At 66.2% G+C, this 109,665-nt stretch carries 115 protein-coding genes and 1 tRNA gene (2 of these 116 running past the window's edge); 72 read left to right on the top strand and 44 right to left on the bottom strand.

The genetic code is table 11. The annotated features are described in order from the left end of the window. The 5 genes from H7F35_RS10305 to H7F35_RS10285 form a co-directional block, all read left to right on the top strand. Positions 1–1,306, top strand: the 3' portion of a protein-coding gene (locus H7F35_RS10305; protein WP_187112774.1) for an acetyl/propionyl/methylcrotonyl-CoA carboxylase subunit alpha. The gene continues 425 nt to the left of window position 1, outside the view; 1,306 of the gene's 1,731 nt are visible here — the last part of the coding sequence; the start codon falls outside the window, past its left edge; its stop codon occupies positions 1,304–1,306. A gap of 82 nt (positions 1,307–1,388) precedes the next feature. After that, on the top strand, positions 1,389–2,354 hold the full coding sequence (locus H7F35_RS10300; RefSeq protein WP_187112773.1) for a LysR substrate-binding domain-containing protein: 966 nt from the start codon (positions 1,389–1,391) through the stop codon (positions 2,352–2,354). A 134-nt stretch (positions 2,355–2,488) separates the two neighbouring features. Next, a complete protein-coding gene (locus H7F35_RS10295) occupies positions 2,489–3,064 on the top strand; it encodes a Dps family protein (RefSeq protein WP_315970476.1) in 576 nt (191 codons plus the stop codon). A 78-nt stretch (positions 3,065–3,142) separates the two neighbouring features. After that, the gene (gene ubiA, locus H7F35_RS10290; protein WP_187112772.1) at positions 3,143–4,003 is read left to right on the top strand and encodes a 4-hydroxybenzoate octaprenyltransferase; all 861 of its coding nucleotides are present in this window, start codon (positions 3,143–3,145) and stop codon (positions 4,001–4,003) included. Between the two features lie 11 nt (positions 4,004–4,014). Further along, entirely contained in the window at positions 4,015–4,482 is a 468-nt protein-coding gene (locus H7F35_RS10285; RefSeq protein WP_187112771.1) for a MaoC/PaaZ C-terminal domain-containing protein, read from the top strand. 3 nt (positions 4,483–4,485) lie between these two features. Here H7F35_RS10285 and proC read toward each other — a convergent pair whose 3' ends face one another. Continuing rightward, positions 4,486–5,343 carry a pyrroline-5-carboxylate reductase gene (gene proC, locus H7F35_RS10280; RefSeq protein ID WP_187112770.1) on the bottom strand — a complete coding sequence of 286 codons (858 nt, stop codon included), beginning with the start codon at positions 5,341–5,343 and terminating at the stop codon, positions 4,486–4,488. Then, on the bottom strand, positions 5,340–6,467 hold the full coding sequence (locus H7F35_RS10275; RefSeq protein ID WP_187112769.1) for an esterase-like activity of phytase family protein: 1,128 nt from the start codon (positions 6,465–6,467) through the stop codon (positions 5,340–5,342). The genes proC and H7F35_RS10275 overlap by 4 nt, the downstream gene beginning before the upstream one ends. Before the next feature lie 260 nt (positions 6,468–6,727). Between H7F35_RS10275 and rplN the strand changes: the two genes are divergently transcribed. The 18 genes from rplN (at position 6,728) to H7F35_RS10185 (ending at position 15,642) form a co-directional block, all read left to right on the top strand. Further along, entirely contained in the window at positions 6,728–7,096 is a 369-nt protein-coding gene (gene rplN / locus H7F35_RS10270; protein ID WP_068630284.1) for a 50S ribosomal protein L14, read from the top strand. A 12-nt stretch (positions 7,097–7,108) separates the two neighbouring features. Then, positions 7,109–7,441 (top strand): 50S ribosomal protein L24, encoded by a 333-nt coding sequence (rplX, locus tag H7F35_RS10265; RefSeq protein WP_187112768.1) that lies wholly within the window; start codon positions 7,109–7,111, stop codon positions 7,439–7,441. An 11-nt stretch (positions 7,442–7,452) separates the two neighbouring features. Further along, positions 7,453–7,992, top strand: a complete 540-nt coding sequence (rplE, locus tag H7F35_RS10260; RefSeq protein WP_187112767.1) for a 50S ribosomal protein L5 — start codon at positions 7,453–7,455, stop codon at positions 7,990–7,992. A gap of 8 nt (positions 7,993–8,000) precedes the next feature. Beyond that, on the top strand, positions 8,001–8,306 hold the full coding sequence (gene rpsN, locus H7F35_RS10255) for a 30S ribosomal protein S14 (RefSeq protein ID WP_187112766.1): 306 nt from the start codon (positions 8,001–8,003) through the stop codon (positions 8,304–8,306). Between the two features lie 20 nt (positions 8,307–8,326). Continuing rightward, entirely contained in the window at positions 8,327–8,722 is a 396-nt protein-coding gene (gene rpsH / locus H7F35_RS10250) for a 30S ribosomal protein S8 (RefSeq protein WP_013544112.1), read from the top strand. 24 nt (positions 8,723–8,746) lie between these two features. After that, positions 8,747–9,280 (top strand): 50S ribosomal protein L6, encoded by a 534-nt coding sequence (gene rplF / locus H7F35_RS10245; RefSeq protein ID WP_187112765.1) that lies wholly within the window; start codon positions 8,747–8,749, stop codon positions 9,278–9,280. Positions 9,281–9,294: 14 nt separating this feature from the next. After that, positions 9,295–9,660, top strand: a complete 366-nt coding sequence (gene rplR, locus H7F35_RS10240; RefSeq protein WP_042672913.1) for a 50S ribosomal protein L18 — start codon at positions 9,295–9,297, stop codon at positions 9,658–9,660. 18 nt (positions 9,661–9,678) lie between these two features. Beyond that, positions 9,679–10,197: a 30S ribosomal protein S5 gene (gene rpsE / locus H7F35_RS10235; RefSeq protein ID WP_013544109.1), complete on the top strand. Its 519-nt coding sequence runs from the start codon at positions 9,679–9,681 to the stop codon at positions 10,195–10,197. Positions 10,198–10,222: 25 nt separating this feature from the next. Further along, complete coding sequence (gene rpmD / locus H7F35_RS10230; protein WP_124464540.1) at positions 10,223–10,408, top strand: 50S ribosomal protein L30; 186 nt, start codon at positions 10,223–10,225, stop codon at positions 10,406–10,408. An 11-nt stretch (positions 10,409–10,419) separates the two neighbouring features. Continuing rightward, the gene (rplO, locus tag H7F35_RS10225) at positions 10,420–10,851 is read left to right on the top strand and encodes a 50S ribosomal protein L15 (protein ID WP_013544108.1); all 432 of its coding nucleotides are present in this window, start codon (positions 10,420–10,422) and stop codon (positions 10,849–10,851) included. Between the two features lie 27 nt (positions 10,852–10,878). Then, the gene (gene secY, locus H7F35_RS10220) at positions 10,879–12,192 is read left to right on the top strand and encodes a preprotein translocase subunit SecY (RefSeq protein WP_187112764.1); all 1,314 of its coding nucleotides are present in this window, start codon (positions 10,879–10,881) and stop codon (positions 12,190–12,192) included. A 64-nt stretch (positions 12,193–12,256) separates the two neighbouring features. Continuing rightward, entirely contained in the window at positions 12,257–12,370 is a 114-nt protein-coding gene (gene rpmJ / locus H7F35_RS10215; protein WP_013544106.1) for a 50S ribosomal protein L36, read from the top strand. A 23-nt stretch (positions 12,371–12,393) separates the two neighbouring features. Next, the gene (gene rpsM / locus H7F35_RS10210) at positions 12,394–12,759 is read left to right on the top strand and encodes a 30S ribosomal protein S13 (RefSeq protein WP_093243005.1); all 366 of its coding nucleotides are present in this window, start codon (positions 12,394–12,396) and stop codon (positions 12,757–12,759) included. A 12-nt stretch (positions 12,760–12,771) separates the two neighbouring features. After that, a complete protein-coding gene (gene rpsK / locus H7F35_RS10205; protein ID WP_009124825.1) occupies positions 12,772–13,176 on the top strand; it encodes a 30S ribosomal protein S11 in 405 nt (134 codons plus the stop codon). Between the two features lie 129 nt (positions 13,177–13,305). Further along, positions 13,306–13,929, top strand: a complete 624-nt coding sequence (gene rpsD / locus H7F35_RS10200) for a 30S ribosomal protein S4 (protein ID WP_187112763.1) — start codon at positions 13,306–13,308, stop codon at positions 13,927–13,929. A 142-nt stretch (positions 13,930–14,071) separates the two neighbouring features. Continuing rightward, positions 14,072–15,061 carry a DNA-directed RNA polymerase subunit alpha gene (locus H7F35_RS10195; RefSeq protein WP_093059385.1) on the top strand — a complete coding sequence of 330 codons (990 nt, stop codon included), beginning with the start codon at positions 14,072–14,074 and terminating at the stop codon, positions 15,059–15,061. Positions 15,062–15,148: 87 nt separating this feature from the next. Then, positions 15,149–15,547, top strand: a complete 399-nt coding sequence (gene rplQ, locus H7F35_RS10190) for a 50S ribosomal protein L17 (RefSeq protein WP_093243007.1) — start codon at positions 15,149–15,151, stop codon at positions 15,545–15,547. A gap of 18 nt (positions 15,548–15,565) precedes the next feature. Continuing rightward, positions 15,566–15,642: transfer RNA gene (locus H7F35_RS10185), tRNA-Met, on the top strand. 101 nt (positions 15,643–15,743) lie between these two features. On the opposite strand, the gene H7F35_RS10180 is transcribed toward H7F35_RS10185, so the two are convergent. Then, positions 15,744–16,391, bottom strand: a complete 648-nt coding sequence (locus H7F35_RS10180) for an HD domain-containing protein (RefSeq protein ID WP_410010770.1) — start codon at positions 16,389–16,391, stop codon at positions 15,744–15,746. 111 nt (positions 16,392–16,502) lie between these two features. Between H7F35_RS10180 and H7F35_RS10175 the strand changes: the two genes are divergently transcribed. After that, entirely contained in the window at positions 16,503–17,480 is a 978-nt protein-coding gene (locus H7F35_RS10175; RefSeq protein ID WP_187112762.1) for a GlxA family transcriptional regulator, read from the top strand. 27 nt (positions 17,481–17,507) lie between these two features. Here the strand turns inward: H7F35_RS10175 and H7F35_RS10170 are convergent, their stop codons facing one another. From H7F35_RS10170 to H7F35_RS10145, 6 genes are read right to left on the bottom strand one after another with little or no spacing between them, the layout of a single operon-like run. Continuing rightward, complete coding sequence (locus H7F35_RS10170) at positions 17,508–17,906, bottom strand: RidA family protein (RefSeq protein ID WP_187112761.1); 399 nt, start codon at positions 17,904–17,906, stop codon at positions 17,508–17,510. Continuing rightward, a complete protein-coding gene (locus tag H7F35_RS10165; RefSeq protein ID WP_187112760.1) occupies positions 17,903–19,525 on the bottom strand; it encodes an AMP-binding protein in 1,623 nt (540 codons plus the stop codon). Before H7F35_RS10165 ends, H7F35_RS10170 begins: the two co-directional genes overlap by 4 nt. 5 nt (positions 19,526–19,530) lie before the next feature. Beyond that, positions 19,531–20,724 carry an acyl-CoA dehydrogenase family protein gene (locus tag H7F35_RS10160; RefSeq protein WP_187112759.1) on the bottom strand — a complete coding sequence of 398 codons (1,194 nt, stop codon included), beginning with the start codon at positions 20,722–20,724 and terminating at the stop codon, positions 19,531–19,533. Positions 20,725–20,728: 4 nt separating this feature from the next. Further along, positions 20,729–21,583, bottom strand: a complete 855-nt coding sequence (locus tag H7F35_RS10155; RefSeq protein ID WP_187112758.1) for an enoyl-CoA hydratase family protein — start codon at positions 21,581–21,583, stop codon at positions 20,729–20,731. Continuing rightward, positions 21,580–22,059, bottom strand: coding sequence for a MarR family winged helix-turn-helix transcriptional regulator (locus tag H7F35_RS10150; RefSeq protein WP_187112757.1), 480 nt, complete (start codon positions 22,057–22,059; stop codon positions 21,580–21,582). Before H7F35_RS10150 ends, H7F35_RS10155 begins: the two co-directional genes overlap by 4 nt. Position 22,060: 1 nt before the next feature. Beyond that, positions 22,061–24,445 carry a bifunctional salicylyl-CoA 5-hydroxylase/oxidoreductase gene (locus H7F35_RS10145; RefSeq protein WP_187112756.1) on the bottom strand — a complete coding sequence of 795 codons (2,385 nt, stop codon included), beginning with the start codon at positions 24,443–24,445 and terminating at the stop codon, positions 22,061–22,063. 101 nt (positions 24,446–24,546) lie between these two features. On the opposite strand from H7F35_RS10145, the gene H7F35_RS10140 reads away from it, so the two are divergent. Further along, entirely contained in the window at positions 24,547–25,815 is a 1,269-nt protein-coding gene (locus H7F35_RS10140) for a class I SAM-dependent methyltransferase (protein WP_187112755.1), read from the top strand. A gap of 12 nt (positions 25,816–25,827) precedes the next feature. Then, positions 25,828–26,151, top strand: coding sequence for a DUF1840 domain-containing protein (locus H7F35_RS10135; RefSeq protein ID WP_187112754.1), 324 nt, complete (start codon positions 25,828–25,830; stop codon positions 26,149–26,151). A gap of 24 nt (positions 26,152–26,175) precedes the next feature. Here H7F35_RS10135 and H7F35_RS10130 read toward each other — a convergent pair whose 3' ends face one another. After that, complete coding sequence (locus H7F35_RS10130; RefSeq protein WP_187112753.1) at positions 26,176–27,198, bottom strand: Bug family tripartite tricarboxylate transporter substrate binding protein; 1,023 nt, start codon at positions 27,196–27,198, stop codon at positions 26,176–26,178. Between the two features lie 62 nt (positions 27,199–27,260). Continuing rightward, complete coding sequence (locus tag H7F35_RS10125; RefSeq protein ID WP_187112752.1) at positions 27,261–28,190, bottom strand: LysR family transcriptional regulator; 930 nt, start codon at positions 28,188–28,190, stop codon at positions 27,261–27,263. 123 nt (positions 28,191–28,313) lie between these two features. On the opposite strand from H7F35_RS10125, the gene H7F35_RS10120 reads away from it, so the two are divergent. Beyond that, positions 28,314–29,081 (top strand): SDR family oxidoreductase, encoded by a 768-nt coding sequence (locus tag H7F35_RS10120; protein ID WP_187112751.1) that lies wholly within the window; start codon positions 28,314–28,316, stop codon positions 29,079–29,081. On the opposite strand, the gene H7F35_RS10115 is transcribed toward H7F35_RS10120, so the two are convergent. The 4 genes from H7F35_RS10115 to H7F35_RS10100 form a co-directional block, all read right to left on the bottom strand. Then, positions 29,069–29,527 carry a MarR family winged helix-turn-helix transcriptional regulator gene (locus H7F35_RS10115; RefSeq protein WP_187112750.1) on the bottom strand — a complete coding sequence of 153 codons (459 nt, stop codon included), beginning with the start codon at positions 29,525–29,527 and terminating at the stop codon, positions 29,069–29,071. The genes H7F35_RS10120 and H7F35_RS10115 overlap by 13 nt on opposite strands. Positions 29,528–29,539: 12 nt before the next feature. Continuing rightward, entirely contained in the window at positions 29,540–30,505 is a 966-nt protein-coding gene (locus tag H7F35_RS10110; RefSeq protein ID WP_187112749.1) for an alpha-ketoacid dehydrogenase subunit beta, read from the bottom strand. After that, on the bottom strand, positions 30,496–31,518 hold the full coding sequence (locus H7F35_RS10105; protein ID WP_187112748.1) for a thiamine pyrophosphate-dependent dehydrogenase E1 component subunit alpha: 1,023 nt from the start codon (positions 31,516–31,518) through the stop codon (positions 30,496–30,498). Before H7F35_RS10105 ends, H7F35_RS10110 begins: the two co-directional genes overlap by 10 nt. 388 nt (positions 31,519–31,906) lie before the next feature. After that, complete coding sequence (locus H7F35_RS10100; RefSeq protein ID WP_187112747.1) at positions 31,907–32,290, bottom strand: RidA family protein; 384 nt, start codon at positions 32,288–32,290, stop codon at positions 31,907–31,909. A gap of 223 nt (positions 32,291–32,513) precedes the next feature. On the opposite strand from H7F35_RS10100, the gene H7F35_RS10095 reads away from it, so the two are divergent. From H7F35_RS10095 to H7F35_RS10070, 6 genes are all read left to right on the top strand, one after another. Continuing rightward, positions 32,514–33,146 (top strand): response regulator transcription factor, encoded by a 633-nt coding sequence (locus H7F35_RS10095; RefSeq protein ID WP_187112746.1) that lies wholly within the window; start codon positions 32,514–32,516, stop codon positions 33,144–33,146. Positions 33,147–33,256: 110 nt separating this feature from the next. Continuing rightward, the gene (locus tag H7F35_RS10090) at positions 33,257–33,970 is read left to right on the top strand and encodes a CHAP domain-containing protein (RefSeq protein ID WP_261803589.1); all 714 of its coding nucleotides are present in this window, start codon (positions 33,257–33,259) and stop codon (positions 33,968–33,970) included. A 193-nt stretch (positions 33,971–34,163) separates the two neighbouring features. Continuing rightward, positions 34,164–35,186: a D-xylose ABC transporter substrate-binding protein gene (xylF, locus tag H7F35_RS10085; protein WP_187112745.1), complete on the top strand. Its 1,023-nt coding sequence runs from the start codon at positions 34,164–34,166 to the stop codon at positions 35,184–35,186. A gap of 108 nt (positions 35,187–35,294) precedes the next feature. Continuing rightward, positions 35,295–36,485 (top strand): sugar ABC transporter permease, encoded by a 1,191-nt coding sequence (locus tag H7F35_RS10080; protein ID WP_187112744.1) that lies wholly within the window; start codon positions 35,295–35,297, stop codon positions 36,483–36,485. Positions 36,486–36,782: 297 nt separating this feature from the next. Further along, positions 36,783–37,574 (top strand): ATP-binding cassette domain-containing protein, encoded by a 792-nt coding sequence (locus tag H7F35_RS10075; protein WP_187112743.1) that lies wholly within the window; start codon positions 36,783–36,785, stop codon positions 37,572–37,574. A gap of 37 nt (positions 37,575–37,611) precedes the next feature. Continuing rightward, positions 37,612–38,730 (top strand): ROK family protein, encoded by a 1,119-nt coding sequence (locus H7F35_RS10070; protein ID WP_410010786.1) that lies wholly within the window; start codon positions 37,612–37,614, stop codon positions 38,728–38,730. A gap of 8 nt (positions 38,731–38,738) precedes the next feature. On the opposite strand, the gene H7F35_RS10065 is transcribed toward H7F35_RS10070, so the two are convergent. Beyond that, complete coding sequence (locus tag H7F35_RS10065) at positions 38,739–40,049, bottom strand: helix-turn-helix domain-containing protein (RefSeq protein WP_187112741.1); 1,311 nt, start codon at positions 40,047–40,049, stop codon at positions 38,739–38,741. A 133-nt stretch (positions 40,050–40,182) separates the two neighbouring features. On the opposite strand from H7F35_RS10065, the gene H7F35_RS10060 reads away from it, so the two are divergent. Continuing rightward, positions 40,183–42,303: a PQQ-dependent dehydrogenase, methanol/ethanol family gene (locus tag H7F35_RS10060; protein ID WP_187112740.1), complete on the top strand. Its 2,121-nt coding sequence runs from the start codon at positions 40,183–40,185 to the stop codon at positions 42,301–42,303. Between the two features lie 84 nt (positions 42,304–42,387). On the opposite strand, the gene H7F35_RS10055 is transcribed toward H7F35_RS10060, so the two are convergent. Continuing rightward, positions 42,388–43,362: a tripartite tricarboxylate transporter substrate-binding protein gene (locus tag H7F35_RS10055; protein ID WP_187112739.1), complete on the bottom strand. Its 975-nt coding sequence runs from the start codon at positions 43,360–43,362 to the stop codon at positions 42,388–42,390. Positions 43,363–43,572: 210 nt separating this feature from the next. On the opposite strand from H7F35_RS10055, the gene H7F35_RS10050 reads away from it, so the two are divergent. Continuing rightward, complete coding sequence (locus H7F35_RS10050) at positions 43,573–44,781, top strand: M48 family metallopeptidase (RefSeq protein ID WP_187112738.1); 1,209 nt, start codon at positions 43,573–43,575, stop codon at positions 44,779–44,781. Between the two features lie 117 nt (positions 44,782–44,898). Here H7F35_RS10050 and H7F35_RS10045 read toward each other — a convergent pair whose 3' ends face one another. Beyond that, complete coding sequence (locus H7F35_RS10045) at positions 44,899–46,056, bottom strand: citrate synthase (RefSeq protein WP_261803588.1); 1,158 nt, start codon at positions 46,054–46,056, stop codon at positions 44,899–44,901. A gap of 83 nt (positions 46,057–46,139) precedes the next feature. Between H7F35_RS10045 and H7F35_RS10040 the strand changes: the two genes are divergently transcribed. Both H7F35_RS10040 and H7F35_RS10035 read left to right on the top strand, forming a co-directional pair. Beyond that, positions 46,140–47,261, top strand: coding sequence for a citrate synthase/methylcitrate synthase (locus H7F35_RS10040; RefSeq protein WP_187112737.1), 1,122 nt, complete (start codon positions 46,140–46,142; stop codon positions 47,259–47,261). An 89-nt stretch (positions 47,262–47,350) separates the two neighbouring features. Beyond that, complete coding sequence (locus H7F35_RS10035; protein WP_187112736.1) at positions 47,351–48,367, top strand: hypothetical protein; 1,017 nt, start codon at positions 47,351–47,353, stop codon at positions 48,365–48,367. On the opposite strand, the gene H7F35_RS10030 is transcribed toward H7F35_RS10035, so the two are convergent. The 7 genes from H7F35_RS10030 to H7F35_RS10000 form a co-directional block, all read right to left on the bottom strand. Next, entirely contained in the window at positions 48,358–49,605 is a 1,248-nt protein-coding gene (locus tag H7F35_RS10030; RefSeq protein ID WP_187112735.1) for a phenylacetate--CoA ligase family protein, read from the bottom strand. The two genes, H7F35_RS10035 and H7F35_RS10030, sit on opposite strands and share 10 nt — an antisense overlap. A 412-nt stretch (positions 49,606–50,017) precedes the next feature. After that, complete coding sequence (locus tag H7F35_RS10025; RefSeq protein WP_187112734.1) at positions 50,018–50,830, bottom strand: ABC transporter ATP-binding protein; 813 nt, start codon at positions 50,828–50,830, stop codon at positions 50,018–50,020. Positions 50,831–50,915: 85 nt separating this feature from the next. Continuing rightward, complete coding sequence (locus tag H7F35_RS10020; protein ID WP_187112733.1) at positions 50,916–52,247, bottom strand: ABC transporter substrate-binding protein; 1,332 nt, start codon at positions 52,245–52,247, stop codon at positions 50,916–50,918. Between the two features lie 67 nt (positions 52,248–52,314). Next, complete coding sequence (locus H7F35_RS10015) at positions 52,315–53,379, bottom strand: branched-chain amino acid ABC transporter permease (RefSeq protein WP_187112732.1); 1,065 nt, start codon at positions 53,377–53,379, stop codon at positions 52,315–52,317. Positions 53,380–53,384: 5 nt separating this feature from the next. After that, positions 53,385–54,314, bottom strand: coding sequence for a branched-chain amino acid ABC transporter permease (locus H7F35_RS10010; protein ID WP_187112731.1), 930 nt, complete (start codon positions 54,312–54,314; stop codon positions 53,385–53,387). Positions 54,315–54,482: 168 nt separating this feature from the next. Continuing rightward, the gene (locus H7F35_RS10005) at positions 54,483–55,268 is read right to left on the bottom strand and encodes an ABC transporter ATP-binding protein (RefSeq protein WP_187112730.1); all 786 of its coding nucleotides are present in this window, start codon (positions 55,266–55,268) and stop codon (positions 54,483–54,485) included. Further along, on the bottom strand, positions 55,265–57,220 hold the full coding sequence (locus H7F35_RS10000; protein WP_187112729.1) for an AMP-binding protein: 1,956 nt from the start codon (positions 57,218–57,220) through the stop codon (positions 55,265–55,267). Before H7F35_RS10000 ends, H7F35_RS10005 begins: the two co-directional genes overlap by 4 nt. Before the next feature lie 84 nt (positions 57,221–57,304). On the opposite strand from H7F35_RS10000, the gene H7F35_RS09995 reads away from it, so the two are divergent. The 4 genes from H7F35_RS09995 to H7F35_RS09980 all read left to right on the top strand — a co-directional run bounded on the left by H7F35_RS09995 (position 57,305) and on the right by H7F35_RS09980 (position 59,676). Beyond that, entirely contained in the window at positions 57,305–58,090 is a 786-nt protein-coding gene (locus tag H7F35_RS09995; protein WP_187112728.1) for a Crp/Fnr family transcriptional regulator, read from the top strand. Beyond that, positions 58,087–58,557, top strand: a complete 471-nt coding sequence (locus H7F35_RS09990) for a hypothetical protein (protein WP_187112727.1) — start codon at positions 58,087–58,089, stop codon at positions 58,555–58,557. The genes H7F35_RS09995 and H7F35_RS09990 overlap by 4 nt, the downstream gene beginning before the upstream one ends. A 74-nt stretch (positions 58,558–58,631) precedes the next feature. Further along, positions 58,632–59,396 (top strand): SDR family NAD(P)-dependent oxidoreductase, encoded by a 765-nt coding sequence (locus H7F35_RS09985; RefSeq protein WP_187112726.1) that lies wholly within the window; start codon positions 58,632–58,634, stop codon positions 59,394–59,396. Positions 59,397–59,418: 22 nt separating this feature from the next. Then, positions 59,419–59,676, top strand: a complete 258-nt coding sequence (locus H7F35_RS09980; protein ID WP_187112725.1) for a hypothetical protein — start codon at positions 59,419–59,421, stop codon at positions 59,674–59,676. A gap of 139 nt (positions 59,677–59,815) precedes the next feature. On the opposite strand, the gene H7F35_RS09975 is transcribed toward H7F35_RS09980, so the two are convergent. Together H7F35_RS09975 and H7F35_RS09970 are read right to left on the bottom strand one after the other, a co-directional pair. Beyond that, complete coding sequence (locus tag H7F35_RS09975) at positions 59,816–60,721, bottom strand: MBL fold metallo-hydrolase (RefSeq protein ID WP_261803587.1); 906 nt, start codon at positions 60,719–60,721, stop codon at positions 59,816–59,818. A 162-nt stretch (positions 60,722–60,883) separates the two neighbouring features. Continuing rightward, on the bottom strand, positions 60,884–61,861 hold the full coding sequence (locus tag H7F35_RS09970) for a Bug family tripartite tricarboxylate transporter substrate binding protein (RefSeq protein WP_187112723.1): 978 nt from the start codon (positions 61,859–61,861) through the stop codon (positions 60,884–60,886). Between the two features lie 207 nt (positions 61,862–62,068). Here H7F35_RS09970 and H7F35_RS09965 point away from each other — a divergent pair, with 207 nt between their 5' ends. Next, complete coding sequence (locus H7F35_RS09965; protein WP_187112722.1) at positions 62,069–62,446, top strand: VOC family protein; 378 nt, start codon at positions 62,069–62,071, stop codon at positions 62,444–62,446. Positions 62,447–62,471: 25 nt separating this feature from the next. On the opposite strand, the gene H7F35_RS09960 is transcribed toward H7F35_RS09965, so the two are convergent. Genes H7F35_RS09960 through H7F35_RS09940 form a run of 5 tightly spaced genes read right to left on the bottom strand, consistent with a single transcriptional unit; the run spans position 62,472 to position 69,451 of the window. Beyond that, positions 62,472–63,053: a superoxide dismutase gene (locus H7F35_RS09960; RefSeq protein ID WP_187112721.1), complete on the bottom strand. Its 582-nt coding sequence runs from the start codon at positions 63,051–63,053 to the stop codon at positions 62,472–62,474. Positions 63,054–63,090: 37 nt separating this feature from the next. Beyond that, positions 63,091–63,765 (bottom strand): helix-turn-helix transcriptional regulator, encoded by a 675-nt coding sequence (locus H7F35_RS09955; protein WP_187112720.1) that lies wholly within the window; start codon positions 63,763–63,765, stop codon positions 63,091–63,093. A 36-nt stretch (positions 63,766–63,801) separates the two neighbouring features. Beyond that, complete coding sequence (locus H7F35_RS09950; RefSeq protein ID WP_187112719.1) at positions 63,802–65,244, bottom strand: efflux transporter outer membrane subunit; 1,443 nt, start codon at positions 65,242–65,244, stop codon at positions 63,802–63,804. 11 nt (positions 65,245–65,255) lie between these two features. Continuing rightward, positions 65,256–68,354, bottom strand: coding sequence for a MexW/MexI family multidrug efflux RND transporter permease subunit (locus tag H7F35_RS09945; RefSeq protein WP_187112718.1), 3,099 nt, complete (start codon positions 68,352–68,354; stop codon positions 65,256–65,258). After that, complete coding sequence (locus H7F35_RS09940; protein ID WP_187112717.1) at positions 68,351–69,451, bottom strand: efflux RND transporter periplasmic adaptor subunit; 1,101 nt, start codon at positions 69,449–69,451, stop codon at positions 68,351–68,353. Before H7F35_RS09940 ends, H7F35_RS09945 begins: the two co-directional genes overlap by 4 nt. Before the next feature lie 284 nt (positions 69,452–69,735). Here H7F35_RS09940 and H7F35_RS09935 point away from each other — a divergent pair, with 284 nt between their 5' ends. Continuing rightward, the gene (locus H7F35_RS09935) at positions 69,736–70,062 is read left to right on the top strand and encodes an ArsR/SmtB family transcription factor (RefSeq protein WP_187112716.1); all 327 of its coding nucleotides are present in this window, start codon (positions 69,736–69,738) and stop codon (positions 70,060–70,062) included. 42 nt (positions 70,063–70,104) lie between these two features. Here the strand turns inward: H7F35_RS09935 and H7F35_RS09930 are convergent, their stop codons facing one another. Beyond that, on the bottom strand, positions 70,105–70,518 hold the full coding sequence (locus H7F35_RS09930; RefSeq protein WP_187112715.1) for a DsrE family protein: 414 nt from the start codon (positions 70,516–70,518) through the stop codon (positions 70,105–70,107). Positions 70,519–70,668: 150 nt separating this feature from the next. Between H7F35_RS09930 and H7F35_RS09925 the strand changes: the two genes are divergently transcribed. The 11 genes from H7F35_RS09925 to H7F35_RS09875 all read left to right on the top strand — a co-directional run bounded on the left by H7F35_RS09925 (position 70,669) and on the right by H7F35_RS09875 (position 80,631). Then, positions 70,669–71,577, top strand: coding sequence for an MBL fold metallo-hydrolase (locus tag H7F35_RS09925; RefSeq protein ID WP_261803586.1), 909 nt, complete (start codon positions 70,669–70,671; stop codon positions 71,575–71,577). After that, a complete protein-coding gene (locus tag H7F35_RS09920) occupies positions 71,574–72,047 on the top strand; it encodes a hypothetical protein (RefSeq protein ID WP_261803585.1) in 474 nt (157 codons plus the stop codon). The genes H7F35_RS09925 and H7F35_RS09920 overlap by 4 nt, the downstream gene beginning before the upstream one ends. A gap of 153 nt (positions 72,048–72,200) precedes the next feature. After that, positions 72,201–72,512: a c-type cytochrome gene (locus tag H7F35_RS09915; RefSeq protein ID WP_410010785.1), complete on the top strand. Its 312-nt coding sequence runs from the start codon at positions 72,201–72,203 to the stop codon at positions 72,510–72,512. Positions 72,513–72,528: 16 nt separating this feature from the next. Then, positions 72,529–73,884: a sulfite dehydrogenase gene (soxC, locus tag H7F35_RS09910; RefSeq protein ID WP_261803584.1), complete on the top strand. Its 1,356-nt coding sequence runs from the start codon at positions 72,529–72,531 to the stop codon at positions 73,882–73,884. Next, entirely contained in the window at positions 73,868–74,941 is a 1,074-nt protein-coding gene (locus tag H7F35_RS09905) for a c-type cytochrome (protein WP_187112713.1), read from the top strand. Before soxC ends, H7F35_RS09905 begins: the two co-directional genes overlap by 17 nt. Before the next feature lie 50 nt (positions 74,942–74,991). Next, a complete protein-coding gene (soxY, locus tag H7F35_RS09900) occupies positions 74,992–75,447 on the top strand; it encodes a thiosulfate oxidation carrier protein SoxY (protein ID WP_187112712.1) in 456 nt (151 codons plus the stop codon). Between the two features lie 71 nt (positions 75,448–75,518). Beyond that, positions 75,519–75,818 carry a thiosulfate oxidation carrier complex protein SoxZ gene (soxZ, locus tag H7F35_RS09895; protein WP_187114216.1) on the top strand — a complete coding sequence of 100 codons (300 nt, stop codon included), beginning with the start codon at positions 75,519–75,521 and terminating at the stop codon, positions 75,816–75,818. 21 nt (positions 75,819–75,839) lie between these two features. Beyond that, complete coding sequence (gene soxA / locus H7F35_RS09890) at positions 75,840–76,646, top strand: sulfur oxidation c-type cytochrome SoxA (RefSeq protein WP_187112711.1); 807 nt, start codon at positions 75,840–75,842, stop codon at positions 76,644–76,646. Positions 76,647–77,056: 410 nt separating this feature from the next. After that, positions 77,057–77,722, top strand: a complete 666-nt coding sequence (gene soxX, locus H7F35_RS09885) for a sulfur oxidation c-type cytochrome SoxX (RefSeq protein ID WP_187112710.1) — start codon at positions 77,057–77,059, stop codon at positions 77,720–77,722. Positions 77,723–77,741: 19 nt separating this feature from the next. Then, a complete protein-coding gene (soxB, locus tag H7F35_RS09880) occupies positions 77,742–79,469 on the top strand; it encodes a thiosulfohydrolase SoxB (protein WP_187112709.1) in 1,728 nt (575 codons plus the stop codon). A gap of 43 nt (positions 79,470–79,512) precedes the next feature. Further along, on the top strand, positions 79,513–80,631 hold the full coding sequence (locus H7F35_RS09875; protein ID WP_187112708.1) for a YeeE/YedE family protein: 1,119 nt from the start codon (positions 79,513–79,515) through the stop codon (positions 80,629–80,631). 9 nt (positions 80,632–80,640) lie between these two features. Here H7F35_RS09875 and H7F35_RS09870 read toward each other — a convergent pair whose 3' ends face one another. Continuing rightward, a complete protein-coding gene (locus H7F35_RS09870; RefSeq protein ID WP_187112707.1) occupies positions 80,641–81,531 on the bottom strand; it encodes a LysR family transcriptional regulator in 891 nt (296 codons plus the stop codon). Between the two features lie 39 nt (positions 81,532–81,570). Beyond that, positions 81,571–82,278 (bottom strand): cysteine hydrolase family protein, encoded by a 708-nt coding sequence (locus tag H7F35_RS09865; RefSeq protein WP_261803583.1) that lies wholly within the window; start codon positions 82,276–82,278, stop codon positions 81,571–81,573. Positions 82,279–82,507: 229 nt separating this feature from the next. On the opposite strand from H7F35_RS09865, the gene H7F35_RS34730 reads away from it, so the two are divergent. From H7F35_RS34730 to H7F35_RS09835, 7 genes are read left to right on the top strand one after another with little or no spacing between them, the layout of a single operon-like run. Continuing rightward, complete coding sequence (locus tag H7F35_RS34730) at positions 82,508–82,639, top strand: hypothetical protein (RefSeq protein ID WP_261803582.1); 132 nt, start codon at positions 82,508–82,510, stop codon at positions 82,637–82,639. Further along, positions 82,636–82,734, top strand: a complete 99-nt coding sequence (kdpF, locus tag H7F35_RS09860; RefSeq protein ID WP_093243136.1) for a K(+)-transporting ATPase subunit F — start codon at positions 82,636–82,638, stop codon at positions 82,732–82,734. The genes H7F35_RS34730 and kdpF overlap by 4 nt, the downstream gene beginning before the upstream one ends. A 1-nt stretch (position 82,735) precedes the next feature. After that, complete coding sequence (kdpA, locus tag H7F35_RS09855; RefSeq protein WP_187112706.1) at positions 82,736–84,535, top strand: potassium-transporting ATPase subunit KdpA; 1,800 nt, start codon at positions 82,736–82,738, stop codon at positions 84,533–84,535. A gap of 10 nt (positions 84,536–84,545) precedes the next feature. After that, the gene (kdpB, locus tag H7F35_RS09850) at positions 84,546–86,645 is read left to right on the top strand and encodes a potassium-transporting ATPase subunit KdpB (protein WP_187112705.1); all 2,100 of its coding nucleotides are present in this window, start codon (positions 84,546–84,548) and stop codon (positions 86,643–86,645) included. Between the two features lie 13 nt (positions 86,646–86,658). Continuing rightward, a complete protein-coding gene (gene kdpC, locus H7F35_RS09845) occupies positions 86,659–87,261 on the top strand; it encodes a potassium-transporting ATPase subunit KdpC (RefSeq protein ID WP_187112704.1) in 603 nt (200 codons plus the stop codon). A gap of 13 nt (positions 87,262–87,274) precedes the next feature. Continuing rightward, positions 87,275–87,634: a hypothetical protein gene (locus tag H7F35_RS09840; protein WP_187112703.1), complete on the top strand. Its 360-nt coding sequence runs from the start codon at positions 87,275–87,277 to the stop codon at positions 87,632–87,634. Beyond that, on the top strand, positions 87,624–87,761 hold the full coding sequence (locus tag H7F35_RS09835) for a hypothetical protein (RefSeq protein ID WP_187112702.1): 138 nt from the start codon (positions 87,624–87,626) through the stop codon (positions 87,759–87,761). The genes H7F35_RS09840 and H7F35_RS09835 overlap by 11 nt, the downstream gene beginning before the upstream one ends. A 51-nt stretch (positions 87,762–87,812) precedes the next feature. Here H7F35_RS09835 and H7F35_RS09830 read toward each other — a convergent pair whose 3' ends face one another. Next, complete coding sequence (locus H7F35_RS09830; RefSeq protein WP_187112701.1) at positions 87,813–89,210, bottom strand: MFS transporter; 1,398 nt, start codon at positions 89,208–89,210, stop codon at positions 87,813–87,815. Between the two features lie 129 nt (positions 89,211–89,339). On the opposite strand from H7F35_RS09830, the gene H7F35_RS09825 reads away from it, so the two are divergent. From H7F35_RS09825 to H7F35_RS09810, 4 genes are all read left to right on the top strand, one after another. Next, positions 89,340–92,081, top strand: coding sequence for a DUF4118 domain-containing protein (locus H7F35_RS09825; protein WP_187112700.1), 2,742 nt, complete (start codon positions 89,340–89,342; stop codon positions 92,079–92,081). Between the two features lie 10 nt (positions 92,082–92,091). Beyond that, entirely contained in the window at positions 92,092–92,790 is a 699-nt protein-coding gene (gene kdpE / locus H7F35_RS09820) for a two-component system response regulator KdpE (protein WP_187112699.1), read from the top strand. A 664-nt stretch (positions 92,791–93,454) separates the two neighbouring features. Continuing rightward, positions 93,455–94,624 carry an FAD-dependent oxidoreductase gene (locus H7F35_RS09815; RefSeq protein WP_261803675.1) on the top strand — a complete coding sequence of 390 codons (1,170 nt, stop codon included), beginning with the start codon at positions 93,455–93,457 and terminating at the stop codon, positions 94,622–94,624. Positions 94,625–94,639: 15 nt separating this feature from the next. Further along, positions 94,640–95,224, top strand: a complete 585-nt coding sequence (locus H7F35_RS09810) for a hypothetical protein (protein WP_187112697.1) — start codon at positions 94,640–94,642, stop codon at positions 95,222–95,224. A gap of 8 nt (positions 95,225–95,232) precedes the next feature. Here the strand turns inward: H7F35_RS09810 and H7F35_RS09805 are convergent, their stop codons facing one another. The 6 genes from H7F35_RS09805 to H7F35_RS09780 form a co-directional block, all read right to left on the bottom strand. Further along, a complete protein-coding gene (locus H7F35_RS09805) occupies positions 95,233–96,363 on the bottom strand; it encodes a zinc-binding dehydrogenase (RefSeq protein ID WP_187112696.1) in 1,131 nt (376 codons plus the stop codon). A gap of 90 nt (positions 96,364–96,453) precedes the next feature. Next, positions 96,454–96,996: a dual specificity protein phosphatase family protein gene (locus tag H7F35_RS09800; protein ID WP_187112695.1), complete on the bottom strand. Its 543-nt coding sequence runs from the start codon at positions 96,994–96,996 to the stop codon at positions 96,454–96,456. Continuing rightward, positions 96,993–97,487, bottom strand: a complete 495-nt coding sequence (locus tag H7F35_RS09795) for a hypothetical protein (protein WP_187112694.1) — start codon at positions 97,485–97,487, stop codon at positions 96,993–96,995. Before H7F35_RS09795 ends, H7F35_RS09800 begins: the two co-directional genes overlap by 4 nt. Then, positions 97,484–98,638 carry an MGDG synthase family glycosyltransferase gene (locus H7F35_RS09790; RefSeq protein ID WP_187112693.1) on the bottom strand — a complete coding sequence of 385 codons (1,155 nt, stop codon included), beginning with the start codon at positions 98,636–98,638 and terminating at the stop codon, positions 97,484–97,486. Before H7F35_RS09790 ends, H7F35_RS09795 begins: the two co-directional genes overlap by 4 nt. 389 nt (positions 98,639–99,027) lie before the next feature. Continuing rightward, positions 99,028–100,473 (bottom strand): nicotinate phosphoribosyltransferase, encoded by a 1,446-nt coding sequence (locus tag H7F35_RS09785; protein ID WP_187112692.1) that lies wholly within the window; start codon positions 100,471–100,473, stop codon positions 99,028–99,030. 64 nt (positions 100,474–100,537) lie between these two features. Continuing rightward, complete coding sequence (locus H7F35_RS09780; RefSeq protein WP_187112691.1) at positions 100,538–101,608, bottom strand: bifunctional nicotinamide-nucleotide adenylyltransferase/Nudix hydroxylase; 1,071 nt, start codon at positions 101,606–101,608, stop codon at positions 100,538–100,540. A gap of 251 nt (positions 101,609–101,859) precedes the next feature. Here H7F35_RS09780 and H7F35_RS09775 point away from each other — a divergent pair, with 251 nt between their 5' ends. The 5 genes from H7F35_RS09775 to H7F35_RS09755 all read left to right on the top strand — a co-directional run bounded on the left by H7F35_RS09775 (position 101,860) and on the right by H7F35_RS09755 (position 106,446). Further along, positions 101,860–102,642 (top strand): pseudouridine synthase, encoded by a 783-nt coding sequence (locus H7F35_RS09775; protein WP_261803674.1) that lies wholly within the window; start codon positions 101,860–101,862, stop codon positions 102,640–102,642. A gap of 13 nt (positions 102,643–102,655) precedes the next feature. After that, positions 102,656–103,762: a winged helix DNA-binding domain-containing protein gene (locus H7F35_RS09770; RefSeq protein ID WP_261803581.1), complete on the top strand. Its 1,107-nt coding sequence runs from the start codon at positions 102,656–102,658 to the stop codon at positions 103,760–103,762. Between the two features lie 132 nt (positions 103,763–103,894). Continuing rightward, on the top strand, positions 103,895–104,551 hold the full coding sequence (locus H7F35_RS09765) for a response regulator transcription factor (protein ID WP_187112689.1): 657 nt from the start codon (positions 103,895–103,897) through the stop codon (positions 104,549–104,551). Further along, on the top strand, positions 104,548–105,927 hold the full coding sequence (locus H7F35_RS09760) for a sensor histidine kinase (RefSeq protein WP_187112688.1): 1,380 nt from the start codon (positions 104,548–104,550) through the stop codon (positions 105,925–105,927). Before H7F35_RS09765 ends, H7F35_RS09760 begins: the two co-directional genes overlap by 4 nt. Positions 105,928–106,107: 180 nt before the next feature. Further along, a complete protein-coding gene (locus tag H7F35_RS09755) occupies positions 106,108–106,446 on the top strand; it encodes a hypothetical protein (RefSeq protein ID WP_187112687.1) in 339 nt (112 codons plus the stop codon). A gap of 35 nt (positions 106,447–106,481) precedes the next feature. Here H7F35_RS09755 and aqpZ read toward each other — a convergent pair whose 3' ends face one another. Both aqpZ and H7F35_RS09745 read right to left on the bottom strand, forming a co-directional pair. Beyond that, positions 106,482–107,189, bottom strand: a complete 708-nt coding sequence (gene aqpZ / locus H7F35_RS09750; RefSeq protein WP_187112686.1) for an aquaporin Z — start codon at positions 107,187–107,189, stop codon at positions 106,482–106,484. A 181-nt stretch (positions 107,190–107,370) separates the two neighbouring features. Then, positions 107,371–108,381 (bottom strand): zinc-dependent alcohol dehydrogenase family protein, encoded by a 1,011-nt coding sequence (locus H7F35_RS09745; protein ID WP_187112685.1) that lies wholly within the window; start codon positions 108,379–108,381, stop codon positions 107,371–107,373. A 99-nt stretch (positions 108,382–108,480) separates the two neighbouring features. Between H7F35_RS09745 and H7F35_RS09740 the strand changes: the two genes are divergently transcribed. Both H7F35_RS09740 and H7F35_RS09735 read left to right on the top strand, forming a co-directional pair. Then, entirely contained in the window at positions 108,481–109,404 is a 924-nt protein-coding gene (locus H7F35_RS09740) for a LysR family transcriptional regulator (protein ID WP_187112684.1), read from the top strand. Positions 109,405–109,473: 69 nt separating this feature from the next. Next, positions 109,474–109,665, top strand: the 5' end (the start) of a protein-coding gene (locus H7F35_RS09735) for an ABC transporter substrate-binding protein (RefSeq protein WP_187112683.1). The gene runs 852 nt beyond the window's last position; 192 of the gene's 1,044 nt are visible here — the first part of the coding sequence; the start codon lies at positions 109,474–109,476; its stop codon lies beyond the right edge, outside the window.

The raw sequence follows: 109,665 nt of genomic DNA, 5'->3' as shown, positions 1-109,665 counted from the left end.
AGTGCTGGCCTTTGCCGAGCAGCACGGCCTGCCGGTCGCCATCAAGGCCGCGTTCGGCGGTGGCGGTCGCGGCATCAAGGTCGCGTGGCGCATGGATGAAGTGGCGGGGCTGTACGAGTCGGCGGTGCGCGAGGCCATCACGGCCTTCGGTCGCGGCGAGTGCTATGTCGAGCAGTTCCTCGACCGGCCGCGCCACGTCGAGGCCCAGGTCATCGCCGATACGCACGGCCAGGTGGTCGTGCTCGGCACGCGCGACTGCTCGCTGCAGCGGCGCAACCAGAAGCTGGTGGAAGAGGCGCCCGCGCCCTTCCTCAGCGACGCGCAGCGCGAGCGCATCCATCAGTCGGCGCGCGACATCTGCGCGGCGGCCGGCTACACCGGTGCCGGCACGGTCGAGTTCATGCTCAGCGCGAGCGGTGCGATCTCCTTCCTCGAAGTCAACACGCGGCTGCAGGTCGAGCATCCGGTGACCGAGGAAACCACGGGCATTGACCTTGTGATCGAGCAACTGCGCATTGCCGACGGCCTGCCGCTGTCGATCACGCAGACGCCGGTGCCGCGCGGCCACTCGTTCGAGTTCCGCATCAACGCCGAAGACGTGGGCCGTGGCTTCCTGCCTTCGCCGGGGCCGGTCAATGTGTTCGACGCGCCCTCGGGTCCTGGCGTTCGCGTCGACACCGGCGTTGTTGCCGGCGGGGCGGTGTCGGGCACCTTCGATTCGCTGATGGCCAAGCTCATCGTCACCGGCGCCACGCGTGCGCAGGCGATTGCGCGGGCGCGTCGCGCGTTGAAAGAATTCCGCATCGAAGGCTTGGCGACGGTGCTGCCGTTTCACCGTGCGGTCATGGCGCATCCTGACTTCGTTTCGGAAGATGCCTTCAAGGTGCACACGCGCTGGATCGAGACCGACTTCGCGAATGCGGAGACGGCTGCCGTGCGGCCCGAGCCGATGCCGGACACCGCGCTGGTCCGCACGGCGATCGAAGTGGGTGGGCGCCGCATGTCGCTGGGCCTGCCGCCCGAGCTGCTGCGCGGGCTGTCGTCGGCTGGCGGTGGTGCGGGCGCCGTGCCTGTTGCGCAAGCGCCGGTGGCAGACGCTGCCGCTGTGGCCGCGCCGGTCTCCGGCACCCTGCAAGGTTGGAAAGTCGCCGATGGCGACGAGGTCGCGCAGGGCGCCGTCATTGCCGTGATGGAAGCGATGAAGATGGAGATGCAGGTCGTCGCGCATCGGGCGGGGCGCATCACCATGTCCGCTGCGGCGGGCGGCTACGTGGCGGCCGGCGTGGCGATCGCGACCATCGGTTGAGGTCGGGCGGCCGGCTTTTCGCCGGCGGCTTAGACCCCGGGCAAGCCGGGTCACACACCCTTGCGCATAATTGACGCAAGCTATGACTCTCACCGAACTCAAATACATCGTCGCAGTAGCCCGCGAACGGCACTTCGGCAAGGCGGCCGAGGCCTGCTACGTCTCCCAACCGACCCTCTCGGTGGCCATCAAGAAGCTCGAGGACGAACTCGAAGTCAAGCTCTTCGAGCGCAGTGCCGGCGAAGTGACCGTCACGCCCCTCGGCGAGCAGATCGTGCAGCAGGCGCAAAGCGTGCTCGACCAGGCCGCCAGCATCAAGGAAATCGCCAAGCGCGGCAAAGACCCGCTGGCCGGCCCGCTGAACCTGGGCGTGATCTACACCATCGGGCCGTATCTCTTGCCCGACCTGGTGCGCCAGGTGATCTCGCGCACGCCGCAGATGCCGCTGGTGCTGCAGGAGAACTTCACCGCCAAGCTGCTGGAGATGCTGCGCGCCGGCGAGATCGACTGCGCCATCATGGCCGAGCCTTTTCCCGACACGGGCCTTGCGATGGCACCGCTGTACGACGAGCCCTTCATGGCGGCGCTGCCCATCAAGCACAAGTTCGCCGACCGCGAATCGATCACCTCTGAAGAGCTGCAGAACGAGACCATGCTGCTGCTGGGCACGGGCCACTGCTTTCGCGATCACGTGCTCGAGGTGTGCCCCGAGTTCGCACGCTTCTCCAGCAATGCCGAAGGCATCCGCAAGAGCTTCGAGGGCTCGTCCCTGGAAACCATCAAGCACATGGTGGCCTCGGGCATGGGCGTGACGCTGGTGCCGCGCCTGTCGGTGCCGGCCGAGGCGCTCAAGCCCAAGGGCAAGGGCCGCAAGGACTCCGAGCAGATGGTGCGCTACCTGCCGGTGCGCGACGCGCACGACCGCGATCCGCCCACGCGCCGCGTGGTGCTGGCATGGCGCCGCACCTTCACGCGCTATGAAGCGATTGCGGCCCTGCGCAACGCGATCTATGCGTGCGAGCTGCCGGGCGTCAAGCGCCTCTCATAGAAATTCGAGGAGTCGGCCTACGCGCCGGCTGTTTTGAATCGTTCATCGCTGGGATAGAGTGACGCTGTTGCGAAGCCGCAGCGCGGCTTCGAGAATCACTCGTTCACACCCAACTTGAAGAAAGAGCTCTCGCCATGGCCAAAGCCTCGAAGAAATCGTCGTCTCCTTCCTCCGCCGGCAAGGTGCCCAAGAAGGGTGGCGCCGTGGTCGCGCAGGAGTCCGGCAGCCGCAACGCGCCGATCATCAACATCGGCATCGAACGCCAGGACCGCGCGGCCATTGCCGAAGGCCTGAGCCGCGTGCTGGCCGATACCTACACGCTGTACCTCACGACGCACAACTTCCACTGGAACGTGACGGGCCCGCATTTCAACTCGCTGCACGCGATGTTCATGGGCCAGTACACCGAGCTGTGGACCTCCACCGACGTGCTCGCGGAACGCATCCGCGCCCTTGGCCACTACGCGCCGGGTTCGTACGCCGAGTTCAGCAAGATCGCCACCGTGCCCGACGTGCCGCAGACACCGCCCAAGGCCATGGAGATGGTGCGCATCCTGGTGAAGGGCCATGAAACCGTGTCGCGCATCGCGCGTGAATTCATCCCCGTGGCCGAGGAAGCCGGCGACGATCCGACGGCCGACATGCTGACCGCGCGCTGCACGGTGCACGACCAGACGGCCTGGATGCTGCGTTCGCTTCTGGAAGACTGAACGCGCCCTGCGCCTTCGCGAAAATCCGAGAGCGGCACAATGGCCGCTCTTTTTTTGCCCGTCTGTTCGGCCACTCGCATGCTTGCCCGTCGTTTTGCGCTCTACCTCGACCTGATCCGCTGGAACCGCCCCGCCGGCTGGCTGTTGCTGCTGTGGCCCACGCTGGGCGCGCTCTGGTTTGCCGCCGATGGCTGGCCGGGCTGGCACCTGATCGTGGTGTTCACGCTCGGCACTTTCCTCATGCGCAGCGCCGGCTGCTGCGTGAACGACGTGGCCGATCGCGAGTTCGACCGCCATGTGAAGCGCACCGCCCAGCGCCCGGTGACCAGCGGCGCGATGTCGGTCAAGGAAGCATTGGGCCTCGGCGTGGTGCTGGCGCTGGTGTCCTTCGGGCTCGTGCTCACGACCAACCGCACGGCGGTGCTGTGGTCATTCGCGGCGCTGGCGATCACGCTGATCTATCCCTTCGCCAAGCGCTTCGTGTCGATCCCGCAGGCGGTGCTGGGCATTGCCTTCAGCTTCGGCATTCCGATGGCGTTTGCGGCGGTGCAGTCGATGGTGCCGTGGTTTGCCTGGTGGCTGCTCGCGGGCAACCTGTTCTGGGTGCTGGCCTACGACACCGAATACGCGATGGTCGACCGCGACGACGACCTGCGGATCGGCATGAAGACCTCGGCCATCACCTTCGGCCGCTTCGACGTGGCGGCGGTGATGCTGAGCTACGCGATCTTCCTGGCGATCTGGATCTGGGCCGGTGCCAGCCGCTCGCTGGGCATGCTGTTTTACGTGGGGATCGTCGGGGCCGTGGCACAGGCGTTCTGGCACTGGCGCTTGATCCGCGAGCGCACACGCGAGGGCTGTTTCAAGGCTTTCCGCGAGAACCATTGGCTGGGCTTCGCGGTGTTCGTCGGCATCGTGGCCGGCTACGCGATTCGTTGAAAGGGCTGCGCATGCTGGAACGACTGACGCAGAAGATCGGCCAGGAAGGCCTGTCCGAATGGCATCTCATCACGCAGGAGATGGTCGACCGCTACGCGGTGCTGTCCGGCGACGGTGAAGGCGAGTGGATCCACCTGGACCCGGAGCGCGCTGCGCGCGAGACGGATTACGGGGGCACGATCGTGCCGGGCTTCTTCCAGGTGTCGCACCTGATCCGCCTGACCGGCGAGGCCATGCGCACGCTGCTGCCCTTCGACTCGAACCACGCGCTGAACTATGGCTTTGATCGCCTGCGCTTCGTCAGGCCGATGCCGGTGGGGGCGCGTTTTCGGGCGCGTGTGCGCATTGCCGAAGTAACGCCTAAGCCCGGCGACAGCTTTCTGCTGAAGGAAGAGGTGTGGCTCGAACTGGAAGACGGCACCGTCACGCTGGCTGCCGAGTGGCTGTTCTTCCTCGGGCCCCGCGCGCTGCCGGCCTGAGCTTCAGCCGCGGCCGAATTCTTCGCCCAGTTCGGCCGCCCGCTTCTGTGCCGCGCGGATTGCGGTCTTGAACTGCGCCTTGACGTCCGCGCCCTGCAGCGAGGTGATGGCCGCATAGGTGGTGCCCCCCTTGGAGGTCACGCGCTCGCGCAGCACCGAGGGCGGCTCGGTCGCGCTGTGCGCGAGGGCAGAGGCGCCGGTGAAGGTGCCGATGGCCAGGCGCTGGGCCTGGTCGGGCGTGAGGCCCATCTCGACGCCGGCTTCGGTCATGGCCTCGATGAAATAGAACACATAGGCCGGGCCCGAGCCCGACATTGCCGTCACTGCGTCGAGCGCGGGCTCGGCGTCGACCCAGATCAGTTCGCCGGTGGGGGTCAGCAACTGAGTGACCAGCGCCTTGTCGGCGCTCGCGACGGCGGGCCGGGCAAAGAGGCCGGTCATGCCCTTGCCCACCAGCGCGGGCGTGTTGGGCATGGCGCGCACCACGCGCTCGGTGCCGAGCCAGCGGGTGATGCTGTCGGACGGAATGCCCGCGGCCACGCTCAGGTGCAAGGCCTGCGAGGCATTGGCGCGCACGGGCTTGGTGGCATCGGCGAAGGTCTGGGGCTTCACCGCCCACACCACGACAGCGCAGCGCGACAGGCTCTCGCCAGCCTCGGCCTTCGCCACGATGCCGAAAGACTGCGCCAGCTTCGTGCGGGCCTCCTCGAAGGGCTCGACCACCTCGAACGCGTCCGCCGGGGCGCCTTGCTGGATCAGTCCGCCAATGATGGCGCTGGCCATGTTGCCGCCGCCGATGAAGGCGATGGGCGGCAGTGGCGAGGGGGCGGTGCGGGGCAGGAAGGTCACGGCGATGGTCATGGTCGGTCGGTGTATTCGAAGGCTGCGAACTGGGTGACTTGCAGGGGATTGAAATTGTCGTCGCTCACGACCACGAGCATGCGCTTGCCATTGGGCAGTAAGGGGCCCCAGCACATGCCTTCGGTGTTGTCGAGGCGGGACAGGCCCAGCGCGGCGAAGTCGGCCACCAGGGTCTTGGCGGCGGGCCGATGGTTGCCGGGTGCCAGCGCATCGACGGCCAGCACGTCGCTGGCCACGCGGGTGTCCATTTCATAGAGGCGCAGCGAATTGCCCGTGCCGGCGGCGTAGGCGCGCTCCAGCACCAGCATGCGGTGGGCGTCGAGCATCAGGATCTCGCTCACGCCGTTGTCGGCGTAGGTGCCAGGGACCAGCGGCCGCAGCGGGATGGCGTCCGGCACATAGGCGATCTGGCGGGTGACCTTGCCGGTCTCCAGGTCGAGCTGGGTGAAGCGGCAGGGGCCGCCCGGTGCGCCGGTGGTCGGCACGGGGCCGTCCTGGATCAGGGCGTTTTCCATTCCCAGCCAGGCGAAGCGGCCGTCGGGCGTGAGGGTCACGCCCTCGAAAGTCAGGTTGTCGCGCGGCCCGCGGCGCTGTGCGGGATCGGGGGTGAACATCGCGGGCATGGCGAATTCACGCAGGAAACGGCCATCGCGCGCCGACTCATACAGCGCGGGGCCGAAACCGCGGGCGATGTCGCCTTCGCTGGTCCAGAGCAGGGTGTCGGTGGCGGGGCGCAGGCGCAGGGCTTCGGGGTCTGGGATCGGGAGTCCGTCGACAGCCTGGCGTCGACCGGGCCAGGGGCCGCCGCCTGGGCGTTGCAACAACACCACGCCCGTGGGAGCGGGTGGTGCGGCCTCTGGCTGAGGCCAGCGGGCGACGTAGTAGCGGACAGGCGCAAGGTCTGACCGGTCATCGCTGATGAGCAGGTACTCACCTCGCGCTGGGTCGTAGTCGATGCCCGAGAGGCCCCCGGCCGTGGTGCCCTCTATAGATAGGCGGTGTGGCCATCGCGCTTCCGCAATGCGCCGTAGCCGGCCGGGGTCCGGATGCGGGGTGGCGCTCCCGCAACCAGCCAGGCCCAGCGCCAGCAGCCCGGCGCCGCCCGCCAGGAGGCGCCGGCGCATGGGGCGTAGCGGGGGCGGTGAGAGGGAATTCACTGTGGTGCGCACGCCCCGAAGTCTAGTGGCAGTGCGTGATGGTGTAATGGGGTTGTTGACATCGGCACAAGTGCGTGCAACAATCGCGGGCTTCGCTTCCAAAAGGCGAAGCTTTCAGCCCAAAGCGGAAGTGCCTCGAGTGGTTCGAGGTGCCAACGACGGGCCCAAGACTGACCGCGGTGCTTCCCTCCTGGAAGTTCATCGGTACAAGTTGGGAATATCAAGAAATGATCCAAACTGAATCCCGGCTCGAAGTGGCCGACAACACGGGCGCGAAATCCGTCCTGTGTATCAAGGTGCTCGGTGGCTCCAAGCGGCGTTATGCCAGCGTGGGCGACGTCATCAAGGTCAGCATCAAGGAATGTGCTCCACGTGGTCGCGTCAAAAAGGGCGAGATCTACAGTGCAGTGGTGGTTCGCACCGCCAAGGGCATCCGTCGTGCTGACGGCTCGCTCGTGAAATTCGACGGCAACGCAGCAGTGTTGCTCAACGCCAAGCTGGAGCCTATCGGCACCCGCATCTTCGGACCGGTGACGCGCGAGCTGCGCACCGAAAAGTTCATGAAGATCGTGTCGCTGGCTCCTGAAGTTCTGTAAGGACACAACGCCATGAACAAGATTCGCAAAGGCGACCAGGTCATCGTGTTGGCCGGTCGTGACAAGGGCAAGCGCGGCACCGTCACGCTTCGCAAGGACGATTCGCACATCGTCATCGACGGTCTGAACCTCGTCAAGAAGCACACCAAGCCGAACCCGCTCAAGGGTACGACTGGTGGCATCGTCGAGAAGTCCATGCCTATTCACCAATCCAACGTGGCGGTCTTCAATGCCGCGACCGGCAAGGCCGATCGCGTGGGCATCAAGATCACCCAGGGTGCTGACGGCAAGCGCGTGGCTGTTCGCGTCTTCAAGTCGAGCGGCGACGAAATCAAGTTCGCCTAAGAGGTACTCATATGGCACGTCTCCAACAACAGTATCGCGAAAAGATCGCGAAAGACCTGACGGAAAAGTTCGGCTACAAGTCGCCGATGCAGGTCCCCCGCCTCACCAAGATCACGCTCAACATGGGTGTGGGTGAAGCAGTCGCCGACAAGAAGGTTCTCGACAACGCCGTCGCCGACCTGACCAAGATCGCCGGCCAAAAGCCCGTGGTCACCAAGTCGAAGAAGGCTATCGCCGGTTTCAAGATCCGCGAAAACCAGCCGATCGGCTGCATGGTCACGCTGCGTGGCGTGCAGATGTATGAGTTCCTGGACCGTTTCGTGACCATCGCGCTGCCGCGTGTTCGCGACTTCCGCGGCATCTCTGGCCGTGCGTTCGACGGCCGTGGCAACTACAACATCGGCGTCAAGGAACAGATCATTTTTCCTGAAATCGAGTACGACAAGGTCGATGCCTTGCGTGGTCTCAATATCAGCATCACGACGACGGCCAAGACCGATGAAGAAGCCAAGGCGCTTCTCGCTGGTTTCCGTTTCCCGTTCAAGAACTGAGGCGAACTGTGGCTAAACAATCTTTGATCCAGCGCGAACTCAAGCGCGACAAGCTGGTTGCCAAGTTCGCTGCGAAGCATGCAGAACTGAAGGCAGCTTCCAACGACGTGAAGAAGACCGACGAAGAGCGTGCAGCTGCCCGCCTGGGTCTGCAAAAGCTTCCGCGCAACGCGAATCCGACCCGCCAACGCAACCGTTGCGCGATCACCGGTCGTCCGCGCGGTACCTTCCGTCAATTCGGTCTGGCTCGCGCCAAGATCCGTGAACTGGCTTTCGCTGGTGACATCCCCGGTGTCACCAAGGCCAGCTGGTAAGCCAGGCAGGAGCAAACAACATGAGCATGAGTGATCCCATTGCCGACCTGCTGACGCGTATTCGTAACGCGCAGATGGTGGCGAAGCCCACTGTGTCGGTCCCCTCTTCCAAGGTGAAGATCGCGATCGCACAAGTCCTGAAGGACGAAGGCTACATCGACGGTTTCCAAGTCAAGACCGAAGCTGGCAAGAGCGAGCTTGAAATTGTCCTGAAGTACTACGCTGGCCGTCCGGTCATCGAGCGCATCGAGCGCGTGAGCCGCCCTGGCCTGCGCGTCTACAAGGCCAGTGCTTCCATTCCGCAAGTCCAGAACGGCCTCGGCGTTGCGATCGTCACGACCCCCCAGGGCGTGATGACCGACCGCAAGGCACGCGCTACCGGTGTCGGTGGCGAAGTCCTGTGCTACGTCGCCTAACCGAGACATCGAGGAGTTACTGAAATGTCCCGAGTAGGAAAAATGCCGATCACCATCCCCGCTGGCGTGGATGTGTCGATCAAGGAAGACCAGATCAGCGTGAAGGGCACGGGCGGCACGCTCGTCCTGCAACGCAATGCACTGGTCAAGGTCGTCAGCAATGACGGCAAGCTGAACTTCGAACCTGCCAACGAGTCGCGTGAAGCGAATGCGATGAGCGGCACGATCCGTCAGCTGGTGAACAACATGGTTGTTGGCGTGACCAAGGGCTTCGAGAAGAAGCTCAACCTGGTCGGCGTCGGCTTCAAGGCTGCGGCGTCTGGCGCCAAGCTGAATCTGCTGGTTGGTTACTCGCACCCGGTCAACATCGAAATGCCCCAAGGCATCACGGTGACCACCGCGACCCCGACCGAAATCCTGATCAAGGGCGCTGACCGTCAACGCGTTGGTCAAATCGCCGCTGAGATCCGCGCTGTTCGTCCGCCTGAGCCTTACAAGGGCAAGGGCATCCGTTATTCGGACGAGAAGATCGTGATCAAAGAGACCAAGAAGAAGTAAGGGGCAGCAAAATGATGTTGACCAAAAAAGCACAGCGCCTTCGCCGCTCGCGCCAGACCCGCATTCGCATCGCGACGCAGGGTGTGGCCCGTCTGACGGTGAACCGTACCAATCTGCACATCTATGCCACCGTCATCTCCGACGACGGCACCAAGGTGATTGCAACCGCATCGACGGCAGAAGCCGAAGTGCGTACCTCGCTCGGCGGTTCGGGCAAGGGCGGCAATGCCGCTGCAGCCACCGCCGTCGGCAAGCGCATCGCTGAAAAAGCGAAGGCTGCCGGCGTCGAGAAGGTCGCCTTCGACCGCGCAGGTTTCGCATACCACGGCCGCGTCAAGGCGCTGGCCGAGGCGGCTCGCGAAGCCGGTCTGCAGTTCTAACCGGACACGAGATTCAAAATGGCAAAGATTCAAGCAAGAACGCAGAACGAAGGCCCTGAAGACGGTTTGCGCGAGAAGATGATCGCGATCAACCGCGTCACCAAGGTGGTGAAGGGTGGTCGTATCCTCGGTTTCGCAGCACTCACCGTGGTGGGCGACGGCGAAGGCCGCGTCGGCATGGGCAAGGGCAAGTCGAAGGAAGTGCCTGCTGCCGTGCAGAAGGCAATGGAAGAAGCCCGTCGCAACCTGGCCAAGATCTCGATCAAGAACGGCACGCTGCATCACCGCGTGACGGGTCACCATGGCGCCGCTTCGGTCGTCATGATTCCCGCCCCGAAGGGTACCGGCATCATCGCTGGCGGCCCGATGCGCGCTGTTTTCGAAGTCATGGGCATCACCGACATCGTGGCCAAGAGCCATGGTTCGTCGAATCCCTACAACATGGTTCGCGCCACGCTCGACGGGTTGAAGAACTCGACGACCGCGTCCGCAGTGGCTGCCAAGCGTGGCCTGACCGTCGAAGAAATCTTCGCTTGAGCGCAAGCCTGAAAGAAGCATTCAAATGACGACGCAACAACAAACCCTCAAGGTGCAATTGGTCAAGAGCCCGATTGGCACCAAGGAATCGCATCGCGCGACCGTGCGTGGCCTCGGCCTGCGCAAGATCAACAGCGTGAGCGAGCTGCAAGACACCCCGGCGGTGCGCGGCATGATCAACAAGATCAGTTATCTGGTCAAAGTTCTGTAAGAGAGACTGATATGGAACTCAATGGCATCAAGCCGGCAGCCGGCGCCAAGCACGCGAAGCGTCGCGTCGGCCGTGGTATCGGCTCCGGCATCGGCAAGACCGCGGGTCGCGGTCACAAGGGTCAGAAGTCGCGCGCTGGCGGTTTCCACAAGGTCGGTTTCGAAGGCGGCCAAATGCCGCTGCAACGTCGCCTGCCCAAGCGTGGTTTCAAGTCGCACCTGCTGAAGTTCAACGCTGAAGTCACGCTGACTGCCCTCGAGCAGCTCGGCCTGGCCGAAGTGGATGTCCTGGCGCTCAAGCAAGCCGGCCTCGTGGGCCAGCTCGCCAAGGTCGTCAAGATCATCAAGACCGGTGAACTCACCAAAGCCGTCAAGCTGACGGGCGTGGGCGCAACCGCTGGTGCCAAGGCTGCGATCGAAGCAGCCGGCGGCAGCATCGCCTGATCACCTTCGGACTGAAAGAAGTTCTTCGTGGCAACTAACGCGGCAACGATCGCAAAAACAGGCAAATTCGGCGACCTCCGTCGTCGGCTCGTCTTTTTGCTGCTCGCGCTCGTGGTCTATCGGGTCGGCGCGCACATTCCTGTGCCGGGTATCAACCCGGACCAGCTGGCAGCGTTGTTCCAGGGCCAGCAGGGCGGCATTCTGAGCCTGTTCAACATGTTCTCGGGCGGGGCGCTGTCGCGCTTCACCGTGTTCGCGTTGGGGATCATGCCGTACATCTCGGCGTCGATCATCATGCAGTTGATGACCTACGTGCTTCCGACCTTCGAGCAATTGAAGAAGGAAGGCGAGGCCGGTCGCCGCAAGATCACGCAGTACACGCGCTACGGCGCGCTGGGTCTGGCACTGTTCCAGTCGTTCAGCATTGCAGTGGCTCTCGAATCGTCGGCTGGTCTGGTCATCGCCCCCGGTTTTGGCTTCCGCCTGACCGCCATGGTGAGTCTGACGGCTGGTTCGATGTTCCTGATGTGGCTCGGCGAGCAGATCACCGAACGCGGTCTGGGCAATGGCATCTCGATCCTGATCTTTGCAGGTATCGCGGCTGGCTTGCCCAACGCCATCGGTGGCTTGGCTTCGCTGGTGACGACTGGTGCAATGAATCCGATCATTGCGCTCTTCATCATCGCGGTCGTGGTGCTGGTCACCTACTTCGTGGTGTTCGTCGAACGCGGTCAGCGCAAGATCCTCGTGAACTATGCGCGGCGCCAGGTCGGCAACAAGGTCTACGGCGGCCAGTCGTCGCACCTGCCCTTGAAGCTGAACATGGCTGGTGTGATTCCGCCGATCTTCGCTTCGTCGATCATCCTGCTGCCCGCAACGGTGGTTGGCTGGTTCAGCACCGGTGAAGGTGGCTTCCGCTGGATCAAGGACATTGCCGGCGCTCTGCGTCCGGGTGAGCCGATCTACGTGCTGCTGTATGCCGCTGCGATCGTTTTCTTCTGCTTCTTCTACACGGCACTCGTGTTCAACAGCAAGGAAACGGCCGACAACCTGAAGAAGAGTGGTGCATTCATTCCTGGCATTCGCCCGGGTGATCAGACCGCTCGCTATATCGACAAGATTCTGGTTCGCCTGACGTTGGCCGGCGCGGTGTATATCACCTTCGTCTGCCTGCTGCCCGAGTTCCTGATCCTGAAGTACAACGTGCCGTTCTACTTCGGTGGTACCTCCCTGCTGATCATCGTGGTTGTCACGATGGACTTCATGGCCCAGGTGCAAAACTACATGATGTCTCAGCAGTACGAATCGCTGCTGAAGAAGGCCAACTTCAAGACATCGTAGGGCTGTGTTTCAGTATTGAGTCCGGGCGGTAGACCGCCACGTTAAACAGTTTTAGGAGAATGAAATGAGAGTTTCGGCTTCGGTCAAAACCATCTGCCGTAATTGCAAGGTCATCCGCCGTAAAGGTGTGGTGCGTGTGATTTGCACCGACCCGCGCCACAAGCAGCGCCAGGGTTGATTGAAGAGTATTAGAGGACGCACATGGCACGTATTGCTGGCATCAACATCCCGCCGCACAAGCACGCTGAAATCGGCCTGACCGCCATTTTCGGTATCGGACGCACCCGCGCCCGTCAAATCTGCGAAGCGAGCGGCATCGAATATTCGAAGAAGATCAAAGATCTGACCGACGGCGATCTCGAGAAGATCCGTGACCAGATCGCTCTGTTCACGATCGAAGGCGATCTGCGTCGCGAGACGACGATGAACATCAAGCGTTTGATGGACATCGGTTGCTATCGCGGCTTCCGTCACCGTCGCGGCCTGCCGATGCGCGGCCAGCGCACGCGCACCAATGCCCGCACCCGCAAGGGTCCGCGCAAGGCCGCGCAGTCCCTGAAGAAATAAGGATAGACCAGCATGGCTAAAGCACCTGCAAACAACGCCGCACAGCGCGTTCGCAAGAAGGTTCGCAAGAACGTTGCGGACGGTATCGCCCACGTGCATGCCTCGTTCAACAACACCATCATCACGATCACCGATCGCCAGGGCAATGCCCTGTCGTGGGCTTCGTCGGGTGGCCAGGGCTTCAAGGGCTCGCGCAAGTCGACCCCGTTCGCTGCGCAGGTGGCTTCCGAAGTTGCCGGCCGTGCTGCTGTCGAACAAGGTATCAAGAACCTCGACGTCGAGATCAAGGGCCCCGGTCCTGGTCGCGAATCGTCGGTGCGCGCATTGGCTGCGCTCGGCATCCGGATCAATTCCATTGCCGACGTGACGCCCGTTCCGCACAACGGCTGCCGTCCCCAGAAGCGTCGCCGCATCTGATCGTCAGACCGCAAGGCGCAGCCAGCTTTCGAGCGGCTGCGCATTTGTTTTTTAACTAAGCCCACCGCCATTCGCGTCTCGCAGATGGCTCCCGCAGGCAACTGCGGCAGATGACATAAAGGAAAACTCGTGGCACGCTACCTCGGCCCCAAGGCCAAACTTTCCCGCCGTGAAGGCACCGACCTGTTCCTGAAGAGCGCCCGTCGCTCCATTCAAGACAAGGCCAAGTTCGATTCCAAGCCCGGCCAACACGGTCGTACTTCGGGTCAGCGCACGTCGGACTACGGTCTGCAACTGCGCGAAAAGCAGAAGGTCAAGCGCATGTACGGCGTGCTGGAAAAGCAATTCCGCCGCTACTTCGAAGAAGCTGACCGTCGCCGTGGCAACACCGGCGCCAACCTGCTGTTCATTCTCGAATCGCGCCTGGACAACGTCGTCTACCGCATGGGCTTCGGCTCGACCCGCGCTGAAGCACGTCAACTCGTGTCGCACAAGGCGATCACGGTGAACGGCCAGTCGGTCAACATCCCGTCGTACCTGGTCAAGACCGGCGACGTGATCGCTGTGCGCGACAAGTCGAAGAAGCAGACCCGCATTGCCGAAGCGCTCCAGCTCGCCCAACAAGTCGGTATCCCGGCTTGGGTCGAAGTGAACGCCGACAAGGGCGAAGGTGTCTTCAAGAAGGTGCCTGATCGCGACGAATTCGCCGCCGACATCAACGAATCGCTGATCGTCGAACTGTATTCGCGTTGATTTTTTCTACCCGCACCCGCCCTGTGGCGCGTGCGGGAGATTGTTATTGTTGTTCACGTTCCTGCCCCGTGCTTTGCCGCGGGTCAGGTGCTTCACCAGCCTTACCGGTGTAACGAGCCGGGGGTATTGAGAGGAAGTCTGCATGCAAACCACCCTGCTGAAACCCAAGACCATCCAGGTCGAGCAACTTGCCCCCAACAAGGCCAAGGTTACGCTCGAACCTTTCGAGCGCGGCTACGGCCACACGCTCGGCAACGCGCTGCGTCGCGTTCTGCTGTCGTCCATGGTCGGCTACTCGGCCACCGAAGTCACGATCGCTGGCGTTCTGCATGAGTACTCGTCGATCGACGGCGTGCAGGAAGATGTCGTCAACATCCTGCTGAATCTCAAGGGCGTGGTGTTCAAGCTCCACAACCGCGACGAAGTCACGCTGAGCCTGCGCAAGGACGGCGAAGGCCCGGTCCTGGCGTCGGACATCCAGACTCCGCACGATGTCGAGATCATCAATCCTGACCACGTGATCGCGCACCTGTCGCAAGGCGGCAAGCTCGACATGCAGATCAAGGTTGAAAAGGGTCGCGGCTATGTGCCCGGCACGATGCGCCGCTACGCGGACGAGCCGACCAAGTCGATTGGCCGTATCGTTCTCGACGCGTCGTTCTCGCCCGTCAAGCGCGTGAGCTACACGGTCGAAAGCGCCCGTGTCGAACAGCGTACCGACCTGGACAAGCTGCTGGTCGAGATCGAAACCAACGGTGCGATCACTGCTGAAGATGCAGTGCGCGCTTCGGCTAAAATCCTGGTCGAACAGCTCGCAGTGTTTGCGCAGCTCGAAGGCGGCGAACTGGCTGCATTCGATGCACCGGCACCGCGCAGTGCTCAGCAATTCGATCCGATCCTGCTGCGCCCTGTCGACGAGCTCGAACTCACCGTGCGTTCGGCCAATTGCCTGAAGGCCGAAAACATCTACTACATCGGTGACCTGATCCAGCGCACCGAGAACGAGTTGCTCAAGACCCCGAACCTGGGTCGCAAGTCGCTCAACGAAATCAAGGAAGTCCTCGCTTCGCGCGGCCTGACCTTGGGTATGAAGCTTGAAAGCTGGCCGCCGGCCGGCCTCGACAAGCGTTGATTTTTGTTTTGAATTGAGCCCCTGAGGGCTCGTGCCCGGGCAGTACCTGATACGGCTGCCTGTTTAATAAAGTAAAGGAAAAGCACCATGCGTCACGGACACGGACTTCGCAAACTCAACCGCACCAGCTCGCACCGCCTTGCGATGCTGCAGAACATGATGAATTCGCTCATCGAGCACGAAGTCATCAAGACCACGGTCCCCAAGGCCAAGGAACTGCGCCGCGTCATCGAACCGATGATCACGCTCGCCAAGAAGCCCACGCTCGCCAACAAGCGCCTGGCTTTCGACCGCCTGCGTGACCGCGACAGCGTAGTCAAGCTCTTCGCCGATCTGGGTCCGCGTTTCGCGGCTCGTCCAGGCGGCTACACGCGTATCCTGAAAATGGGTTTCCGCGTGGGCGACAACGCGCCGATGGCTCTGGTCGAACTGGTCGACCGTCCTGAAATTAAAGAAGCAGATGCCGCCCAAGGCGCTGCAGAATAAGATATAATTCCATCTTGCCGCGCGATGGAGCAGCCTGGTAGCTCGTTGGGCTCATAACCCAAAGGTCGCAAGTTCAAATCTTGCTCGCGCAACCAATTTAAAAGGCCCTTTGATTTTCAAAGGGCCTTTTTTCTTTGCTCGATGAATCGAATGAATCAAGCCCTCGCAACGAGGGCTTTTTAATTTCTCGAATTTCTCAGCCGTGCCAAGCCGAGCAACGGATCACGCTGCAGAAGTTGCCCCGGTGGAAGTGCGGCTCCTTGTCCGCGATCACATCCGCCTTGACGTTGCCGAAGGTGCTCTCCGGCTTGTGTTTGATGCCGTCGTAGAAGGCCTGGATGATGTCTTCCTTGAAGTGCTCGCTGCGTGGATGCGCATGCACGACCTGCGTGCGCTCCGCCTCGCTGTACTCCGGATAAGTCAGGCCCAGCACGTCCATCTCGACGCCGGCGGTTACCAAGGCCACCACCGGGTGCATGTGCTGCGGGATTCCCGGTGTCGTGTGCAGCGCGATCGAAGTCCAGACCAGGTCGACATCCTGCTGAGAGATCCCGTGGCCGCGCAGAAAATCGCGTGCCACATTCGCGCCATCGACCTCGAAGCGCTCGTGCGTGCTGCTGTGGGCCTTCAGCAGCCCCATGTCGTGGAACATCGCGCCCGCATACAGCAGCTCAGGGTCGAAGATCAGGCCGCGATGCTTTCCAGCCAGCGCACCGAAGTAGTAGACGCGGCTCGAGTGATGAAACAGCAGCGGCGGCGCCGCGTCCCGAACCAGCTCCGTGATCTCGCGCGCGAGCTTGCTGTCGGGGATGCGCACCCCTTCAATGGTTGTCGTCAAAGCCATGTGGATTTCTCCTGTGAGTGTGAGAACAACTTTAGGAGTGGGCTACAGTGGCTTCAATGGTCGTGAAACGACGAATCAAGCCATTGCATCGCTGAAAGAGACGCAGACGCCATGAGAGCAACCACCAAGACCATCGCGATCCTGGCCATGCCGGGGGCTCAACTGCTGGACGTGTCGGGCCCGCTCGACGTGTTCGCCGAAGCCAATGTGCAGTCGGGAACGGATGCCTACAGGTTGCTTGTCATTGCGAGCCGACCGGGCCCGATTCGCAGCTCTTCCGGCGTGCGTTTGATGCCCGATGCGGTCGTCGGCGAGGAAATCGAAAGCCCGATCCACACCCTGCTCGTTGCCGGCACGCCGCACGCCGCGAGCGCCGCCTCCAACACTGGCGTGAACGCCTGGCTGCGCAAGCTCACGCCCAAGGTGCGCCGATTCGGCTCAGTCTGCAGCGGTGCTTTCATCCTTGCGCAGGCTGGGCTCCTGAACGGCCGCCGCGTGACCACGCATTGGGCCGTGGCCGATCAACTGGCCCGCGACTTCCCTTCAGTCACCGTCGACGCTGACGCCATTCACGTGCGCGACGGCCGGCTGCGCACAGCCGCCGGCGTGACTGCCGGCCTTGATCTGTCCCTGGCTCTCGTCGAGGAAGATCTCGGCCGCGAGGTCGCCGTGAAAGTCGCGGCTCAACTCGTGATGTTCTTCAAGCGCCCGGGCGGCCAGATGCAATTCAGCCGCAAAGGCGAAGCCGCACCCACGGGCCGGTCCGCATTGCAGGAAGTGCAACGCTGGATTGCGGCGAATCCGGCGATGGACCACAGCGTGGCCAGTCTTGCAAGTCGGATGGGCCTCAGCGGCCGTCACTTCGCACGCCTGTTCAGCCAGGAAGTAGGCGTCACGCCGGCAGTGTGGGTGGAAGAAACACGCGTGGCCACTGCACGCCGCCTGCTGGAAGCGGGAGGTGCCGCACCCAAGCAGGTGGCATCCCAATGCGGATTCGCCGATGTCGACACTTTGCGTCGCGCATTCCAGCGCCAGGTCGGCATCACGCCGGCGGAGTACCGCAAGCGCTACGCGCACGCCATCGATTGACGACGACGCAGCGCGGAGAAGGCGCGATCAGTCCGGAATGACCGCCGTCACTTCGATCTCGATCTTCGCGCGGTGCTCGACCAGTGCCGCGACCTGCACGCAGGTCATGGCCGGGAAGTTGCGCCCCATCGCATCGCGGTACACCGGGCCCAGCTCCGAAAGACGGCGGCTGTACTCGTCGCGGTCGGTCACGTACCAGGTCATGCGCACCATGTGCTCAGGGCCCGCGCCACCCGCACGCAACACCTCGGCGATGTTGCGCAGCGCCTGGCCGCATTGGTCGATGAAGTCGTCCGACTCGAACTGCTGCTGTGCGTTCCAGCCGATCTGGCCGCCGACGAACAGCGTCGTGCCGCGCGCGGCGACACCGTTCGCGTAGCCCTTGGGAGGCAACCAGCCCTCGGGCTGAAGGAGTTTGTGGATCATGGTGTGGTGTTCAGTTGTCTCAGTTTGAAGCGCTGGAGCTTGCCGGTCTCCGTGCGTGGCAGCACGGTCACGAACTCGATCTCCCGCGGATATTTGAACGGCGCGATCGTTGCCTTCACGTGGTCCTGCAGCGCCTTCACCAGTGCTGCATCGCCTTCGTTGCCCGGCTTGAGCACGCAGAAGGCCTTGACGATCATGCCCCGGTCGGCGTCGGGCTTGCCGATCACGCCGCACTCGGCCACGGCCGGGTGCTTGAGCAGCGCGTCCTCGACCTCGGGGCCGCCGACGTTGTAGCCGGCGGTGATGATCATGTCATCGGCGCGCGCCTGGTAGAAGAAGTAGCCGTCGTCGTCCTGCACGAAGGAATCGCCGGGGTAGTTCCAGCCGTTCTTCACGTAGTCGCTCTGGCGCGGATCGTCCAGGTAGCGGCAACCGACCGGCCCTTGCAATGCAAGCTTGCCGACGGTGCCGTGCGGCACTTCGTTGCCTTCGTCATCCACCACTTTCGCGGTGAAGCCCGGCACCGCCTTGCCGACCGCACCTTTGCGCACCTGGTCGCCAGCGGCAGAAATGTAGATGTGGAACACCTCGGTGCCGCCGATGCCGTCGAGCATCTCGATGCCGGTGGTTTCCTTCCAGAGCTGGCGTGTCGCGTCCGGCAGGGCCTCGCCCGCGCTCACGCTGATGCGCAGGCCTGGCATGCCGTGTTGCCGCACGAAGGGCGCCATCTGGCGATAGAAGGTCGGTGCCGTGTAGCAGATGGTCGCGCCGACCTGGTTGATCAGCTTCACCAGCCCCTCGGGCGTGAATGGCGCGTCGGCAAAGTGCACCGAGGCTCCCGCCCACATCGGAAAGATCAGCAGGCCGCCGAGCCCGAAGGTGAAGGCCAGCGGCGGCGAACCCACCACGATGTCGTCGCTGCGTGCCTGCAGCACGTGGCGCGGCCAGGTCTCGCACATCGCGAGCACGTCGCGGTGCGTGGTGACCGGCGCTTTCGGCTTGCCGGTGGTGCCTGAAGTGAAGGCGAGCAGCGCGATGTCGTCGGCCGCCGTCGGACACGCCGTGAACACGCCACTCTTGCCTGCCGCGCGCGCGGACAGCGAATCGGCCGCGTCGGGCTTGTTGAATGCAATCACCGTGGCGAGCACCGGGTGCGCCTGCTGCGCCATCACCAGTTCGTCGAGCAGTCGCCCGTCGCACAGTGCGGCCACGGGGCGCGACTTCTCGATGATCTCGCCCAGCTCCTTGGCGCGCAGCAGCGGCATGGTCGCCACCGCGATCAGCCCGGCCTTGACCACCGCGAGCCATGCCAGTGCCATTGCGACCGAGTTGCCGCCACGCAGCAGCACGCGATTGCCGGGCACGAGGCCGAGGTCTTCCGTCAGTACCTGCGCGATGCGATTGACCTCGACCGCAGCCTGCGCATACGTGAGCGTGCCTTGCGGCGATCGCAGCATCGGCTTGTCGCCGAAACCCTTCGCGACTGCCTTGTCGAGCAGCTCCTCCACCAGGTTCAACTGATCGGGCAGTTGAAGCTCGGGCAGGTCATAACGAAAAACCGGCAACTGCTGTGCAGGCGGCAGGCGGTCGTGAACGAAGCGGTCGACTTGGGCAGACACAGTATTTATCCCCGCAGAACGGATTTGCCGATGATCAGTTGTTGAACCTCCGTCGCGCCTTCGTAAATGCGCAGCGAGCGGATGTCGCGGTAGAGGCTTTCAATCTTCGTGCCAACCTTCACGCCCAGGCCGCCGTGCATCTGCAGTGCCATGTCGATCACGCGGCTTGCGTTTTCGGTGGCGCACATCTTGGCCATTGCTGCGGCGGCCGACACGTCGCCCACTGCGGGTGCACCGCGCTGCTCGGCGTCGTCGCGCATCCATGCGGCGCGGTAGGTGAGCAATGCGGCGCTGTCGATCAACGCAGCCATCTCGCCGAGCTTGGCTTGCGTGAGCTGAAAGTCGGCGAGCGTCTGGCCGAACATGCGGCGGCCCTTGGCATGCGCAATCGCTTCGGCCAGTGCCCGGCGTCCCATGCCGAGCGCGGCAGCGGCAACCGATGCACGGAAGATGTCGAGCGTGCGCATCGCCAGCTTGAAGCCGCCGTTCAGTTCGCCCAGCTGCGCCGTGCGCGGCACGACACAGTTGTCGAAGCGCAGCGTGGCCAGCGGGTGCGGTGCCATCACGTCGATGTGCTCCGAGGTGTCCAGGCCGGGCGTGGTCGCATCGACGATGAACACGGTGATGCCGCGCGTGCCGCCGGTCGGGTCGGTCTTGGCGAACACGCAGTAGAAGTCGGCGATGCCGCCGTTGCTGATCCAGGTCTTCTGGCCGTTCAACAGCCAGCCGTCGGCTGTAGTTTCAGCGCGCATTGCCATCGCGGCCACGTCCGAGCCCGCATCGGGCTCGCTGAGTGCGAAGGCTGCGATCTTGTCGCCCTTGCCCACGGCTGTCAGGTACTGCGATTGCTGCTCTGGCGTGCCTGCGAGCGTGATCGCACCGCTGCCCAGCCCCTGCATTGCAAAAGCGAAGTCGGCCAGCGGCGAGTGGTAGCCGAGCGTTTCGCGCAGCAGCACCAGCGCACGTGAATCGAGGCGCTCCAGCGCGCCGCCTGCGCTGCCCGGCACGGCATAACGCAGCCAACCACCGTCGCCCAGGCGGCGTACCCATTCGCGGCAGGCCGCGCGGTCGTCTCGCTCATCGATCTCCTGTGCTGCGCACCAGGGCAGCAAGTCTTGCGCGAGCGCGCGATGCGCTTCATCGAAGAACGGCAGCGCAAGGTGTGCTGTCGAAGGCGGTGCGGGGATCTTGGTCATCATGGCTTCAGTCCCCGCCGAACACCGGCTTGCGCTTGGCCGCGAAGGCTTCGTACGCACGCTTGAAATCTTCGGTCTGCATGCAGATGGCCTGCGCCTGGGCTTCGGCTTCGATCGCCTGGTCGATGGTCATCGACCATTCCTGCGCCAGCATGGTCTTGGTCATGCCGTGCGCGAAGCTCGGACCTTCGGCCAACTCGCGCGCCACCTTGGTGGCGGCGTCGAGCAATGCATCGCTTTCGTGCAGCGCATTGAAGAAGCCCCAGGCGTGGCCTTCCTGCGCAGTCATCGCGCGGCCGGTGAACAGCAGCTCCGACGCACGGCCCTGGCCGATCACGCGCGGCAGCAGCGCACACGCACCCATGTCCGCGCCGGCGAGGCCCACGCGGGTGAAGAGAAACGCCGTGCGTGTCAAAGGCGAACCGTAGCGCAGGTCGCAGGCCAACGCGATCATTGCGCCGGCACCGGCGCACACGCCGTCGATGGCGCCGACGATCGGCTGCGGGCATGCGCGGATTGCCTTCACCAGGTCGCCGGTCATGCGCGTGAATTCGAGCAGCTCGGGCATGCGCATGCCGGTGAGCGGGCCGATGATCTCGTGCACGTCCCCGCCCGAGCAGAAGTTGCCGCCCGCTCCGGTGATCACGATCACCTTCACGTCGGTGGCGTAGGTCAGCGCGCGGAACAGGTCACGCAGCTCGGCGTACGAATCGAAGGTCAGCGGATTCTTGCGCTCGGGCCGGTTCAGCGTGACGGTGCCGACGCCCGCTTCATAGTGCCATGCGAAGTGCGTGGCCTTGTAGTCGGCCTTTGCTTCGAATTGCGCGCGCATGGGATTGCTTGCGCCGATGTAGTGCTTCATTCGGTCTCCGCCATCAATTGGTTGTGTGAGTGTTGCTTGACCTTGCCGAGCAGCTTGTGAAGCTGCGCGATCTCTTTGCTGTTGAGGCCCGAGAAGGCCCCGACGATCCAGTCTTCGTGTTGCTGCGCCATCTCGTTGAAGAGCTTGCGGCCCCGTGGGGTGAGGCGTACGCGCCAGGCGCGGCGGTCGCCTTCGACGTTGATGCGCTCGACCAGCCCTTCGGTCACGAGCTGATCGGTGATGCCGGTGACGTTGCCGCCGGTCACCATCATCCGGCGCGAAAGCTCGTTCATCTTCAGACCGTCGGGCGAGCGTTCGAGTTGCGACATCAGGTCGAAGCGCGGCAGCGTGGTCGTGAACTGCGAGCGCAGTTCGTTGCGCACCTGCTTCTCGATGAGCTGGGTGCAGGTGAGCAACCGCAGCCAGAGCCGCAGGGCTTCAGGGTGTTCGCTGTGCGCGCGCGCTTCGAGGTCCATGTCAGTGTGTCTCCTCGGGGTTGGGCGCAACGGCCAGCGCAGCGTTGGCCGCGGCGATCTGTTGCTGCTTGGCGATCTCGCGGTACATCTGGTCGCGGCCGCTCAGGTACTGCTTGGGCCAGTCGACGTCGCGGCTTTGCAGCTTGGCAGCTTCATGCAGGGTCCATGCGGGGTCGGCGAGGTGCGGACGCGCGATGGCGCACAGGTCGGCGCGGCCGGCCGCGATGATGCTGTTGGCCTGGTCCGCATCGGTGATCGCGCCGACGGCGATGGTCGAGATGCCGACTTCGTTGCGGATGCGGTCCGAGAACGGCGTCTGGTACATGCGTCCGTAGATCGGCTTGGCGGCGCGCGTGGTCTGGCCGGACGACACGTCGATGAAGTCGGCGCCGGCTTCCTTGAAGAGGCGCGCGACGATGACTGCATCGGCATCGGTGTTGCCGCCCGGTGCCCAGTCGTGGGCGGAGATGCGCACGCTCATCGGCTTGTCTTGCGGCCACACGGCGCGCATGGCGCGGAACACTTCGAGCGGATAGCGGCAGCGCGCTTCGATGTCGCCGCCGTATTCGTCAGTGCGCTGGTTCGTGAGCGGGCTGATGAAGGCCGACAGCAGGTAGCCGTGCGCACAGTGCAGTTCGAGCCAGTCGAAACCGCATTCGACCGTACGGCGCGTGGAATCGACGAACTGCTCGCGCAGCGTGTTCATCTCGGCGCGCGTGATCGCGGCCGGCAGCTGATTCTGTTCGCCGTAGGGCAGTGCGCTGGCGCCGAGCACCGGCCAGTTGCCATCTTCCAGCGGTTCGTCGGTGCCTTCCCAGCCCACACGCGTAGAGCCCTTGGGGCCGCTGTGGCCGAGCTGCATTGCGATCTTCGCGCTCGATTGCGTGTGCACGAAATCGACGATGCGCTTGAAGGCCACCTGCTGCGTGTCGTTGTACAGGCCGGTGCAGGCCGGCGTGATGCGGCCTTCGGGCGTCGGGCTCGTCATTTCGACGAACACCATTGCGGCGCCGCCGAGCGCGCGCGCGCCCAGGTGCACCAGCAGGAAGTCTTGTGGCACGCCGTCGACCGCGCTGTAGGTGGCCATCGGCGATACCAGGATGCGGTTCTTCAGCGTGAGCCCGCGCACCTTGTACGGCATCAGCATCGGGGCCATCGCCTTGCCGCCAGCGAGCCACTGCTCGTAGCCGCCGAGCCATTGCGTGTCGCGCACGCGCAGGTTCTCGTGGCTGATGCGTTGCGAGCGGGTGAGCAGCGAGTAGGCGAACTGTTCGATCTCCATGCCCGTGTAGCGCGGCACGTTCTCGAACCACTCGGTCGAGTTGCGCGCGGCGTTCTGGATCTTCAGCACTTCGACACTGCGGCGTGCCTCGTAGCCTTCGAGCACATGGTCGAGCGTGCCGCCCTGCTCGAATTCGTTCGCGAGGTCGATGGCGTCTTCCAGCGCGAGCTTGGTGCCCGAACCGATAGAGAAGTGCGCCGTGTGCGCCGCGTCGCCCATCAGCACCACGGGCACCGAGCGGCCATTGACGTCGATGCGGTGCGTCCAGCGCTCGCACACCACGCGCGGAAAGCGGATCCAGTTGGCCGAGCCGCGCAGGTGCGTGGCATTGCTGATCAGCGAATGGCCGCCCAGGTACTTCGCAAACAGCTTCTCGCAGAAGGCCACAGCTTCGGGCTGCTCCATCTGGTCGAGGCCGTGGGCCTTCCACACGGCTTCGGGCGTCTCCACGATGAAGGTCGATGTCTTGTCGTCGAACTGGTAGGCATGCGCCTGGAACCAGCCATGCTCGGTCTCCTCGAACGCGAAGGTGAAGGCGTCGAAGGTCTGGTTGGTTCCGAGCCATACGAAGCGGCACTCGCGCAGGTCGACGTCGGGCTTGAACACGTCGGCGTAGCGCTGGCGGATACGGCTGTTGAGGCCGTCGCTGGCAATGACGAGGTCGGCGTTGTACTTCGCGGCAATCGCCTGGTCGTCGGTGGCGTCGGTCTCGAACACGAGGTCGACGCCCAGCGCGAGGCAGCGCTCCTGCAGGATGTTCAGCAGCCGCTTGCGTCCGATGCCGCAGAAGCCGTGGCCGCCCGAGCGCACCTGGCGGCCCTTGAAGAACACCTGGATGTCGTCCCAGTGATGGAATTCGTTTCCGATCAGCGCTGCGGTGTCAGCGTCGGCCGCCTTGAGGTTGCCGAGCGTCTGGTCGCTCAGCACCACGCCCCAGCCGAAGGTGTCGAAAGGCCGGTTGCGTTCCACCACGGTGATCTGCAGCGCCGGGTTGCGCGCCTTCATCAACAGGGCGAAATAGAGGCCGGCCGGCCCGCCGCCGATGCACAGGATGCGTTGAAGGTCCGAGGCTGGAACGGGATGGGCGGGGCTGAGGCTGTTCATGGTTGAATAGTTTAGACATAAACAATCTGCTGTCAATCCTGATTGGTTCCAGCCGTTCGGTGGGGATGCAAAGCCTTGTAAAAATCAATACCATGGGCCCCATGCAAAACTTGATACCCAAGATCGAGTCGCAGCTGGCTTCGCTGCCCGTGCCCATCGCACTGGAATTGCCCGACGGACGACGTGTCGCCCAGGCGGGTTCGCGTGTGACGCTGGCTTTCAAGGAATGGTCGATCCTTGCCAAGCTGGCTGCGCGGCAGGTCGGCGCCATCGGCGAGGCGTATGTCGAGGGCAAGGTGCAGATCGAGGGCGCGATGCGCGACCTGATCGACGCCACCGTCGGCATGCTGCCCGGCAATCCGGCGGAGACCGATACCGGTTGGTGGAGCCGCCTGCAGCACATGGCCAAGTCGCACGGCTCGCATTCGCTGCGCAAGGATGCGGCCCAGATCGAGTTCCACTACGACGTTTCCGACGACTTCTATGCGCTGTGGCTCGATCCGCGACGGGTCTATTCATGTGCGTACTTCCGTACGCCCGACCTCACGCTGGCGCAGGCACAGGAAGCCAAGCTCGACCACATCTGCCGCAAGCTGATGCTGCAGCCGGGCGAGCGCTATCTGGACATCGGCTCAGGCTGGGGCGCGCTGCTGCTGTGGGCGGCCGAGCACTACGGCGTCGATGCGACCGGTATCACGCTGTCGAAGAACCAGCATGCGTATGTGCAGCGCCTGATTGAAGAGAAAGGCCTGCAGGGCCGCGTGCGCGTCGAGCTGCGCGACTACCGCGAGCTGTCAGTCGACCAGCCGTTCGACAAGATCTCGTCGGTCGGCATGTTCGAGCATGTGGGCGCGGCCAACATGCCGACCTACTTCCGCAAGATCCATTCGCTGCTCAAGCCCGGTGGCCTGGTCATGAACCACGGCATCACCTCGGGCGAGCTCAACTACCGGCAACTGGGCGCGGGCATGGGCGACTTCATCGAGAAGTACATCTTCCCCGGCGGCGAGCTGCTGCACGTGACGCACGTGTTGCGCGAAACAGCGGCGGCCGGCCTGGAGATGGTCGACACCGAGAGCCTGCGCCCGCACTACGCGCGCACGCTCTGGGCCTGGTCGGACGCGCTCGAAGCGCAACTGGACACGGCGCTCCAGGTGCTGCAGCGCAGCGGTGGCCGGCAGGCCGAGAACGCCGAGCGCGTGTTGCGCGCCTACCGCCTCTACCTTGCGGGCTCGGCCATGAGTTTCGAGCAGGGATGGATCTCGCTGCACCAGATGCTTTCCATCAAGCCCGACGGCAAGGTCGAACATGGCGTTTTGCGCGGTGCGCAATCGGTGTACCCTTTTGCCCGTGATTACATCTACAAGTGAGTGAAAAACACCATGCTCTATCGCTTCCAGTCCCGGGCCTCCGCTGATTTCGTGATGCTCGAAGTGCATGCGCGGCAGCTGCTCGACATCGTCGGCAAGTCGGTGGCGCCCCAGGGCATCATCACGGTCGAGCAGATCCCCGGCGCCATTTCCGCGCTTGAAGGCGCGTTGGCGCGCGAAGGCAGCAACACCCACAACCACGACGACTACGCGGTCGAAGGCCATGCCGCCGACGCCGAGAAGCAGCATGTAGGACTGCACCAGCGTGCAGCCCCCCTGCTTCACATGCTCAAGGATTCACTGGCCGAGAAGAAGGACGTGACCTGGAAGACCTGAGGCCAGGCCTCAAGCTTCTTGTTGTCAGTCGACCTTTGCGCCGGAGTCCTTGACCACCTTCGCCCACTTCACGTGCTCGCTGGCAATCAGCTTCGTGAAGTCGGCCGGTGAATTGCCGCTCGGGATCGCGCCCTGGGCGAGCATCTTTTCCTTGATGGCGGGGGTGCCGAGCGACTTGGCCACTTCCTGCTGAATCCGGTTCACGATCTCGGGCGAGGTGCCGGCCGGTGCCAACAGACCGAACCACGAGCTTGCCTCGTAGCCCTTGAGCGACGGGCCGCCCACTTCTTCCACCGTCGGAATGTCGGGCAGCGCCGGCGAACGCTGTGCGCTGGTCACGGCCAGCGCGGTCAGCTTGCCGGCCTTGATCTGCGCCATCGACGAGGGCAGGTTGTCGAACATCACATCGGCGTTGCCGCCCACCATGTCCAGCAGCGCCGGGCCAGAGCCCTTGTACGGAATGTGCGCCATGAAGGTGCCCGTCATGCTCTTGAACAGCTCGCCTGCCAGGTGGATCGACGTGCCGCTGCCGCTTGACGCCATGTTGAGCTTGCCCGGGTTGGCCTTGGCGTACTTGATGAAGTCCTGCACGTTGCGGATGTTCAGCGTCCTGGCTTTCTCGGCGTTCATTTCCATCACGTTCGGCACCGCCGCCACCAGTGTGACGGGCGCGAAGTCCTTGATCGGATCGAAAGGCAGCTTGGGGTACAGCGCGCGGTTGATGCCGTGCGTGCCCACCGTGCCCATCAGCAGCGTGTAGCCGTCGTTGGGCGCGCGCGCCACGATCTCGGCGCCCAGGTTGCCGCCCGCGCCACCGCGGTTGTCGACGATGAACTGCTGGCCGAAGGCCTTCGAGAGTTCGGGCGCGATCGCACGCGCCAGGATGTCGGTGGTGCCGCCGGCCGCAAAGGGCACGACGATGCGCACCGGCTTGGTCGGCCAGGCGTGCTGGGCCCACGAAGGAGCGGCCATCAGGGTAAGGGCCGTGGCGACCGAGGTTGCCAGCGCGGAGCGGCGATTCAATGTGAAGAATGAGAGAGAAGTCATGCGCGCGGTTGTACATGGGAGCGCCATGCGCGTCGCGGGTAAAAACCCCGTGGAGTTGTTGCCTATGCGACCTGCATCCGCTGCGCGAAGCGTTCGTTGCGAAAGCGCTCCAGCACGAAGTCGATGAACACGCGTGTCTTCGGCGGCAGCAGTTTCTTGCTCGGGTAGTACAGCCACACGGCGCCCGTGTCCTGATGCCATTCGGGCAGCAGCCGCACCAGTTCGCCGCTGCGCAGGCCGCGCTCGACAAAAGGCATCGGCAGCATCGCCGCGCCCAGTCCCATCAGCGCCGCATGCGCAATGGCTTCGGGGTCGTTGAAGATCGCGCGCGGTCTCGGCAGATCGACCGTGGCTTCTTCGCCGCTCGCAGCATGCCGCAAGGTCCAGCTGCGCAGCCGGCCGGTGGGCGAGGAGCGCCGCAGCAGCGTGTCGAGCCCGCCCAGGTCGGCAGGTTGCGCGGGCAGCGCGCGCCCCTGCAGGTACGCCGGCGAGGCCACCGCCACCACATGGATGCGCGACAGCTCGCGCGCCACCAGCCCGGCCGACAGCTCGATGCCGCCGCCGATGGCCGCGTCGAAACCTTCGCCCACCAGGTCCACCTGCTGGTTGTCGAAATGCCAGTCCGGCAGGATGGCCGGATAGCGCGTGAGGAAGTCACCCATCATGGGCAGCACATGCTCGCGCCCGAAGGCCTGGCCCATGCTCACCTTCAGCGTGCCGGCGGGCTGGCCGTCGTCCTTGTCGATGCCGGCCACCGCCGCCTGCAGCGTGGCGAGCGCGCCACCGATCTGCGCCAGGAAGCGTTCACCGCCCTCGGTCAGCGTCAGGCGGCGCGTGCTGCGCTGGAACAGCCGCACGCCGAGCCGCGCCTCCAGCCGCGCCACGTTCTTGCTGACCGCTGCAGGTGTGAGGCCCAGGCGCCGCGCGGCGGCCGAGAAGCTGCCGCCTTCCGCGCTCTGCACGAAGGATTCGAGGTGATTGAGCGGTTCCATGGCCGCATTTTCTTCCTCATCTTCAACCACTGGTTGAATTTGATTGCGCCAATTGATGGCTACCGGGAAAGGAATGGAATCCCGACACTGAAGTCATTCCTCCCCACATCGATCGGAAAAATCATGGCTTCCAACGCTTCTTCCACCTCCTCTCCCGTCCTGGCCGGCAAGGTCGCATTCGTCACCGGCGGTTCGCGCGGCATCGGCGCGGCCATCGTGCGCCGGCTGGCGCGCGACGGCGCCGCCGTGGCCTTCACCTATGTCAGCGCGCAGGCCGAAGCCGACACGCTGGCCGGCGAAATCAAAGCCGCCGGCGGCCGGGCGTTGGCCATTCGTGCCGACGCCGGCGATGCCGCCGCGCTGTCGGCCGCCATTGCACAGGGCGCGCGCGCCTTCGAGCGGCTCGACATCCTGGTGAACAACGCCGGCGTCTATCTCGGCGGCGATCTCGACACTTTCTCGCTCGAAGACTTCGACCGCACCATCGACGTCAACGTGCGCGCCGTGTTTGTGGCCACACAGGTCGCCGCGCGCCACATGGGCGACGGCGGGCGCATCGTCAACATCGGCAGCATCAACGCCGAGCGGGTGCTGGATGCGGGCGCCAGCGTCTACGCGATGAGCAAGGCCGCCATCGTCGGCCTCACGCGCGGCCTGGCGCGCGATCTGGGCGCGCGCAGCATCACCGTGAACAACGTGCAGCCCGGCCCGGTCGATACCGCCATGAACCCCGCCACCGGTCCGCGTGCCGCCTCGATGCACGACGTGATGGTGCTGCCGCGCCATGGCCGCGCCGAAGAAATCGCCGGCATGGTCGCCTACCTCGTGGGCCCGGACGGGGGCTTTGTCACCGGTGCCAGCCTGAGCGTGGACGGCGGCTACACCGTCTGATCGTCACGGTCCGGCGCGGCGCCGTCGGACACGCGCTCCACCGCCCGGATCAGTGTGTCGAGCGTGGCGCTCATGCGGGCCAGCTCATCGGCATCGACGCCGGCGAACAGCTCGGCCTCGCGCTGCCGGCCGAGCGCGCCCACGGTTTCATGCAGCGCCTTGCCGGCCGCCGTGAGGTAGAGCCGGCTGCTGCGCTGGTCGGTCGGGTCGCCGTGGCGCTGCACGCGCTTGTGGCGTTTCAGGCCGGCAAGCGCGCGGCTCACCGCCATCTTGTCGAGCCCCGTCTGGTCGGCGACCTGCGTGGCATTGAGCCCCGGCTGCGCGCCGAGCACCGCCATCGCGCGCCACTCGTTCAGCGTGAGCTGGTGCTCCCGGCCCACGCGTTCATGGAACGGCCGCGCCGTGAGGTTGACCACCCGCACCAGCTTGAAGAACAGCGGGTCCACGGTCCAGCGCCGTCAGTCGATCAGTTTTTTCGCCGCAGCCACGACAGCCTGCGTGCCGATGCGCGACTGCGCCTCCAGCATCGGCGCATAGCCGACCGGAATGCGCGGCGCGCCCAGCCGGGCCACACGGCAGCCCGTCGCCTCCGCCGCGCTGGCCGCGATCTCGGCGCCGAAGCCCGCGGCCTGCACCGCCTCGTGCACCACCAGCAGCCGACCGGTGCGCGCGCACGACGACAGCACCGTCTCGCGGTCCCACGGCCAGAGCGTGCGCAGGTCGATCAGGTCGACCGCGATGCCTTCAGCCGCGAGCGCCTCGCAGGCGGCGGCGCACACCTGCATCTGCCGGCTCCAGCTCACCAGCGTGAGCGCGTTGCCTTCGCGCACCCGCGCGGCTTGGCCCAACGGCACGGCGATGTCTTCGTCGACATCGCCGCGCAGGCCCCACAGCGTCTTGTGCTCGATGTAGACGACCGGGTCGCCGCACTGCAGCGCGGCGCGCAGCAGGCCGTAGTTGTCCTGCGGCGTCGACGGGCTCACCACCACCACGCCCGGCAGGTGCGCAAACCAGGCTTCGAGCGACTGCGAATGCTGCGCCGCCGAGGCGTCCCAGATGCCGCCGGGCATGCGCGCCACCAGCGGCACGCGGCCCTGGCCGCCGAACATGAAGCGGTTCTTGGCAGCCTGGTTCACCAGCTCGTCCATGCCGCACAACGCGAAGTCGACCACGCGCATCTCGACCACCGGCCGCAGGCCCGCGAGCGCCATGCCCACGCCGGCGCCCATGATCGCGGCCTCGCTGATCGGCGTGTCGATCACGCGTTCGGCGCCGAAGGTCTGCTGCAGCCCCTTGTACTGGCCGAAGATGCCGCCACGGCCCACGTCTTCGCCGAGCACGACCACGCGCGCATCGGCTTCCATCTCGCGCTGGACCGCAAGAACCGCGGCCTCGGAATAACTCAGTTCTTTCTTCAGTGCCATTGGCCCGCTCCGATGGTCTGCACGTCGGTGAAGGCGGCGCTGGCGTCGGGCCAGGGCGCGGCATCGGCCACGGCCAGCGCGGTGTCGACTTCGTCGCGCGCCGCGTTCTCGATGGCGTCGAGCGTCGCGGCGGCGATGCCCGTGGAAAGAAGATGCCCGCGCGCCCGCGCGATCGGGTCCGTCTCCAGCGCGGCGGCCAGTTCGGCCGGGTCGCGGTAGGCCGCGAGGTCGACCGACACGTGGCCCTTCACGCGGTAGGTCAGCGCATGCAGCAGGCGCGGCCCGCCACCGACGCGCACCTCGCCCACCAGCCGCGCGGCGGTTTCGTGCACCGCGAACACGTCGTTGCCGTCGACCTGCGTGGCCGCGATGTCCATCGACGCGGCGCGCGCCGATGCGCCGTCGCCGGCCGTCATCGGGCCGCTCGCGGTGGTCGCGCTCCAACGGTTGTCTTCGCATACGAAGAGCACCGGCAGCTCGTACACGCGCGCCCAGTTCAGCGCTTCGAGAAAGGGGCCTCGGTTGATGGCGCCATCACCGAAGAAGCAGACCGTGATGTCGTCGCCTTTCTTCAGCAGCTTCTGCGCATGCGCCGCCCCCACGGCTATCGGCAACCCCGCCGCGACGACGCCGTTGGCGCCGAGCATGCCGACCGAAAAATCGGCGATGTGCATCGAGCCGCCCTTGCCGCCGTTGAAACCCGTGGCTTTGCCGAACAGCTCGCACATCATCCGCGTGAGGTCGGCGCCCTTGGCCAGCGTGTGGCCGTGGCCGCGATGGGTGGAGGTGAGGTAGTCGCTCGTGCGCAGGTGCGCGCAGACGCCGGCCGGCACGGCCTCCTGGCCGGTCGAGAGGTGCAGCGGCCCGCGCACCTTGGCGGCGCCGGCGGCCTGCTGGCCAAAGGCGCTCACACCGCCCTGGCTGGCCGTTTCGGCGGCGTTCTCGAAGGCGCGGATGCGCACCATGACGCGGTACAGCGCCTCGCCGGCGCGGCCTGGAATGCTCGAGTCCATCTTGTCTCCAACGCCCTTGGGATCAGCGCTTTGACAAAAATCGTATCAAACGAGATGGAATGGAGGCAGCGGGCTTACCCCGGCAGGGCTGCTGCATCGTGCGCCGCACCCGAGGGAAAACTCTGGGGACAGTTTCGGCACAAAGTCACGGTTATCCACAGTTGGATCGACGGCCCTGAAGTTGTTCTTTATTTCGAGACAGCTCGAAAGCACAGGTGCACACAGTGACACAGGCACGACAAGTCGTTGTCAGCCAACGGAAAAAGCGCACTGTCCACAGGAGGGGTTTACCCTTATCTACTACTACTACTATATTAATTAAGAAGAATTAATAAAGAAGAAGCGCAGAAGTCCGGACGCGATCGAGAGCGTTCGAGTGCCGGTCAGGTCACTCGATGACGGCCACCGCTTCGACTTCGATCAGCAGGTCCGGCCGCGCGAGCCTCGACACTTCCACGAGGCTGCATGCCGGCAGCGGTACCTGGAAAAACCGGTCCCTCGCTTCGCGAAACGCCGCGAGCTGCGAGGCATCGGCCAGGAACACCGTCAGCTTCACCACATCGCGCAGCCCGGCTTCGCTGGCAGCCAGTGCGGTGCGCAGGTTTTCAAACACCTGGGTCGTCTGCAAGAGCAGGTTGTCCGGCCCAACGAGACGGCCTTCAGCGTCCAGCGCGATCTGGCCCGACACGTAGAGCGTGCGGCGCGCGACGACTTCGACCACATGGCTGTAGCCGGTCGGCGGGTGCAAGGCGGGTGGGTTCGAATGCTTCATCTGTGCTTTTCTCCAAGGGTGACGAGCCGCAGCATGCCGCATCCGCTGACGCCAGCCCAGGCGAACGCGCGCGGCTCCTACACCGCCGAAAGACACGCCAGCGTTCGGTTGCAGGACAACAGCCCGACCCGCTGTTGCGCCGCCTGATCGGCGAAAGCGTGTGGCATCGTGCTGGCCTCCCCTCGCTTCTTGCGTCCATGAACCTGCCCGGAGGCACACATCCATGATCAAAATCGGCATCGTTGACGACCACGCCGTCGTTCGCACGGGCCTCAAGGCCTTCTTCTCCACCTTTGTCGATTTCCGGGTGGTCGGCGAAGCCGGCACCGGCCGCGAAGCCATCGACCTCGTGCGCACCGTCGACATGGATGTTCTTGTGATGGACCTGTCCATGCCCGGGCAAAGCGGCATCGACGCGCTCGCGATGGTGCGCGCCAAGGCGCCGGACCTCGGCGTGCTGATCCTCAGCGGCTATCCGGAAGAGCACTACGCGGTCAACCTGATTCGCCAGGGCGCCTCGGGCTACCTCAACAAGGAATGCCAGCCGGAAGAAATCGCCAAGGCCATCCGCACGGTCGCGCTGGGGCGCCGCTACATCTCGGCCTCGGTCGCCGAACTGCTCGCGGGCCAACTGGAACGCAAGGACAGCGCGCCGCCGCACAAGCATCTGTCGGAGCGCGAGTTCCAGGTGTTCCTGAAGCTCGCCAAGGGCGAATCGGTGGGCAGCATCGGCGAGGCGCTGTCTCTGTCGGTGAAGACCATCAGCACCTACCGCACGCGGCTCATGGAGAAGATGAATCTCTCCACCAACAGCGACCTGACCTACTACGCCATCAAGACGCAGCTGATCGATTGAGGGCTCCGCGCGGTGAGGGCGGCGGATGACTTTCGGCACTGGTGGGCGCGCCGTTGTTCCCGCATCTTCGGGTAGCCTCCGTCGCTCATGCCACTCGCCCGCCCGCTCCCATGCGCTTCCCGTTTCCTGTCTCTTCGTCCGATCGACACGCACACGCCACCGCGCTGGCCGGTGACGGAGGCCAGCGCATGCCGGGCGCGATGAACTGGCGTCGCGTCGCTGTCGCGGCGGCCGCGCTCGCGGGCCTGGCCGGTGCCGGCTACTGGGCCGTGACCTGCTTCAACCTCAACCCGACGCGCGAGGTCGGTGCGGTGGTCGACGAGTTCAACGGCGTGAAGGTCTACTACAACGGCGGCGTGAACAACTCCGAGGGCCGCAACCTGTACCGCGACGGCTACAACCTGGGCATCAAGTACCAGTGCGTGGAGTTCGTCAAACGCTACTACTTCGAGCGCTTCAGCCACCGCATGCCCGACCCCTACGGCCATGCGCGCGACTTCTACGATCCGCAGACGGCACAGGGCGCGCTGAACGGCAAGCGCGCGCTCGTCCAGTACCGCAACGGGCAGGACGAGAAGCCGAAGGTGGACGACCTGATCGTGTTCGCTCCCACGCTCTTCAATCCCTACGGACATGTCGCGATCGTTGCCGGCGTGTCCGATCGCGAGGTCGAGATCGTCCAGCAGAACCCCGGCCCGTTCGCGGACAGCAGGGCGCGCCTTGCGATGGATGCCACCGGCGGTCGCTGGACGGTGGCGAACGGTGCACTTGGCTGGCTGCGCCCTGCGGCTGCATCGCCATCGGCGGTCTCCGAACCGCACTGACCAGACCCCCCGATACCCTCCGGGCGCGACGCGGCCGGCGCTTTGCCTGCCCGCCGGCTTTGCGCGCGCGCACCGTCCGGGAATTCCCGGATGCCAAGCCCGTGGCAGCGATGGGATAGTTAGTTCGCCCTTCAAACTAACTAATTTCTTACACGGCTTTCTTGTCGGGCGAACCAACTCTGGAGAGACATCGATGCAACTGAAACACACCCTGGCCGCCATGGCTTTCGGTCTCACGGCCGTGGGCGCGATGGCGCAGACCGTGGTCGGCGTGAGCTGGTCCAACTTCCAGGAAGAGCGCTGGAAGACCGACGAAGCCGCGATCAAGGCCGAGCTGGAGAAGCTCGGCGCCAAGTACATCAGTGCCGATGCGGGCGGCTCGCCCGAGAAGCAGTTGGGCGACATCGAAGGCCTGATGGCCAAGGGCGCCAAGGCGCTCATCGTGCTCGCCATGGACAAGGACGCGATCCTGCCCGCCGTCACCAAGGCCACGCGCCAGAAGGTGCCCGTGGTCGCCTATGACCGGCTGATCGAGGCGCCCGGCGTCTTCTACATCACCTTCGACAACGTCGAGGTCGGCCGCATGGAGGCGCGCGAGGTCTTCAAGGTCAAGCCCAAGGGCAACTACGTGATCATCAAGGGCTCGCCGAGCGACCCGAACGCCGACTTCCTGCGCGCCGGCCAGCAAGAGGTGCTGGCGGACGCGATCAAGAAGGGCGACATCAAGATCGTCGGCGACGAATACACCGAAGGCTGGAAGCCCGAGGTCGCGCAGAAGAACATGGAGCAGATCCTCACCAAGGCCGGCAACAAGGTCGACGCGGTGGTCGCGGCCAACGACGGCACGGCCGGCGGCGCGGTGGCGGCGCTTTCGGCCAAGGGCATCCGCGGCATTCCGGTGTCGGGGCAGGACGCCGACTTCGCCGCGCTCAACCGCATCGCGCTCGGCACGCAGACCGCCACCATCTGGAAGGACTCGCGCGAACTCGGCCGCGAAGCCGCCATCGCCGCCGTTGCGCTGGCAGCGGGCAAGCCGGTCGACAAGGCCGCGCCGTGGGCTGGCGGCGCCAAGAAGATCTCGCTGTCCTCGCGCCTGCTGACGCCGGTGCCGATCACGCGCGACAACCTCGACGTGATCGTCAAGGCCGGCTGGATCAAGAAGGACGAGCTGTGCAAGGGCGCCACGGGTGCCACTGCGCCCGCAGCCTGCAAGTAAGACGGGCGCCAAGCCGCCGTCAGTCAATCCGCGCCATGCCGTGTCCGGCCACCCCTTGCGGGGCTGGCCCGGGCCCGGTCGCGCTCCTGTTTCGAGGGGGTCCTACAAATGAGCAATGAAACTCCAGGCTGGTGGCGCCGCACGGGCATCGACCTGCGGCTGATCCTGATGTGCCTGCTGCTGGTGGCAATGGGCGTGGTCTTCAGCGTCATGTCGGGCGGCGTGTTCCTGTCGCCCGAGAACCTGTACAACGTCGCGCAGCAGACGGCCGTGGTCGGCATCGTGTCGACCGTGATGGTGCTGATCATCGTGGCGCGCCACATCGACCTGTCAGTCGGTTCGGTGATGGGTTTTGTCGGCGTGCTGATCGCCTATCTGCAATACACCTCGGGCTGGTCGTGGCCCACGGCCTGCCTCGCGGGGCTCGCGGTGGCGCTGCTGGTGTCGATCTACCAGGGCTGGCTCACGGCGGTGCTGGGCGTGCCTTCGTTCGTGGTCACGCTCGGCGGCCTGATGTCGTTTCGCGGCGCGGCCTTCCTGGTGGCCGACGGCAAGACGCAGCCGGTCAACGACGAATTTTTCCAGCGCCTGGGCGGCGGCTACGACGGCGGCATCGGCACCACGGCGAGCTGGGTGCTCGCGGCGGTGGTGGCGCTGGTGCTGTTCGGGCGCATGGTGCAAAAGCGCCGCGCGCGCCAGCGCTACGACATGCCGACCGAGGCGCTGTGGCTCGACGTGCTGATCACCGCCGTGCCGGTGGCCGTGGTGTTCGCCTTCGCGGCGGTCATGAACAACTATCAGATCTCGTCCAAGAGCGAGCCGCAGGGCATTCCGATTCCGGTGCTGATCTGGGCCGCTGTGGCCATCGTGCTGTCGTTCATCGTGCACCGCACGCGCTTTGGCCGCTATGTGTTCGCGATGGGCGGCAACCCGGACGCGGCGGCGCTGGTGGGCATTCCCGTCAAGCGCGTCACGCTGATGCTGTTCGCCTTGCTGGCGGTGCTGGTCACCATCGCGGCCATCGTGTCGATCGCGCGGCTCAACGCGGGCACCAATTCGCTGGGCACGGGCATGGAGCTGTATGTGATCGCGGCGGCCGTCATCGGCGGCACGGCGCTCGCGGGCGGCAGCGGTTCGATCTTCGGCTCGGTGCTGGGGGCGCTGATCATGCAGTCGCTCGACAGCGGCATGTTGTTGCTCGATGTGCCGATCGGCAAGCGCATGGTCATCATCGGACAGGTGCTGATTGTGGCGGTGGTGTTCGACGTGCTGTATCGCCGCAAGTTTGGGGAGAGCTGAAATGGAGCGCTGTTCTTCAGGGCGTCGCTCACGCCGACACGGTGCTCTTTTTCGCGAATGTCCCCCGCTTCGCTCCTCCTTTATTTCGCGAAAAAGAGCCCCGTATCGGCGCGAGCGTTGGACAGCGCAGTTGTTGATCAGCGATACACCAGCAGCGTGTCCAAGTGCGAATGACGCCAGGTGCTCCCCGCAGCGAAATAAAGGAGGAGCGAAGCGGGGGACATTCGCGGAGGGGAGCACCTGGTGTCATTCGCACGCACCCCGAACAGCAGCGCCCAAACGAAGCGGAACACTGAAATGACCGACATCTCAAAACCCTTGGTAGAACTGAAAGAAATCCGCAAGTCCTTTGGCGGCGTCAAGGCCGTGGACGGCGTGAGCGTCAACCTCTATCCCGGCGAAGTGGTCGCACTGCTCGGCCACAACGGCGCGGGCAAGTCCACGCTGATGAAGATGCTCGCGGGCGCCTATCCCATCGACTCGGGCGACACGCTCATCGCGGGCGAAAAAGTCAACATCCGCACGCCCTCCGAAGCACAAGCGCAAGGCATCGAGACCATCTACCAGACGCTCGCACTGGCCGACAACCTCGACTCGGTGTCGAACCTCTTCCTCGGCCGCGAGAAGATGACGCGCTGGAACACGCTCGACGACCACTTCATGGAAGTGCAGGCGCGCAAGGTGTTCCATCGCCTCAACAAGAACTTCACCAACATCCGCGTGCCGGTGCGGCGCCTATCGGGCGGGCAGCGGCAGGTGGTGGCGATCTCGCGGGCGCTGTACTTCAACGCGCGCATCCTCATCATGGACGAGCCCTGCGCCGCGCTCGGCCCCGAAGAAACCGCGATGGTCGGCGGCCTCGTGCGGCAGCTCAAGGCCGACGGCGTGGGCATCTTCTTGATCACGCACGACATGCCCGATGTGTTCTCGCTGAGCGACCGCCTCGCCGTGATGAAGAACGGCAAGCTGGTAGGCACCTACCGCACCGCCGACGTGACCGAAGACGAAGTGCTGGGCATGATCATCGCGGGCAAGCGGCCCGAAGGAAAAGAACAAGCCCATCACGCCGACGCCGCAGCGGTCGCCTGACGTGAAGACCATCGGCGACCAGCAACTGCTCAAGCGCATGAATCGCAGCGTGCTGCTGCGGCTGCTGCGCGCGCAGCCGGGCCTGTCGCGCGCACGCCTTGCAACCGAGAGCGGCCTGACCAAATCGACCGTGAGCCTGCTGGTGCGCGAGCTGATCGACGAAGGCTGGCTGAGCGAATCGGGCGCTGCGGTGGCCGATGGATTGGGTCGGCCTTCGACACCGCTGGAAATCAACGTCGGCGTGCGCGCATTGATGGGCGTGGAGATCGCCGTCGAGACGGTGCGCCTCGTCTGCGTCTCGCTGCAAGGCGAGGTGCTGTACTCGGACACGCATGCATTGACCGATGGTTCCCCGGCCGGCGTGTGCGCGCAGGTCGCGCGCATGGCTGCTGCGGCGCACGTGCACCTGAAGGAGCTGGGCCTGCGCCTGTCGAGCATCGGCGTGTGCGTGCCCGGCGCGGTGGACGACTGCACCGGCGTGGTCCGCTTCGCACCCAACCTCGGCTGGCGCAACGTGAATCTGCTGCCGGCACTCGAGAAAGCCTTCGCTGCAGTGGGCTTGCCTGGTGTGACAGTGCAACTGCAGAACGACGCCGACGCCGCTGTGCTCGGCGAGTACGAGTTCGCTGCGGGTGAGGGCGAAGACCCGCTGATCTTCGTCAACTGCGACGTGGGCGTGGGGGCCGGCGTGGTGCTGAACGACCGCCTTTTCACCGGTGCGCAAGGCATGGCCGGCGAGATCGGCCACACCATCCTCCAGCTCGACGGACCCTTGTGCTCCTGCGGCCGGCGCGGCTGCGCCGAAGCCTTCTTCGGCTCGCGCGTGCTCGAGCGCAAGGGCGCCGACGTGCAACGTGCTGCCGCCTTCTTCGGCGTGCTGCTGCAGAACCTGTGGGTCACCTTCAATCCGCGCGCCATCGTGCTCGGTGGCAAGGCCTGCGCGGAGCATCGCGGCTTTGCGCAAGCGGCATTCGAGAGCGTCAAGCGCCATGCCGATGGCGCCGGCATGCCGGCGCCCGACCTGCGCACTGCGCGCTATGACGCGCTGGCGCCGGCGGTGGGGGCGGCTGCGCTCGCCTTGCATGAATACCTGCGGCCGTTGCAGCCCGATGCGAAGGCGCGGCGTGCGCGTGCGCTGGCCCGCGCGGTAGCCTGATCAGTCAGTCAGTCCGCCGCGGGGGCAGCTTCCGTTTCTGCATCGCCCCAGCCGCGCATGCGGCGATACAGCGTGCCGCGCGACACGCGCAACTGCCGCGCGGCCTGCGACACATTGCCGCCGTGCGCCGCCAGCGTGTCTTCGATCAGCTTGCGGCTGTGCTCGCGCAGCGTCTTCGTGTGAGGTGCGGCTTCTGCATCGGCATCGCTGTCGTCGGCCGGCGCGTCCGCACGGGCGTCGTCGACGGCCTCCGTCTGCACATGCCGCTCGATGGCAATGGATGCGCCGCCCGCGTGGGCGACGCCCATACCGCCGGGCATCGCCACCGAATGCCGGAAGTCCACGCCATCCGGTCCCTTCAGATGCGCCTGCACCCACACGCCGAGCCCACTTGCCAGCCGCAGCGGTTGCGCTGCTTCGCGACGCCCCAGCCGCAGCAGGCTCGCCAGGTCGTGGCCCAGCAGGCATTCGACATCGCGCTCGTCCGCCGCCTCGGGCAGGCGCCCCAGCAGCCGCGCTCCCGCGTTGTTGAGCCACGCGATGGTGCCGTCGGGCGCGATGCCGGCCAGCGCTTCGAGCGGTGTGCCGAGCAAGGTCGGGTTGGACTGGAAGCGCAGGATCAGATGGTCGCGCGACTGCGCCTGCAGCAGCCGGTTCTCGATGGTCGTCGCGTGGATCGCCACCATCGACGCCGCATCGAAGCCGAAGCGCCGCGACTCCACCGTGAGGTCGAGCACGCCGGCCAGCCGGCCCGTCACGTCGCGGATCGGCGCGGCTGCGCACTGCATGTGGCTCAGCACGTCGAAGTAATGCTCCGCGCCATCGACCGTGCAGGCCTGCCCGGTGGTGGCGACGATGCCGGGCGCCGTGGTGCCGACGATGCGCTCGGAGATGTTCACGCCCACGCGCGCGGTCTTGCGCAGCACCGGTTGGTGCGCGTCGCCCGGCTGGTTGCTGACATGCACCACCACGCCGTCGGGGTCGGTCAGGATCACGCGGCAATCGGTGCCCGCGAGCATGTGCTCCATCTGCCCGAGTTCGGGCCGCGCCACGTCGAGCAGCTCGCGGTTGCGCGCGAGCGTGGTGTGCAGCCGGCTCGGCGTGACTGCGTCGAAAGGCACGATGCGTTGACGGTCGCTGTGCGTGCGGCTGCAGCGCATCCACGACTGCAGCACCGCCTCGCCGATCAGCCCCGAGGGGCGCACGCCTTCCTCGAAGAACTGCTGCCGCGCAAGCGCCACGCGCTGCGCCGGCGTGCTGGCGAAGAGCTGGCGCGGCGCATCCGCCGTGCCGAGCCGCTCGAACTTGTCTGGGGACATGGGGTTCGCTGCCTCGCTGGATTCGGGACCAGCAGCGAATGTGTTCCGCAATGGAACAGCGCCGGACTGGGGAAATCCCGGGGGTGAGCGCGAAGGCCGTGCGCGCGATCCTTGCACCACAAGGAGACCCACGATGAAAAAAACACACTCCGGGCTGTTCATGCTCGCCGGCGCATTGCTGTGCCTGAACGCATCGACGGCCACGGCCCAGAATTCAACGGCCCCTCAAGACCGCGCCGCGGCCGCCACGAAACGGGTCGACGGCAACTTCATCCGCGCCAACGCGGCGCAGAAGAAAACGCCCGACTGGCCCAGCGTGGGGCTCGACTATTCCGAGTCGCGCTTCAGCCAGCTCGACCAGGTGAACGCCGGCAACGTGAAAGACCTGGGGCTGGTCTGGTCGTACAACCTCGAATCGACACGCGGTGTGGAAGCCACGCCGCTGGTGGTGGACGGCATCATGTACGTCACCGCCTCGTGGAGCGTGGTGCATGCCATCGACACGCGCACCGGGCAGAAGCTGTGGACCTTCGATCCGCAGGTCGATAAGTCCAAAGGCTACAAGGGCTGCTGCGACGTGGTGAACCGCGGTGTGGCCATCTACGAAGGCAAGGTCTACGTGGCCGCCTTCGATGGCCGCCTCATCGCGCTCGATGCGGCCACCGGCAAGACCGTCTGGGAGAAGGACACGCTCGAGGGCCAGAAGGGCAGCTACACCATCACCGGCGCGCCGCGCGTGTTCAAGGGCAAGGTCATCATCGGCAACGGCGGCGCCGAGTACGGCGTGCGCGGCTTCGTCACTGCCTATGACGCCAACACCGGCGCCCAGAAGTGGCGCTGGTTCGTGGTGCCCGGCGATCCGAGCAAGCCCTTCGAGGACGCGTCGATGGCGCGTGCCGCCAAGACCTGGGACCCTTCGGCCAAGTACTGGGAAGCCGGCGGCGGCGGCACCGCGTGGGACAGCTTCGCCTTCGACCCCGAACTCAACCTGATGTACGTGGGCACCGGCAACGGCTCGCCGTGGTCGCACAAGGCGCGCAGCCCCAAGGGCGGCGACAACCTCTACCTGGGCTCGGTGGTGGCGCTCGACCCCGACACCGGCAAGTACAAGTGGCACTACCAGGAGACGCCCGGCGACAACTGGGACTACACCTCCACGCAGTCGATGATCCTGGCCAACGTGAAGGTCGATGGCAAGCCGCGCAAGGTGCTGCTGCATGCGCCGAAGAACGGCTTCTTCTTCGTCATCGACCGCACCAACGGCAAGTTCATCTCGGCGAAGAACTTCACCGAAGTGAACTGGGCCTCGGGCTACGACAAGAACGGCCGGCCGATCGGCATTGCTTCCGCGCGCGACGGCACCAAGCCCAACGACGCCATCCCCGGCCCCTTCGGCGCGCACAACTGGCACCCGATGTCGTTCAACCCGCAGACGGGTTACGCGTACCTGCCCGCGCAGCATGTGCCGATCAACCTGATGGACGACAAGGACTGGAAGTTCAACGAAGACGTGCCGGGCCGCCCGCATGCGGGCCTGGGCTGGAACCTCGCCAAGTTCGCCAACGTCGAGCCGCCCACGAGCAAGCCCTTCGGCCGCCTCGTGGCCTGGGACCCGGTGACGCAGAAGGAAGCCTGGGGCGTGGACTATGTGTCGCCATGGAACGGCGGCACGCTCACCACCGCCGGCAACCTCGTGTTCCAGGGCACGGCCGACGGCCGCCTGCTGGCCTACAACGCGAAGAACGGCGAGAAGCTGTGGGAGACGCCCACCGGCACCGGCGTGGTGGCCGCGCCCTCGACTTACATGGTCGACGGCAAGCAGTACGTGTCGGTGGCCGTGGGCTGGGGCGGCGTGTATGGCCTGGCGCAGCGCGCCACCGAGAAGCAGGGGCCGGGCACGGTCTACACCTTCGCGGTCGGCGGCACGGCCAAGATGCCGGACTTCGTGCAGTACCGCATGGACAAGCTGGTGCAGGGCGTGAAGTACGACCCCGCGAAGGTCCAGGCCGGCACCATGCTCTACGTGAGCAACTGCGTGTTCTGCCACGGCGTGCCGGGCGTGGACCGCGGCGGCAACATCCCGAACCTGGGCTACATGGATGCGGCGTACATCGAGAACCTCGACAAGTTCGTGCTGAAGGGCCCGGCGATGGCGCGCGGCATGCCGGACTTCACCGGCAAGCTCTCGGGCGAGGAGATCGAGAGCATCAAGGCCTTCATCCAGGGGACGGCGGACGCGATCCGGCCGAAGTAAGTCGCCTGGCTTGCGCCCAAGAAAAAGCCGCCGGTCCCGAAAGGGGCGGCGGCTTTTTGCCTGGTTGCCGGCAGGCGGCGCAGATCAGTCGGCGTACACGCCAGCGGCCTTGATGATCGGGCCCCACTTGGCGATCTCGGCCACGACGAACTTCTTGTGCTCGGCCGGCTCGGTGCGCTTGTCGGTGGTGATCACCGCGCCCAGCGCTTCTTCACGCTTGATGAAGCCCGGGTCCTTCATGGCCGCATTGATGGCTTCGTTGAGTTTCTTGAGCACCGGTGCCGGCGTGCCCTTGGGCGCGTACACGCCGTGCCAGATCGCCACTTCGAAGCCCTTCAGGCCCGACTCGTCCAGCGTCGGCAGGTCTTTCAGCGCAGGCGTGGTCAGGCGCTTGGCGGTGGTCACGGCATAGGCCTTGACCTTCTTGGCTTCGATCTGCGACGTGGTGTTGGTGGTCTGGTCGCACAGCAGGTCGATCTGGCCGCCCAGCAGGTCGGCGATGGCGGGGGCCGTGCCCTTGTAGGGCACCGGCGTCATCTCGACCTTGATCGCGCTCTGGAACAGCAGGCCGCACAGGTGCGACGCAGCGCCCAGGCCGGCATTGCCCAGGTTGATCTTGCCCTTGTTGGCGGCAATCCAGGTCGTCAGTTCCTTGTAGTTGTTGGCGGGCAGGCCGGGTTTGCCGATCAGCGTCATCGGCACTTCATTGACCATGCCCAGGTACTCGAAGTCGGTCTCGACGTTGAACGGCAGCTTGCGGTACAGCGCGGGCATGGTGGACATGCCGATGTGGTTGAGCAGCAGTGTGTAGCCGTCCGGGTTGGCGCGTGCCACCTTGGCCGTGCCGATGGAACTGCCCGCACCCGCCGTGTTGTCCACCACGATCGTGGTGCCGAGGGTCTTCTGCATGGCTTCGGCGAGGTCGCGCGCCACACGGTCGGTCGGGCCGCCGGCCGCGAAAGGCACCACCAGCGTGACGGTCTTGTTCCCGGGGAAATCCTGGGCGTGAGCACCGGCAGTGGCGGCGGCAATCGCCGCGAGGGCGAGCAGTTTCTTCATGATGTCTCCGAGAGGGGGTAAAAAGGCCGCGATCTTATAGGCTGACCGGAGCCTGACCTATACCGAATAGCCCTTAGGCGGCGCTCAAAATCTGCCCCACTGTGGGGCATGATGCGCGTCGGCATATCGCATGCGCATGCCGCGCCGGGGAGGCGCGAAAAACAACCACAACATCGCGGCCGTCACGGCCGCATCGAGGAGGAAATTCCAATGGATCCATGGGTTTATTCGCGCGAGCGCTGGCTCGGCACCATCACGCTCGTGCTCGGCCTTCTGGTCTGGCTGCTGCTGATCGTCGGCACGTTCGGCCTTGCGCTCGTCTACGTGCTGCTGGGTTTCATCGGCTACGTGTTCGCGCAGTCGGCCGTCATTACCTGGATCAAGGGCACGGCCGTCAAGCTCTCGCCCACCCAGTTGCCTGAACTGCACGCGCGCTTCACCGCCTGCTGCGGCTACCTCGGCATCGAGAAACAGCCCGAGGCCTACCTGCTGCACGGCAACGGCATGTTCAACGCATTCGCCACCCGCTTCTTCGGCCGCAACTTCGTGGTGCTGCTGTCCGACGTGGTCGACGCCATGGACGCGCAGCCCGACGGCATCAACTTCTACATCGGCCATGAGCTGGGCCACATCCGGCGCGGCCATCTCACGGGCCACATCTGGCGCGCCCCGGTGCTGTGGCTGCCGCTGCTCGGCGCCGCCTATGCACGCGCCAAGGAATACACCTGCGACCTGCACGGTGCCGCGTGCTGCGAAGAGCCCGACTCCGCGCCCCGCGCGCTCGCGGCGCTGGCGGCCGGTGCCCAGCAGTGGCGCAACGTCGACCTGCAGGGTTATGCGAACCAGTCGGCCGGCAACAGCGGCTTCTGGGCCTCGTTCCATGAACTGATCGGTGGCTACCCGTGGCTCACCAAGCGCGTGGCGCGCGCCATCGACCCGGCCGCGGTGCTGCCGAGCCGCAACCCGCTGGCCTACCTGCTCGCGATCTTCGTGCCCTATGCGGGCCGTGCCGGCGGGGGCGCTGCGGGCGTGCTGATCGTCGTGGCCGTCATCGGCGTGGCGGCCGCTGCGGCGATTCCGGCGTACCAGGACTACACCGCGCGCGCGACGGTCGCGCAGGCGTGGGCGGAAGGCGCGCCGGTGCGCGAGGCGCTCGCCAGCTATTACACGGAGAAGGAAGAGATTCCCGACACGCTTGCTGCGGCCAATGCGCCTGAGACCCTGCCCGGTGGCTCGGTGCTGACGCTCGACCCCGAGACGATGGTGGTCGAGGCCACGCTGCCCAAGCTGCCCAGAGGGATGAGCGGCCTGCTGCGCATGGAGCCTTCGGCTGCTGACAACGGCATCGTCTGGCATTGCGGGCGGGGTGAAGATTTGCCGGCCAAGCTGCTGCCGCTCAGCTGCCGCAAGGCGAAGTAGGGCCGTCCCAATGTGTTCGGGGGACATTCGCGAAAAAGAGCACCGTGTCGGCGAGAGCGCGCCCTGAACAGCAGCGCCAAAAACGCACAAACGCGACGAATCAAAGAGCGCGTTGTCTTATGACGCGGCAGGCCCCGTATACCGCGCACGCGGCCGTATCAGTTGCCCCGTGGCCTGCTGCTCCAGCACATGGGCCGTCCAGCCAACGGTGCGTGACAGTGCGAACAGCGTGAGCGGTGCGCCGGCCGGCAGCTTGTGCACCACTGCCAATGCGGCCAGCGCAAAGTCGATGTTCACTGCCTCCCCGAGCAGCTTCTCGCCGACCTCGCGCAACTCGGTGAAAGCGGGCGGCAGTTCGACGTGGGCCAGCAATGCGCTGCATCGCGCGTCGCCTTTCGGATAGAGCGGGTGCCCGAAGGCCGCCAGCGGCCGGTCGTGCGCAAGCCACTCGCGCACTGCAGCCTCGGTGCCGATGGCCGACGCGTTGCGCATCAGCGCCTGCACTGCCGCCGAGGCGCCACCGTGCAAAGGCCCTGTCAGCGTGGAGAGTCCTGTGAGCAGGCACGCGGCGAGCGAGGCGCCCGTCGATGCGGTCACGCGCGCCGCGAAGGTCGATGCGTTGAGTTCGTGGTCGGCCAGCAGCACCAGCACGCGGCGCAAGTCGTTGGCCGCGCGGGGGCGGCGCCAAGCCGAAGCCAGCCGTGTGTGCAGCGCCACTGCTTTCGCCGGTGCGGGGCCGATCAGCGCATCGGCCAGCGTGCCGATCACATCCGCCGCCTCGGCCTGCAGCACGGCGCGTGAGCGGCCACGCGTGGGCGGATCGACGGCGGCACGTGCCGCCAGTGCAAGCAGGCCGGCTTGCAAGGGGGTCGCGTCTTGGCGAGTCACGGCCACGGGCGCAACAGCCATGAAACGCGGCGGCGCGCTTTCCCACAGCAGGCCCGCCACGTCTTCCAGCGTTGCGTGCTCCGCAAGCACGCACGCGTCCTGCCCGCGATAGAGAAGCCGTCCCTCGGCCACCGTCGACACCGCCGACGCCAGCACCGGCTCGCCCCACTGGATCGTTTCGCTCGCCACTGCTTCGGAGCTGCGCCGCCCGCGCGTGCGCGCCGCGATGCGCTGCACGTCGTCGCGGTGATAGAGGCTGCGCCTCGGGTCCGTCGCATCGGGCTTGGCGCGGATGCGGCCACGGCTCACGCTCGCATAGAGGGTCTGCGGGCGAACCTGCATCAGTTCGAGGGCTTCGCCAGCGGGAAGCCAGAGTGCGGTCTTCATCATCATGTTGATGGAATAAATCAAGATTGACGTCAATGTCAGTGTGGCCAGAATCAATGACATCGTCAAACCAGGAGAGAACGATGATTGAAGAGAACGGCCTCGAAGGCGTGGTGGCCGCGCACACGGTGTTGTCGGAAGTGGATGGCGCCGAAGGCCGGCTGGTGATCCGTGGCCACACGCTCGACGAGATCGCGCAGAACTGGCGCTTCGAAGACGTGGTGGCGCTGCTGTTCAAGGGCTTCTTCGACACGTTGCCCGACAATGCCGCCGCGCTGCGCACCGCCCTCAGCCGCGCGCGCCGCGAAGTCTTCGAGCGCCTGCAGCCCAACGACGACGCGGTGCTGCGCCGGCTGCCGCCCATCGAGGCGGTGCGCGCGCTGCTCGCACGCCTGCCCGATGGCGACGACCTGCCAACTGCGCTGCGCCTCGTGGCCGCGCCCGCGGTCTACACCGCGGCCGTGATGCGCTGGCGCCTGGGCGTGCAGGCACTCGCACCCGACGAGACCCTGCCGCATGCCGTCGACATGCTGCGCATGCTGCACGGCCGCACCCCCACGGCCGCGCAAGGCGCCGCGCTCGACACCTACCTCGTCACCGTCTGCGACCACGGCCTCAATGCCTCGACCTTCGCCGCGCGCGTGGTGGCCTCCACCGGCGCGGGGTTGGCGTCGGCCGTGCTCGCCGGCATCAGCGCACTGAAGGGCCCGCTGCATGGTGGTGCGCCCGGCCCGGTGCTCGATGCGCTCGATGCCATCGGCATCGCCGCCAATGCGCGCAATTGGCTCGAAGGCGCGGTGGCCAGCGGGCAGCGCCTGATGGGTTTCGGCCATCGCATTTACCGCGTGCGCGATCCGCGCGCCGATGCGCTCAAGGGCGCGCTGCAGCGGTTGAGCACCGAAGGCAGCGTCAACGCCGCGCGCTTTGAACTGGCGCAGGCGGCCGAGCAGGCCGCACTTGCCATCCTGCGCGAGAAGAAGCCCGACCGTGCGCTGGAAACCAACGTCGAGTTCTACACCGCGCTGCTGCTCGAAGCCCTGGGCTTCGACCGCGAGAGCTTCACCTGCGTGTTCGCGGCCGGCCGTGTGAGCGGATGGGTTGCGCATGCACGCGAGCAGGTGCAAAAGGGCCGGCTCATTCGTCCGCAGTCGGTGTACGTGGGGCCTGTGCCCGAGGAGGCTGGCGAAGCCGCACTCGCGCACTGAGCCTACAAGGCGCACAGCCCGTCATCCGATACCCTCGCAGTCTTCGCATGCCGGCTGCGGCATGCGCGATTCAACGCGAAAGTACTCCCATGACGGCGAACCCCTCCCACTCACGCGCGCTGCGCCTGCCCCGCGACTTCGCATTCATCGCGGTGGGCCTCGACGCGCTCCTGTTCGTGATCAACATGGCCGTGCTGCTCCTGCCTTCCACGCCGCAGGCCGGGCAGATGCGCCATGCGTACGCCATTCCCGGCGTCTGGATCATGCTGCTCGCCGGCATCGCCATGTCGTGGGTGCTGGTGGCGGCGCTCTCGTGGAGTCACGCACGCAACGCGCTCGAAAGGCAAGGCGTGGCCCATGTGGCACTGGCGGGTGACGCAAGGCTTCGCTTCGGTGGCGTGTGGGTGCTGGCGATGGTGCTGAACTACTACGTGCTCACACCGCTGTTCTACGAGGCGCAGGTGCTCTTCATGCCGGGCGGCCAGTTCGCGGAGGTCTTCGGCTCTTCGCTGCGCTTCTCGATGGGCGTGGCCATGGTGCTGCAGTCGCTCATCCAGCTGACGGTGATCGTGCTTGGCCTGTGGCTGGCGGCGCGCATTGCGCTGATGAAGAGCCGCACCGCATCGGCGCATGCGGAACAACTGACACCCGCCGAGGTGCCCGGTGGTGCATCGCCGCGCCGGGCTGTTGCGATGGTCGCGGCAGCCGTTTTCGCGGGGCTCCAACTGTGGAGCGGCCTTGCCGTGGCGCGCTGGGCGCCCCCCGCCAGCGACGTCGGGGCGTCGACATTGCTGCTGACCTGGGTGCTGCCCGCGCTCGTGACCTTCGCGCTCGCTTTCTGGGGCGGCTGGCTCGGCACGCGGCCGGGCCTGTCGATCGTGCGCCCCTTCCGGGCCGTGGCGTCCGCGGTGTCGGCTTTCCTGCTGGTACAGGCGGGCTGCATCGTCATCGCGATCGCCTGGCTGTTCCTGGCGGCGAAGGCCTCGTTCAGCTTCTACAACGGCGGCGTCATCAGCTTCGTGCTGGCGCTGGTGCTGCTCTACATGGTGTTGACGGTGCTGCTGGTGCGCGTCACCACGCGCCGATTGTACCGCCGCTACTTGTAGCTGCGCGCGTCCTCGATCACCTTGCCATCGTTGGGCAGGCTGCCCGGCGCCACCAGTTCGATGGTGCCGCGCAGCTTGGTCACTTCGCGCACCGCATCGGCAATGCGCGCGTCGAGCCCGGCCGGCGCGCCCGCGCATTCGAGCCTGAAGGTCATCTGGTCGTCGCCCATTTCTCCGGACACCACGAGGCGCGCGCGCAGGATCTCCGGAAAACGCCGCGCGATCTCCGCGACTTGCGACGGATGCACGAACATGCCGCGCACCTTGGTGGTCTGGTCGGCGCGGCCGAGCCAGCCCTTGATGCGCTTGTTGGTGCGGCCGGTGGGACAGGTGCCTGCGAGCACCGCCGAAAGATCGCCGGTGCCGAAGCGCACGAGCGGGTAGTCGGGGTTGAAGCTGGTAACGACAACCTCGCCGACTTCGCCATCGGGCACCGGGTCGCCGGTGCCGGGCCGCACGATCTCGACCAGCACGCCTTCATCGATCACCAGCCCTTCGCGCGCGCTGGTCTCGTAAGCGATGAGACCCAGGTCGGCGGTGGCATAGCACTGCGTGCCCTTCACGCCGTGCGCGGCAATCCAGTCGTGCAGGCTCGGCGGAAAGGCTTCGCCGGAAACGAGGGCCTTGGTGAGCGAGGGCAGCTTCAGCCCTTTCTCTTCGGCCTTCTCCAGCAGGATCTTCAGGAAGCTCGGCGTGCCTGCATAGCCTTCGGGCTTGAGGTCGACAATGGCTTCGAGCTGTTGTTCGGTCTGGCCGGTGCCGCCCGCGAACACGGTGCAGCCCATCGCATGCGCGCCGCTTTCCATGATCGAACCTGCGGGCGTCATGTGATAGCTGAAGCTGTTGTGAATCAGCTCGCCACCCCGAAAACCTGCGGCATGCAGAGCCCGCGCGGTGCGCCAATAGTCGCGCGCTTCGCCTTCGGGTTCGTAGATGGTGCCGGGGCTCGCGAAGATGCGCGGCATGCGCGGCCCGCGCACGATGGATGCAAAGCCGCCGAACGGATCGGCTGCACGGCGTGTCTTTTGCAGGTCGAGCAATTCCGACTTGCGCGTGACGGGCAGCTTGGCGAGTGCTTCGCGTGTTGTGACGTCTGCCGGCTTCACGCCGTCGAGGATCTTGGAGAACGCGGACGTCGCGGTCTGCGCTTGTGTGATCTGCTTGGGCAGTGCGGCCAGCAGGTCGCGCTCGCGCTCGGCGGGGTCGCGGATTTCAAGCTTGTCGTAGTGGTCGGTCATGTCCGTACCCTTCATCTTTCAATTCGGTGTTCCACCACGGGGGTGTGAGGCCTGTGACGCATTGCCAATACGGGAGCGGGTGTGCGGTCTGTTCGGGGCGAGTGCGAATGACACCGGGAGCTCCCCTCCGCGAATGTCCCCCGCTTCGCTCCTCCTTTATTTCGCTGCGGGGAGCACCCGGTGTCATTCGCACATGGGCACGCTGCCGGTGTACCGCTGATCAACCACCGCTCTGACCAACGCTCACGTCGATACGGGGCTCTTTTTCGCGAAATAAAGGAGGAGCGAAGCGGGGGACATTCGCGAAAAAGAGCACCGTGTCGGCGTGGGCGTCGCCCTGAACAACAGCGCCCAGAACAACGAACGTCAAACACAGCGCGACAAACAAAAGCGCAGGGTTTCGCCTGAACGGTCAAGCCAGCCACCTCTTGCGCCGCTTGTAGCTCTTCACATCGCGGAAGCTCTTGCGGTCTGCACCGCCGACGCCAAGGTAGAACTCCTTCACGTCCTCGTTCTCGCGCAGGCTCTTGGCCTCGCCGTCCATCACGATGCGCCCGTTCTCCAGGATGTAGCCGTAGTCGGCGTAGCGCAGCGCCATGTTGGTGTTCTGCTCGGCCAGCAGGAAGGTCACGCGCTCCTTGGTGTTCAGGTCTTTCACGATCTCGAACACCTCCTCCACGATCTGCGGCGCCAGGCCCATCGAAGGCTCATCGAGCAGCACCATCGTCGGGTTGGCCATCAGCGCGCGGCCGATGGCGCACATCTGCTGCTCGCCGCCCGAGGTGTAGGCCGCCTGCGAAGTGCGCCGCGTCTTCAGACGCGGGAAATACGCGTAGACCTTGTCCAGCGTTTGCTGCACTGCGGCTTTGCCGTCAGTGCGCGTGTAGGCGCCGGTCATCAGGTTCTCTTCGATCGTCAGGTGCGCAAAGCAGTGACGGCCCTCCATCACCTGGATCAGCCCGCGCTTGACCAGCTCGGCCGGCGACAGTGCCTCGATGCGATCACCGCGCAGCTCGATGGTGCCCTTGGTCACCGCGCCGCGTTCGCCCGCAAGCAGGTTGCTCACAGCGCGCAGCGTGGTCGTCTTGCCCGCGCCGTTGCCGCCGAGCAGTGCCACGATGCCGCCGTCGGGCACCGTGAGCGACACGCCCTTGAGCACGAGGATCACGTGGTTGTAGATGACCTCGATGCCGTTGACATTGAGGAGGATGTTGGGTTCGCTCATGATGTGGTCCGAAGCATTCGACAACGCGGCAAGGCGTCGCGCTGTCGAATGGCGGCTCTTGCGAGTCGCCACGGAACTCAGTGCATCAAGACTGGCAGTCCGCCGCGTCGCGGCGCGTCAGCTTCTTCTCGGTCGCGTACTTGTCGGCTGCAGCTTTGGCCATCGGCTTGATGATCTGGTCATCGGCCTGGTACCACTCGGGCGCGATGTTCCACTTGGCACCGTCCCAGGTTTCCATGCGCGCCCAGGTCGAGCCGATGTGGTCCTGGCACGAAGTGCTCACCGGGCGCATCACGCCGGCGAAGCCGAGCGCGTCGAGCTTCTTCTGGTCGAGCGCCAGGTTTTCCAGGCCCCAGCGCACCTGCTCGCCGGTCATGACCTTGCCCTTGCCGAAGCGCTCCTGTGCACGCCGCACCGCCTCGACGCCGAGCATCGAGATGATCGCGCCGCGCGTGTACAGCACCGAGCCCACTTCGTCCTTCGGACCCGTGCCCTGGCCCTTGTCGTGCACCTGCTTGATGATGTCCTGGATCACCTTGTTGTCGGGGCCGGAGCCGTTCAGCGCGAGCGCGTTGTAGCCCTTGGCATTGGCGCCCACGTCCTTCACGTCAGGCTCTGCGCCGGCCCACCACACGCCGTACATCTTCTCGCGCGGAAAGCCCGTGGCCACGGCTTCCTTGAGCGCGGTGGAGTTCATCACGCCCCAACCCCACAGCAGCACGAAGTCGGGCTTCTGCTGGCGCACCTGCAGCCAGGCGGACTTCTGCTCCACGCCAGGTGCGGTCACCGGAATCAGCGACAGCTCGAAGCCGTTCATCTTGGCGCGCTCCTGCAGCAGCGGAATCGGCTCCTTGCCGAACGGCGAGTCGTGGTACACGAGGGCGATCTTCTTGCCCTTGAGCTTGTCCATGCCGCCTTCCTTCTTGCCCAGGTGCTGGATCAGGATGTCGGCCGCGGTCCAGTAGGAGCCCATCAGCGGGAAGTTCCACTTGAACACGCCGCCATCTTGCGAGGCCGCGAGGCCGTAGCCCAGCGTGACCAGCGGGATCTTGTCGGTGAGCACCTTGTCGGTCAGCGCGAAGGTGATACCAGTGGCCTGCGGGTCGAACAGCGCGACACCGGGGCGGCCCTTCAGGCGCTCATAACATTCCACGCCCTTGTCGGTGGCGTAGCCGGTTTCGCATTCTTCAAAGGTGACCTTCACGCCGTTGATGCCGCCTTGCGCATTCACCAGCTTCAGGTAGTCCTGCTTGCCGTTGGCCCAGGGCGTGCCGTTGGGTGCATAGGGGCCGGTGCGGTACACCAGCAGCGGGAAGAACTGCTCCTTGGCCTGTGCCTGCGCGAGCGATGGCGCGAGCACGGCGCCGAGGGTGCTGGCCACCAGGGCGGCGGTCAGAGCGAGCGATTTCAGTTTCATGCCTGTCTCCTTATGTGGGCACCTCGGTGCCGGGTTTTTTCAAACGAACGGGAACTCTCGAAACGAATCAATGCGGGAAGGGCCACAGCCGCAACTTTTCCTTGGCCGTGGACCACAGCCGCGCCAGGCCATGCGGCTCGACGATCAGGAAGAAAACGATCAGCGCGCCGAAGATCATGGTCTCCAGGTGCGAGGCCAGTGCGGTGGAAATCGAGAAGCCCAGCCACGACGGCAACTGGTTCAAAAACAGCGGCAGCAGCACGATGAAGGCGGCGCCGAAGAAGCTGCCCATGATCGAGCCGAGCCCGCCGATGATCACCATGAACAGCAACTGGAACGAGCGGTCGATGCTGAAGGCCGCAGGCTCCCACGCACCCAGGTGAATGAAGCCCCACAGCGCGCCGGCCACGCCGACGATGAAGCTGCTCACCGCAAAGGCCGTGAGCTTGGCGTACACCGGGCGAATGCCGATCACCGCGGCCGCCACGTCCATGTCGCGCATGGCCATCCACTCGCGGCCGATGGCGCTGCGCACCAGGTTCTTGGCGAGCAGCGCGAACACCACCACGAACGCCAGGCAGAACAGGTACTTCTGCACCGGCGATTCGATCGGCACGCCGAACACGTTGAGCCCCGCCACGCTCACCGAGCCCGACGACGAGTTGTTGGTGAACCACTGGATGCGCAGGAACGCCCAATCGGTGAAGAACTGCGCCGCGAGCGTTGCCACGGCAAGGTACAAGCCCTTGATGCGCAGGCTCGGAATGCCGAACAGCACGCCGATCACCGTGGCGCACAGGCCGCCGAGCAGCAGGGATGCAATCAGCGGCATGCCATCGATGCGCACCTGGAAGTTATAGGCCGCATACGCGCCTACCGCCATGAAGGCGCCGGTGCCCAGCGAAATCTGGCCGCAGTAGCCGACCAGGATGTTCAGGCCCAGCGCGGCGAGCGAAAGAATCAGGAAGGGCGTGAGGATGGCGCGCATCCAGTAGTCGGACACACCCAGCGGCACCACGATGAACGCCACGAGCAGCAGCACCAGCATTGCGATGCGGTCCTGCGCGATGGGCAGGATCTGTTGGTCGGCCCTGTAGCTCGACTTGAACTGGCCGTTTTCTCTGTAGAACATCGCGTTCAGACCCGATCGATGATCTTCTCGCCGAACAGCCCTTGGGGCCGCACGAGCAGGAAGACCAGTGCAAGAACATAGGCAAACCAGATCTCGATGCCGCCACCGAGCATGGGGCCGAGATAGATTTCGGACAGCTTCTCGCCGACCCCGATCAACAGGCCGCCGATGATGGCGCCCGGTATCGAGGTGAGACCGCCGAGGATCACGACCGGCAGCGCTTTCAGCGCCACCAGCGAGAGCGAGAACTGCACGCCCAGCTTCGATCCCCAGATGATCCCGGCCACCAGCGCCGAGAACCCGGCCACCGACCACACGATCACCCAGATGCGCGACAGCGGAATGCCGATGGACTGGGCGGCCTGGTGGTCGTCGGCCACCGCGCGCAGCGCGCGGCCTGTGGCGGTCTTCTGGAAGAAGACCGCGAGCACCACCACCAGTGCAGCCGACACCAGTGCGGCGACAAGGTCTTCCTGGCTCAGCAGCAGGCCGCCTTCGAAGGTGCCCTGCAGCACCATCAGCGGTTCCTTGGGCATGCCGACGTCGATCTTGTAGATGTCGTTGCCGAAGATCGTCTGGCCCAGGCCGTCGAGAAAGTAGGCAATGCCCAGCGTGGCCATCAAGAGCGTGATGCCTTCCTGGTTCACCAGCTTGCTCAGCGCCAGCCGTTCGATCAGCCAGGCCACGACGATCATCACGGCCATGGCGGCGATGAAGGCCAGGATGTTGGCCAGGATCAGGCTCTGGAAGCCGAACCACAGCGGGAACCACTCGGCAAAGCGCGCCATGGCGAGCGCCGCGAAAAGCACCATCGCGCCCTGCGCGAAGTTGAAGACGCCCGAGGCCTTGTAGATCAGCACGAAGCCGATGGCGATCAGCGAATAGAGCATGCCGACCATGAGGCCGCCGAAGAGGGTTTCGAGGAAAAAGCCCATGGTCAGTGTCTTTCTTGTTTTTCTCCCTCCCCCGCTGGGGGAGGGTTGGGGTGGGGGCAGGCGGCGCTCGATGAGGCGCTGCCGTGTTGCGAGGGCTGTCGTGCCCCCATCCCAGCCTTCCCCCAGCGGGGGAAGGAGCAATGCTTCAGGGCGAGGTGGGGCATGGCGTCAGTGCTCCACACCCAGGTACGCCCGAATCACGTCTTCGTTGTTCCGCACTTCATCCGGCGTGCCATCCCCGATCTTCTTGCCGTAGTCCAGCACCACCACGCGGTCGGAGATGTCCATCACCACGCCCATGTCGTGCTCGATCAGCACGATGGTCGCGCCGAACTCGTCGTTCACATCGAGGATGAAGCGGCTCATGTCCTGCTTCTCTTCCACGTTCATGCCGGCCATCGGTTCGTCCAGCAGCAGCACCTGCGGCTCCATCGCGAGCGCGCGGCCGAGGTCGACGCGCTTTTGCAGGCCGTAGGGCAAGCGGCCCACCGGTGTCTTGCGGTGCGCCTGGATCTCGAGGAAGTCGATGATGTGCTCCACGAACTCGCGGTGCTGCAGCTCCTCGCGTTCGGCGGGGCCCCAGCGGAAGGCTTGCGCCAGCAGCCCGCTCTTCATCTTGAGGTTGCGCCCCGTCATGATGTTGTCGAGCACGCTCATGCCCTTGAACAGCGCCAGGTTCTGGAAGGTGCGTGCCACGCCCATCTCGGCCACCTGGCGCGAGTTCATGTGCTTGAAGGTCTGGCCGCGGAAGGTGATCGAGCCCTGCTGCGGCCAGTACACGCCGTTGATGCAGTTCAGCATCGAGCTTTTGCCCGCGCCGTTCGGTCCGATGATGGCGCGCACTTCATGCTCGCGCACGTTGAAGCTGATGTCCGTGAGCGCCTTCACGCCGCCGAAGCTCAGGCTGATGTTCTGCACGTCGAGGATGACCTCGCCGATCTTTCGGTTACTCATGCCGCTGCCTTCACGATGGGGAAGGTCTTCACTTCGACGATCTTCAGCGTGGCATTCACCACGCCCGTGCGCCCGTCCTCGAACTTGACCTGGGTCTCGATGTACTGCTCGGTCTTGCCGCCGTAGAGCGCATCGAGCAGCACCGCGTATTTCTCGGCGATGAAGCCGCGCCGCACCTTGCGCGTGCGGGTCAGTTCGTCGTCGTCGGGGTCCAGCTCCTTGTGCAGCACCAGAAAGCGCGCGATCTGCGTCTCGCCCATGCCGTCTTCGCTTGCAAGGTCGGCATTCACCTTGGCGATGCATTCGGCAATCAGCGTCAGCACCTCGGGCTTGCCGGCCAGGTCCACATAGCCGCCGTAGGCCAGGCCGCGCCGTTCGGCCCAGTTGCCCACGGCCTCGAAGTCGATGTTGATGGCCGCGCACACTTCGTCGCGCGCGTTGCCGAAGCACACGGCTTCCTTGATCTGCGGGAAAAACTTGAGCTTGTTCTCGATGTAGTTGGGCGCAAAGATCGCGCCGCCCACGAGCCTGCCCACGTCCTTGGCGCGATCGATGATGCGCAGGTGGCCTTCGCTGTCGAGCACGCCCGCGTCGCCGGTGTGGAAGTAGCCGTTGGCATCAAGCACCTCGGCCGTGGCGTCGGGGCGCTTGTAGTACTCCTTGAGCACCGACACGCCGCGCACCAGCACTTCGCCGTCTTCCGCGATCTTCAGCTCGATCCCTGGTGCGGCGGTGCCGACCGTCTGCAGCTTGACCTTGCCATCCTGCTGCAGGCACACGTAGGCGCAGGTCTCGGTCTGGCCGTAGAACTGCTTGAGGTTGACGCCGATGGAGCGGTAGAAGCGGAACAGATCGGGCCCGATGGCCGCGCCCGCCGTGTAGGCCACGCGGATGCGGCTCATGCCCAGCACGTTGCGCAGCGGGCCGTAGATCAGCAGGTTGCCCAGGCCGTACATCAGCCGGTCGCCGGTGCCCACGGGCGCGCCGTTGAGGATGTCGGCGCCCACGCGCTGTGCCAGCGCCATGAACTTCGCATACAGCCAGCGCTTGGGCGCCGCTGCATCTTCCATGCGGATCGACACGGCCGTGAGCAAACCTTCGAAGGTGCGCGGTGGGCCGAAGTAGTAGCTCGGGCCGATCTCGCGCATGTCGTTCATCACCGTCTCGGCCGACTCGGGGCAGTTGAGCGTGAAGCCGCCCACCAGCCATTGCGCGACCGAGAACAGATGGTCGCCGACCCACGCCATCGGCAGGTAGCTCATGATGTTGTCGCCGGGGCCGAGCTTGTCGGTCTCCACGCCGCCGCGGCCCGCAGCGATGAAGCTCGCATGCGTCTGGCACACGCCCTTGGGGCGGCCGGTGGTGCCCGAGGTGTAGAGGATCACGCCGACGTCCGTCGCTTCGCCGCTCGCCACCGCGCGGTCGTAGTAGCCGACGTTCGCCTTGTCGAAGGTCCGGCCCAGCTCGCGCAATTGCTCGTAGCTGATCAACCCCGGCTGGTCGTAGTGGCGCAGGCCCTTGGGGTCGTCGTAGATGATGTGGCGGATGCTTGGCTGCTTGTCCTTCTGGATCTCGCGGCATTCGAGCAGCTTGTCGACCTGTTCCTGGTCTTCGACGATCACGAACTCGATGCCCGCGTCCTGCAGCATGAAGACCATCTCGCTGGCCACCGCATCCTGATACAGCGGCACCGGCACGCCGCGCAGGCTTTGCGCCGCGACCACCGCCATGTACAGGTGCGGCCGGTTGGCGCCGACGATGGCGAGGTTGTCGAAGGGCTTGAAGCCCAGGCTCGCCAGGCCGCAGGCCATTTCGCGCACTTCCTGCGCCGCGGCGTTCCAGGTCCAGGTTTGCCAGATGCCGAGGTCCTTTTCGCGAACGGCGGGTGCTTCGGGGCGGGCCTCGGCATGCGCGAGCAGCAGACGGGGGAAGGTGGGGGCGGTTGTTTGCACAGTGGGCGGATCGTAGGTCTCACTTTGACGCCCGGTTGTCGTTCCAACGACAATCCTAGGGACACTACTCCCCGGAGTTTCCCGATGCCTCACGGCAATCCTTCCCATGGCGGTTCTCACAGCGTGCTCGGCGGCTCGATCAAGGACCGCGTGCGCCCGGCCAATGCCGCAGAGCTGGATGGCATTCCCTGGCTGCCCACGCTCACGCCCACCGAGCGCCGCCGCGCCGAAGCCACGCTGGTGGTCGGCGAAGCCGAGCCCGGCGACCTGGTGTGCCGCGTCGGCCGTTCTCCCACCTACTGGTTCGGCGTGGTCGAAGGCCTGCTCAAGATGAGCAACGACAACGCCGACGGCGGCTCCGTCACCTACACCGGCGTGCCGCCCGGCGGCTGGTTCGGTGAAGGCACGGTGATGAAGCGCGAGCCCTACCGCTACAACATCCAGGCGCTGCGGCGCAGCCTGGTGGCGGGCTTGCCGATCGAGAGCTTCCACTGGCTGCTCGACCATTCCATCGGCTTCAACCGCTTCGTGATGAACCAGCTCAATGAACGCCTCGGCCAGTTCATCGCGGCGCTGGAGATCGACCGGCTCAACAACCCCGACGCGCGCGTGGCGCGCAACCTCGTGTCGCTGTTCAACCCGGTGCTGTATCCGGGCGTGGGCGAAGTCTTGCGCATCACGCAGCAGGAACTGGCCTATCTGGTCGGCCTGTCGCGCCAGCGCGTGAACGAGGCACTCAACGGCCTGTCGGCGCAGGGGTTGATCCGGGTGGAGTACGGTGGCCTGCGCGTGCTCGACCTGCCGGGCCTGCGCGTGAGCGCGATGTCGAACAAGAAGAACAACCCCTCACCGGAAACCGAAAAATCATGAGCCTCACCGACCAGCTACAGATCGTGCCCGCGAATGCGGAAGCGGGCTTCATCCCGCAGCCCGAGACGCCGAAGGCGAAGGCCGACGACGCCGGGCCGACGCTGCAGGAGGCCATCGAGCGCAACGAGGCGTTGACCGAGAAGATCGACGCGCTCGACGCCATCCTGGCCAAGCCGCTCAGCGAAATTCTGGCCGACCGCGAGAAATCCGAAGAGGCTGCGCTCGCGTGGGATCGCTTCGGCGCGATGTGGATGCTGTCGCAGCGTGCGATGCGGCGCGTGGCGCTCGACTTGGCGGCGCAGCTCGGCGTGAGCGAGGAAGAAGTCGTCGCGCGTGCGATGACCAATGCCAATGCAGTGCTCAACGGTGCCGACGAAGTCGACCTTGGCGGCAGCATCGCGCCTGCACAACTGCAGCACATCGCGCGGCACCGGGCCTTCCTGCGCAAGCAATTCAGAACTGGCTGAATACGCCGCGCACGTATTCAAGACCCTTCAATACCCCTTAACCTTCCTGCCTTCGTTTCAGAAAGACTCTCCCGATGACCGCTTCCCACCTCACCCTGATCACCGGCGCCTCGCGCGGCCTGGGCCGTGCCATGGCCGAACAACTGCTGCAAGCCGGCCACACGGTGCTCGGCATCTCCCGCAAGCAGGACCCGCAATTGGCCGAAGCCGTCAAGGCGGCTGGCGCCGAACTCACGCAGTGGGAACAGGACCTGTCCGACCCCGTGGCTGCATCGGCCCGCGTGTCGGCATGGCTCAAGACCATCGACGCACAGCGCTTCGACAGCGTGACCCTCATCAACAACGCCGGCACCGTGGGCAACCCCGCGCCGCTGTCCGGCGCCATCGAAGCCGAGCTGTCGCTGGCCCTGCGCATCGGCCTCGAAGCGCCGATGCTGCTGACCGCCGCCTTCCTGGGCGCGACCCGCGAATGGCGCGGCACGCGCAAGGTGCTGAACATCTCGTCGGGCCTGGGCCGCAACGCCATGGGCAGCCAGGCGCCTTACTGCGCGGCCAAGGCCGGCATGGACCATTTCTCGCGCGCCGTGGCGCTCGAAGAGGCCGCTGCACCGAACGGCGCGCGCATCGTCTCGCTCGCGCCCGGCATCATCGACACCGACATGCAGGTGCAGCTGCGCGGCGCGTCGGCCGAGAACTTCCCGGACCGCACGCGCTTCGTCAGCATGAAGGAAGAGGGCCGGCTCGACAGCCCCGCCTCCGCGGCGGCCAAGGTGCTCAAGTACCTGGCGCGCGAAGACTTCGGCAACAACCCCGTGGCCGACGTGCGCGATCCGGCCTGAGCGCCAGGGAACCGAGCACGCCATGGCCACCGCAAAGTCGATAGACACCAGCGACTACAAGCTCTTTCCGTCGCCGAGGAACGTGCACCGCGTCATCTTCGAGCACCAGGTCTTCGTGCCGTACCCGTACGCGCTGATCGTGATGGACGAGTTCTACTTCAAGGGCCGCTTCAGCCTGTTCTCGGCCTGCCGCATGAGCGACGGGAAGATGGGGCAGGTGGTGACGTTCGAGCTGGAGTCGGACGTGGACATCTTCAACACCAAGTTCGTGCCGGACTGAGTGTTGGTATTTCTCCCTCCCCCGCTGGGGGAGGGCAGGGGTGGGGGCAGGCGGCGTATCGATTGCTGTCGGCCTGCCCGATGCCGTCTGCCCCCATCCCAACCCTCCCCCGGAAGGGGAAGGAGCAAGGCAGCATCGCTCACTGCATCGCAAACCTGTCGCGCTGCGCCTGCGCACATTCCCCCATCACGCTCAACGCCCGCTCCACCGTCGGCGTGCCCATCACGAAGGGGTTCGCCGCGCCCGCCGGCTGCTGCCGCAGCGCCGCCATCTTGGCTTGCGAGTTGTCCATGTTCGAGTGGTTCGACACCAGCACGTCGATGCCTTGCGCCCTGGCCAGGGCGTCCATGCGCCGCGTGGACGCGATGTAGCTGTCCAGCCGCGGCACGTCCTTGCCGAAGTTGAAGCCCGTGCCGCCCCAGAGTATGGCGCGGTGCTTCCTGCCGTTCTCGCTCACGTCGAACACCGGCGAGAGCGTGCCCATGGTGTGGCCCGGTGTCAGGTACAGCGTGACGGTGGTGTCGCCCAGGGTGACGCGGTCGCCGTCCTTCACCGAGATGTCCCGCTTGGGCGGCGCGCCCCAGATCGGCGTGGCGAACTCCAGCTTCGTCTCGGTCATCGTCCAGTCGGCATCGCTCATGACCACGCGCGCGCGGTACTTCCGGGCGAGGTAGGGTGCACCGCCGTAATGGTCGCCGTGGCCGTGCGTGACGATCACGTACTTGATCTGCGCCGGATCGAGACCCAGCTTGCGCATGCCGCCCTCGATCAGCGCGGCTGCCTCCACCTGGTTGTTGAGCGCATCGATGAGGATGATGCCGTCGGAGGTCTTGATGGCCCAGGCGCTCACCCAGTCGGCGCCCACGAAATACAGGTTGTCGAAGGCCCTGGCGGGCGGCGGTGCCGGCTTGTTGATGAGCAGGGGAAGGCCCTTGTCGAGTTCCTCCTGCGGCGGGCGTGTGGCGGGGGCGGGCTTGCACAGCGAGAGCAGGGGCCCAAGGTCGGTGCCCGCGGCCTGCGTGGCTGCCGCGACGTGGGCGGCCACGGTTGCGTCAGAAGGTTTCTGCGCGGACGTCTGTGCGCAACCCTGGACGAGAGCGACAACCGCTGCCAGGGCGGCTGTCTTCAGTGAAAGCGAAGGAACCATCGGTGTCTCCATGCCGTCGTTGCGGCTTGTTCTGGAGACACCATTCTGCGGTGCGCGGGCTTATTCGATGGTCGCGCCCGAGGCTTGCACGATCCCCTTCCACTTCTCGTAGTCCGTCTTCAGCAGCGCGCCGAATTGCTCGGGCGTCATGCTTTGCGGCTCCGCGCCCTGGGCGACGATGGCGGCCTTCATCTCGGGCGTGGCCAGCAGCTTGTTGACCGCGGCGTTGAGGGTGCTGACGACGTCCTTCGGCGTGCCGGCCGGCACGAAGATGCCGTACCAGGTGCTCACGTCGAAGTCCTTGTAGCCCAGCTCGGCCACGGTGGGCGTGTCGGGCAGCGAGGTGCTGCGCTTGATCGAGGTCACGGCCAGCGGACGCAGCTTGCCCGCCTTGATCTGCGCCAGGGCCGAGGGCACCGACGACACCATCAGGTCGACGTTGCCTGCGAGCACGTCCATCATGGCCGCGTTGGAGCCCTTGTAGGGCACGTGGCGCATCTTGATCTTGGCGGCGCCGTTGAAGATCTCGCCGGCCAGGTGGATGGTGGTGCCATTGCCGGGCGAGCCGTAGGTGACGGTGTCGGGCGCGGCGCGCGCGGCTTTCACCACGTCGTCGAGCGTCTTGAACTTCGAGTTGGCCTGCGTGACGATCACCACCGGCGTGTAGGCCACGTGGGCCACGGCGGTCAGGTCCTTCACCGGGTTGTAGCTCAGGTTCTTGTAGAGCCAGGGCGCGACGACCATGTTGTCCTTCTGGCCCATCACGATGTCGTAGCCCGTGGGCGCGGCGCGCGCGGCCTCGGCGATGCCGATGGTGCCGCCGGCGCCGCCGCGGTTGTCGGGCACCACGGTCCAGTGGTTCGCCTCGGTGAGCTTCTGGGCGACCAGGCGCGCCAGGATGTCGGTGCCGCCGCCGGGCGGGAAGGGCACGACCATGCGGATGGGCTTGGCGGGGTAGGACTGCGTTTGCGCGGCGGCCGAGAAGGCCAGCGGGAATGCCAGCGCGATGGCCAACTGGCCGAAGTGTCTGCGGATCATGGGTGTTGTCTCTTTGTCGGGGCGATTCGGGGTTGCAGTCGTTGCCTTCACTGCACCAAGGGTGCAGTGTGCCGGAAGCCGCGCACGCCGGATTTCTTCATTCGCGATGGGGCTCGTATCGGCTCGCGGTGGCTGTTTCCACCTGTGGCTTGACAGGCGCTTGCCTGCGCCGAACATGGAGTGTCATTGGCTTCACAGGAGACGTCCATGCTCGGAAACATCAATGCGGTGGCCAACCTCGCGGTGAAAGACCTCGCCGTGGCCCGCCGCTTCTACGAAGACACGCTGGGGCTGACGCAGGTCGGCGCACAAGGCGAGGAAGCGATCGTCTATCGCAGCGGCAGCACCGTCGTGAACGTGTACCGCTCGGCCTTCGCAGGCACCAACCAGGCCACGGCCGTGACCTGGTCTGTGGGTGGAGACATCGGGCGCATCGTCGATGCGCTGAAGGCCAAAGGCGTGCGCTTCGAGCACTACGACATGCCCGACACCACGCTCGAAGGCGACCTGCATGTCATGGGTGACATGAAGGTCGCCTGGTTCAAGGACCCGGACGGCAACATCCTCAACCTCATCAACGATTGAGGCGTTGCCGCCGTTCGGCGATCGATCAGCCGAAGTTCTTGGCGACGAAGTCCCAGTTCACCAGCTTGGCCAGGAAGGTCTCGACGAACTTCGGGCGCAGGTTGCGGTAGTCGATGTAGTAGGCGTGCTCCCAGACGTCCACCGTCAGCAGCGCGACGTCCGCAGTCGTCAGCGGCGTGCCGGCTGCGCCGGTGTTCACGATGTCCACCGAGCCGTCGGCCTTCTTCACGAGCCAGGTCCAGCCCGAGCCGAAGTTGCCCACGGCCGACTTCACGAAGGCTTCCTTGAAGGCGTCGTAGCTGCCCCACTTGGCATCGATGGCCTTGGCCAGCGCGCCGGTGGGAGCGCCGCCGCCTTGGGGCTTCATGCAGTTCCAGAAGAATGTGTGGTTCCAGATCTGGGCGGCGTTGTTGTAGATGCCGCCGCTGGCCTTCTTGATGATCTCTTCCAGCGTCAGGGCTTCGAACTCGGTGCCCTTTTGCAGGTTGTTCAGGTTCACGACGTAGGCGTTGTGGTGCTTGCCGTAGTGGTACTCCAGTGTCTCTTGCGAGTACTCGGGTGCCAGCGCGTCGAGGGCGTAGGGCAGGGGAGGGAGCTTGTGTTCCATGGTGGGTCCTTGTGGTTGGTTATAGAGAGAAAGCGCTTCAGGCTTGTGGTGATGCGCCTGTTTTCGGAGTGACCTGATAGGCGCAGCGCCGCGCGCCCGCCAGCACGTGTTCGACGCGGCTGACGCTCACGTCGGGCCCCAGCACTTCGTCGAAGAGTTGCAGTTCGCTGCGGCAGAAACCCGTGCAGGCCTGCGCCGCGGTGCAGATCGGGCAATGGTTTTCGATGAAGAGAAAGCCGTCGCCCTCGGGCCGGAACTCGGCCATGTAGCCCTCGCGGCTGCGGATGTCGACCAGCCGCTCCAGCCGTGTCTTGAGGCTGCGCGCGCCGCGCATGGCCTCGGTGTAGTTGGCGCGCATGGTGTTCTCGCGCGCGCCGATGAGCTGGTCCAGGCCCTTCTGGCCGAACACGCTGATGACGGCGCTGATCATCTGCACCGTCATCTCGGCGTGCGTGTCGGGAAAGCGCTTGTGGCCTTCGCCGGTGAGCCGCCAGATCTGCGTGGGCCGGCCGCGCCCGCTGGCGCGGCTTTCGGCGTCGACCAGGCCGTCGGCCTCCAGCTTGGCCATCTGCTGGCGCACCGCTTCCACCGTGACGTTCAGCACCTTGGCGATGTCGGGAATGCCGAGCGCGCCGCGGGTCTTGAGCGTGGAGAGGATGCGGTCTGCCGGCTGGTGCGGCATCCAGGTGGGCTTGGCATCTGGGGCGGACATGGGCGGGTTCAATCGTGGAGGAAATCAGTGTCATTGTCAGGTGGTTGGACCTCCCCTTCCGTTCGAAGGTGCTTGCCACCCCCCGCCCAGCGCCTTGTAGAGCGCGACGAGGCTGGTGTACGAGGCGGTCTCGGCTTCTGCCACCGCGTCCTGCGCGCGCAGCAGGGTGCGTTGCGCATCGAGCACGCTCAGGTAGGGCGCGGCGCCTTCGCGGTAGCGCACCTCGGCCAGTTCGGCGGCACGACCGCTGCGGGCCGAGGCTTCGACCAGCCGCTGCAGGCGCAACTGGTTCTGGCCGTAGCCGGTGAGTGCGCCTTCCACATCTTCGATGGCGCGCAGCACCGTCTGTTCGTAGAGCGCGCGGTCGCCTTCGGCGCGGGCCTCGGCGCCGCGCATGCGGGCCTTGACCGAGCCCAGCCGCAAGGCGGGCCAGCTCACGCCCGGCGTCACGCTGAAGGCGCGGCTCGACGAACTGCCGAGATCCGAACCGCGCAGCGCGATGAAGCCCAGGAAGCCGCCGATGTCGAAGCGCGGATACAGCTCGGCCGTGGTGGCGCCCACGTCGGCCGTGCTGGCCGCGAGGCCGCGCTCGGCGCGCAGCACGTCGGGCCGGCGCCGAAGCAGATCGCCCAGGTCGCCGATGGGCAGGCGCTTGTCGAGCACGCGCAGTTGCTGCGGCTGCAGCATCGGCGCCAGCTCGGCCGGGCGCAGGCCCGCCAGCACGGCCACGCGGTAGGCCGATTGGCGGCGCGTGGTTTCGAGCGCGGGCAACTGGCTTTCGGTGGTCGCAAGGTTGGCCTGCGCGCTCGCCAGGTCGCCTTCGAGGCCACGGCCGGTCTGCACCTGCGCCTCGGTCACGCGCAGGCTGCTGCGCAAGCTGTCGAGCGTGCGGCGCGTCACGGCGATGCGCTGCTCGGCGCCGCGCATCTCGTAGTAGTTGCGGGCCAGCTCGGCCACGGCCACGATGCGCACCTGTTCGAGGTCGGCCGCGCTGGCTTCGGTGCGCGCGGTGGCGGCCTCATCGAGCCGCTTGAGGCGGCCGAACAGGTCGATCTCCCACGAGGCATCGAAGCCCGCGCGGCTGCTCTGTGCCAGCGACCGCACATCGGGTTGGGCGCCGTTGTTGCCCTGCGCGATGCTGCGCGTCTTGCTGGCGCCCACCGTCACGACGGGCAGGCGGTCGAGTTCGGCTTCTGTCTGCGTGGCGCGCGCTTCCAGCAACCGGGCCTGTGCGATGCGGATGTCGTGGTTGCCGGCGAGTGCCCGCTCGATCAATGCATCGAGTTGCGCGTCGTCGAGCTGGCGCCACCAATCGCGCTGCACCGCATCGTTGGCGAACAGCGACTGCTCGGGCGCGGAGATGGCTACCGGTGCATCGGCCGGCGCGGTGTAGGTCGGCCCGACGGCGCAGCCGGCCAGCACCAGCAGGCTCAGCGCGAAGGGCGCGGCGTACGAAAAGAGTCTGTTGTTCATGGTCATGCTCCTCGGTGTCAGGCGTGGTCGCCGGCCGGCTCGCGCGCCACGAGCGCGTCGAGTTCGGTGGCGCGCTGCGAGCGGCCCACCGTGCGGTGGTCGCGTGCCAGCAGCGTGTACATGGTGGGCAGAACGAACAGCGTGAACAGCGTGCCCACCAGCATGCCGACCCCGATCACCAGGCCGATGCTGTAGCGGCTGGCGGCGCCCGCACCGCTGGCGAACAGCAGCGGCACCAGGCCCATCACCATCGCGGCGGTGGTCATCAGGATCGGGCGCAGCCGGATGCGCGCAGCCTGCTCGATGGCGGCGCGGCGCGGCAGGTTGTCGCGCTCCTGGATCTCGTTGGCAAACTCCACCATCAGGATGCCGTGCTTGCTGATGAGCCCGATCAGCGTCACCAGCCCGATCTGCGTGTAGATGTTGATGGTGGCGAAGCCCATGGCCAGCGGCACCAGCGCGCCGCAGATCGACATCGGCACGCTGATCAGGATGATCAGCGGGTCGCGCAGGCTTTCGTACTGTGCGGCCAGCACCAGGTAGATCACCACGATCGCGAACACGAAGGCCATCACCAGCGCCGAGCCCTCCTGCGTGAACTGCCGCGCATCCGACTGCCAGTCGAAGCTGAAGCCGGCCGGCAGCTTTTTCGCCTCGCCGCTCAGGAAGGCCACCGCGTCGCCCATGGTCACGCCCGGCATCGGAATGGCCTGGAAGGTCGAGGCATTGAGCTGGTTGAACTGCGTGAGCTTGTTCGGCCCGACGCTGGTCGACAGCGACACCAGGTTGCCCAGCGGCACCGGCTCGCCGCTCGCGCTCTTCACGAAGTAGCGCGAGAGCGCCTCGGCCGACAGGCGCAGGTCGCGCGGCGATTGCGGAATCACGTCGTACGAGCGGCCGTCCATGCCGAAGCGATTGACGTAGTTCTCGCCCACCAGCACCGCCAGCGTGTCGCCGATGGCCTTCATGGTCACGCCCATGCTGTTGGCCTTGGCGCGGTCCACGCGCACTTCGGTCACCGGGTTGTTGAACTCCAGGTCGCTGTCGACCACGGCGAACTTGCCGCTGTCGCGCGCCGCCTTCTTCAGTGCTTCCATCGCCTCGAACACGGTGCGGTGGTCGCCCGCACTGCGGATCACCATCTGCACGGGCAGCCCGCCGGTCGAGCCCGGCAGCGAGGGCAACTGGAACGCGAAGACGCTGCTGCCTTCGACCTCGTTCATGCCGCCTTGCACCTCGCCCTGGATCTGGTCGGCATTGCGCTTGCGGTCTTTCCAGTCAGACAACTGCACGCCGCCGATGCTGTTCGACACGCCGTCCGAGCCGTTGATGAGCCAGCGGCCGGTGTTCTCTGGCAGCGTTGCCAACACCTCGTCCCACTTCTTGCCGAACTTCTCGACGTAGTCGATGTTGGCGTGCTGTGGCGACTTGATGACGGTCAGCACCATGGCCTGGTCTTCGCCGGGCGCCAGCTCGCGCTGCGCGGCGTTGTAAAGGAAGGGCAGGCTGACCAGCACTGCCACTGCGAGCAGGCCCGTGACCCAGCGGTGATGCAGCGACACGTCGAGCAAGCGGCCGTAAGCCGTGGCGAGCTTGTGGAAGAAGGCTTCGGCATAACGGGCCATGCGTCCCGCGCTCGCATCCTGCGGCAGCAGGAAGGACGCCATCACGGGCGACAGCGTGAGCGCGATCACGCCCGACACCACCACCGCGCCCGCGAGCGTGAAGGCGAACTCCTTGAACAGCGATCCTGTGAGGCCGCCCATGAGGCCGATGGGCGCATGCACCGCGGCCAGCGTGAGCGTCATCGCGATCACCGGGCCGGACACTTCGCGTGCGCCGATCAATGCGGCCTGCACGCGCGACTTGCCTTCCTCGATGTGGCGGTGCACGTTCTCCACCACCACGATGGCGTCGTCCACCACCAGCCCGATGGCCAGCACCATCGCCAGCAAGGTCAGCAGGTTGATGCTGAAACCGAACAGCAGCATCAGTGCCGCCGCGCCGAGCATCGACAGCGGAATCGTCACCACCGGGATGAGCACCGCGCGCATCGAACCGAGGCACAGGAAGATCACCACCACCACGATGGCAATGGCTTCGAGCAGCGTCTTCTGCACCTCGTCGATCGAGGCCTCGATGAAGCGCGCCAGCTCGAAGGGCAGTTGCACGTCGACGCCCGGCGGCAGGTTCTGCTTGATGCCGGGCAGCAGGTCGCGGATGCGCTTCACGATCACCAGCGGGTTGCCGTTGGGCGCCGCCTGCAGACCCAGGTAGATGGCCTTGTCGCCGTCCATCGTCGCGCTGCTGTCGGCGCTGGCCGCGCCCAGCTCGACCGTGGCCACGTCGCCCAGGCGCACGATGGCGTCGCCGTTGCGCTTGACGACCATGTCGCGGAACTCGGCCACGTTCACCAGGTCGGTGTTGACGCGGATGTTCGACACCACGTACAGGCCCTTCACCTGCCCCGGCGCCGCCTGCACGTTGTTCTGCCGCAGCGCGTCGGCCAGCTCGCCCGCCGAGATGCCGCGTGCCGCCATGCGGTTGGGGTCGAGCCACACGCGCATCGCCAGCGTCTGCCCGCCCGACACTTCCACGCCCGACACGCCGGGGATGGACGCGAACTGCGGCTGCACCACGCGCGAGAGGTAATCGGTGAGCGCCGGCACCGGCATCGTCTTGCTCGAGAAGCCGACGTAGGCCACGGCGGTGGCTTCACCCGACGACTTGAGGATCACCGGATCGAAGGCCTCGGCCGGCAGCCGGTACTTGACCTGGCTGACCTGCGCCATGGCCTGCGTGAGCGCCTGGTTGGCGTCGGCGTTGAGCTTCATGCGCACGCTGATGACGCTGCGGCCCAGCGTGGAGGACGACGAGAGGTAATCGACGTTCTCGATGGTCGCCACCGCCTGCGCGATCGGCTGCGTGACGAAGCCCTGCATCAGCTCGGGCGAAGCGCCGGGGTACTGCGTGGTGATGGTGAGCGTGGTGCTCTCGGTCAGCGGGTACTGCCGCACCGGCAGGTCGCCCAGCGCGCGGGCGCCGAGCAGCAGGATCAGCGTGCTGACCACCAGCGCCAGCACGGGCCGGCGCACGAAGAGGTCGGTGAACTTCATGACCGGGGCTCCTGCAGGGCGAGCGTGTCCTTCTCGCTCGGCGCCACGGCGGCGCCGCTGTACAGGCGCAACTGGCCGGAGGTGACGACCTTCTCGCCGGCCTTCAGGCCTTGCTCGATGACGACCAACCCGTCCTGCCGGTCACCGGCCTTCACGAACACCTGCTGTGCCGTGAAGCCGCCCTTGTCGCCGGGGCGGACCACGAAGACCGAGTCGCCGTGCGTGCTGTAGGTGATGGCGGTCTCGGGCACGGTGATCGCGTCGGTGCGCGCCGGCAGTGCGACGCGGCCGTTGACGAACATGCCGGGCGTGAGCGCGCCATCGGCGTTGTCGACCGTGGCCTGCAGGCGCACGGTGCGCGTGTCGCTGCCGATCTGCGGCTCGATGGTGCTGAGCTTGGCCTGGAAGACGCGGCCGGGGTACGCATCGACCATCAGCGCCACCGCCTGCTGGCGCTTGAGCACCGGCAACGCGGTTTCGGGCAGCGTGAGGTTCGCGAACAGCGTGCGGGCGTCTGTGAGCGACACCAGCGCATCGCCAGCCCGCACGAACTGGCCGAGGTTGACCTTGCGGATGCCAAGCACGCCGTCGAAGGGCGCCTTGATGCGCTTCTGTTCGAGCATGGCCTGCGCGCGCCTCAGGTCGCCGCTGGACTGGTCGAAGGCGGCCTGCGCCTGTTCGAGCTGCTCCTGCGTGGCCGCCTGCTGCGGCAGCAGGCGGCGCGTGCGGTCGAGCAGCGCCTTGGCGTTCGCGCGCTGCGCGGTCAGGCGTTCGATGTCGCCCTGCTCGGGCGCGTCGTTGAGCTGCACGAGCAATTGCCCGGCATGCACCTGGCCACCGGGCGTGAACAGGATCTTGGCGACCCGGCCTTCCACTTCGGCCGGCACCTCGACCTGCCGGTTGGCTTCGAGCGTGCCGATGCCGCTGAGAAAACGGGCCATTTCCGTGGGCTTGGCGGTGGCCACCGCGACCTTGGACGGCGGCCTGCCGCCGCCGCTGTCGGCGGGCTTGGACTTTGCCGTGAGCGCGTAGCCCGCGCCTCCCAGCACCACCGCCGCGAGGCCGGCCGCCAGCCAGGCCCTTGATTGTTTGTTCATGCGCAACCCGCTTGTTTATCAAAGAAAGTACTTTGATTATTAGGTCAGGCCGGAAGGCTGTCGAGAAAGACATGGCAATGCCCGCGATAGGCGAGGGCTATCTCTTGAATGCTGTGCATGCTGGGTTCTCCAGGTGGGTGGGCGGGGGAATCCCGCTGACCTGAAGACGGCCGGGCCCATCGGCTTGTGACACGCGGCTGCCAAAAGACACCACGCGATGGCCGTGCATCGCCCGCGGCGCGGGCACCGATGTACATTGCGGCCTGCTCATGAACCTTTTCAGCATGGCCACCAAACCCCGCAAGAAGCCCACGGCCATCACCGAGGACGAAGTCTTCGACATTGCCGCGGACCTGTTCCGGGCCATGGCCGCGCCGATGCGGCTGAAGATCGTGAGCCAGTTGTGCAACGGCGAGAAGAACGTCAGCGAACTGCTGGCCGAGATCGACACCACGCAGCCCAACATGTCGCAGCACCTGAACACGCTCTACCAAGCGGGCGTGCTGGCGCGACGCCGCGAAGGCGTGAGCATCTACTACAGCATCGCGAACGAGACCGTGGTGGCGCTGTGCCGCAGCATCTGCGTGCAGATCGCCATCGAGCAGGAATAAGCGGCTCTCGCCGCCAGGCGCCTTGCCAGAAGCGCCGCAGCCTCAGGGCTTCAGGTAGACGTAGCCTTCCTTCGCCTGCAGCCGCGCGACCTCGGCCACGCCCGAGGGCACGACCTTGGTTTCCATCAGCAGCTTGCCCGCGTCGATGTTGCGCGTGGTCAGCGTGTTGTTGCACACCTTGAACTCCACGCCGCGCGCGGCCAGCGCACTCACCGGGCCGCTGAACTCGCGGCCCTTGCTGTCCTTCGCATCCGAAATGAGGAAGTCGATGCCGGGGCCGTGCGTGACGACCACGATCTTCACCTTCGGGTCCGCATTGAGGTGGTTGGTGATGTTGGCGAGCACCGCCGCGCTGGTCTCGATGCCGGTGTTGACGTGATAGACCACCTTGACTTCCTGCGCGCCGGCGAACGAAGCGACCATGGCGAGCAGGAAAGCGATGAATGCGTGTCTCATGGGGAAACCCTCTGGATGTTGTCGTTGCTCGCAAAATATCATCTTCTGCTTATATGTACAGCCGGGCAAGCCCGCAGACCCGGCAGGAGACAACACACGATGGTCCCGGTTTTTCTTCGATGCAGGCAGGTGGCGAAAGCGTTGCTGCTGATGGTCGCTTCGCTCGCCACCGCGAACGCGCTCGCCGTGCCGGACATCCAGCCCGTGAGCGTGGCGCCCGATGTCTACTACGTGCAGGGCATCTCGGCGCTGGGCTCCACGGAGAACCAGAACTTCATCTCCAACGCCGGCTTCGTCGTCACGCGCGACAGCGTGGTGACGATCGATGCGCTGGGTTCGCCCGCCGTGGCCGAGCGTGTGGTGGCAGAGATTCGCAAGATCACGCCCAAGCCGATCAGCCACGTGATCCTGACGCACTACCACGCGGACCACGTCTACGGCCTGCAGGTGTTCAAGGCGCTGGGCGCGCAGGTGATCGCGCACACGCTCGGCAAGGCGTACCTCAATTCCGACACGGCGCGCCTGCGGCTCGAAGCCTCGCGCAAGGACATCGCGCCGTGGATCGACGACAAGACGCAGCTCGTGCCCGCCGACGTATGGCTCGAAGGTCCGACCGAGATGACCATCGGCGGCACGCGCTTCGTCATCCAGCCAGCGGGCCCGGCCCACACGCCCGAAGACCTGGCCATCTACCTGCCGCAGCAGAAGGTGCTGTTCGCGGGCGACATCGTGTTTCGCAACCGCATACCGTATGTGGGCACGGCCGACAGCCGTCACTGGATCGCATCGCTCGATGCGTTGCTCGCACTCGACGCCCGCACCATCGTGCCGGGCCACGGGCCGGCTTCCGATGAGCCGAAGAAAGACCTGCAGCAGACGCGCGACTACCTCGTCTTTCTTCGCGCCGCGATGAAGAAGGCTGCGACCGACATGACGCCTTTCGACGAAGCCTATGCCGCAACCGACTGGTCGCGCTTCGAGTCGCTGCCGCTGTTCAAGGTGGCCAACCGCATGAACGCGTACAACACCTACCTGCTGATGGAGCAGGAGGCGCGATGAACAACAACGGCGACACCACGCGCCGTCAGCTCGTTGCGAGCCTCGCCGCGCTGTGCGTCGCGCCGATGGTGCGCGCGGCCGAAGCGCAATTGCCCGCACCGGCTTCGCTGGCCGAGTCGCTCGCGATGGCGCTTGCGAAGTCGCAGCCGCTGGTCGTCATGGTGAGCCTGCAAGGCTGCCCCTTCTGCAAGGTCGTGCGCGAAAACTATCTCGTGCCTGAACATGCCGCAGGCCTGCCGGTGGTACAGATCGACTTTCGCGACAGCCGCATCGTGCGCGACTTCGACGGCACACCACGCACGCACGATGCACTCATCAAGTCGTGGCATATCGGCGTTGCACCGACGGTGCTCTTCTTCGGACGCAACGGCCGCGAGGTTGCAGAGCGCTTGACCGGTGGCGCCTCCGATTTCTATGGCGCGTACCTCGAAGCGCGTCTGCAGCAGGCGCGCGCTGCCGTACGAATCTGACGTTATGCATGGCGAAACCGAGCGGGTTTCCCCCAGGCATGAAGGGCTTCCTTTGTGCGCGATCGCTCCTAAAATCAATACATAACGATTTGCTTATTTAACGATGAAACCGGCAGCTCCTGCACGCGTTTCGAGGAGACCGAATTGAAGTTGTTGCCATCGCTCGCTGTGGCGGTCACAGCCGCCGCATTGCTGCTCTCGACGCAGGCTCATGCCAGCAAGGAACTCGCCCAGAAGAACGCCTGCCTGGCCTGCCATGCGATCGACAAGAAGCTCGTGGGCCCGGCCTACATCGACGTGTCGAAGAAGTACGCCGGCCAGGCCGATGCACTGGCTGTACTCACCGCGAGCATCCAGAAGGGCAGCAGCGGCAAGTGGGGCGCGGTGCCGATGCCCGGCCAGCCTGCGCTGAGCGAGGCCGATGCCAAGGCGCTGGCCGCCTGGGTATTGGGCGGCGCCAAGTAACTCACGCAAGACGCCCATGGGCTCACGCATCCAGCAGCAACCCGGCCAGGTGCGCAAGGCGCCGGAAAACTTCGTCGATACCGAAGGCGTGCGCACGGTCTTCGCGCAGGCCCAGGGCGGGCGACGCGACTTCATTCGCAATGCCTTCGCTGCCGCAGTGGCAGGCACCGCAGCTTCGGCAGCGCTTGCGCAGAGCACGGCCGATGGCGACCCGGCCATTCTTCAACTGCCGGCGCACAGCACGGGGCTCGGCCAACCGGTGGTCACCGATGGCTACGGCAAGCCGTCGAAGTACGAAGCCAACGTGCAGCGCCGGCAGAGCCCGGGGCTCACGCCGACCGCGCAGGCGTCGGTGTCCTTTGCGCCGCTGCAGTCGCTGTTCGGCATCGTCACGCCGAGCGGCCTGCACTTCGAGCGGCACCATCAGGGCTGGTGGGACATCGATCCGTCGAAGCACCGCCTGATGATCAACGGCATGGTGAAGGCGCCGAAGGTCTTCACGCTCGACGAACTGATGCGCCTGCCTTCGGTCTCGCGCTTTCACTTCATCGAATGCGGCGCGAACACCGGCATGGAGTGGGGCAACGTCGCGGTGCCCACGGCCCAGTACACGCACGGCATGTTGTCGTGCAGCGAATTCACCGGCGTGCCGCTCATCACCTTGCTGGAGATGGCCGGTGCCGACCTGAAGGGCGAGCGCTTCGTGCTGGCTGAAGGCGCCGATGGCTCTTCGATGACGCGCACCATTCCCATGAGCCTCATCCGCTCGGGCGAGGTGCTGGTGGCCTACGGGCAGAACGGCGAAATGCTGCGGCCCGAGCAGGGCTACCCGCTGCGGCTGGTGGTGCCAGGCGTGCAGGGCGTGAGCTGGATCAAGTACCTGCGCCGCATCGAGCTGGGCGACCAGCCCTACGGCACCAAGGACGAGACGGTGCACTACGTCGACCTGATGCCTGACGGCCAGCATCGCCAGTACACCAGCATCCAGGAATGCAAAAGCGTCGTCACCACGCCCTCGGGCGGACAGATGCTGCTGGACAAGGGCTTCTACAACATCACCGGCCTTGCATGGTCGGGCCGCGGCAAGGTCAAGCGCGTGGACGTGAGCGTGGACGGCGGGCGCAACTGGCGCACCGCGCGGCTCGAATCGCCGGTGCTGTCCAAGTGCCTCACGCGCTTCAACATCGACTGGGTGTGGGACGGCTCGCCGACCATCATCCAGAGCCGCGCAATGGACGACACCGGCTACGTGCAGCCCAGCTATCGGCAACTGCGCGCGGTGCGCGGCACGCGCTCGATCTATCACAACAACGCGATCCAGTCGTGGCAGGTGCAGCAGAACGGGGAGGTGGCCAATGTCCAGCTCACCTGAGCGCGCCGCTTTGCGAGCATTGCTGGCGCTGGCCGCCTGCAGCGTGTGCATTGCCACATGGGCGCAACCGAAGACCACGGGCTACCCCGGCATCGGCCGCGATGCCACACCGAAGGAAGTGGCGGCGTGGGACATCGACGTGCGCCCCGACTTCAAGGGCCTGCCGCCCGGCTCGGGCTCGGTGACGCGCGGGCAGGACGTGTGGGAGAGCAAGTGCGCCTCGTGCCACGGCGTGTTCGGCGAATCGAACCAGGTGTTCAGCCCGATCGTCGGCGGCACCACGGCGGACGACATCAAGACCGGCCACGTCGCGCGTCTGAAAGACCCGGCCTTCCCGGGCCGCACGACGCTGATGAAGGCATCGAGCCTGTCGACGGTCTGGGACTACGTGTACCGCGCGATGCCGTGGAACCAGCCCAAGTCGCTGACACCGGACGACGTCTATGCCGTCACGGCCTACATACTGAATCTCGGCGGCATCGTGCCCGACGACTTCACGCTGTCCGACAAGAACATCCGCGAGGTGCAGGCCCGCATGCCCAACCGCAACGGCGCGACCACCGCGCATGCGATGTGGCCGGGCACCGAGCTCGGCCGTGCCGTCAAGCCCGACGTGACGGCGGTGGCCTGCATGCACGACTGCGTGCCCGCCGAGCAGAAGGTCGCCCAACTGCCGCCGCATGCGCGCGGCAGCCACGGTAACCTGGCCGACCAGAACCGGCTGGTCGGTGCGCAGCACGGCATCGAGACCGCGCCGCCCGCCGCCAAGACCGCCGCGCCGCAAGCCGCTGCAACATCGAAGGTGCCCACCGCGCTGCTGGAGAAGAACAGCTGCGTGGCCTGCCACGGCATGACGCAGAAGCTCGTCGGCCCCGCCTTCTCGGACATCGCGAAGAAGTACCCGGGCCAGACTGACCATCTGCTGCAGAAGATCAAGGCCGGTGGCTCCGGCGTTTGGGGCGCGATCCCGATGCCGCCACAGACCATTGCCGACGACGAGGCCAAGGCCATCGCGCGCTGGCTGGCCGAAAGCGCGGCGCCCGAGGGCAAGCCATGACTCACAGGCCGCTCGCACGGCCTACCATCGATTCGACAGGAGACAACCCCATGAAAAACCGCAGACAGATCCTCGCGCAGTCCGCCGCCCTCGCAGGCCTGGTGGCCACTGCCGGCTGGCTTCCCGCCACGGCACTCGCCTACTCGAAAGACGCTTTCGATGCGAAGAGCGTTGCCGATGCGTTGAAGGCCGTGGGTGCCGGAGCGCCCGTCGAAAGCAAGGACGTCACCATCACCGGCCCCGACATCGCCGAGAACGGCGCCGTGGTGCCACTGAGCGTGGCCACCACGCTGGGTGGCGTCAAGCAGTTGATGCTGCTGGTCGAGAAGAACCCGAACGCCGTGGTCGCGATCTTCAACACCTCCGAGTTCGTCGAGCCGAACTTCACCACGCGCGCCAAGCTGGGCCAGTCGTCGGACGTGTATGCCATCGCGATCATGAACGACGGAAAAGCCTTCTTCGCGAAGAAGGAAGTGAAGGTCACGCTCGGCGGCTGCGGCGGCTGAAGACGCAAGCACTTTCCGCGCAGCAGCGCCTCACGACAACAACAAGGAGACACACCATGGCAGCAGATCCCATGCGCATCCGTGCCCAGGCTTCGGGCGACAAGACAACCGTGCGCATTCTCATGGCGCACGAAATGGAAACCGGCCAGCGCAAGGACGCCGCCGGCAAGACCATCCCCGCGTGGTTCATCCAGGAGGTGACGGCCTCGCTGAACGGCAAGACCGTGCTCACGGCCGATTGGGGTCCGGCGGTGTCGAAGAACCCGTTCATGCAGTTCACGCTCAAGGGCGCGAAAGCCGGCGACAAGATTGCCGTGACCTGGAAAGACAACCGCGGCGAAACGCGCACCGACGAAGCCACCGTCAGCTAGCCCCGAAGAGGAGCCAGCCCCATGAAAACAACCACATGCCTGAGCCTGCTGGTGCTGGCAGGCTGCATCCCGCTGCACGCCGCGGCGCAACAAAAGACCACGGCCGAAGGCATTGCCGAATACCGTGCGCTGCTGCAGGACGGCAACCCCGCCGAGCTGTTCGAGGCCCGGGGCGAAGACCTCTGGAAACAGAAGCGCGGACCCAAGGCCGCGTCGATGGAGAAGTGCGACCTGGGCAAGGGGCCGGGCGTGGTCAAGGGCGCCTTTGCGGAACTGCCGCGCTACTTCTCCGACACCGGCCGTGTGCAGGACATGGAGTCGCGTTTGCTCACCTGCATGGAAACGCTGCAGGGCTTCGATGCGGCCGCCATCGCGAAGACGCCTTTCGGCACTGGCGAGCAGAAGAACATCGAAGGGTTGGTGGCGTGGATCTCGGCCGAGTCGAAGGGCATGCCGCTGAATCTGCCGCAATCGCATGCCAGCGAGCGACGCGCCTACGAAGTGGGCAAGCGCCTGTTCTTCATGCGCGCGGGGCCGCACGACTTTGCTTGTGCCACTTGCCATGGTGCCGATGGCAAGCGCATCCGCCTGCAGGACCTGCCGAACCTCACGAAGAACCCTGGCGCCGGTGAAGGCTTCGGCGCGTGGCCGGCCTACCGTGTGTCGTCTGGGGAGCTGTGGGGCATGCAGCGGCGGCTGAACGACTGCTTCCGCCAGCAGCGCTTTCCGTACCCGGGCTATGCGAGCGACGTGACCGTGGCGCTGGCCGTGTACATGGGCGTCAACGGCAAGGGTGGCAAGACCACTGCGCCGGCGATCAAGCGCTGAAATGGCGCCTTGCTTTTCTGTTCGTCGCGTTGTTGTGTTTGGCGTACGTTGTTCTGAGCGCTGCCGTTCAGGGCGTCGCTCACGCCGACACGGTGCTCTTTTTCGCGAATGTCCCCCGCTTCGCTCCTCCTTTATTTCGCGAAAAAGAGCCCCGTATCGGCGTGAGCGTTCAGAGCGGTCGTTGATCTCAGGATCACCAGCAGCGTGTCCAGGTGCGAATGGCATCGGGTGCTCCCCGCAGCGAAATAAAGGAGGAGGGGCGCGCAGCGCCCCGGGGGACATTCGCGGAGGGGAGCACCCGATGTCATTCGCACACGCCCTGAACAGCAGCGCCAAGAACAAGAGCACTAGATACCAACGGCCCCGGCAAAGCTCACGCGCACCGCGATGAGCCACTGAAGGAACAAGAAATGAAAGTCGATCACCTCTTTGGCATGGCCGCCGTGGCCTGCGCGCTCACCGTGTTCGGGTGCGCGTCTGTCGACAGCGCGGCCGACCTCGACAAGCTCACTGCCGAGGCACTGCAGCGCTCCTTCCGCGACCAGGGCATCGCCAAGGTCGACCGCCTCGTGCAAGACCCGGCCAACCTCGCCTGCAGCGAAGCCGATGCCAGCGGCAAGCCGCTCGACGAGAAGACCGCAAAGGACATCGAAGCCGCGAACTTGAAAACCGTGCGCTGGCCCGCCGATGGCAAGTTCATCGGCGACTGGCGCGAGGGCGAGAAGCTCGCGCAGAACGGGCGCGGCCTCACCTGGACCGACCCGGCCCCCACGGCCACAGCTTCGGTCAACGGCGGCAATTGCTACAACTGCCACCAGATGTCGAAGGAAGAAATCTCCTTCGGCACGCTCGGCCCCAGCCTCTACCACTACGGCAAGCTGCGCGGCGTGAGCGATCCGGCCAGCGCTGCCGCCAAGCCCATCGTCGAATACACCTGGGGCAAGCTGTGGAACGCGCGCGCCTACAACGCCTGCTCGAACATGCCGCGCGTCGGCCATTCCGGCATCCTCGACGAGAAGCAGATCCGCGACGTGATGGGCCTGCTGCTCGACCCCCAGTCTCCCGTCAACCGCTGAACGCCCGGCTTCTCTCTCCATGAATCTTTCCAAGCGCGAGTTCGTCCAGATGCTCGGGGCCGGCGCCGTTGCCGGCATCGGCCTGGGCCGCTACGGCAGTGCCGACGCGGCAGCCGGCCTCGACAGCATGTATGCGCTGCCGCGCTTCGGCAACGTGTCGATGCTGCACATGACCGATTGCCATGCGCAACTCAAGCCGCTGTACTTTCGCGAACCCGGCGTGAACATCGGCGTGGGCCACATGCGCGGCAAGGTGCCGCACCTGGTGGGCGAGCACCTGCTGAAGGCCGCGGGCGTGCCGCCCGGCACGCGCATGGCGCATGCGCTCACGTACCTCGACTTCGACAAGGCCGCGCAACGCTACGGCAAGGTCGGCGGCTTCGCGCACCTGGCCACGCTGGTCAAGCAACTCAAGGCCAGCCGGCCCGGCGCGCTGCTGCTCGACGGTGGCGATACATGGCAAGGCTCCGCCACCTCGCTGTGGACGCAGGCGCAGGACATGGTCGATGCCTGCAAGCTGCTCGGCGTCGACATCATGACGGGGCACTGGGAGTTCACTTACGGCATGGAGCGGGTGCAGCAGATCATCGAGAAAGACTTCGCCGGAAAAATCGAATTCGTCGCGCAGAACGTCAAGACCGCCGACTTTGGCGACCCGGTGTTCAAGCCCTACGTGATGCGCGAGATCAACGGCGTGCCCTGCGCCATCGTCGGCCAGGCCTTTCCGTACACGCCCATCGCCAACCCGCGCTACATGGTGGCCGACTGGACCTTCGGCATCCAGGACGACAACCTGCAGCGCGTGGTGAACGAGGCGCGCGGCAAGGGCGCGCAGGTGGTGGTGGTTCTCTCGCACAACGGCATGGACGTCGACCTCAAGATGGCCGGCCGCGTGACCGGCATCGACGCCATCCTCGGCGGCCACACGCACGACGGCACGCCGATGCCCACGCTGGTGAGCAATGCGGGCGGCAAGACCATCGTGGTCAATGGCGGCTCCAACGGCAAGTTTCTCGGCGTGATCGATTTCGACGTCAAGGGCAAGAAGGTCAGCGACTTCCGCTACCGGCTGCTGCCGGTGTTCTCCGACCTGATCCCGGCCGACAAGGAGATGGATGCGCTCATCACGCGCGTTCGCGCACCTTATGAAGCCAAGCTGTCCGAAACGCTCGCCCACACCGACGGCACGCTGTACCGGCGCGGCAACTTCAACGGCACCGGCGACCAGTTGCTGCTCGACGCGCTGATGGAGGTGCAGGACGCCCCCATCGCCTTCTCGCCCGGCTTCCGCTGGGGCACCTCGCTGCTGCCCGGCCAGCCCATCACGCGCGAATGGCTGATGGACATGACGGCCACCACCTACTCGTACGCCACCGTGACGCAGATGACTGGCGAAACGCTCAAGACCGTGCTCGAAGACGTCTGCGACAACCTCTTCAACCCCGACCCCTACTACCAGCAGGGCGGCGACATGGTGCGCGTGGGCGGGCTGCAGTACACCTGCGACCCGACCGCAGGCATGGGCCAGCGCATCCAGGACATGCGTCTGGGCGGCAAGCCCATCGACGCGAGCCGCAGCTACAAGGTCGCGGGCTGGGCGCCGGTGAGCGAAGAAGCGCGCACGGCCGGCAACAAGCCGGTGTGGGAAGTGGTCGAGCCGTGGCTGAAGTCGCGCAAGGTGATCTCCACGCGCCGGCTCGACGAACCCGTGCTGAAGAACATCGCACCGAATCCCGGCTTGAGCTGAATCGAGCTGGGGCGTGCGCAAGGCCGCTCCCTAGAATCGCGGCATGTCCATCGAGCAGGTTTCTCTTCTCACGTCGCTTGCACTCGTGGCCGCCTTCGTGCTGTCGGCGGTGTTCGGCGCCGTGGCGCGGTCCACGCGTTTCTGCACCATGGGCGCGATCAGCGACGTGGTGAACCTGGGCGACTGGACGCGCGTGAAGCAATGGGCGGCCGCCGGCGGCATCGCGCTGATCGGCTTCTCGGCACTGGTCTTTGCCGGGCTGGTCGATCCGAACCAGACGTTGTATGCCTCGAACCGCATCCTCTGGCTGGCGGCCCTGGTCGGCGGTTTGTTGTTCGGCGCGGGCATGGTGCTGTCCTCGGGCTGCGGCAACAAGACGCTGGTGCGCCTGGGGGGTGGCAGCCTGAAGGCGCTGGTGGTGCTGCTGGTGATGGGCGTGTCGGCCTTCGCCACGCTCAAGGGCATCACCGCCGTGCTGCGCGTGGCCACCGTGGACAAGGTGCATGTCGACATGGCGACCAATGCCTCGCTGCCCGACGTGCTGGCCGCGGCGCTGCAGGTGCATGGACCTTCGCTGCGCCTTCTCATCGGCCTGGTTGTCGGCGGTGCGTTGATCGCATGGGCCGCATGGGGCCGGCGCGACACGCGCGATGTGCGCAGCCTTGTCGGCGGATTGCTGATCGGCCTGCTGGTCGTGGTGGCGTGGTGGCTCAGCGGCCACTGGGCCGTGGTCGACGAGCATCCGCTGACGCTGGAGCATGTCTTTCTGGCCACCAACTCCGGCCGCGCCGAGGCGCTGAGCTTCGTCACGCCGGTGGCCTATGCGCTCGACTGGCTGCTGTTCTACAGCGACACCAACAAGCTGCTGACCCTGGGCATCGCGTCGGTGGCCGGCGTGGTGGTGGGCGCCGCGGTGCACGCGCTGTGGTCGCGCGAATTTAGGTGGGAAGGCTTCGCCGGCACCAATGATCTCGCGCACCACATGACGGGCGGCGTGCTGATGGGCATCGGTGGCGTCACGGCCATGGGCTGCACCATCGGGCAGGGGCTGAGCGCTTTTTCCACCTTGAGCATCGCCAGCCTGCCGGCCATCGCCGGCATCGTCGTCGGCGCGGTGGCGAGCCTGAAGTACCAGGCGTGGCAGCTTCAGCGGGAGCTTTGACGGGCCTCCCTATCGGTAGCAGGTCGCCACGAAATCGATGAAGGCGCGCACCGCAGGGGGAACATGCCGTGTCCGGGGATAGAGCGCTGTGTAGGTGCGCTGCCCGAGCGTGATGTCGGGCAGAACCCGCACGAGCGTGCCGGCCTGGAGGTCGGCACGGACCGTGTGCCAGGTCAGCGCTGCGATGCCCAGCCCGCATTTGGCGGCTGCGTACAGCGCCGTGACGGTGTCGCATGCGAAATGCGAATCCGGCCTGAGCGTTTGCTGCTGGCCGTCGTGCATGTGCAAGGTCCAATGCGCCGGATTCTCGGGCCCGTTGTGAACCAGGCACTGGTGCCGTGACAGGTCTTGCGGTGTCCGCGGCATGCCGTGGCCGACCAGATACCGAGGCGCCGCGACCAGCACCATGTCGGAGACCGCCAGCGTGCGCGCCATCATGGAGGTGTCCTCTAGTTCTGCACTGATGCGCAGGGCGACGTCGATGCCTTCGGCGACCAGCTTCGTGAAGCGGTCGGTGCAGACCACGTCCAGCCGGATGCCGGCATGGCGCGCCTGGAAGGCAGGCAGCCAGTCCGGCAGGTCCAGCGTGGCGATGGAAAGCGGCATGCTCACCCTCAGCGTTCCGGCTGGCGCCTTGCCGCCATCTGCCGCCGCATCCGCATGGGCCGCATCGAGCCGCGACAGGATGTCCGTGCAGGCCGCGTGGTAGCGCTCTCCCGCTTCGGTCAGCGTGATGCCGCGGGTGTCGCGCCGCACGAGCTGTGCGCCGAGCGACGCCTCCAGCGCCTGCAGCTGGCGGGAGAGGCTGGAGTGCGTCGTGTCCAGCGATTGCGCGGCGGCCGAAAGACTTTTTGCCTGCGCGATGCGCTGAAAGGCGCGCATCGCCTTCACTTGATCCATGCGCCGCCCTCCTGCGGATGCCTCAGATGACGCGCATTTTCATGCAACCGCCAAGGCCAGGATCTGCGCGGTCGTCAGCACGTCGCCGAAGGTGTCCTCGATCTCGGCCAGCGCCGCGCGATGCAGGCCGTCGTGCGACACCGTGTCGCCGTTCTCGCGGCGGATCGACCGGGTGGCCGTGGCGTCGGACGACACCACCACGTCGAAACCCTGCGCCGCGGCGTCGCGGGCCGCGCCGGCCACGCAGGCATGTGTCATGAGTCCGGTGATCACGAGCGTCCGGATATGGGCCGATTGCAGCTGTCGCGCAATGTCGGTGCTGGCGAAGACGCTGACGGTGCGCTTTTGCACGACCGTATCGCGTGCCCTGGGCTGCATGTCCGGGTGGAAGCTGACGGTGTTGCCGTCTTCAGCGAACACGGCGGCGCCCGCCGGTGCGAGGTGCTGAATCTGGAATACGGGAAATGCAAGTTGGTCCGCCCAGGCCAGGAGGCGCTTCGTCTGGGCCATGGCGCCCGATCCGTCGGCAATCGGCATGCGGCCGGTGAAGTATTCGTTCTGGAAATCGATCACCAGCAAGGCCGTGGTGTTGCCGGGCAACTGCCGCCGGGCCTGCGCGCCCGACATGGCGCGGATGGTGGGGGTCGGTGCGAAGGGCGATGCGGCAGCAGCAGCGGTGCCGACGATGCCGGCCGCGCAAGGCAAGGCCAGCGCGCCCATGAGCCCGCGGCGGGAGAGGTTGAACATGGTGGGTTCCTGAAGACTGGAGATTCGTCAAAAGCGACGCTGGAAAGTCTAGGAACGGCACCGGCCCGCGCACAGGGCGAAACGGCGACAAGTGTTGTGCGCGCCGCGCACAGCCCGGGCATCCAGCCCTCATTTTTACGGTTTCTTTACGCCTGCCTGCCGACTCTTTCCCCCGGTTTTACGCACGACTGCCGAGACTGAAGCCTGTCTTGTTTTGCAGGAGTGATGTATGGACATCGTCTGGATGGGCGCCTTGCTGGCGCTATGGGTCGTGGTGGCGGCCATGGTCGTCGGGCTGAACAGGCTCGAAGGATCGAACCCACCGAAAGCAACCGCCACTGGCGACGGAGAAGCATCGTGATCAGCCTCGAAGTTCTTTATGGCTTCGGCGCCCTGATCGCCGTGATCCTGTTCGCCTACCTCGTGTTCGCGCTGATCTGCGCAGAGGAATTCTGAAATGACCTCCTCCGCCTGGGGCCTGTTGGCCTTTTTCCTGGCCGCACTGCTGGTGCTGGCCTGGCCCATCGGCAAGTTCCTTGCCGCGCTGTGCAACGAGCGCGTGCCGCGCTGGATGCAGCGCGTCGAGTCGCCGCTCTACAAGATCGCCGGCACGAAGCCGGAGCAGTCGATGCACTGGCTGCGCTACGCGCTCGCACTGCTGGCCTTCAATGCCATCGGCGCCATCTTTCTTTACGCCCTGCAACGCGTGCAGGGCTGGCTGCCGCTCAATCCCGCGGGCATGACGGCCGTGTCGCCCGACTCGGCCTTCAACACCGCGGTGAGCTTCGTTTCCAACACCAACTGGCAGGGCTACGGCGGCGAGTCGACCATGAGCTATCTCACGCAGATGCTCGGCCTGACGGTGCAGAACTTCTTCTCCGCTGCCACCGGCATTGCGGTGGCCTTCGCACTGGTGCGCGGCTTCGCGCGCCGGGGTGATGGCAAGGGCCTGGTCGGCAACTTCTGGGCCGACGTCACGCGCATCACGCTGTGGGTGCTGGTGCCGATCTCGTTCGTGATCGCGCTGTGCTTCGTGGGGCAAGGCGTAATCCAGAACTTCGACGAGTACAAGACCGTGAACACGGTCGAGACCACCGCCTTCCAGCAGCCGAAGAATGGCGCCGACGGCCAGCCGCTGAAGGACGACAAGGGCCAGCCGGTGATGGAAGATGCCACCACCAAGACGCAGACGCTGGCCATGGGTCCGGTGGCTTCGCAAGAGGCCATCAAGATGCTCGGCACCAACGGTGGCGGCTTCTTCAATGCCAACTCGGCGCATCCGTACGAGAACCCGACAGCGCTGACCAACCTGCTGCAGATGCTCGCGATCTTCGTGATCCCGGCGGCGCTGTGCTTCGCCTTCGGCCGCGTGGTCGGTGACATGCGCCAGGGCTGGGCCGTGCTGGCCGCCATGACGATCATGTTCGTGATCGCGGTGGTGGTCATCACACCCGCCGAGCAGGCCGGCAATCCGCTGCTGACATCGCTGGGTGTCGACCAGATGTCGAGTGCGCTGCAGACCGGCGGCAACATGGAAGGCAAGGAGTTGCGCTTCGGCATCGACGCCACGTCGCTGTTTGCCGCGGTGACCACCGCCGCCTCGTGCGGTGCGGTCAACGCGATGCACGACTCGCTCACGCCCCTGGGCGGCATGGTGCCGATGGTGCTCATGCAACTGGGCGAAGTGGTGTTCGGCGGCGTCGGCAGCGGTCTCTACGGCATGCTGATCTTCGCGATGCTCGCGGTGTTCATCGCCGGCCTGATGATCGGCCGCACGCCCGAGTACCTCGGCAAGAAGATCGAGGTGCGCGAGATGAAGCTGATCTCCATCGCCATCCTGGTCACGCCGATCCTGGTGCTGGCGGGAACCGCCGTGGCGGTGGTCGCGGGCGCCGGCAAGGCCGGCATTGCGAACCCCGGCGCGCATGGTTTCTCGGAAATCCTCTACGCGCTGACCTCGGCGGCCAACAACAACGGCAGCGCCTTCGCAGGCCTGTCGGCCAACACGCCCTTCTACAACGGCCTGCTCGGGCTGGCCATGTGGCTCGGCCGCTTCGCGATGATCGTGCCGGTGCTGGCCATTGCCGGTGCGCTGGCCGCCAAGAAGCGCCTGCCCGTCACCAGCGGCACGCTGCCCACGCACGGCCCGCTGTTCGTCTCTTTGCTGATCGGCACCGTGCTGCTGGTCGGCTTGCTCAACTACGTGCCGGCGCTCGCCCTCGGGCCGATCGTCGAACACCTGGTGCTCTGGAAATAAGGAGCCCGCCATGACTGTCAACACCAAAACCTCTCTTTCGCTGTTCGATGCAGCGCTGGTCAAGCCCGCCCTGTGGGGCGCCTTCGCCAAGCTGAACCCGCGCACCCAGTGGCGCAACCCGGTGATGTTCATCGTCTACATCGGGAGCATCCTCACCACGCTGCTCTGGGTGCACGCGATGAGCTTCCCGGGCGACACCGGCATGAAGCCTGCCTTCGTGCTGGCCGTGACCATCTGGCTGTGGTTCACCGTGCTGTTCGCGAACTTTGCCGAAGCCCTGGCCGAAGGCCGCAGCAAGGCGCAGGCCGCGTCGCTGCGCGGCCTGCGCAAGGACACCTGGGCCAAGAAGCTGCAGGAGCCGCACCATGGCGCCTCGTGGTTGCCTGAACAGGCGCCGAACCTGCGCAAGGGCGACATCGTGCTGGTCGAGACCGGCGACGTGATCCCGCTCGACGGCGAAGTCATCGAAGGCGTGGCCTCGGTCGACGAAAGCGCCATCACCGGCGAATCGGCACCCGTGGTGCGCGAATCGGGCGGCGACTTCTCGGCCGTGACCGGCGGCACCCGCGTGCTGTCCGACTGGCTGGTGGTGCGCATCTCGGTGAACCCGGGCGAGTCTTTCCTCGACCGCATGATCGGCATGGTCGAAGCGGCCAAGCGCCAGAAGACGCCGAACGAGATCGCGCTGACCATCCTGCTGGTGGCGCTGACGCTGGTGTTCCTGATGGTCACCGTCACGCTGCTGCCGTTCTCGGTGTTCAGCGTGGAGGCTGCCGGCGCCGGCACCGTGGTGTCGCTCACCGCACTGGTGGCGTTGCTGGTGTGCCTGATCCCGACCACCATCGGCGGCCTGCTCTCGGCCGTCGGCGTGGCCGGCATGAGCCGCATGATGCAGGCCAACGTGATCGCCACCTCGGGCCGCGCGGTGGAAGCTGCCGGCGACGTCGATGTGCTGCTGCTCGACAAGACCGGCACCATCACGCACGGCAACCGCCAGGCCAGCGCCTTCCTGCCGGCGCCCGGCATCCCCAAGGCCCGGCTGGCACGCGCTGCCATGTTCGCTTCGCTGCCCGATGAAACGCCCGAAGGCCGCAGCATCGTCGAGCTGGCCCGCCGCGACGGCCTGGACACCACCGCGGTCGACGGTGCCCGCTTCGTGCCCTTCACCGCGCAGACCCGCATGAGCGGTGTCGACCTGCCGGCCGCGCCCAACAGCCTGGACACCAACGTCATCGTGCTGCGCAAGGGCGCGGTCGATGCGATCCGCCGGCATGTGGAATCGCTCGGCGGCTCGATGCCCGCAGAGATGCTGCGCGCCGCCGAAGAAACGGCACGCCGCGGCAGCACGCCGCTGGCCGTGGCCGAAGGTGAACGCGTGCTCGGTGTGGTCGAGCTGAAGGACATCGTCAAGACCGGCATCAAGGAGCGCTTTGCCGAGCTGCGCCGCATGGGCATCAAGACGGTGATGATCACCGGCGACAACAAGCTCACGGCAGCCGCGATCGCAGCTGAAGCCGGCGTCGACGACTTTCTGGCCGAAGCCACGCCCGAGGACAAGCTTGCGCTGATCCGAAAGTACCAGGCCGAAGGCCGCCTGGTCGCCATGACCGGTGACGGCACCAACGACGCCCCGGCGCTCGCGCAGGCCGACGTGGCGGTGGCCATGGGCAGCGGCACGCAGGCGGCGAAGGAGGCCGGCAACATGGTCGACCTCGACTCCAACCCGACCAAGCTGCTCGAAGTGGTGGAAACCGGCAAGGCGCTGCTGATGACGCGCGGCTCGCTCACCACCTTCTCGATTGCGAACGACGTGGCGAAGTACTTCGCGATCATTCCGGCGATCTTCGTGTCGACCTATCCGCAGCTCGGTGCACTCAACGTGATGCGGCTTGCGAGCCCGTCGTCGGCCATCCTGAGCGCGGTGATCTTCAACGCACTGGTCATCGTGTTCCTGATTCCGCTGGCGCTCAAGGGCGTGCGCTACCGGCCGGTGGGCGCCGCCGCGCTGCTGCGCCGCAACCTCGCCATCTACGGTCTGGGCGGCCTGCTCGTCCCTTTCATCGGTATCAAGTTGATCGACTGGCTGCTCGTGGCTGTCCATCTCGTCTGAGGAGTTCTTCATCATGAAAAACAACAACGGCAGTATCTTTCGCCCCGCACTCGTGCTCTTCGTATTGCTGAGCGCGATCACCGGCCTGATCTATCCGATGCTCGTCACCGGCGCCGCGAAAGCGGTGTTTCCCGCGCAGGCGGACGGCAGCCTGATCGTGCTCGACGGCACGACCGTGGGCTCCAGGCTCATCGGCCAGAACTTCAGCGACCCGAAGCACTTCTGGGGCCGCCCGTCGGCCACCTCGCCGCAGCCCTACAACGCCAGTTCCTCGGGCGGCTCGAACCAGGGTCCGCTGAACCCCGCGCTGACCGATGCGGTCAAGGGCCGCATCGAGGCCCTGCGCGCAGTCGATCCGGGCAACACCGCACCGGTGCCGGTCGACCTCGTCACGGCATCGGCCAGCGGGCTCGATCCGGACATCAGCCCCGCCGCTGCGCAGTACCAGGCGGCGCGCGTCGCCCGCGCGCGCGGCGTGCCGGTTGAACAGATCAACACGCTGATCGCGAAGAACACACAGCGCCCGCTGCTGGGCCTGCTGGGCGAATCACGCGTCAACGTGCTCGCATTGAATCTCGCGCTCGACGCAGTCCCTGCTTCGACGACAACGCGTTGAGGAGAAACAAACCATGGCCTATGCCGCTTACCGAGAACACCCTGGCGTCTTGCGCACCGCGCACGCCGCGATGAGCAAGACGACCCAGTTCTTCGTGCTCGACGTCACCGTCTGCTGTGCCGATGCCCTGCGCGTGCGCCGCAGCATCGCCGGCTGCCCCGACGCGGGTGTGGTGCGGTGCGAACCGCTGCTGCACGCCTGCAGCACGCAGGAAAGCGATGCGCCCTGCGTGCGCCTGATGATCCGCCTGCCGATCGCCAGCTACGCGGACGTGCTGCACCGGCTGATCGAATGCGTGCCTTCGGGCGAAATCGGCCGGCTCGTGAGCTGGCGCGAACACCTCGCGCGCTGCGGCCTGCGCCATGGTCACTGACCTGCTTCTTGCGCTGCTGGCCATGGCGGCGCTGTTCGTGCCGCTGGGCTTTGCGTGGTGGGTGCTGTCGCGCACGGCCCGGCGTCATCACCAGCGTTCGCGTGGCAAGGATGAATCGGCGCGCTGACGGGCGCTTCGTTTCCGTATGCGGGCCGATCTCCACCCCGAAGCCGCCGGGTCAGGCCGGGCGCATCCGCGCCATGTTCCACGCCAGCGCCGCGCAGCCCAGTTGGACTGCGGCGCCCGCGAACATCGCGATCTGCAGCCCATGGGCACCGCCGTGCACAACGGCGTAGAGCGCGCCCAGCACGGCGATACCGAGCGTGGCGCCCGCGATGCGCGCGACGTTGATCAACGCCGACGCAGTGCCCGAGCGCGCGGCATCGACCGCGCCGACCGCCACGCCCATCAGCGGGCCGGTGGCCAAGCCCATGCCGATGCCTGTCAACACCAGCCCCGCCTCGGTCAGCACGATCGATGCGAAGGGCGCGCCGATCCCGATCAGGATCAACCCGCAACCGATGACCGCCACGCCGCCGCAGGTCATGGTGCGCGCGCCGAGCCGCGTCGTCAGCTTGCCGCTGAACGGCGAGACCGCCACGAACACCAGGGCCATCGGAATCAGCGCAAGGCCGGCCTGCGTGGCGTCGAGCGCTCCGGTACTCAACCATGTGAGCGGCACCAGGAACAGCGTGCCGTACATGCCGAAGGTCATGCCGATGGTGGCGAGCATCGCGCTGCGGAAAGCATGAACGCCGAAGAGGTCGAGCGGCACCAGTGCCGCGGCGCCCTTGTTGCGCTCGATGCGAAGGAACAGCACGAAGGCCATCACTGCCATCACCAACACAACGGCAGCCAGAGCCGGCGCGTCGTGCGACTGGATGGCGGCGAAGGCCAGCCCGCCCAGCGCAAGCGCACCGAAGACCTGTGCCGGCATGTCGAGGCTGCGACCCTTGGGGTCCGACGATTCAGGAATCGAGGGCAGCGCCAGCAACAGCGCGGCCCCGCTCAGCGGAATCACCGCGAGAAAGATGCTGCGCCATCCGAAGTGATGAATCAGCACGCCGCCCAGCGGTGCGCCGATGGCCATGGCCAGCCCGTTGCATGCGGCCCAGATGCCCAGCGCCCGGCCGCGTTCGGCGGTGTCCTGCCACACCACCCGGATGATCGCGAGGGATGCAGGCATCAGCAGCGCCGCGCCCAGGCCCGCCAGCGCGCGGCCGGCAATCAGCATCCAGACGGACGTCGAGACCGCGCACAGCAGCGTGGCGCCGGTGAAGACCGCCGCGCCCGTCATGAAGATGCGGCGCCGGCCGTACAGGTCGGCCAGCAGGCCACCGGTGAGCAGCAGCACGGCATAGACCAGGTTGTAGCTGTCCACCACCCACTGCAGCGCGATGACGCTCGCGGAGAAATATTCACCGATGGGTCGCGTGCCGAGATTGACCACCGCCATGTCGACCTGCGCGACAAGAACCGCCAGGCACAGCGTGACCAGCGCGAGCCAGCGATGTTTGCCGTGGGTACTGGCGGGCAGCGAAAGCGCCGGACTGGCGGGAGAAGAGGTGCTGTTCATGGTGTGTCCGCTTTTCAGGCTTCAGACAGTTCATTCTGTGCCGCAGGGAATTCGACGCTTCGCCTGGGAGCGAAGCGTTCGATGCACCCCTGGCGCTCGTGCCACCCGATGCGATAACCTGCGCTGCCGATGAACGAGATGCTCCGCCCCGACCCCGATGCCCTGATCGCGCAACTGCGCAGCGACGAGGCGCGCGCGCAGCGCGGCAAGCTGCGCATCTACTTCGGCGCCAGCGCCGGCGTGGGGAAAACCTGGGCCATGCTCAGCGCCGCGCAGCGCGAACGTGCCGGTGGCCGCGACGTGCTGATCGGCGTGATCGAGACCCATGGCCGCAGCGAAACCGCCGCGCTGCTCTCGGGCCTCGACGCGCTGCCGCTGCGCGAGCTGGACTACCGCGGCCGCACGCTCGCCGAGTTCGACCTCGACGCCGCGCTGGCGCGCAAGCCCGCCGTGCTGCTGGTCGATGAACTCGCCCACACCAACGCGCCCGGTTCCCGCCACGCCAAGCGCTGGCAGGACGTGCAGGAACTGCTGGCCGCCGGCATCGAGGTGTGGTCGGCACTCAATGTGCAGCACCTGGAAAGCCTCAACGGCACGGTCGGCGCCATCACCGGTGTGCGCGTGCACGAGACCGTGCCCGACACCGTGCTCGATGAAGCCGACGAAGTGGTGCTGGTCGACGTCACGCCCGACGAACTCACCGCCCGGCTCGCGGCCGGCAAGGTGTATTTGCCGCAGCAGGCCGAGCGCGCGGCGCAGAACTTCTTTCGCAAGGGCAACCTGATCGCGCTGCGCGAGATTGCCCTGCGCCGCACTGCCGAGCACGTGGAAGACGATGTGCGCGGCTGGCGCGTCGAGCAATCGGGCGCCGGCGGCAATGGCCGTGGGTTGCAGGCCTGGAACACCTCGGGCGCGATCCTCGCGTGCGTCGGCCCGCATGAGGGCGCGGCGCAGACGGTGCGCACGGCGGCACGGCTGGCGGGCCAGCTCAATGTGCGGTGGCATGCGGTGTATGTCGAAACGCCCCGCCTGCAACGGCTGGCCGCCGCCGAGCGCGACCGCATCCTTGCCGTGCTCAAGCTGGCGGAAGAACTGGGCGCGGCCACAGCGGTGCTCACGGGCTCCGACGTGGCGGAACAGCTCGCCGAACAGGCGCGCCGGCTCAACTGCGCGACGCTGGTGCTGGGGCGCTCGGCGCCGGCCGCCGGGTGGCGCGGCTGGTGGTCCGCGCGCGCGCAGCCGCTGTCGCGTGCGCTGGCCCAACGCGCGCCCACGCTCGACATCATGGAAGTGGCCCCCGCCGACAGCTCGCGCCGCTTGTCGCGCGCGCCGTTGGAGGGCGCCCGCATCGACAGCGACGACCACGAGAAGGCGCCGACCTATTGGCCCGGCTACGCATGGGCCACTGCCACCAGCGTTGCGCTCACGCTGATCTGCACGCCGCTGGCGGGCGTGCTCGAACTGTCGAACATCGTGATGCTGTTCCTGCTCGGCGTGGTGGGCGTGGCGATGCGCTTCGGCCGCGGGCCATCGGCGCTGGCGGCGCTGCTCAACGTGGCGGCCTTCGACTATTTCTTCGTGCCGCCGCGCCTGTCGTTCGCGGTGAGCGACGTGCAGTACGTGCTGACCTTCGCGGTCATGCTCGGCGTCGGCCTGCTGGTGGGCCAGCTCACGGCCGGGCTGCGCTTTGCGGCCGGCGTGTCGACCAGCCGGGAGCGGCGCGCGCGCTCGCTGTTCGAGCTGACGCGCGAGCTGTCCGCCGCGTTGGAGAGTTCGCAGGTGGTCGCGCTGGGCGGCGCCGCGGTGCGGGGCCATTTCGGCGGGCACGCGGTGGTGCTGGTCATCGATGCGGCCGACCAGCTCGTGATGCCCACCGATCCACCCGAGGGCTTCGATCCGCAAGTGGCCGACTGGGCCTTCCGCCACGGCCAGCCGGCCGGCCTTGCCACCGCCACGCTGGCGGCGCAGCCCTGGCACTACGTGCCGCTTCAGGCGCCGATGCGCGTGCGCGGGGTGCTGGCGCTGTCGCCCGTCCAGCCGCGCTGGCTGCTCATTCCCGAACAGGCGCAGCAGTTGGACACGTTGGCGCGGCAGATCGCGATTGCGCTGGAGCGCGTGCACTACGTCGAAGTCGCGCAGCAGGCGGTGGTCGAGATGGAATCGGAGCGGCTGCGCAATGCGCTGCTCGGCGCGATCTCGCACGACGTGCGAACGCCGCTCACCGCGCTGATCGCGCTGGCCGAATCGCTGCAGACGCTGCCGCCCGCCGAGCATGCCGAAGCGGCCCGCGCCATCGTCGCGCAGGCGCACGAGCTGCACGCGCTGGTCAACAACCTGCTCGACATGGCGCGGCTCGAAAGCGGCATCGCGGGCGGCGCGGTGAACCTGCGGCGCGACTGGCAGTCGGTGGAAGAGGTGGTGGGCTCGGCCATTCGCGCAGCGCGCACGTCGCTGGGCAGCGTGGTGGTGCAGACGGCGCTCGACCCTGAACTGCCGCTGGTCGAATTCGATGCGGTGCTGATCGAACGCGTGCTGGTGAACCTGCTCGAGAACGCCACCAAGTACGGCGCGCCACCCATCGTGGTGGGTGCCCGTGCCGAGCCCGGCGCGCTGGTGCTGACGGTGCGCGACCACGGGCCGGGCCTGCCCGCCGCGCTGCTGGGCCACGAGCAGAAACTGTTCGACAAATTCACGCGCGGCGAGGTCGAGTCGGCCACGCCGGGCGTGGGGCTGGGCCTGGCAATCTGCAGGGCAGTGGTGAGCGCGCACGGCGGCGAGATCACGGCCGCCAATGCGCGCGATGGCGGTGCAGAATTCACGGTCACCCTGCCACGTCGCGAGCCGCCCGAACCGGCCGAAGCCCAACTCTGAATCCGCGCCCATGCCATCCCCCACCGCCATCGTGATCGAAGACGAGCCGCAGATCCGCCGTTTTGTGCGCGGCGCGCTCGAGGCCGAAGGCTGGCTGGTGCACGAGGCCGGCACGCTGCGCGATGGCCTGGCGGCGGCGGGAACGCGCCAGCCCGATCTGCTGGTGCTCGACCTCGGGTTGCCCGATGGCGATGGGGTTTCGCTGATTCGCGATGTGCGCGGCTGGTCGGCGGTGCCGATCATCGTGCTGTCTGCGCGCACCGATGAGGCGGACAAGATCGCCGCGCTGGATGCGGGCGCGGACGACTATCTGACCAAGCCCTTCGGCACCGGTGAACTGCTGGCGCGGGTTCGTGCGAATCTGCGGCGTCCCCGGGCGGCGGGTGGGGGCAATGACGAACCTGCGGAAGCGCTGTTCCGCTTCGGCGAGATCGAATTCGATCGCGGTGCGCGGATCGTGCGACGAGCGGGTGCCGAGGTGCATCTGACGCCGACCGAGTACCGGCTGTTGTCGGTGCTGGTTGCGAATGCGGGGCGTGTGTTGACGCAGCGCCAACTGCTGCGCGAGGTGTGGGGGCCATCGCACACGGACCAGAGCCACTATCTGCGGATCTACATGGGGCATCTGCGGCAGAAGCTGGAGGCGGACCCTGCGCAGCCTCGGCATCTGCTGACGGAGACTGCTGTGGGGTATCGGTTGGTGGTTTAGCTGTTTGTCGGTCGGGGCGCGGCGATGGGCGCTGTGCCCTTGGGCGGCCGACGTCACCGGCCCTTCGGGCTTCCCTGCGCTGCTTACGACGGGCGGGGTCTCGCAGAACTCGCTTCGCTCAAACAGCTGCGAGCCCTGATCCGCCCGTCGCTGCGCTGCTCGGCGGTGCCTCAACGGCCGCCCAAGGGCACAGCGCCCATCGCCGTGGACAGAGCGGTTGTCGATTCCCCCACCTTCGAGGCCGAGTCCCCGAATTACTCCCTCTCCCTTTGGGAGAGGGTTGGGGTGAGGGCAGTCGGCCTCAAAGAAGTGCAGGGTTCTCGCTAAACCCCTGAGCCCGGTTCGCGGTGCGGCGTGGTCGGCCCCTCTGGGCCGCCGAGGAGCGCAGCGTTTCGCGGATCAGGGCTCGCAGCTGTTTGAGCGAAGCGAGTTCTGCGAGACCCCGCGAGACGCGAGCACCGCAGGGAAGCCCGAAGGGCCGGCACAGTGGGGCTGACCGCGCCGTGCCGCGAACCGGGCGCCTCCCCAAAGAACGCAAAAGAGCCCCTGACCCAATCTCATTACTTTCAGTCCCTCACTCATTACCGCCTTCAGTCCACCCAGCTCAACACTGTCCCCTGTCCGAATGTCCGGACAAAAAAACAGGAGAGCAGATTTGCACATAGTGATCATCGGCGCAGGCTTGGGCGGCCTGTGCCTCGCACAGGGACTCCATCGACGCGGCGTGTCCTTCGATGTCTACGAGCGCGACGCCGCACCCGACAGCCGCCCCCAGGGCTTCCGTATCAAGATCGACCAGACCGGCCAACAGGCGCTGGAAGCCTGCCTGCCGCCCGCGTTGAACACCCTCTTCAAGCAGACCTGCGCCATCCCCGTGAGCGGCGTCAACCTCATCGGCCCCAGCCTCGAACCCGTGAGCGAACGCTGGGTCGCTTCATGGCAGCGTGCCGGGGGTGACGACGCTCCCGTGGGCCGCGTGGAAGACGTGAACGCCGACCGCCTCGCCATGCGCCGGGTGCTGCTCAGCGGCATCGAAGCGCATGTGCATTTCGGCCGTGTGTTCGACGGCTACGAGCGCAGCGGTGGCGCACTGCGCGCATGCTTTGAAGACGGCAGCGTGGTCGAAGCAGATGTTCTTGTGGCTGCCGATGGCGTCAACTCCACGGTGCGCGGCCTGCGCCTTCCCGACGTGGTGCCGATCGACACCGGATCGACCTGCATCTACGGCAAGACCCTCTTCGCTGCGGACACCGCATCGCGCATCGCGCCGCTGTTCCACACGAAGACATCGGTCGCATTCGGTGATCGCCTTGCGGTCATCGTCGATCCCATGAAGTTCAGGCCCCGGTCTTCGCCCCGGCCCGTCGGCGACTACCTCTACTGGGCCATGATCGGACCGAACGACCGCTTGAATCCCGTTGACGATGCGACCGCGTTGCCATCGGAACCGCGCAACCGCGCGCACGCCATCGTGCTGTCCCGCGCCGCCGACTGGCATCCCGGATTCCGTGCCCTCTTCGAGTTGGCCGCGCCCTCCGATGTCGCGATGCTTCCGATCCGGACCATGACGGCACCGCCCGCCTGGAAGACCGACGGCGTGACCGTGCTCGGGGATGCGATCCACGTCATGAGCCCCGCAGGTGGCCTGGGCGCGAACACCGCGCTGCACGACGCCGCGACGCTTGCCGAAAAGCTGGGTGCGGCATCTGCCAATCGCACCCCCGTGATGGCGGCGGTCGCCGACTACGAGGCGGCCATGCGCGACTACGCACGCGAGGCCATCCAGCAGTCGAACGACGGCGCGAGCCTGCTGTTCGGCGCGGTGGCTGCGTAGCGACAATCGGCCGCCATGAACACCACGATGAAACGCTTCGGCGCGGCCTGGGTTGTCGGCGCATCCATGGCGCTGCTCAGCGCAGCGCTCCACGCGGCACCGCCGTCGCCACCGCTGCAGATTGGCGACGGAGCCACGCTCCGCATCGCGCCCGTGCCCAGCGCGAAGCTGGCCTCCGGTGCTTCGGTGAACCTGAAATGGAGTCCGACGCTGAAGCGGGCCGTCGCCGTGTCGGACGATGTGTTCGTCGCCGGTGCGGCGGCCTTCCAGCAGGACGGCCACACCTACTTCTACCTCGTGACGCAGGAGCCCTCGCGCGAGAACCGCGGTGCTGGCTACTGCGGCGCTGGCACAGAAGACATCCTTCGCCTCATCGAGATAGCGAAGCCGCCGTTGCGCCTGATCGAGCAGGACAAGTTGCTCCTGCAGAGTTGCCTCGAATCGATCGAATTCGACGACGCCAGCGGTGCCTCGCTGCGCACGCAACTGGAAAACCGTACCGATCCGCAGCACCTGACGCTTACCTGGTCAGAGCACCCCAAGTTCGGCTCCGCACCCAAGCGGGTGAAGGTACGTGACGGACGGCTCGAGCTGGAGTAGGGGCTGTCTCAGGCTGCCACGCCCTTGTTCGGATTGAGCAAGAACTTCTCCCCCGTCGCCTGCTTCCCATACACCCCGATCGCATCGAGCTGCAGCGCCTCGACCAGCGACACCTCGCGCGTGTACTTGCTCGCGAACGTGGTCTTCAACTCCGCCACCACGCGCGCCTTCAAACGCTGCGTGCCTTCGTCGCCGAGTTTTCCGAGGAACGGGAACAGCAGCCAGCCGCCCATGCCCCATGCCATGCCGAAGTTGCGCACGAACTCGGTCGGGCTGCGGTCGAGGCCGCCGTAGATGTAGACCTGCTTGTGGGTGGTCGAGCCGTAGCGGCTGTATTCCTTGGCGGTGCGGTTCAGCGCCGCTTCCATGCAGCCGAGGATCTGGCCCGCGAGCTTGCCGCCGCCGGTGGCGTCGAAGGCCAGCGTGGCACCGGTGTCGACCAGCGCCTGCGTCAGGTCTTCGAGAAAAGTGGGCGAGGTCGCGTTGCACACGTACTTTGCGCCGAGGCCGCGCAGCAGCGCTTCCTGCTCGGGCTTGCGCACGATGTTGACGAGGTCGATGCCGTCCTTCTGGCAGATCTTGTTGAGCATCTGCCCGAGGTTGGAGGCGGCGGCGGTGTGCACCAGCGCCTTGTGGCCTTCGCGCCGCATCGTCTCGACCATGCCCAGCGAGGTGAGCGGATTGACGAAGCACGAAGCGCCTTCGGCGGCCGTCGTGCCTGCCGGCAGTTCCATGCACTGCGCGACGGCGACCGCGCGGTACTGCGAGTACATGGCGCCACCGATGGCGGCCACGGTCTTGCCGAGCAGCGCCTGCGCGGCCGGCGACGAACCGGCCTTCACGACCACGCCCGCGCCTTCGTTGCCGACCGGCATCGACTCGTCGAGGCGGCCGGCCATTGCGGGCCTTGCGCGTTCGGGAACGGTGGCGGTGACGACCGGACGGTCGGCCGTGCCGGATGCCTTGGCGGTGCTCATGTCGGCGGCGCCGAACAGCAGGCCCAGGTCCGACGGGTTCATCGGCGAGGCCTCGATGCGGATCACGACCTCGTGGGCCTGCGGTTCGGGGATCGGCTCGTCATGCAGCGAGAGTTCGAGTTCGCCGTTCGAGCGAACGAGGGAGCGGAGTTGCAGTGCCATGGAAGAAGCCCTTGAAGAGGTTCGTTCGAAGATGGCCGGTGGCCACGGGGCGGCCAGTATAGGAGCGGGGTGCGAAAGCTGCAGGCGCCTTCAGGACACCATGGGAATGGCCGGCGCGTGGGCCAGCGCGTGGCGCATCTTCAGAGGGTCGAGCCGCTCGATGTAGCGCGGGATGTTGCGCCACAGCGTGTGATAGCCGTAGCCGCCGCGCAGCATTTCGTGGCGCGCGCTGTCCTTGTCCCAGTCTTGAACGGCCATGCGGTAGACGGCGGCCACCACGCCGGTGCGGTCGGCGCCGTGCATGCAGTGGATCAGCACCGGGCCGTGCTTCTCGGCCTCGCGAATGGCGACCAGTGCACGCAGCACCTTGGCGTCGTCGATGGACCAGGTGTTGATCGGCACGCGCACGAGGCGGATGCCGGTGCCGGCGAACACTTTCTTGTCGTCGTTGAAGGAGCGCAGGCTCACCACCGTGCGGATGCCCAGCGACTGCAGCGCCGCCATGTTGGCGCGCCGGGGCTGGGCGCTGCGGTACAGCATGGGCGTGATGCGGTGCAGGTTCTCGACCTGCAGTTCGTCCAGCGGGTCGGCCCAGTGGCCGGGGCGCGGATCGTCGATGTTCGGCGTCGTCATTTCTTCTTGTGGCGCCAGTGCCGGGTTGCCAGGATCAACGCCGCCACTGCCAGGCCACCCCAGTAGTCGACCGGCGCACCCCACAGCCAGTGCTTGTGCCAGAACGCATCGACCGGGTTGAAGCGGGCCCAGCCGAAGGCCGGGTTGATCATGAACCACAGAAAGTCTTCGCAGACCCAGAACACGATCAGCCCTGCGACGGCGAACCCCACGTTGCGCCACGTCCACCGGCCGTTGAAGGCCAGCGGCGAGAAGAACACCAGCGCCATGAAGGTGAACACCCAGGCGTGGTAGCCGGTCATGGCGCGGCCGCCCCAGAAGATGTCGAGCCAGATGCTGTTCTCGATGCGCCAGGTGGGCAGCGAGGTGGCCCAGCCCGCGCCGCCTTCGATCTGGATTTCCGCGTTGGCGAAGAAAAAGGCCATCGCGACCACCCAGGCGAGATAGCCGAGCGTGCGGCCCACGCCGGTTTTTTCAACCTCGCCGCTCACGCCCCGGCACCCAGCACGTGTTGCAGCACGGCCCGCGCGGCCTGCGGCTTGCCGAGTGCGCGACTGCGCGCGGCCATGTTCGCGAGCTTGGCGGGGTCGGCCATCAGGCGCGCGACCTTGTAGTCGAGGCCGATGGCGTCGTAGGCGAGCCATGCGGCGCCTTCTTCCATCAGGAAGCCGGCGTTGTGTTCTTCCTGCCCCGGAATGGGCGAGATCAGCAGCATTGGCTTGCCGAGCGCCAGGCATTCGGACACCGTGAGGCCACCGGGCTTGGTGACGACCAGATCGGCGGCGGCCATGAGCTTGTGCATTTCGTTGGTGAAGCCGATGGCCACCACGCGACCCGGATAGCGCTTGGCCAGCGCTTCGAGCTTGCCCTGCGCTTCGACGTTGCGGCCCGCAACCGCGATGACCTGGAAGCTGCCCTCCTTGCCGTCATGCCCGCCGAGGCCGAGCACGCGCTCGACCATGCTCGGCAGGTCGCCCACGCCGGCACCGCCCGAGGCCATTAGCAGGATGGGGCGCGCGGGGTCGAGGCCGAGTTCGGTGGCGCAGGTGTGGCGCACGAGCGCCGGCACGTCAGGCTCGGAGAAGGCAGGCATCACGGGGATGCCTGTCACGTGGATGCGGTCCGCGGGAATGCCGCGAGCCCGCAGCCGGAAGGCCACTTCTTCGGTCGCCGCGAGGTAGCCGGCCATGCCCGGCACCAGCCACATGTTGTGCAGGTCGTAGTCGGTGATCTGCAGCCACACGGGGTAGTCGATGCGGCCCCGGTTGCGCTCGCGCATCAGCAGTTCGGCCGGCAAGAAGTGGGTGCAGATCACTGCGTCGGGTTTCTCGCGGCGGATTTCGCGCACCAGTGCGCCGGTGCTCAGGCGCTCGATGCCGCGGCGCAGCCGTTGCGAAGGCGCATGGTGCGGCGTGACGTCGGTGCGCTGGTGCAGGTACGACCAGAGGTCGGGCGCGCGGTTCACGAGCTGGATGTACCAGTCGGTGTAGACCTTGCGAAAGCCTCCGGCCACATGGGCCATGGCGTCGATGTGGACCGCCGTGCAGGGCGGGGCGAGGTTCTGGGCGGTGGCGGCAAGCGCCTGTGCTGCACGCACGTGGCCGTTGCCGGCGCTCACGCTGAGGATCAGGAGTTTGGTCATGGATTCGGCGGTGTGGGCGGATTATGGCCATGCCATGTGGCGCTGCTGGTGGTGAGCCGCAGTGAGAGCGGCTTGGGTGGTGATGAACTTCTCGTCTGTCGTACCGCTGTTCAGGGCGACGCTCACGCCGACACGGTGCTCTTTTTCGCGAATGTCCCCCGCTTCGCTCCTCCTTTATTTCGCGAAAAAGAGCCCCGTATCGGCGCGAGCGTTGGACAGAGCGATGGTCGATCGGCGATACACCAGCAGCGTGCCCCTGTGCGAATGACGCCAGGTGCTCCCCGCAGCGAAATAAAGGAGGAGCGAAGCGGGGGACATTCGCGGAGGGGAGCTCCTGGTGTCATTCGCACGCACCCCGAACAAGAGCGCCCCGAAAGATCAACAACACCTCAGAGCGGAGCGCGCGAGGTAACGAACTGATTAACGCCAATGGCCGCGCGTTCCCGAATCGCATCGAAGGTCGTGCTCGTCACGATGCGCCCGTTCTCGAACACCGTTTGCAGCAGATCGGTCTGGCCAGCCGCGAGCGTTTCCTCGCGCAACGTCTGCACCTCGCCGCGTGCGTTCTGCACAAGTGCGAGCCGACCCTTCTTCGATGCCTTGCTTACATCGCCCACCGGCGACTTGTAGACATCGCGCCACTCGCCGTTCACCTGCATGGCCGAACACTTCATCGCCCACTGCATCGTGTCGCGGTTCACTTGCTGCAACAGCCCACCGCCCATGCCGAACGAGATGTTCTCCGTCGAGAACCCGTTGTGGAAGAAGTTCGACAGGCACAACCGCAGCGAGTCGAGGTTCACGCCATCGCCCTGGATGATGCGTACGTTGTTCAGCACCCGAAAGCCCTTGGCATTGGTCGTGGTGCCGAAGCGGTCGGCCAATATCTGCGCCACCTTCAGCGTGGTTTCGGCCGGGTCGCCCGAGTCGGGCCGCACCACCAGCGTCGCGCCCGAGGCCACCACCTTCGCCTTCAGCTCGTCGCCCCAGATGCGCGCGCAGGCATTGAAGATGTCGTAGCTGTCGCTCACCACCGCGAAGGTCGCACCGGGCTTGCCGAACTGGTCGATCATGTTGCCGTAGGCGTCGGATTCGTGGTCGCGGCCCCATCCCGTGATGGTGCTGTGCTCGGCCGCGGGAATCGAGAAGCCCGCCACGTCGCAGTCGTAATAACGGCGCGCCGCCACCAGCGCGGTCAGCGTGTCGGTGCCCATGAAGTTGACCAGGTGGGCCATGCCGCCAAGCGCCGCCGATTCGAGGCTCGATACACCGCGCGCGCCGAAGTCGTGCAGCCTGAACGCGATCTGCCCTTGGGGGTCGTCGCAGGTTGCCTCCAGATAGCGCAGCAGCGTGGTGCGCGCGGCAGCCGACAGTGTGGCCACCGTGGTCGGATACCAGATGGCGCGCAGCAATTCGGTTTCCAGAAAGCTCGTGACCCAGAAGAATTCGGGATCGGTGTTCTCGATGGTGGCCAGCACGTTGTGCACCGGCAGCACGCTGCCTTCGGGCACGGCGCGGATGCGCACCGGCATCAGCCCGCCGTGCTTCTCGATCAGCCGCAGCCAGCCTTCGCGATTGAAGGGCTCGCCGTGCACGGCCATGAGCGCGGCGGCTTCATCGACATCGGCCAACGTCACCGGCGTCTGCAGGTACTCGCGCAGGTAAGCCTGCAGGCCGAAGAAGAGCGAGTGGCTGAAGATGCCGCCGCGTGATTCGATGTAGCTGTGCACCGTCTGCGTGCCGGGCGGATATTGCATCCAGTGCGACACCTTGTAGGAGTCGGTGCGCAGCAGCAGGTTGTTGCCCAGGGGCGAAGAGGTGAGGTTGCGGTTCATGTGAAAGCTCCTTTCACGTGGGCCCCGTCAACCGGGGCCGTTCTTGCTGACAAAGCCTGGTCGTTCAGTTCTTGCCCAGGCCACCCAAAAAATGATTCGCGATGAAAAAATGGTCTTCGTAGATGCGGTCCTGCATGTCCAGGAATTCTGCAATCGGCACCCAGCGCACCTCGGCCGCGTCGTCGTCGGCGCGCACGTCCGACAGGCCCGTCCACTGGTTGTGCGCCAGCTCGAAGAAGAATCCGTGCGTGATCGTGCGGCCGCGCTGCGATCGATCAGGCGCGTCGAACACATGGCTGGCCTTCATGCTGCCGTTGAGCACGGGCACGGGCACCTTCAGGCGGGTTTCTTCCTTCAGCTCGCGGATGGCCGCGTCCTGCAGCCGCTCGTGCTGGCCGACGAAGCCGCCCGGCAATGCCCAGGTGCCCTTGCCGGGATGGAACTTGCGCTGCACCAGCAGGATGTGCCCGGCCTCGACCACGATGGCGTCGACCGTGGTGTAGATCGGCGGAAAGTCGCTGCCCGCATAGCGGTACTTGTCGCGGTAGTCGATGAGGAAGGCGCGCTCTTCGCAAAGCTCGGCGTAGTCGCTGGTGGTGGTGAACCTGTCGAGAAAGGCGGCGGTGCCGTCGGGCAGGTCGGCCGGTGCAAGCTGGCCGCGGTTCTCGGGGTCGAAGTAGAGGCCGCGCACGTCGGTGGCGTTCAGACTCTCCACGTTGTTGTGGCCCACGAACTCCCAATGCGGAAAGAGCTTGAGGTAGTAGCTCGATGCGTCCTTCAGATGGCCCACCAGCGCGACCTTGGTCTGCGAAGGCACGTGGCCGTCTTGCTGGATCAGGCGCTCGACAGCCGACTGGATCGACGCGATCCATATCTGGTCGTTGTAGGGCGAGTCGCCCACGCCGACGACGCTCACGCGCATCTGCTCGGTGCCGCGCAGACAGGCGCGCACCATGCGTTCGCGTTCGTCGAAGGTGAAGGGGTTCTTGACGCTCCGTGGCTTGCGGTCGGAGCCGACCACCACGATGACCCGATCGGCGGCACGCAGGCCTTCTTCGATGAGTCGTTGGTGACCGAAATGGACGGGCTGGAAACGCCCGATGACGATGGCGTACTGGTACTTGCGTGTGCTCACTTGGGAATCCCCCAAAAATGGCGCGATCAACTCGCGCTTGCGGTCAGGATAGCGGGGTCCCGCATTTCGATCAAGCTGTCTTGCGGGCGGAAACCGGGCCTGGTCGATAATCTCTCATGCCTGCGTCTCCCCCCTCCAACGGTCCGGCCCGTCGTGGTCCCGCCCCTCTTCCGACCGAATCCAGCCAGCCATTTCGCCGCGCGGCGCCGCCACCGGTGGCCAGCGGTGGGCCGGTGCGGCTCAACAAGCGCATGGCCGAACTCAGCATGTGCTCGCGCCGCGAAGCCGACGAATGGATCGCCAACGGCTGGGTGAAGGTGAACGGCAAGCCGGCCGAGATGGGCGTGAAGGTCACGCCGTCCGACCGCATCGAGATCGACAAGGCGGCCAAGGGCCAGCAGGCGAACCTGGTCACCATCCTCATCAACAAGCCCATCGGCTACGTGAGTGCGCAGGCCGAAGACGGGCACGAGCCGGCGGTCACGCTGTTCACGCCGCAGAACCGCTGGGTGGACGACAACGCGCGCTTCTTCTTTCACCCCAGCCAGATGCGCGGCCTGGCGCCGTGCGGCCGGCTCGACATCGATTCCATCGGCCTGCTGGTCATGACGCAGGACGGCCGCATCGCGCGCCAGCTGATCGGCGAAGACTCGGTGATGGAAAAGGAATACCTGGTGCGCGTGGCCTACCACGGCCTGGGCCAGCCGGCGCCCACGGGGCAGCTCATCCGCATGGACGACGACGATCCCGTCACGCAGAACGTACAGGCGGTCTTTCCGCCGGCCATGCTCGCCCGGCTGCGCCATGGCCTGAGCCTCGACGGCCAGGCGCTCAAACCGGCGAAGGTCGAATGGCAGAACCCCGAGCAGTTGCGCTTCGTGCTCACCGAAGGCAAGAAGCGCCAGATCCGCCGCATGTGCGAGCTGGTCGGCCTGAAGGTGGTGGGCCTGAAGCGCGTGCGCATCGGCCAGGTGATGCTCGGCAACCTGCCGGTGGGGCAGTGGCGCTACCTCGGCCCGCACGAAAAGTTCTGAACACTGCGCGCGCATGCCCGCTGCCACGCTGAGCCTGCGCGCGCTGAACCGTGCCACGCTGGCGCGGCAGATGCTGCTGGAGCGGCGCAAGCTGACGGTCGCGCAAGCCATCGAGCGACTGGGCGGGTTGCAGGCGCAGGCACCCAATCCGCCCTATGTCGGGCTCTGGAGCCGGCTCGAAGGCTTCGAGCGTGAGCACTTGACCGAGGCCATGCGCAAGCGCCGCATCGTGCGCATGTCGGCGATGCGCTCGACCCTGCATCTGATGACGGCCGCCGACGCGCTGGCATGGCGTCCGCTGCTGGAGCCGGTGCATCAGCGCGGCCTGCTGGGCAATCACAAGCGGGCGCTCGAAGGCATCGACCGCACGGCGGTGGTCGGGGCAGGACGCGCATTGCTCGATGAGCGCCCCCGCACCAGTGCCGAACTCGGGCAGGCGCTCGCCGAGCGCTGGCCTGGGAGCGAAGCAGCCTCGCTGGCCGCGGTGATCCGCAACAACGTGCCGCTGGTGCACCTGCCGCCCGCCGGCAGCTGGAACTCGCACCAGAGCGCGCTGCTGCAGCCCATCGGGCACTGGCTCGGTGAATCCGCCGCCGACGTCGCCCCGGCCACGCAAGACGATCTGCTGCTGCGCTACCTCGCCGCCTTCGGCCCCGCCACGCTGGCCGACGCCGGCGCATGGTCGGGTCTGACTGGCTGGAAGGCCGTGGCCGAACGCCTTCGTCCACAACTGCGCGTGTTCGCGGGAGAGCAGGGCCAGGAGCTGTTCGATTTGCCGCGCGCGCCACGTCCCGACGCCGACACGCCCGCGCCACCGCGCCTCGTCGCCGAGTGGGACAACCTGCTGCTCTCGCACGCCGACCGCAGCCGCGTGCTGAGCGAGGCGCACCGCGCCCGCGTGTTCACCGTCAACGGCATCGTGCGCGGCACGGTGCTGCTCGACGGCTTCGTGGCGGGGGTATGGAAGATCGAGCGGGCGAAAGACGCCGCCACCGTGGTGCTGGAACCGTTCACGCGGTGGTCCGGGGCAGATCGCCTCGGCGTTCACGAGCAGGCCCTGCAACTGCTGGCCTTCACGTCGGACGGCGAGGGCGAACGGCACGCCATCCGCATGCCCTGACCCCTGAAGCTGCTGCACTGCGCGACGCTCAAGTCAGTCCCGCCTAATTCTTCGCCCCTAGGCTGCGCCACGGCGCAAGCACTTCCGGTCATCCCGATCGCGTGCTACCTTGCGGCCGAAGGAGTCACCGCGATGCGCGTGCTTTTGGTGGAAGACGACGAAATGATCGGGCGCAGCCTGAAGCAGGCGCTCGAAGGTGCGGGCTGGTCCGCCGACTGGGTGCGCGACGGCGAACTCGCGCAGAGCGCCCTGGGCGATGGTGGCTACACCTGCGTGCTGCTCGACCTGGGCCTGCCCAAGCAGGACGGCACCGAGGTGCTGCGGCGCGCCCGCGAACGCGGCGACGCCACGCCCGTGCTGGTGCTGACCGCGCGCGACGGGGTCGACGACCGCATCCACAGCCTCGATCTCGGCGCCGACGATTACCTGCTCAAGCCTTTCGAGTTTCGCGAACTGCTCGCCCGCATGCGGGCCATCGTGCGCCGCCGCGACGGTGCCGCGCACTCGCTGGTCGGCAGTGGCGCGCTGCAGCTCGACCTGACCACGCGCGAAGTGGTGGTGAACGGCGAACGCGAGGCGCTCACCGCGCGCGAATTCGCGCTGCTGCACGCGCTGCTGGAGCGGCCCGGCGCCATCCTTTCGCGCGAGCAGCTTGAAAACCGCATCTATGGTTGGGGCGAGGAAGTGACCAGCAACGCGATCGACGTGCTGATCCACGGCATGCGCCGCAAGCTCGGCGCGGACGCGATCCGCAACGTGCGCGGCCTGGGTTGGCGCGTGGCGGCATGACCGGTGCGACGCGCGGCCACGGCCGGTGGTGGCGGCCGCGCTCGCTGCGCACGCAACTGCTGCTGTGGCTGATCACGCTGCACGTGCTCGCGGCCGTGCTCACGGCCTGGTTCTCCTTTCTTGCTTACGGCAACCTGGTGCACAACGCGCTGGATGACCAGATGCGCCTGGTGGCCGAGTCCTATACGGGCAGCGACCAGCCGAAGACTCCGCGCGAGATGGACGGCGAGGCGGCTTTCTCGCGCGGCGCGTTCATCGTGCAGATCTGGAGCGCCGACGGCACCACGCTGCGCGCGAGTTCATGGCCCGCGCTGTCGGTGCCGCTGCAGGCCGGCATCGGTTTCAGCGACGTGAACGCGGGTGCGCACGCGCAGTCGAGCTGGCGCGTGTTCACCGCCGAGCCCGGCCCGCGCGCCGACCAGCCGCGTGTGCAGGTGCTGCAGAACGAGGACTACCGCCGCCGCCGCGCGCTGCGGCGTGCCCTGCTCGAAGGCCTGCCGATTGCGCTGCTGTTGCCGGTGGCCTTGCTGATCCTGTGGCTCATCGTGTCCGCCGCCTCGCGCTCGCTGCGCGCGGTGGCGCGCGATGTGGCGTCGCAGGACGAACGCAGCCCCACCGAGTTGTCGCTCGCGCGCGTGCCCGACGAGATCGCGCCGCTGGTCGGCGCTTTCAACAACCTGCTGTCGCGGGTGCGCAGTGCCTTCGCCACGCAGCGCCGCTTCGTGCAGGACGCGGCCCACGAGCTGCGCACGCCGATGGCCGCCATCGGCCTGCAGATCGAGAACCTGCGCGCGCACGTGCCGGCCGGTGAAGCGACAGAGCGCTTCAACCAGCTCGAAGCCGGCGTCACGCGCGCGCAGCATTTGATCGAGCAACTGCTGCATCTCTCGCGGCAGGACGCGCCGCAGCGCGGCGCCGCAGGCGAGCGGGTCGACATCGAGGTGCTGCTGCGCGAGAGCGTCAGCCAGCTCATGGTGCTGGCCGATGCGCGCTGCGTGGACGTGGGCTTCGAGGGCAGCATGGCGGCGGTGGTGTTCGCGCCCGCGGCCGAGTTGCGCAGCGTGTTCGACAACCTGATCGACAACGCGCTGCGCTATGCGCCCGAAGGTGGCGTGGTCGACGTGCGGCTGCATCTGTTCGAGGGGCATGCGGTGGTCGATGTGCTCGACAACGGCCCCGGCATTCCGCAGGCCGCGATGGGCCGCGTGTTCGACCGTTTCTTTCGCGTGCCGGGTTCGGCCGCGGGTGGCAGCGGACTGGGGCTTGCCATTGCGCGCACGGCGGCCGAGCGGCATGGCCTGCGCATCGAGCTGCGCAACCGCAGCGATGGCCGCGGGCTGATGGCGCGTGTGCATCTGCCTGTGTCGGTGGCGTAGCGCACGGGCTCGCCGTCGGATCAAACCAAAGCGGTATTTTTGAGCGCGCCGCTCACGCGTGCCTAACTCTTCGCTCACCTTCACCTCAGTCTGCCTGCCTAGAGTGCATTCAGGTCCTGCCACGCGCAGTTCGCGCGATGGCACGTGACCGGAGACAACCTGCACTCAGGAGAACACACCATGCGCAATTCCTTCAAGCTTCTCGCCGTTGGTTCCTTCGCTGCGTTCGCAGCGCTGGGCGCCGTCAATGCATCGGCCGAAACCACCGATGGCTCGGACTTCCATCCGCTGCAGATGAACTCGCCGGAAAAGCCGGAAGTGCAAGCCGGTGCAATGGCTGCCGCTCGTCCGAGCGGCACGGAAGCCATCGGTCAGTCGACCTCTGCACCCGCGATGAATTCAACGACGCCGGTGTCCGACATCCAGGCCGGCGCCTGGGCGGCTTCGCACCCCACCGGGACAGAGCCGATCGGCCAATCGACTTCACTGCCGATGGTGAAGTCGGGCGCCGGAAGCTGAGTTAGCTTCCGACGAGGCTCACGACAACAGCGACGTCAATCGTCGTTGTTGTTGCTGAGCAGGGCGCGGTAGATCACCGCGCCGATGATGGCGCCCGCGATGGGCGCGACCCAGAACAGCCACAGTTCCGATACGGCATAGGACGGCCCGAACAAGGCCGGGCCCGTGCTGCGTGCCGGGTTCACCGAGGTGTTGGTCACCGGGATCGAGATCAGGTGAATCAACGTGAGGCACAAGCCGATCGACAGGCCCGCGAAGCCACCGGCTGCGCGCTTGGCGGTGGAGCCAAGAATCACGATCAGGAACACCGCGGTCATCACGACCTCGCACAGCAATGCGGCCGTCATGCCGTACTTGCCGGGCGAGTGTTCGCCATAGCCGTTGGTGGCGAAGCCGCCGATGTCCGCGCCCGGCTTGCCGGTGGCGATGAGGTAGAGCACGCCTGCAGCAGCGATGGCACCCAGCACCTGCGACACGATGTAGCCCGCGAGCTGCGAGGCCTTGAAGCGCCCTGCGGCCGCCAAGCCGATCGACACCGCCGGATTGAAGTGGCCACCCGAGATCGGGCCGAGTGCATAGGCGCCCGTCACCACCGTGAGACCGAAGGCGAGTGCGACGCCCAGAAAGCCGATGCCGGTACCTGGAAATGTCGCAGCCAGAACTGCGCTTCCGCAGCCTCCGAGCGTGAGCCAGAAAGTACCAATGAACTCGGCCGACCATTTTTTGTAGGTACTGTGTTCCATAACGCTCCATCCTGAAGTTGAGAAAACGCGCCTGACCGGGGGCCAGACGCGGGCGCATTCTGAAACGAGAAATGCAGAGCGTCGAGCACCTCGTTGCAGTGAACGGAATCTCTTCACGGATCGCGCAGTTTTTGTGCACCGCCGCAACTGCGTTGCGTGTGAACCGGAAGACCTCAATACCTCAAAGCGTGATGACGATCTTCCCGAAGGCGCCGCGTTCCAGGTGGTCGAGCGCAGCAGGCAATGCGTCGAAACCATACTGCGCCGCGATCACCGGCTCGAGCGCGTTGACGTCGATGGCGCGCACCAGGTCTTCGAGCGCGCGCCGATGCCCGATGCCGATGCCCTGCACGGTCACGCGGCCCAGCACCATCGCGTAGAACGACGCGCTCAGCGTGTCGCCGCCGAGCATGCCGATGATCGACACGCGGCCGCCCTGCCTTGTGGCCTGCAACGAGCGGTCGAGGTTGGGGCCGCTCGACAGTTCGAGCACATGGTCGGCACCGCGACCGCCCGTGAGCCGACGCACCTCGGCCGGCCAGTCGCCGCCCCGCAGCAGCACATGCGAGGCGCCGAGTGCGAGCGTCTGCGCACGCTTGTCTTCGCTGCCCGTCACCACGATGGCTTGCGCGCCGTGCAGCCGCGCGAGCTGCAGCCCGAACAGCGCGACACCGCCGGTGCCATGAATCAGCACCGTCTCGCCCGCGCGCAGCCCGCCGGTCTCGGCCAGTGCGAACCACGCGGTAAGGCCCGCGCAGGGCAGCGTGCTGGCTTCGGCCAGGCTCAGCGTGCGCGGTGCGGCCACGGCCCAGGCGGCGTCGATCAGCACATGCGAGGCCAGCATGCCCGGGCCAGGGCCGCCCATCAGCGTGGTGCCGGCGTGCCAGTGGCTGTCGATCCAGCCGCCCCAGAAGGTGTTGACCACACGGTCGCCCACGGCGAAGCGGTTCACGCCGGGGCCGGCGGCCATCACGGTGCCGGCCATGTCGGAGCCGGGCGTGAAGGGCAGGCCCAGGGGCATGCCCATGCCGTCGCGAATCATCAGCAGGTCGCGGTAGTTGAGTGCAACCGCACCCACCTTCACCAGGATCTGGCCGGCACCCGGTGTGGGCATCGGCGCTTCGGCTTGTTCGAGGTGGGCGCGGCCCAGTTGGGGCAGTTGCCAGCGGCGCAGGGTGTCGGGTTCTTGCATTGAAAGGCTCCACGAATGACAGGGAGTCGTCATGCTATTGAGGATGTGAAGTACCCGGCGGCGGATAATTTTCTCTTTACTGGTGCTTGAAAGTCTCCAATGGGTCAGCGTCTCCAAGGCATCGAGGAATTCGTCGCGGCGGTCGAGGCCGGCAGCTTCGCGCTGGCGGCGCAGCGCCTGCACGTCACCCGCTCGGCCGTCGCCAAGAGCATCGCGCGCCTCGAGGCGCGGCTGAACACGCGGCTGTTCCTGCGCACCACGCGCAGCCAGAGCCTCACCGAGGAAGGCCACGGCTACTACGAGCGCTGCAGGCGCGTGCTGGCCGAACTCGATGCGGCGCAGGCGCTGACCGACGCGGCGCGCAGCACCGCGACCGGTGTCGTGCGGATCAGCATGCCGGCGATGCTCGGCCGGCTCAAGGTCGGCCCGTTGCTGCTGGCATTGGCGCGGCGACATCCGCAGTTGTCGCTCGAACTCGCCTTCAACGACCGGCGCGTGGACCTGGCCGAGGAGGGGCTCGATCTCGCGATCCGCAGCGGCGAGCTGCTCGACAGCGCCAACCTGATCGCGCGGCCGCTCGGGGTGCAGTGGATGGCCCTGTGCGCCGCGCCGGCGTACCTGGCAGAGCGTGGCCATCCCGGCACCATCGGCGAAATGCAAAGCGCGCAGGGCACACACGAAGCGGTGCTCTATGCCCGCGACGGGCAGGTTTCGGCCTGGCGCTTTCACGATGCCCAGGGCCGGTTGGTCGATGTGATGCTGCCCTCGCGGCTGCGCTGCGACAGCGCCGAAGTGCTGCTCGAAGCGGCCATCGGCGGCATGGGGCTTGCGCGGCTGCCGTCGTGGCTGGCGGCCGATGCGCTCGCGGCCGGCACGCTGGTGCGCGTGTTCGAGGAGCCCAAGCCCTTCGGCTTCGAGCTGAACGTGATCCGCTCGCGCAGTCGCTACCTGCCGTTCAAGACGCGCGTGGTGATCGACTGGCTGGCCGAGCACCTGCCGCCGCTGCTGCAAGTCGCACCCTGAACGGTGGGGCAGCCGCTATCCTGCGGCTTGCTTCTCACAACAAGCGAGCCACTCGCAGGAGACAAACGCATGCGCCCCTTCGCCTTTCGCCCTCTCGCCACCCTTGCCGCGTGCCTGGGCACCGCGATGCTTCTTTCTTCGCCGGACGCGGCCGCGCAAGGCACGGTGAACGCGCTGTGCAGCACCGACGCGGGTTGGTGCGAGGCGGCTGCCACGGCCTTCACGCGCGAGACCGGCATCAAGGTGCTGCAGGCTCACAAG

It is taken from the genome of Variovorax sp. PAMC26660 (genome assembly GCF_014302995.1).
Lineage (GTDB): Bacteria > Pseudomonadota > Gammaproteobacteria > Burkholderiales > Burkholderiaceae_C > Variovorax.
The sequence above is the reverse complement of the archived record's forward strand: the minus strand, read 5'-3'. Positions and strand labels throughout refer to the sequence as shown.

What these genes read in the sequence shown, in the direction of transcription:
- H7F35_RS10300 (WP_187112773.1), top strand. Translation starts at nt 1,389, where the DNA reads ATGACTCTCACCGAACTCAAATACATCGTCGCAGTAGCCCGCGAACGG.
- H7F35_RS10295 (WP_315970476.1), top strand. Translation starts at nt 2,489, where the DNA reads ATGGCCAAAGCCTCGAAGAAATCGTCGTCTCCTTCCTCCGCCGGCAAG.
- ubiA (WP_187112772.1), top strand. Translation starts at nt 3,143, where the DNA reads ATGCTTGCCCGTCGTTTTGCGCTCTACCTCGACCTGATCCGCTGGAAC.
- H7F35_RS10285 (WP_187112771.1), top strand. Translation starts at nt 4,015, where the DNA reads ATGCTGGAACGACTGACGCAGAAGATCGGCCAGGAAGGCCTGTCCGAA.
- proC (WP_187112770.1), bottom strand. Translation starts at nt 5,343, where the DNA reads ATGACCATCGCCGTGACCTTCCTGCCCCGCACCGCCCCCTCGCCACTG.
- H7F35_RS10275 (WP_187112769.1), bottom strand. Translation starts at nt 6,467, where the DNA reads ATGCGCCGGCGCCTCCTGGCGGGCGGCGCCGGGCTGCTGGCGCTGGGC.
- rplN (WP_068630284.1), top strand. Translation starts at nt 6,728, where the DNA reads ATGATCCAAACTGAATCCCGGCTCGAAGTGGCCGACAACACGGGCGCG.
- rplX (WP_187112768.1), top strand. Translation starts at nt 7,109, where the DNA reads ATGAACAAGATTCGCAAAGGCGACCAGGTCATCGTGTTGGCCGGTCGT.
- rplE (WP_187112767.1), top strand. Translation starts at nt 7,453, where the DNA reads ATGGCACGTCTCCAACAACAGTATCGCGAAAAGATCGCGAAAGACCTG.
- rpsH (WP_013544112.1), top strand. Translation starts at nt 8,327, where the DNA reads ATGAGCATGAGTGATCCCATTGCCGACCTGCTGACGCGTATTCGTAAC.
- rplF (WP_187112765.1), top strand. Translation starts at nt 8,747, where the DNA reads ATGTCCCGAGTAGGAAAAATGCCGATCACCATCCCCGCTGGCGTGGAT.
- rplR (WP_042672913.1), top strand. Translation starts at nt 9,295, where the DNA reads ATGTTGACCAAAAAAGCACAGCGCCTTCGCCGCTCGCGCCAGACCCGC.
- rpsE (WP_013544109.1), top strand. Translation starts at nt 9,679, where the DNA reads ATGGCAAAGATTCAAGCAAGAACGCAGAACGAAGGCCCTGAAGACGGT.
- rpmD (WP_124464540.1), top strand. Translation starts at nt 10,223, where the DNA reads ATGACGACGCAACAACAAACCCTCAAGGTGCAATTGGTCAAGAGCCCG.
- rplO (WP_013544108.1), top strand. Translation starts at nt 10,420, where the DNA reads ATGGAACTCAATGGCATCAAGCCGGCAGCCGGCGCCAAGCACGCGAAG.
- rpmJ (WP_013544106.1), top strand. Translation starts at nt 12,257, where the DNA reads ATGAGAGTTTCGGCTTCGGTCAAAACCATCTGCCGTAATTGCAAGGTC.
- rpsM (WP_093243005.1), top strand. Translation starts at nt 12,394, where the DNA reads ATGGCACGTATTGCTGGCATCAACATCCCGCCGCACAAGCACGCTGAA.
- rpsK (WP_009124825.1), top strand. Translation starts at nt 12,772, where the DNA reads ATGGCTAAAGCACCTGCAAACAACGCCGCACAGCGCGTTCGCAAGAAG.
- H7F35_RS10195 (WP_093059385.1), top strand. Translation starts at nt 14,072, where the DNA reads ATGCAAACCACCCTGCTGAAACCCAAGACCATCCAGGTCGAGCAACTT.
- rplQ (WP_093243007.1), top strand. Translation starts at nt 15,149, where the DNA reads ATGCGTCACGGACACGGACTTCGCAAACTCAACCGCACCAGCTCGCAC.
- H7F35_RS10180 (WP_410010770.1), bottom strand. Translation starts at nt 16,391, where the DNA reads ATGGCTTTGACGACAACCATTGAAGGGGTGCGCATCCCCGACAGCAAG.
- H7F35_RS10175 (WP_187112762.1), top strand. Translation starts at nt 16,503, where the DNA reads ATGAGAGCAACCACCAAGACCATCGCGATCCTGGCCATGCCGGGGGCT.
- H7F35_RS10170 (WP_187112761.1), bottom strand. Translation starts at nt 17,906, where the DNA reads ATGATCCACAAACTCCTTCAGCCCGAGGGCTGGTTGCCTCCCAAGGGC.
- H7F35_RS10160 (WP_187112759.1), bottom strand. Translation starts at nt 20,724, where the DNA reads ATGATGACCAAGATCCCCGCACCGCCTTCGACAGCACACCTTGCGCTG.
- H7F35_RS10155 (WP_187112758.1), bottom strand. Translation starts at nt 21,583, where the DNA reads ATGAAGCACTACATCGGCGCAAGCAATCCCATGCGCGCGCAATTCGAA.
- H7F35_RS10150 (WP_187112757.1), bottom strand. Translation starts at nt 22,059, where the DNA reads ATGGACCTCGAAGCGCGCGCGCACAGCGAACACCCTGAAGCCCTGCGG.
- H7F35_RS10145 (WP_187112756.1), bottom strand. Translation starts at nt 24,445, where the DNA reads ATGAACAGCCTCAGCCCCGCCCATCCCGTTCCAGCCTCGGACCTTCAA.
- H7F35_RS10140 (WP_187112755.1), top strand. Translation starts at nt 24,547, where the DNA reads ATGCAAAACTTGATACCCAAGATCGAGTCGCAGCTGGCTTCGCTGCCC.
- H7F35_RS10135 (WP_187112754.1), top strand. Translation starts at nt 25,828, where the DNA reads ATGCTCTATCGCTTCCAGTCCCGGGCCTCCGCTGATTTCGTGATGCTC.
- H7F35_RS10130 (WP_187112753.1), bottom strand. Translation starts at nt 27,198, where the DNA reads ATGACTTCTCTCTCATTCTTCACATTGAATCGCCGCTCCGCGCTGGCA.
- H7F35_RS10125 (WP_187112752.1), bottom strand. Translation starts at nt 28,190, where the DNA reads ATGGAACCGCTCAATCACCTCGAATCCTTCGTGCAGAGCGCGGAAGGC.
- H7F35_RS10120 (WP_187112751.1), top strand. Translation starts at nt 28,314, where the DNA reads ATGGCTTCCAACGCTTCTTCCACCTCCTCTCCCGTCCTGGCCGGCAAG.
- H7F35_RS10110 (WP_187112749.1), bottom strand. Translation starts at nt 30,505, where the DNA reads ATGGCACTGAAGAAAGAACTGAGTTATTCCGAGGCCGCGGTTCTTGCG.
- H7F35_RS10105 (WP_187112748.1), bottom strand. Translation starts at nt 31,518, where the DNA reads ATGGACTCGAGCATTCCAGGCCGCGCCGGCGAGGCGCTGTACCGCGTC.
- H7F35_RS10100 (WP_187112747.1), bottom strand. Translation starts at nt 32,290, where the DNA reads ATGAAGCATTCGAACCCACCCGCCTTGCACCCGCCGACCGGCTACAGC.
- H7F35_RS10095 (WP_187112746.1), top strand. Translation starts at nt 32,514, where the DNA reads ATGATCAAAATCGGCATCGTTGACGACCACGCCGTCGTTCGCACGGGC.
- H7F35_RS10090 (WP_261803589.1), top strand. Translation starts at nt 33,257, where the DNA reads ATGCGCTTCCCGTTTCCTGTCTCTTCGTCCGATCGACACGCACACGCC.
- xylF (WP_187112745.1), top strand. Translation starts at nt 34,164, where the DNA reads ATGCAACTGAAACACACCCTGGCCGCCATGGCTTTCGGTCTCACGGCC.
- H7F35_RS10080 (WP_187112744.1), top strand. Translation starts at nt 35,295, where the DNA reads ATGAGCAATGAAACTCCAGGCTGGTGGCGCCGCACGGGCATCGACCTG.
- H7F35_RS10075 (WP_187112743.1), top strand. Translation starts at nt 36,783, where the DNA reads ATGACCGACATCTCAAAACCCTTGGTAGAACTGAAAGAAATCCGCAAG.
- H7F35_RS10070 (WP_410010786.1), top strand. Translation starts at nt 37,612, where the DNA reads ATGAATCGCAGCGTGCTGCTGCGGCTGCTGCGCGCGCAGCCGGGCCTG.
- H7F35_RS10065 (WP_187112741.1), bottom strand. Translation starts at nt 40,049, where the DNA reads ATGTCCCCAGACAAGTTCGAGCGGCTCGGCACGGCGGATGCGCCGCGC.
- H7F35_RS10060 (WP_187112740.1), top strand. Translation starts at nt 40,183, where the DNA reads ATGAAAAAAACACACTCCGGGCTGTTCATGCTCGCCGGCGCATTGCTG.
- H7F35_RS10055 (WP_187112739.1), bottom strand. Translation starts at nt 43,362, where the DNA reads ATGAAGAAACTGCTCGCCCTCGCGGCGATTGCCGCCGCCACTGCCGGT.
- H7F35_RS10050 (WP_187112738.1), top strand. Translation starts at nt 43,573, where the DNA reads ATGGATCCATGGGTTTATTCGCGCGAGCGCTGGCTCGGCACCATCACG.
- H7F35_RS10045 (WP_261803588.1), bottom strand. Translation starts at nt 46,056, where the DNA reads ATGAAGACCGCACTCTGGCTTCCCGCTGGCGAAGCCCTCGAACTGATG.
- H7F35_RS10040 (WP_187112737.1), top strand. Translation starts at nt 46,140, where the DNA reads ATGATTGAAGAGAACGGCCTCGAAGGCGTGGTGGCCGCGCACACGGTG.
- H7F35_RS10035 (WP_187112736.1), top strand. Translation starts at nt 47,351, where the DNA reads ATGACGGCGAACCCCTCCCACTCACGCGCGCTGCGCCTGCCCCGCGAC.
- H7F35_RS10030 (WP_187112735.1), bottom strand. Translation starts at nt 49,605, where the DNA reads ATGACCGACCACTACGACAAGCTTGAAATCCGCGACCCCGCCGAGCGC.
- H7F35_RS10025 (WP_187112734.1), bottom strand. Translation starts at nt 50,830, where the DNA reads ATGAGCGAACCCAACATCCTCCTCAATGTCAACGGCATCGAGGTCATC.
- H7F35_RS10020 (WP_187112733.1), bottom strand. Translation starts at nt 52,247, where the DNA reads ATGAAACTGAAATCGCTCGCTCTGACCGCCGCCCTGGTGGCCAGCACC.
- H7F35_RS10015 (WP_187112732.1), bottom strand. Translation starts at nt 53,379, where the DNA reads ATGTTCTACAGAGAAAACGGCCAGTTCAAGTCGAGCTACAGGGCCGAC.
- H7F35_RS10010 (WP_187112731.1), bottom strand. Translation starts at nt 54,314, where the DNA reads ATGGGCTTTTTCCTCGAAACCCTCTTCGGCGGCCTCATGGTCGGCATG.
- H7F35_RS10005 (WP_187112730.1), bottom strand. Translation starts at nt 55,268, where the DNA reads ATGAGTAACCGAAAGATCGGCGAGGTCATCCTCGACGTGCAGAACATC.
- H7F35_RS09995 (WP_187112728.1), top strand. Translation starts at nt 57,305, where the DNA reads ATGCCTCACGGCAATCCTTCCCATGGCGGTTCTCACAGCGTGCTCGGC.
- H7F35_RS09990 (WP_187112727.1), top strand. Translation starts at nt 58,087, where the DNA reads ATGAGCCTCACCGACCAGCTACAGATCGTGCCCGCGAATGCGGAAGCG.
- H7F35_RS09985 (WP_187112726.1), top strand. Translation starts at nt 58,632, where the DNA reads ATGACCGCTTCCCACCTCACCCTGATCACCGGCGCCTCGCGCGGCCTG.
- H7F35_RS09980 (WP_187112725.1), top strand. Translation starts at nt 59,419, where the DNA reads ATGGCCACCGCAAAGTCGATAGACACCAGCGACTACAAGCTCTTTCCG.
- H7F35_RS09970 (WP_187112723.1), bottom strand. Translation starts at nt 61,861, where the DNA reads ATGATCCGCAGACACTTCGGCCAGTTGGCCATCGCGCTGGCATTCCCG.
- H7F35_RS09965 (WP_187112722.1), top strand. Translation starts at nt 62,069, where the DNA reads ATGCTCGGAAACATCAATGCGGTGGCCAACCTCGCGGTGAAAGACCTC.
- H7F35_RS09960 (WP_187112721.1), bottom strand. Translation starts at nt 63,053, where the DNA reads ATGGAACACAAGCTCCCTCCCCTGCCCTACGCCCTCGACGCGCTGGCA.
- H7F35_RS09955 (WP_187112720.1), bottom strand. Translation starts at nt 63,765, where the DNA reads ATGTCCGCCCCAGATGCCAAGCCCACCTGGATGCCGCACCAGCCGGCA.
- H7F35_RS09950 (WP_187112719.1), bottom strand. Translation starts at nt 65,244, where the DNA reads ATGACCATGAACAACAGACTCTTTTCGTACGCCGCGCCCTTCGCGCTG.
- H7F35_RS09945 (WP_187112718.1), bottom strand. Translation starts at nt 68,354, where the DNA reads ATGAAGTTCACCGACCTCTTCGTGCGCCGGCCCGTGCTGGCGCTGGTG.
- H7F35_RS09940 (WP_187112717.1), bottom strand. Translation starts at nt 69,451, where the DNA reads ATGAACAAACAATCAAGGGCCTGGCTGGCGGCCGGCCTCGCGGCGGTG.
- H7F35_RS09935 (WP_187112716.1), top strand. Translation starts at nt 69,736, where the DNA reads ATGGCCACCAAACCCCGCAAGAAGCCCACGGCCATCACCGAGGACGAA.
- H7F35_RS09930 (WP_187112715.1), bottom strand. Translation starts at nt 70,518, where the DNA reads ATGAGACACGCATTCATCGCTTTCCTGCTCGCCATGGTCGCTTCGTTC.
- H7F35_RS09925 (WP_261803586.1), top strand. Translation starts at nt 70,669, where the DNA reads ATGGTCGCTTCGCTCGCCACCGCGAACGCGCTCGCCGTGCCGGACATC.
- H7F35_RS09920 (WP_261803585.1), top strand. Translation starts at nt 71,574, where the DNA reads ATGAACAACAACGGCGACACCACGCGCCGTCAGCTCGTTGCGAGCCTC.
- soxC (WP_261803584.1), top strand. Translation starts at nt 72,529, where the DNA reads ATGGGCTCACGCATCCAGCAGCAACCCGGCCAGGTGCGCAAGGCGCCG.
- H7F35_RS09905 (WP_187112713.1), top strand. Translation starts at nt 73,868, where the DNA reads ATGTCCAGCTCACCTGAGCGCGCCGCTTTGCGAGCATTGCTGGCGCTG.
- soxY (WP_187112712.1), top strand. Translation starts at nt 74,992, where the DNA reads ATGAAAAACCGCAGACAGATCCTCGCGCAGTCCGCCGCCCTCGCAGGC.
- soxZ (WP_187114216.1), top strand. Translation starts at nt 75,519, where the DNA reads ATGCGCATCCGTGCCCAGGCTTCGGGCGACAAGACAACCGTGCGCATT.
- soxA (WP_187112711.1), top strand. Translation starts at nt 75,840, where the DNA reads ATGAAAACAACCACATGCCTGAGCCTGCTGGTGCTGGCAGGCTGCATC.
- soxX (WP_187112710.1), top strand. Translation starts at nt 77,057, where the DNA reads ATGAAAGTCGATCACCTCTTTGGCATGGCCGCCGTGGCCTGCGCGCTC.
- soxB (WP_187112709.1), top strand. Translation starts at nt 77,742, where the DNA reads ATGAATCTTTCCAAGCGCGAGTTCGTCCAGATGCTCGGGGCCGGCGCC.
- H7F35_RS09875 (WP_187112708.1), top strand. Translation starts at nt 79,513, where the DNA reads ATGTCCATCGAGCAGGTTTCTCTTCTCACGTCGCTTGCACTCGTGGCC.
- H7F35_RS09870 (WP_187112707.1), bottom strand. Translation starts at nt 81,531, where the DNA reads ATGGATCAAGTGAAGGCGATGCGCGCCTTTCAGCGCATCGCGCAGGCA.
- H7F35_RS09865 (WP_261803583.1), bottom strand. Translation starts at nt 82,278, where the DNA reads ATGTTCAACCTCTCCCGCCGCGGGCTCATGGGCGCGCTGGCCTTGCCT.
- H7F35_RS34730 (WP_261803582.1), top strand. Translation starts at nt 82,508, where the DNA reads ATGGACATCGTCTGGATGGGCGCCTTGCTGGCGCTATGGGTCGTGGTG.
- kdpA (WP_187112706.1), top strand. Translation starts at nt 82,736, where the DNA reads ATGACCTCCTCCGCCTGGGGCCTGTTGGCCTTTTTCCTGGCCGCACTG.
- kdpB (WP_187112705.1), top strand. Translation starts at nt 84,546, where the DNA reads ATGACTGTCAACACCAAAACCTCTCTTTCGCTGTTCGATGCAGCGCTG.
- kdpC (WP_187112704.1), top strand. Translation starts at nt 86,659, where the DNA reads ATGAAAAACAACAACGGCAGTATCTTTCGCCCCGCACTCGTGCTCTTC.
- H7F35_RS09840 (WP_187112703.1), top strand. Translation starts at nt 87,275, where the DNA reads ATGGCCTATGCCGCTTACCGAGAACACCCTGGCGTCTTGCGCACCGCG.
- H7F35_RS09835 (WP_187112702.1), top strand. Translation starts at nt 87,624, where the DNA reads ATGGTCACTGACCTGCTTCTTGCGCTGCTGGCCATGGCGGCGCTGTTC.
- H7F35_RS09830 (WP_187112701.1), bottom strand. Translation starts at nt 89,210, where the DNA reads ATGAACAGCACCTCTTCTCCCGCCAGTCCGGCGCTTTCGCTGCCCGCC.
- H7F35_RS09825 (WP_187112700.1), top strand. Translation starts at nt 89,340, where the DNA reads ATGAACGAGATGCTCCGCCCCGACCCCGATGCCCTGATCGCGCAACTG.
- kdpE (WP_187112699.1), top strand. Translation starts at nt 92,092, where the DNA reads ATGCCATCCCCCACCGCCATCGTGATCGAAGACGAGCCGCAGATCCGC.
- H7F35_RS09810 (WP_187112697.1), top strand. Translation starts at nt 94,640, where the DNA reads ATGAACACCACGATGAAACGCTTCGGCGCGGCCTGGGTTGTCGGCGCA.
- H7F35_RS09805 (WP_187112696.1), bottom strand. Translation starts at nt 96,363, where the DNA reads ATGGCACTGCAACTCCGCTCCCTCGTTCGCTCGAACGGCGAACTCGAA.
- H7F35_RS09800 (WP_187112695.1), bottom strand. Translation starts at nt 96,996, where the DNA reads ATGACGACGCCGAACATCGACGATCCGCGCCCCGGCCACTGGGCCGAC.
- H7F35_RS09790 (WP_187112693.1), bottom strand. Translation starts at nt 98,638, where the DNA reads ATGACCAAACTCCTGATCCTCAGCGTGAGCGCCGGCAACGGCCACGTG.
- H7F35_RS09785 (WP_187112692.1), bottom strand. Translation starts at nt 100,473, where the DNA reads ATGAACCGCAACCTCACCTCTTCGCCCCTGGGCAACAACCTGCTGCTG.
- H7F35_RS09775 (WP_261803674.1), top strand. Translation starts at nt 101,860, where the DNA reads ATGGCCGAACTCAGCATGTGCTCGCGCCGCGAAGCCGACGAATGGATC.
- H7F35_RS09770 (WP_261803581.1), top strand. Translation starts at nt 102,656, where the DNA reads ATGCCCGCTGCCACGCTGAGCCTGCGCGCGCTGAACCGTGCCACGCTG.
- H7F35_RS09765 (WP_187112689.1), top strand. Translation starts at nt 103,895, where the DNA reads ATGCGCGTGCTTTTGGTGGAAGACGACGAAATGATCGGGCGCAGCCTG.
- H7F35_RS09760 (WP_187112688.1), top strand. Translation starts at nt 104,548, where the DNA reads ATGACCGGTGCGACGCGCGGCCACGGCCGGTGGTGGCGGCCGCGCTCG.
- H7F35_RS09755 (WP_187112687.1), top strand. Translation starts at nt 106,108, where the DNA reads ATGCGCAATTCCTTCAAGCTTCTCGCCGTTGGTTCCTTCGCTGCGTTC.
- aqpZ (WP_187112686.1), bottom strand. Translation starts at nt 107,189, where the DNA reads ATGGAACACAGTACCTACAAAAAATGGTCGGCCGAGTTCATTGGTACT.
- H7F35_RS09745 (WP_187112685.1), bottom strand. Translation starts at nt 108,381, where the DNA reads ATGCAAGAACCCGACACCCTGCGCCGCTGGCAACTGCCCCAACTGGGC.
- H7F35_RS09740 (WP_187112684.1), top strand. Translation starts at nt 108,481, where the DNA reads ATGGGTCAGCGTCTCCAAGGCATCGAGGAATTCGTCGCGGCGGTCGAG.